This is a genomic window from Frankiales bacterium (assembly GCA_016125335.1).
GTDB lineage: Bacteria > Actinomycetota > Actinomycetes > S36-B12 > CAIYMF01 > Longivirga.
The window spans coordinates 1-97,925 of the sequence record WGLY01000022.1; the positions used below are offsets into that span (position 1 = coordinate 1).

Annotated in this window: 89 protein-coding genes and 1 tRNA gene; 50 read left to right on the forward strand and 40 right to left on the reverse strand. The window is 74.2% G+C overall.

The window, feature by feature from the left end; translation table 11 throughout:
* Positions 1–2,085 precede the first annotated feature (2,085 nt).
* The gene (locus tag GC157_12650; GenBank protein MBI1378314.1) at positions 2,086–2,550 is read left to right on the forward strand and encodes a D-tyrosyl-tRNA(Tyr) deacylase; all 465 of its coding nucleotides are present in this window, start codon (positions 2,086–2,088) and stop codon (positions 2,548–2,550) included.
* A 107-nt stretch (positions 2,551–2,657) separates the two neighbouring features.
* Positions 2,658–2,852 (forward strand): hypothetical protein, encoded by a 195-nt coding sequence (locus tag GC157_12655; GenBank protein MBI1378315.1) that lies wholly within the window; start codon positions 2,658–2,660, stop codon positions 2,850–2,852.
* A 45-nt stretch (positions 2,853–2,897) separates the two neighbouring features.
* Here GC157_12655 and GC157_12660 read toward each other — a convergent pair whose 3' ends face one another.
* Genes GC157_12660 through GC157_12675 form a run of 4 tightly spaced genes read right to left on the reverse strand, consistent with a single transcriptional unit; the run spans position 2,898 to position 5,884 of the window.
* Positions 2,898–3,803, reverse strand: coding sequence for an NTP transferase domain-containing protein (locus GC157_12660; protein ID MBI1378316.1), 906 nt, complete (start codon positions 3,801–3,803; stop codon positions 2,898–2,900).
* Positions 3,804–3,863: 60 nt separating this feature from the next.
* The gene (locus GC157_12665) at positions 3,864–4,904 is read right to left on the reverse strand and encodes a folate-binding protein (GenBank protein ID MBI1378317.1); all 1,041 of its coding nucleotides are present in this window, start codon (positions 4,902–4,904) and stop codon (positions 3,864–3,866) included.
* 39 nt (positions 4,905–4,943) lie between these two features.
* Entirely contained in the window at positions 4,944–5,441 is a 498-nt protein-coding gene (locus GC157_12670) for a transcriptional repressor (protein ID MBI1378318.1), read from the reverse strand.
* The gene (locus GC157_12675) at positions 5,357–5,884 is read right to left on the reverse strand and encodes a DUF1794 domain-containing protein (GenBank protein MBI1378319.1); all 528 of its coding nucleotides are present in this window, start codon (positions 5,882–5,884) and stop codon (positions 5,357–5,359) included. The genes GC157_12670 and GC157_12675 overlap by 85 nt, the downstream gene beginning before the upstream one ends.
* Before the next feature lie 243 nt (positions 5,885–6,127).
* On the opposite strand from GC157_12675, the gene GC157_12680 reads away from it, so the two are divergent.
* Together GC157_12680 and GC157_12685 are read left to right on the forward strand one after the other, a co-directional pair.
* Positions 6,128–6,490 (forward strand): sulfur reduction protein DsrE, encoded by a 363-nt coding sequence (locus GC157_12680; protein ID MBI1378320.1) that lies wholly within the window; start codon positions 6,128–6,130, stop codon positions 6,488–6,490.
* 75 nt (positions 6,491–6,565) lie between these two features.
* A complete protein-coding gene (locus GC157_12685; GenBank protein MBI1378321.1) occupies positions 6,566–6,997 on the forward strand; it encodes a cyclic nucleotide-binding domain-containing protein in 432 nt (143 codons plus the stop codon).
* 70 nt (positions 6,998–7,067) lie between these two features.
* Here the strand turns inward: GC157_12685 and GC157_12690 are convergent, their stop codons facing one another.
* From GC157_12690 to GC157_12715, 6 genes are all read right to left on the reverse strand, one after another.
* Positions 7,068–7,361, reverse strand: a complete 294-nt coding sequence (locus GC157_12690; GenBank protein ID MBI1378322.1) for a DUF1416 domain-containing protein — start codon at positions 7,359–7,361, stop codon at positions 7,068–7,070.
* The gene (locus GC157_12695) at positions 7,361–8,224 is read right to left on the reverse strand and encodes a sulfurtransferase (protein ID MBI1378323.1); all 864 of its coding nucleotides are present in this window, start codon (positions 8,222–8,224) and stop codon (positions 7,361–7,363) included. The genes GC157_12690 and GC157_12695 overlap by 1 nt, the downstream gene beginning before the upstream one ends.
* An 89-nt stretch (positions 8,225–8,313) precedes the next feature.
* Complete coding sequence (locus tag GC157_12700) at positions 8,314–8,793, reverse strand: DUF4395 family protein (protein MBI1378324.1); 480 nt, start codon at positions 8,791–8,793, stop codon at positions 8,314–8,316.
* A gap of 273 nt (positions 8,794–9,066) precedes the next feature.
* A complete protein-coding gene (locus GC157_12705) occupies positions 9,067–9,540 on the reverse strand; it encodes a thioredoxin (protein ID MBI1378325.1) in 474 nt (157 codons plus the stop codon).
* The gene (locus GC157_12710) at positions 9,537–9,854 is read right to left on the reverse strand and encodes a MoaD/ThiS family protein (protein MBI1378326.1); all 318 of its coding nucleotides are present in this window, start codon (positions 9,852–9,854) and stop codon (positions 9,537–9,539) included. The genes GC157_12705 and GC157_12710 overlap by 4 nt, the downstream gene beginning before the upstream one ends.
* Positions 9,851–10,678, reverse strand: a complete 828-nt coding sequence (locus tag GC157_12715) for an alpha/beta fold hydrolase (GenBank protein ID MBI1378327.1) — start codon at positions 10,676–10,678, stop codon at positions 9,851–9,853. Before GC157_12715 ends, GC157_12710 begins: the two co-directional genes overlap by 4 nt.
* Positions 10,679–10,870: 192 nt before the next feature.
* On the opposite strand from GC157_12715, the gene GC157_12720 reads away from it, so the two are divergent.
* The 9 genes from GC157_12720 (at position 10,871) to GC157_12760 (ending at position 21,164) form a co-directional block, all read left to right on the forward strand.
* Positions 10,871–11,587, forward strand: coding sequence for a DNA-binding response regulator (locus tag GC157_12720; protein MBI1378328.1), 717 nt, complete (start codon positions 10,871–10,873; stop codon positions 11,585–11,587).
* 85 nt (positions 11,588–11,672) lie between these two features.
* A complete protein-coding gene (gene mshD, locus GC157_12725) occupies positions 11,673–12,644 on the forward strand; it encodes a mycothiol synthase (GenBank protein MBI1378329.1) in 972 nt (323 codons plus the stop codon).
* Positions 12,645–12,789: 145 nt separating this feature from the next.
* Positions 12,790–14,913 carry an RNA degradosome polyphosphate kinase gene (locus GC157_12730; GenBank protein ID MBI1378330.1) on the forward strand — a complete coding sequence of 708 codons (2,124 nt, stop codon included), beginning with the start codon at positions 12,790–12,792 and terminating at the stop codon, positions 14,911–14,913.
* A complete protein-coding gene (locus tag GC157_12735) occupies positions 14,790–15,965 on the forward strand; it encodes a CHAD domain-containing protein (protein ID MBI1378331.1) in 1,176 nt (391 codons plus the stop codon). The genes GC157_12730 and GC157_12735 overlap by 124 nt, the downstream gene beginning before the upstream one ends.
* Before the next feature lie 12 nt (positions 15,966–15,977).
* Complete coding sequence (locus tag GC157_12740; protein ID MBI1378332.1) at positions 15,978–16,898, forward strand: NUDIX domain-containing protein; 921 nt, start codon at positions 15,978–15,980, stop codon at positions 16,896–16,898.
* Positions 16,899–17,075: 177 nt separating this feature from the next.
* Positions 17,076–18,170, forward strand: coding sequence for a phosphate ABC transporter substrate-binding protein PstS (pstS, locus tag GC157_12745; GenBank protein MBI1378333.1), 1,095 nt, complete (start codon positions 17,076–17,078; stop codon positions 18,168–18,170).
* Positions 18,171–18,266: 96 nt separating this feature from the next.
* A complete protein-coding gene (pstC, locus tag GC157_12750) occupies positions 18,267–19,259 on the forward strand; it encodes a phosphate ABC transporter permease subunit PstC (protein ID MBI1378334.1) in 993 nt (330 codons plus the stop codon).
* Entirely contained in the window at positions 19,259–20,341 is a 1,083-nt protein-coding gene (gene pstA / locus GC157_12755) for a phosphate ABC transporter permease PstA (GenBank protein ID MBI1378335.1), read from the forward strand. Before pstC ends, pstA begins: the two co-directional genes overlap by 1 nt.
* Before the next feature lie 43 nt (positions 20,342–20,384).
* On the forward strand, positions 20,385–21,164 hold the full coding sequence (locus GC157_12760) for a phosphate ABC transporter ATP-binding protein (GenBank protein ID MBI1378336.1): 780 nt from the start codon (positions 20,385–20,387) through the stop codon (positions 21,162–21,164).
* Between the two features lie 14 nt (positions 21,165–21,178).
* Here the strand turns inward: GC157_12760 and GC157_12765 are convergent, their stop codons facing one another.
* Positions 21,179–22,099 carry a hydroxymethylglutaryl-CoA lyase gene (locus GC157_12765; GenBank protein ID MBI1378337.1) on the reverse strand — a complete coding sequence of 307 codons (921 nt, stop codon included), beginning with the start codon at positions 22,097–22,099 and terminating at the stop codon, positions 21,179–21,181.
* Here GC157_12765 and GC157_12770 point away from each other — a divergent pair.
* The 3 genes from GC157_12770 (at position 22,010) to GC157_12780 (ending at position 23,915) form a co-directional block, all read left to right on the forward strand.
* The gene (locus tag GC157_12770) at positions 22,010–22,507 is read left to right on the forward strand and encodes a hypothetical protein (protein MBI1378338.1); all 498 of its coding nucleotides are present in this window, start codon (positions 22,010–22,012) and stop codon (positions 22,505–22,507) included. The two genes, GC157_12765 and GC157_12770, sit on opposite strands and share 90 nt — an antisense overlap.
* Positions 22,508–22,683: 176 nt before the next feature.
* Positions 22,684–23,493, forward strand: coding sequence for a hypothetical protein (locus tag GC157_12775; GenBank protein MBI1378339.1), 810 nt, complete (start codon positions 22,684–22,686; stop codon positions 23,491–23,493).
* 227 nt (positions 23,494–23,720) lie between these two features.
* Complete coding sequence (locus GC157_12780) at positions 23,721–23,915, forward strand: hypothetical protein (GenBank protein ID MBI1378340.1); 195 nt, start codon at positions 23,721–23,723, stop codon at positions 23,913–23,915.
* Here GC157_12780 and GC157_12785 read toward each other — a convergent pair.
* Both GC157_12785 and glgC read right to left on the reverse strand, forming a co-directional pair.
* Positions 23,861–24,664: an SDR family NAD(P)-dependent oxidoreductase gene (locus GC157_12785; protein MBI1378341.1), complete on the reverse strand. Its 804-nt coding sequence runs from the start codon at positions 24,662–24,664 to the stop codon at positions 23,861–23,863. The two genes, GC157_12780 and GC157_12785, sit on opposite strands and share 55 nt — an antisense overlap.
* Positions 24,661–25,881 carry a glucose-1-phosphate adenylyltransferase gene (glgC, locus tag GC157_12790; protein MBI1378342.1) on the reverse strand — a complete coding sequence of 407 codons (1,221 nt, stop codon included), beginning with the start codon at positions 25,879–25,881 and terminating at the stop codon, positions 24,661–24,663. Before glgC ends, GC157_12785 begins: the two co-directional genes overlap by 4 nt.
* Before the next feature lie 112 nt (positions 25,882–25,993).
* Here glgC and glgA point away from each other — a divergent pair, with 112 nt between their 5' ends.
* From glgA to GC157_12810, 4 genes are all read left to right on the forward strand, one after another.
* Positions 25,994–27,166, forward strand: a complete 1,173-nt coding sequence (gene glgA, locus GC157_12795) for a glycogen synthase (GenBank protein ID MBI1378343.1) — start codon at positions 25,994–25,996, stop codon at positions 27,164–27,166.
* Positions 27,058–28,101 (forward strand): EamA family transporter, encoded by a 1,044-nt coding sequence (locus tag GC157_12800; GenBank protein ID MBI1378344.1) that lies wholly within the window; start codon positions 27,058–27,060, stop codon positions 28,099–28,101. The genes glgA and GC157_12800 overlap by 109 nt, the downstream gene beginning before the upstream one ends.
* Positions 28,102–28,139: 38 nt before the next feature.
* Positions 28,140–29,648, forward strand: a complete 1,509-nt coding sequence (locus GC157_12805; GenBank protein MBI1378345.1) for a hypothetical protein — start codon at positions 28,140–28,142, stop codon at positions 29,646–29,648.
* A 154-nt stretch (positions 29,649–29,802) separates the two neighbouring features.
* On the forward strand, positions 29,803–31,107 hold the full coding sequence (locus tag GC157_12810; GenBank protein ID MBI1378346.1) for a hypothetical protein: 1,305 nt from the start codon (positions 29,803–29,805) through the stop codon (positions 31,105–31,107).
* A gap of 53 nt (positions 31,108–31,160) precedes the next feature.
* On the opposite strand, the gene GC157_12815 is transcribed toward GC157_12810, so the two are convergent.
* The 5 genes from GC157_12815 to GC157_12835 all read right to left on the reverse strand — a co-directional run bounded on the left by GC157_12815 (position 31,161) and on the right by GC157_12835 (position 36,190).
* A complete protein-coding gene (locus GC157_12815; GenBank protein MBI1378347.1) occupies positions 31,161–31,943 on the reverse strand; it encodes an SDR family oxidoreductase in 783 nt (260 codons plus the stop codon).
* Between the two features lie 83 nt (positions 31,944–32,026).
* A complete protein-coding gene (locus tag GC157_12820; protein ID MBI1378348.1) occupies positions 32,027–32,431 on the reverse strand; it encodes a DUF4279 domain-containing protein in 405 nt (134 codons plus the stop codon).
* Between the two features lie 126 nt (positions 32,432–32,557).
* Positions 32,558–33,400: a putative protein N(5)-glutamine methyltransferase gene (locus tag GC157_12825; protein ID MBI1378349.1), complete on the reverse strand. Its 843-nt coding sequence runs from the start codon at positions 33,398–33,400 to the stop codon at positions 32,558–32,560.
* A 103-nt stretch (positions 33,401–33,503) separates the two neighbouring features.
* On the reverse strand, positions 33,504–34,658 hold the full coding sequence (locus GC157_12830) for an FAD-dependent oxidoreductase (GenBank protein MBI1378350.1): 1,155 nt from the start codon (positions 34,656–34,658) through the stop codon (positions 33,504–33,506).
* A gap of 26 nt (positions 34,659–34,684) precedes the next feature.
* Entirely contained in the window at positions 34,685–36,190 is a 1,506-nt protein-coding gene (locus tag GC157_12835) for an aldehyde dehydrogenase family protein (protein ID MBI1378351.1), read from the reverse strand.
* Between the two features lie 133 nt (positions 36,191–36,323).
* Here GC157_12835 and GC157_12840 point away from each other — a divergent pair, with 133 nt between their 5' ends.
* Both GC157_12840 and GC157_12845 read left to right on the forward strand, forming a co-directional pair.
* On the forward strand, positions 36,324–37,958 hold the full coding sequence (locus tag GC157_12840) for a thiamine pyrophosphate-binding protein (protein MBI1378352.1): 1,635 nt from the start codon (positions 36,324–36,326) through the stop codon (positions 37,956–37,958).
* A gap of 177 nt (positions 37,959–38,135) precedes the next feature.
* A complete protein-coding gene (locus GC157_12845) occupies positions 38,136–39,353 on the forward strand; it encodes a DEAD/DEAH box helicase (protein MBI1378353.1) in 1,218 nt (405 codons plus the stop codon).
* A gap of 15 nt (positions 39,354–39,368) precedes the next feature.
* Here GC157_12845 and GC157_12850 read toward each other — a convergent pair whose 3' ends face one another.
* Positions 39,369–39,965, reverse strand: coding sequence for a chloramphenicol phosphotransferase (locus GC157_12850; GenBank protein ID MBI1378354.1), 597 nt, complete (start codon positions 39,963–39,965; stop codon positions 39,369–39,371).
* Between the two features lie 65 nt (positions 39,966–40,030).
* Positions 40,031–40,468: a VOC family protein gene (locus GC157_12855; protein ID MBI1378355.1), complete on the reverse strand. Its 438-nt coding sequence runs from the start codon at positions 40,466–40,468 to the stop codon at positions 40,031–40,033.
* 163 nt (positions 40,469–40,631) lie between these two features.
* On the opposite strand from GC157_12855, the gene GC157_12860 reads away from it, so the two are divergent.
* Together GC157_12860 and GC157_12865 are read left to right on the forward strand one after the other, a co-directional pair.
* Entirely contained in the window at positions 40,632–42,197 is a 1,566-nt protein-coding gene (locus tag GC157_12860; protein MBI1378356.1) for a long-chain-fatty-acid--CoA ligase, read from the forward strand.
* Positions 42,198–42,416: 219 nt separating this feature from the next.
* Positions 42,417–42,809 (forward strand): cupin, encoded by a 393-nt coding sequence (locus GC157_12865; GenBank protein ID MBI1378357.1) that lies wholly within the window; start codon positions 42,417–42,419, stop codon positions 42,807–42,809.
* Positions 42,810–42,930: 121 nt separating this feature from the next.
* On the opposite strand, the gene GC157_12870 is transcribed toward GC157_12865, so the two are convergent.
* Together GC157_12870 and GC157_12875 are read right to left on the reverse strand one after the other, a co-directional pair.
* On the reverse strand, positions 42,931–43,386 hold the full coding sequence (locus GC157_12870; protein ID MBI1378358.1) for a MarR family transcriptional regulator: 456 nt from the start codon (positions 43,384–43,386) through the stop codon (positions 42,931–42,933).
* A gap of 152 nt (positions 43,387–43,538) precedes the next feature.
* Positions 43,539–44,774 (reverse strand): MFS transporter, encoded by a 1,236-nt coding sequence (locus GC157_12875; GenBank protein ID MBI1378359.1) that lies wholly within the window; start codon positions 44,772–44,774, stop codon positions 43,539–43,541.
* Between the two features lie 81 nt (positions 44,775–44,855).
* Here GC157_12875 and GC157_12880 point away from each other — a divergent pair, with 81 nt between their 5' ends.
* Entirely contained in the window at positions 44,856–46,037 is a 1,182-nt protein-coding gene (locus GC157_12880; GenBank protein ID MBI1378360.1) for a hypothetical protein, read from the forward strand.
* The gene (locus tag GC157_12885) at positions 46,034–46,759 is read left to right on the forward strand and encodes a peptidase (GenBank protein MBI1378361.1); all 726 of its coding nucleotides are present in this window, start codon (positions 46,034–46,036) and stop codon (positions 46,757–46,759) included. The genes GC157_12880 and GC157_12885 overlap by 4 nt, the downstream gene beginning before the upstream one ends.
* 34 nt (positions 46,760–46,793) lie before the next feature.
* On the opposite strand, the gene GC157_12890 is transcribed toward GC157_12885, so the two are convergent.
* Positions 46,794–46,997 (reverse strand): hypothetical protein, encoded by a 204-nt coding sequence (locus GC157_12890; GenBank protein ID MBI1378362.1) that lies wholly within the window; start codon positions 46,995–46,997, stop codon positions 46,794–46,796.
* Positions 46,994–47,914, reverse strand: coding sequence for a PAC2 family protein (locus tag GC157_12895; protein MBI1378363.1), 921 nt, complete (start codon positions 47,912–47,914; stop codon positions 46,994–46,996). The genes GC157_12890 and GC157_12895 overlap by 4 nt, the downstream gene beginning before the upstream one ends.
* Positions 47,915–48,255: 341 nt before the next feature.
* Between GC157_12895 and GC157_12900 the strand changes: the two genes are divergently transcribed.
* Positions 48,256–49,005, forward strand: coding sequence for a CPBP family intramembrane metalloprotease (locus GC157_12900; protein MBI1378364.1), 750 nt, complete (start codon positions 48,256–48,258; stop codon positions 49,003–49,005).
* A 308-nt stretch (positions 49,006–49,313) separates the two neighbouring features.
* Here the strand turns inward: GC157_12900 and rocD are convergent, their stop codons facing one another.
* Positions 49,314–50,552 (reverse strand): ornithine--oxo-acid transaminase, encoded by a 1,239-nt coding sequence (gene rocD / locus GC157_12905; protein ID MBI1378365.1) that lies wholly within the window; start codon positions 50,550–50,552, stop codon positions 49,314–49,316.
* Between the two features lie 176 nt (positions 50,553–50,728).
* Here rocD and GC157_12910 point away from each other — a divergent pair, with 176 nt between their 5' ends.
* The 5 genes from GC157_12910 (at position 50,729) to GC157_12930 (ending at position 57,045) form a co-directional block, all read left to right on the forward strand.
* Positions 50,729–51,568: a hypothetical protein gene (locus GC157_12910; protein MBI1378366.1), complete on the forward strand. Its 840-nt coding sequence runs from the start codon at positions 50,729–50,731 to the stop codon at positions 51,566–51,568.
* A gap of 147 nt (positions 51,569–51,715) precedes the next feature.
* Entirely contained in the window at positions 51,716–53,038 is a 1,323-nt protein-coding gene (locus tag GC157_12915) for a glycosyl transferase (protein MBI1378367.1), read from the forward strand.
* Between the two features lie 10 nt (positions 53,039–53,048).
* Positions 53,049–54,413: an aminoglycoside phosphotransferase gene (locus GC157_12920; GenBank protein MBI1378368.1), complete on the forward strand. Its 1,365-nt coding sequence runs from the start codon at positions 53,049–53,051 to the stop codon at positions 54,411–54,413.
* A 2-nt stretch (positions 54,414–54,415) separates the two neighbouring features.
* On the forward strand, positions 54,416–55,369 hold the full coding sequence (locus GC157_12925) for an SIS domain-containing protein (GenBank protein MBI1378369.1): 954 nt from the start codon (positions 54,416–54,418) through the stop codon (positions 55,367–55,369).
* A gap of 131 nt (positions 55,370–55,500) precedes the next feature.
* Positions 55,501–57,045: an AMP-binding protein gene (locus GC157_12930; protein ID MBI1378370.1), complete on the forward strand. Its 1,545-nt coding sequence runs from the start codon at positions 55,501–55,503 to the stop codon at positions 57,043–57,045.
* A 25-nt stretch (positions 57,046–57,070) separates the two neighbouring features.
* Here the strand turns inward: GC157_12930 and GC157_12935 are convergent, their stop codons facing one another.
* Positions 57,071–59,143 carry an MMPL family transporter gene (locus GC157_12935; protein ID MBI1378371.1) on the reverse strand — a complete coding sequence of 691 codons (2,073 nt, stop codon included), beginning with the start codon at positions 59,141–59,143 and terminating at the stop codon, positions 57,071–57,073.
* 122 nt (positions 59,144–59,265) lie between these two features.
* On the opposite strand from GC157_12935, the gene GC157_12940 reads away from it, so the two are divergent.
* From GC157_12940 to GC157_12955, 4 genes are all read left to right on the forward strand, one after another.
* Positions 59,266–59,796 (forward strand): MarR family transcriptional regulator, encoded by a 531-nt coding sequence (locus GC157_12940; GenBank protein ID MBI1378372.1) that lies wholly within the window; start codon positions 59,266–59,268, stop codon positions 59,794–59,796.
* Positions 59,797–59,927: 131 nt separating this feature from the next.
* Positions 59,928–60,884, forward strand: coding sequence for a pyridoxal-phosphate dependent enzyme (locus tag GC157_12945; protein MBI1378373.1), 957 nt, complete (start codon positions 59,928–59,930; stop codon positions 60,882–60,884).
* A 49-nt stretch (positions 60,885–60,933) separates the two neighbouring features.
* Positions 60,934–61,545, forward strand: coding sequence for a GNAT family N-acetyltransferase (locus GC157_12950; GenBank protein ID MBI1378374.1), 612 nt, complete (start codon positions 60,934–60,936; stop codon positions 61,543–61,545).
* 98 nt (positions 61,546–61,643) lie between these two features.
* Positions 61,644–62,405 carry an SDR family oxidoreductase gene (locus GC157_12955; GenBank protein ID MBI1378375.1) on the forward strand — a complete coding sequence of 254 codons (762 nt, stop codon included), beginning with the start codon at positions 61,644–61,646 and terminating at the stop codon, positions 62,403–62,405.
* Positions 62,406–62,498: 93 nt separating this feature from the next.
* On the opposite strand, the gene GC157_12960 is transcribed toward GC157_12955, so the two are convergent.
* The gene (locus GC157_12960; GenBank protein ID MBI1378376.1) at positions 62,499–63,347 is read right to left on the reverse strand and encodes an NAD(P)H-binding protein; all 849 of its coding nucleotides are present in this window, start codon (positions 63,345–63,347) and stop codon (positions 62,499–62,501) included.
* Positions 63,348–63,494: 147 nt separating this feature from the next.
* On the opposite strand from GC157_12960, the gene GC157_12965 reads away from it, so the two are divergent.
* The gene (locus tag GC157_12965; protein MBI1378377.1) at positions 63,495–64,946 is read left to right on the forward strand and encodes an aldehyde dehydrogenase family protein; all 1,452 of its coding nucleotides are present in this window, start codon (positions 63,495–63,497) and stop codon (positions 64,944–64,946) included.
* A gap of 76 nt (positions 64,947–65,022) precedes the next feature.
* Here the strand turns inward: GC157_12965 and GC157_12970 are convergent, their stop codons facing one another.
* Entirely contained in the window at positions 65,023–65,943 is a 921-nt protein-coding gene (locus GC157_12970) for an ATP-dependent DNA ligase (GenBank protein MBI1378378.1), read from the reverse strand.
* Positions 65,940–66,887, reverse strand: a complete 948-nt coding sequence (locus GC157_12975) for a DNA ligase (protein ID MBI1378379.1) — start codon at positions 66,885–66,887, stop codon at positions 65,940–65,942. Before GC157_12975 ends, GC157_12970 begins: the two co-directional genes overlap by 4 nt.
* An 80-nt stretch (positions 66,888–66,967) precedes the next feature.
* Here GC157_12975 and GC157_12980 point away from each other — a divergent pair, with 80 nt between their 5' ends.
* From GC157_12980 to treZ, 10 genes are all read left to right on the forward strand, one after another.
* Complete coding sequence (locus GC157_12980; protein MBI1378380.1) at positions 66,968–67,912, forward strand: Ku protein; 945 nt, start codon at positions 66,968–66,970, stop codon at positions 67,910–67,912.
* Between the two features lie 84 nt (positions 67,913–67,996).
* Positions 67,997–69,040 carry a Rieske 2Fe-2S domain-containing protein gene (locus GC157_12985; protein MBI1378381.1) on the forward strand — a complete coding sequence of 348 codons (1,044 nt, stop codon included), beginning with the start codon at positions 67,997–67,999 and terminating at the stop codon, positions 69,038–69,040.
* Between the two features lie 19 nt (positions 69,041–69,059).
* Complete coding sequence (locus tag GC157_12990; protein ID MBI1378382.1) at positions 69,060–69,518, forward strand: hypothetical protein; 459 nt, start codon at positions 69,060–69,062, stop codon at positions 69,516–69,518.
* A 112-nt stretch (positions 69,519–69,630) separates the two neighbouring features.
* Positions 69,631–70,860 (forward strand): NAD(P)/FAD-dependent oxidoreductase, encoded by a 1,230-nt coding sequence (locus tag GC157_12995; protein ID MBI1378383.1) that lies wholly within the window; start codon positions 69,631–69,633, stop codon positions 70,858–70,860.
* Positions 70,861–71,097: 237 nt separating this feature from the next.
* Positions 71,098–72,819, forward strand: a complete 1,722-nt coding sequence (sulP, locus tag GC157_13000; GenBank protein ID MBI1378384.1) for a sulfate permease — start codon at positions 71,098–71,100, stop codon at positions 72,817–72,819.
* Positions 72,820–73,038: 219 nt separating this feature from the next.
* On the forward strand, positions 73,039–73,662 hold the full coding sequence (locus tag GC157_13005) for a DUF4232 domain-containing protein (protein ID MBI1378385.1): 624 nt from the start codon (positions 73,039–73,041) through the stop codon (positions 73,660–73,662).
* Positions 73,663–73,763: 101 nt separating this feature from the next.
* A tRNA-Lys gene (locus tag GC157_13010) sits at positions 73,764–73,836 on the forward strand.
* A 412-nt stretch (positions 73,837–74,248) separates the two neighbouring features.
* The gene (gene glgX, locus GC157_13015; protein MBI1378386.1) at positions 74,249–76,372 is read left to right on the forward strand and encodes a glycogen debranching protein GlgX; all 2,124 of its coding nucleotides are present in this window, start codon (positions 74,249–74,251) and stop codon (positions 76,370–76,372) included.
* A gap of 49 nt (positions 76,373–76,421) precedes the next feature.
* Positions 76,422–78,866 (forward strand): malto-oligosyltrehalose synthase, encoded by a 2,445-nt coding sequence (gene treY, locus GC157_13020; GenBank protein ID MBI1378387.1) that lies wholly within the window; start codon positions 76,422–76,424, stop codon positions 78,864–78,866.
* Entirely contained in the window at positions 78,863–80,668 is a 1,806-nt protein-coding gene (gene treZ, locus GC157_13025; protein ID MBI1378388.1) for a malto-oligosyltrehalose trehalohydrolase, read from the forward strand. Before treY ends, treZ begins: the two co-directional genes overlap by 4 nt.
* 42 nt (positions 80,669–80,710) lie before the next feature.
* Here the strand turns inward: treZ and GC157_13030 are convergent, their stop codons facing one another.
* From GC157_13030 to GC157_13065, 8 genes are all read right to left on the reverse strand, one after another.
* Entirely contained in the window at positions 80,711–82,351 is a 1,641-nt protein-coding gene (locus GC157_13030; GenBank protein ID MBI1378389.1) for an AMP-binding protein, read from the reverse strand.
* Positions 82,352–82,422: 71 nt separating this feature from the next.
* Complete coding sequence (locus GC157_13035) at positions 82,423–83,850, reverse strand: aminotransferase class III-fold pyridoxal phosphate-dependent enzyme (protein MBI1378390.1); 1,428 nt, start codon at positions 83,848–83,850, stop codon at positions 82,423–82,425.
* 94 nt (positions 83,851–83,944) lie between these two features.
* Positions 83,945–85,504 carry a glycosyl hydrolase family 18 gene (locus GC157_13040; protein MBI1378391.1) on the reverse strand — a complete coding sequence of 520 codons (1,560 nt, stop codon included), beginning with the start codon at positions 85,502–85,504 and terminating at the stop codon, positions 83,945–83,947.
* 72 nt (positions 85,505–85,576) lie between these two features.
* A complete protein-coding gene (locus tag GC157_13045) occupies positions 85,577–87,982 on the reverse strand; it encodes a glycosyltransferase (protein MBI1378392.1) in 2,406 nt (801 codons plus the stop codon).
* Positions 87,983–88,152: 170 nt separating this feature from the next.
* Positions 88,153–88,545, reverse strand: a complete 393-nt coding sequence (locus GC157_13050) for a ketosteroid isomerase (protein ID MBI1378393.1) — start codon at positions 88,543–88,545, stop codon at positions 88,153–88,155.
* 4 nt (positions 88,546–88,549) lie between these two features.
* Positions 88,550–90,190, reverse strand: coding sequence for an AMP-binding protein (locus tag GC157_13055; GenBank protein ID MBI1378394.1), 1,641 nt, complete (start codon positions 90,188–90,190; stop codon positions 88,550–88,552).
* A 19-nt stretch (positions 90,191–90,209) separates the two neighbouring features.
* Entirely contained in the window at positions 90,210–91,697 is a 1,488-nt protein-coding gene (locus GC157_13060; protein MBI1378395.1) for a methylmalonyl-CoA carboxyltransferase, read from the reverse strand.
* A 252-nt stretch (positions 91,698–91,949) separates the two neighbouring features.
* Positions 91,950–93,185, reverse strand: a complete 1,236-nt coding sequence (locus tag GC157_13065) for an MFS transporter (protein MBI1378396.1) — start codon at positions 93,183–93,185, stop codon at positions 91,950–91,952.
* 169 nt (positions 93,186–93,354) lie between these two features.
* Here GC157_13065 and GC157_13070 point away from each other — a divergent pair, with 169 nt between their 5' ends.
* Together GC157_13070 and GC157_13075 are read left to right on the forward strand one after the other, a co-directional pair.
* Complete coding sequence (locus tag GC157_13070; protein MBI1378397.1) at positions 93,355–94,374, forward strand: PHP domain-containing protein; 1,020 nt, start codon at positions 93,355–93,357, stop codon at positions 94,372–94,374.
* A gap of 84 nt (positions 94,375–94,458) precedes the next feature.
* Entirely contained in the window at positions 94,459–95,448 is a 990-nt protein-coding gene (locus GC157_13075; protein MBI1378398.1) for an MsnO8 family LLM class oxidoreductase, read from the forward strand.
* A 12-nt stretch (positions 95,449–95,460) separates the two neighbouring features.
* Here GC157_13075 and GC157_13080 read toward each other — a convergent pair whose 3' ends face one another.
* The 3 genes from GC157_13080 to GC157_13090 all read right to left on the reverse strand — a co-directional run bounded on the left by GC157_13080 (position 95,461) and on the right by GC157_13090 (position 97,163).
* Positions 95,461–95,676, reverse strand: coding sequence for a hypothetical protein (locus tag GC157_13080; GenBank protein MBI1378399.1), 216 nt, complete (start codon positions 95,674–95,676; stop codon positions 95,461–95,463).
* Between the two features lie 106 nt (positions 95,677–95,782).
* Positions 95,783–96,154 carry a DUF1232 domain-containing protein gene (locus GC157_13085; GenBank protein MBI1378400.1) on the reverse strand — a complete coding sequence of 124 codons (372 nt, stop codon included), beginning with the start codon at positions 96,152–96,154 and terminating at the stop codon, positions 95,783–95,785.
* Between the two features lie 106 nt (positions 96,155–96,260).
* Entirely contained in the window at positions 96,261–97,163 is a 903-nt protein-coding gene (locus tag GC157_13090; protein MBI1378401.1) for a diacylglycerol kinase, read from the reverse strand.
* Between the two features lie 115 nt (positions 97,164–97,278).
* On the opposite strand from GC157_13090, the gene GC157_13095 reads away from it, so the two are divergent.
* Complete coding sequence (locus GC157_13095) at positions 97,279–97,674, forward strand: glyoxalase/bleomycin resistance/dioxygenase family protein (protein ID MBI1378402.1); 396 nt, start codon at positions 97,279–97,281, stop codon at positions 97,672–97,674.
* The last annotated feature ends 251 nt before the right edge of the window (positions 97,675–97,925 follow it).

The following is a 97,925-nucleotide window of genomic DNA, read 5'->3' on the forward strand; positions in this document are numbered from 1 at the left end:
CGACGAGCGCCTCGCCGCCCACCTCGCCGAGCTCGCCCAGGCCGAGGAGGACGCCTACGCCGAGGCCGACGAGCGGCTCGCCGCCGAGATCGCCCAGGCCGAAGAGCAGGCCTACGCCGAGGCCGACGAGCGCCTCGCCGCCCACCTCGCCGAGCTCGCCCAGGCCGAGGAGGACGCCTACGCCGAGGCCGACGAGCGGCTCGCCGCCGAGATCGCCCAGGCGGAAGAGGACGCGTACGCCGAGGCCGAGGAGCGCCTCGCCGCCCACCTCGCCGAGATCGCCCAGGCCGAGGAGGACGCCTACGCCGAAGCCGACGAGCGCCTCGCCGCCGAGATCGCCCAGGCCGAGGAGGACGCGTACGCGGAAGCCGAGGAGCGGCTCGCCGCCGAGATCGCCCGGGCCGAGGAGGACGCCTACGCCGAGCAGGCCGTGCGCGAGGAGCTGGCCCGGCAGGAGGCCGAGCGGATCGCCCAGGAGGAGGCCGACCGGCGGTTCCGCGAGGAGAAGGAGCGCTTCGAGCGGGAGGCCGCCGAGCGCGAGGCTGCCCGGGTCGAGGCCGAGCGCGTGGAGGCCGAGCGGGCCGAGGCCGAGCGCCTCGAGGCCGAGCGGCTGGCCCAGGAGGAGCGCGACCGGCTCTTCGCCGAGGAGCAGGCCCGCCTCGAGGCCGCGCGCGCGGAGGTCGAGCGGCTGGCCCAGGAGGCCGCCGAGCGCGTGGAGGCCGAGCGGCGCGAGGCCCTGCGGCGCGAGGCCGAGCAGAACGAGGCGGAGCGGGCGCGGCGCGAGGCGCACCAGCGTGCGCTCGCCGAGCTCCAGGCCCGCGGCATGGACCTGCCGGTCCCGGGGCTCGCGCCCGACACCGACGACGACGCCGACCCGACGGCCGCGCTCGTGGCGGCCGCGGAGGAGCCGAGCCTCGAGCTGCTCGCCGAGCTGCCGGCCGACGCGCCTGCCGAGCCGGTCGACGCCCTCCTCGCCCCCACCGAGCCGTTCCTCGAGCCGACCGAGCCCTTCCTCGAGCCGGTCGAGGCGTTCGCGGACACCGCATCGCCGTTCGAGCCGTTCGTGGACGCCGCCGCGCCGTTCGTGGACCACACGGCCGAGGCGTTCGTGGCGCCGACCGAGCCCTTCCTCGAGCCCGCCGAGCCCTTCCTGGAGCCCGGCGCACCGTTCGCCCTGGCGGGCGAGCACGAGCCGGACGCCGAGGCGGCCCTCATCGTGCCCGCCGAGGAGCCGGCGGCTCTGCCGGAGCCCGAGCTCACGCTCACGGATCTGGCCGCCGAGCCGCTCGGCGAGCCGTACGCCGAGCCCGTCGCGCAGCAGTTCGCCGAGCCCGTGGGCGAGCCGTTCGCGGAGCCGGTCGGGCAGCCGTTCGCCCCGCCCGTGGCCCACACCGGCGTCGTCGAGCCGGCCGCTGCCGAGCCCGAGATCGACCGGCGTGCCGTCACCGCCCTGTTCACCGAGCTCGCGCGCGACGCCGAGGCGGCCTCCGGCGGCGAGCGCGCCGCGGCCGCCGTCGCCCCCGCCCCGGTCGCGCCCGCGGACCCCGACGACACCGCAGGCACTCCTGCCGACGACCCGGCCGCCGGCCCCGAGGACGCCGCCACCGACGCGGGCTCGCCCTACGCCGCGTCGCTCGGCGGCCTGCCCGACGGCCCGGCCGCCGCCGAGGCCGCGGCGCCGCTGTTCGTCGCGGCGCCCGTGCCCGATCCCGAGCCGGCCCGCCCGGCCGCACCCGCGGCGCGCCACCACGACCCCTACGGCGCCCGCATCGTCGAGCCCGAGCTCGAGCCGGCCATGGCCGGCGGCGGTCACGCCGAGGCGGCCGACATGGCCGCGCTGCTGCGCGAGCTGTCCAGCCTGGGCGGCGGGTTCGACGCCGACTCCTCCGGCGGCGGGGCCCCGGCCCCCGCTGCTCCTCCCCCGGCCGCCCACCCGCGGCCGGCCCCGGAGGCCAAGAAGGAGAAGAAGAAGCGCGGGCTGTTCAGCCGCTGACCCCCGGCTCCCCGGGCGCCGGCACGCCCGGCGCGGGTGCGGGCACGCCACCCGACGACCACGCCGGCAGCGCCGCTGCGAGCATGGCACCCGTGAGAGCGGTGGTGCAGCGCGCCGACGGCGCGAGCGTCGTGGTCGACGGGTCCGTGGTCGGCTCCTTCGAGGGGCCGGGCCTCGTGGTGCTCGTCGGCGTCACCCACGACGACGACCCCGCCCGTGCGCGCCGCCTCGCGGAGAAGGTCCACGAGCTGCGGGTGTTCGAGCCCCGCCACGCCGGCGACCGGCCGGTCGAGGGGCGCCGCGAGCTCTCCGCCGCGGAGCTCGGCCTGCCCCTCCTCGTGGTCAGCCAGTTCACCCTCTACGGCGACACCCGCAAGGGCCGGCGCCCGTCGTGGACCGCCGCAGCGCCCGGGCCGGTGGCCGAACCGCTGGTGGCGGCGGTGGTCGACGCCCTGCGCGAGCGCGGAGCGCCGGTCACCACGGGCGTGTTCGGCGCCGACATGCGCGTGGCCCTGGTCAACGACGGGCCGATCACCGTGCTGCTCGAGGTGGACTGAGGGCACCGGGCCACCCGCACGGGTGTCCGGGGTGCGGATCCGCGTCGCGTACGGCCGCGGCGGGGGTGGAGACTGGCCCGACAGCGGGGGACCGGACAGGAGGGCGCATGGAGCACCAGGACGCGGACGCCACCGCCGACGCGGCCCAGGACGACGTGAAGGCCAAGTTCCGCGAGGCGCTGGCGCGCAAGCAGAAGGGCGGCGCCCACCCCGGTGGCCAGGGCCCCGAGGGCCGCGAGGCCGCCCACGGCGAGCACGCCGCGGCGGGGGTCAAGCGGGAGTTCCGGCGCAAGTCCGGGTGAGCGGGCGGCCGTGCGCCGCCGGGTCGCGGCGACCGCGGCCCCGCCTCACAGCCCGGCTGCGAACTCCTTGAGCCAGGGGGCGAACTCCGGGCCGAGGTCGTCGCGCTCGCAGGCCAGCCGGACCACGGCCTTGAGGTAGGACACCCGGTCGCCGGTGTCGTAGCGGCGTCCGCGGAACACCACGCCGAGCACGCCGCCGCCGTCCTGCGCGGGGGTGCCGGTGGCGAGGGCGCACAGCGCGTCGGTCAGCTGGATCTCGCCACCACGGCCGGGCCCGGTGCGCTCGAGGATGGCGAACACCGCGGGGTCGAGGACGTACCTGCCGATCACCGCGAGCCTGCTCGGCGCCTCGTCCACCGCGGGCTTCTCCACCAGGTCGGTCACCCGGACCACGTCCGGGTCGTCGCCGAGCGGCTCGACCGCGGCGCAGCCGTAGAGGTGGATCTGGTCGGCGGGCACCTCCATGAGCGCGATCACGCTGCCCCCGTGCTCCCGGCGGACGTCGATCATCCGGGTGAGCAGCGGGTCGCGCGGGTCGATGAGGTCGTCACCGAGCAGCACCGCGAACGGGTTGTCGCCCACGTGGCGCTGCGCGCACAGCACGGCGTGGCCGAGCCCCTTGGGCTCGCCCTGGCGCACGTAGTGCACGGACGCGAGGTCGGTGCTGCGCCGCACGAGCTCGAGCCGCTCCTCGTCGCCCTTCGCCTCCAGCGTCGCCTCGAGCTCGGCCGCCCGGTCGAAGTGGTCCTCCAGCGCGCGCTTGCTGCGACCGGTGACCATGAGGACGTCGTCGAGGCCGGCCGCGGCCGCCTCCTCGACGACCATCTGGATCGCCGGCGTGTCGACGACGGGCAGCATCTCCTTGGGCGTCGCCTTGGTGGCCGGCAGGAAGCGCGTCCCCAGACCGGCGGCCGGGATCACGGCCTTCGTCACGGGACGGTCGTACGTCATGGGTCCTCCCCCATCGGGTGTCAGCGCACAGCATGCCAACCCGGCCCCGCCGTGGGGGCATCAGGCCGTGACGACCATCTCCTGCGAGGCAGCGACCAAACCCCGCTCGGCCGGGCCGACCTGCAGCGCAGCGTCGGCCGGCACGCTGCGCTTGACCACCGCGAGCGCGACCGGGCCGAGCTCGGCGTGCAGCGCCACCGACGTCACCCGGCCGACCTCGCGGCCCTCGAGCAGCACCGGGTCGCCGGGTGCGGGGGTGCGGTCGGCGCTGCCGTCGAGGTGCAGCTGCACCAGCCGCCGCGGCGGGCGGCCCAGGTTGTGCACGCGGGCCACGGTCTCCTGCCCGCGGTAGCAGCCCTTCGCCAGGTGGACGGCCGAGGGCACCCAGCCGACCTCCTGCGGGATGGTGCGGTGGTCGGTCTCGAACCCGAGCCGGGGGACCGCCGCGGCCACGCGCAGCGCCTCCCACGCCCAGGTGCCGGCGCCGGGCCGGCCCGCGACGTACTCCTCCAGCTCGGCCCGGGGGACGAGCACCTCGCGCCCCACGAGCACGTCGGGGCGCACGGGCACGTAGCGGCGCCCGGCGTCGTCCTGCGCCTCGAGGGAGCCGAACTGCGGCGCCACCAGCACCGTGGGGTGGTCCGGGTGCGGCTCGGCCACCGGCTCGGCGACCACGGCGTACTCGGCGCTGACGTCGGCCACCTCCACCCGCAGCAGGAACTGCATGGAGCGCAGGTAGTCGACCAGCGGTCCGGCCTCGCCCGGCTCGACGGTGATCCACGTGGTGGTGCCGTCGTCGACGAGGTGCAGCTCGTGCTCGACGTGGCCGTGCGGCGACAGGATGAGGTCGAGGGCCGACTCGCCGGGGGCGAGCGCCTCGACGTGCTGGGTGGTCAGCGAGTGCAGCCACGAGAGCCGGTCGGGGCCGGTGACGGTCACCACGCCGCGGTGCGACAGGTCGACCCAGCCCTCGCCGCGCAGCAGCCGGCGCTGCTCGCCGTGCGGGTCGCCGTAGTGCCAGGCGACGCCGGCGTCGACCGACCCCTCGGGGGGCGGGCAGGCGTCCGGCAGCGACAGCAGCGGGCTCACAGCGGTGCTCACGTCAGCACAACCTCGCCGGGACGGCGATGCTTCCCCGGCTCAGCCGCGCGCCCCGCACGCGGAGCACGTGCCGTGCAGCGCGACGTGGCTCACGTCGGTGACGAACCCGGTGCGGTCGCGCAGGTCGTCGAGGAACGGCTCGGCGATGGCGGCGTCCAGGCTGGTGACGGCCCCGCACGTGTCGCACACGAGGTGGATGTGCACGTGGTCGTCGACCGAGTGGTAGGTCGGGGCGCCGTGGCCGATGTGGGCGTGCGTGACCAGGCCGACCTCCTCGAGCACCTCGAGGTTGCGGTAGACGGTCGAGAGGTTGACGCCGCTGGCCGTGCGCTGGACCTCGCCGAGGATCTCCTCCGGCGTGCCGTGGCCGAGCCGCTGCACCGACTCGAGCACCAGCTGGCGCTGCGGGGTGATCCGGTAGCCGCCCGAGCGCAGCCGGTTCTCCCACTCGGTCACGACGCGACCGTCACCGGGCGCAGGGTGGCCGACAGGTGCGCCGCGAGGGGCTGGCCGACGGCCGCCATGTCGTAGCGCCACAGCAGCTCGCCGTCGACGAGGCCGTAGAGGCGCGTGCCGGACGTGTACTCCTTCGCCGACTCGGTGCGGGCCACGACGTCGGTGTGCAGCTCGGCCCGCGCCCCGGTGATGCGGGCGTCGAGGATGCCGGTGACCGTGACCGAGCCGACCCACACCTCGGAGTAGCCGGTGGGGTGGGCCAGGAGCACCTCGACCTGGTTGTCCGGTCGCGGCCGCCAGAACCCCATCTCGGTCGCGGTGGGGCGCACCCGCTCGCCCTCGTCGTCGAGCAGCCACGAGCGGCTGACGTAGGACAGGAACGGGCGCCCGTCGGTGGAGAACGACACCTCCTGGCCGAACCGGAACTCCTCGATCGTCGGGTAGCCCCCGACGCCGACACCCACCCAGGTGCCGATGAGCCAGGACAGCGGCAGCAGCGGCTCGGGGATCTCGGGCGAGCTCATGAGGGCCTCTCTGCGTGCACTCGCGCGGTCAGTCGCGACCGCGGTAGAGCCGGACGACGGTGGCGCCCGCGACGCCCACGACGGCGAGGACGGCGAGCAGCAGCACCACGGTGGTGACGATCTCGGCCACCGTCGGATCCTAGGCGACGGGATGGCCTCGCCCCCGGCCCGCCCGGACGCCGCGCGTCGCCGGACCGGGCGCGGCCCATCCGGCCGCGGCGCGCTGCGACGTACTGTCTGCGGGTGGCCCGTTCCCTCGTCGTGAAGGCGACCTGCGGCGCCGAGGCGCCCGAGCGGCTCTCGCAGGCGCTCACGGTCGCGGCCACGGCCGCCTCCGCCGGCGTCGCCGTGTCGCTGTGGCTCACCGGCGACGCCGTGTGGCTCGCCGTCGCGGGACGCGAGCCCGAGCTCGGGCTCGAGCACGCGGCCCCGGCCGCGGACCTGCTGCGCACCGTCCTGGGCTCGGGCCGGGTGTCCGTGTGCACGCAGTGCGCGGCGCGCCGCGGCGTTCGGCCCGACGACCTCGTCGACGGCGCCGTGATCGCCGGGTCGGCGACGTTCGTGCAGGAGTGCCTGGCCGAGGACGCGCAGGCGCTCGTGTACTGAGCGGGCCCGCCGGCGGCGGTACCGACACCGTCACAACCCCCGCCGTCAGGTCCGGCGGCTGCTACCTTCCGGCCCATGTCCGCCACATCGCACATGCTGGCCAGGGTCGACCTGTTCGCCGAGCTGCCCGAGCCCGTCCGCGAGGAGATGGCCTCGCGCGGCTCGACCCGCCGCATCCCGGGGGGCCAGCCGATCGTGACGCAGGGCCAGGACGACGCCGGTCTCCAGATGATCACCGCCGGCACCGCCGAGGTCCTCGTGCACGGCAACCCCGTGCGCACCCTCGAGGAGGGCGACTACTTCGGCGAGATCTCCCTCATCGACGGGCAGCCCCGCTCGGCGACCATCGTCGCCGGCGCCGACGGCTGCCAGACCTTCACCGTCTCGCCGCTGCTCTTCTGGCAGATCCTCGACGAGAACCACGGCGTCTCGCGCCTGGTGATGAAGGGGCTCACCGCGCGGCTGCGCGCCGCCGAGGCGGCGCTTCAGGAGGCGCGCCGCTCCTGACCCGGTCCCACGACGAGGCCGCCGCCCCCTCGGGGACGGCGGCCTCGTGGCGATCAGGGTGACGACGGCGTCAGACCGACACCTCGACCTCGACGACGTGCCCGAGGGCGGCGGCCACCGAGCGGTCGACGGTGGCGCCCGGCGCGAGGGTGCGCAGCGTCCACGACCCCGGGGCCGCGAAGAAGCGGAACTGGCCGGTGGCGCTGGTGGGCACCTCGGCGGTGAACTCGCCGCTGCGGTCGAGCAGCCGCACGTAGGCGCCGGCGACGGGCTGGCCGTCGCGCAGCACGGTGCCCTGGATCACGGTCTCCTTGGCGACGTCGACGCCGTCGAGCGACAGGCCGCCGGCGGTGGCCGAGCACATCAGGCCGCACCCCCCTCGGCGTCGCCGGGGGCGTCGCCGAGCTGCACGGGCACGCCCACGAGCGACCCGTACTCGGTCCACGAGCCGTCGTAGTTCCGCACGTTCTGCTGGCCGAGCAGCTCGTGCAGGACGAACCACGTGTGGGCCGAGCGCTCGCCGATGCGGCAGTAGGCGATGGTGTCGCGGCCGAGGTCGAGGCCGGCGCCGGTGTAGAGCGCGGTCAGCTCGTCGTCGGAGCGGAACGTGCCGTCGTCGTTCGCGGCCTTCGACCAGGGCACGCTCACCGCGGTCGGCACGTGGCCGGGCCGCTGCGACTGCTCCTGCGGCAGGTGGGCCGGCGCGAGCAGCCGGCCGGCGTACTCGTCGGGCGAGCGCACGTCGACGATGTTCGCGCTGCCGATCGCGGCGAGGACGTCGTCGCGGAACGCCCGGATGGACAGGTCCTGCTCCGAGGCGGTGTACGTCGTCGGCTCGCGGTCGACGACGTCGGCCACGAGCTCGCGGCTCTCGAGCTCCCACTTCTTGCGGCCGCCGTCGAGCAGGCGGACGTCGGGGTGCCCGTAGAGGGTGAAGTACCAGTACGCGTACGCGGCGAACCAGTTGTTGTTGCCGCCGTAGAGCACGACGGTGTCGTCGCGCCGGATGCCCTTGCGCGAGAGCAGGGCCTCGAACTGCGCCTTGTCGACGAAGTCGCGACGGACCGGGTCCTGCAGGTCGTCGCGCCAGTCGATGCGGACGGCGCCGCGGATGTGGTTCTTCTCGTACGCGGCGGTGTCCTCGTCGGCCTCGACGAGGACCACTCGGGGGTCGTCGAGGTGGGCGTCGACCCAGTCCGCGTCCACGAGGACGTCGGTGCGGCTCATGCGGGGTTCTCCTTGGCTGGAGGGCCGGGCCGGCGCGCCGGCCCGCCGGATGTCGGGGGGAGGGACGTGCGGAGGTGCGGGGGTGCGGCTCAGGCCGAGGCCGAGCGCGCGCCGAGGAGGCGGCGGCCCAGGAGGTACATCTCGCAGCCGAGGCAGAAGTCGAACGCGGCGTTGAGGAACGCCGCGGCCAGCGCGAGGCCGACGGCGGCGTAGGCGACGACGGCGACGCCGGCGAGCAGCGCGACGAGGCCGACGAGGGCGAAGCCGAGGCCCACCGCCTGGGCGAAGCGCGGGGGCGTGGCGTCCTCGAACCGGGTGGGCGGCGCGAGGCGGGGGCGCACCACGGCGCGGAAGAAGGCGCCGTAGGGCTGCGCCGAGAGCCCGACGAGCGCCCCGAGGGCGAACACGGCGGTCTGGGCGGCGAGCAGGACGAGCGAGAGCGTCGAGCCGAGGGTCACGAGCACGAGCGCGAGCACGAGGGTCGTGACGACCGCGGCGAAGCGCGGTCCGCGCGCGTCGACCTGGCCGTCGGCGCGGACGGGGGTGGGACGGGTGTCGAGCGTGGTCACGGGGGCTCCTGGAGGCGGCACGGTCAGGGGTGCGGCGTCCGGACGGCAGGGGGCTGCGACGAGGGCAGCGCGGTGCGTCCGGTCAGGAGGTGCGACACATGCAGGAGCCCACGCGGCACAGGTCGACCGCGCGGCGCTTGGTGAGGACCACCGTCTGCATGGCGTCGAGGGTACGGACGGCCCGCCGGCCCGACCAGGGCCGTCCGTATGGTGAGACAGTTGTCTCTACCTGCGAGACGTTCGCAAGAAGGAACGGTTGTCGACTGGCCGGGGTCACACCACGGTCCCGAGGGCCGCGATGACGTCGGCCTTGCGCGGCGCACCGGCGGCGCGCACCCGCACCAGGCCGTCGGCGTCGAGCACCAGGACGGTGGGGGTGCGGCGCACGTCGAGGCGGCGCACGAGCTCGAGGTGCGACTCCGCGTCGACCTCCACGTGCACGACGCCCTCGACCATGCCCGAGACCTCCTCGAGCACCACGCGCGTCGCGCGGCAGGGGGCGCAGAAGGCGCTGGAGAACTGCACCAGCGTGGCACGCTCGCCCAGCGCCGTGCCGAGCTCGTCGGCCGCGAGCCGGTCGCCCTCGTGGGCGTGGCCCGCACCGCGCGCCGCGCCCGGGACGGGCAGCGCGTCGTGGGTGTCGGCGGGGATCTCCACCGGGCGCAGGGCGCCGTCGGTGGCGCGGCGCCACAGGCCGAACGCCGTCGCGAGGACGAGCACGGCGAGCACCACGACGACTCCGGTCACGCGCGTGCCAACCCGTCGGCGGGTCCGGCTGTTCCCGGCCGCGGGCCGCTGCCGCCGGCGAAGGGCGGCAGGACGTCGACCACCGCACCCGGCGCGAGCGCCACCTCAGCGTGGGGCCGGGCACCGGGGCTGACCTCGTCGACGAGGTACGAGCAGCGCAGCAGCACCGTGGCCAGCGTCGAGGACGCGCCGTGCCGGGCGCGCACCGCGTCGAGCAGCGCGGCGAGGTCGGCCACGTCGTCGTAGGACTCCGTCGCCACGCCGGCCGCGGCCTTGGCGGCGGCCCAGTAGCGGACGGCGACCGCGCCGCTCACCGCGGGCCCTCGGCCGGCGCGCGGACGGCGTCGACCGCCCAGGCCGCGATGCGGTCGACCAGCCCGTCGGACATCGCCGACTCGGCGTGCCCGACGCCGGGCTCGATCCACTCGCGCGTGCGGTCCGCCACCCCGCGCTCGCGCGCCCCCTGCGCCGCCGCCGTCACGATCGAGCGGGCGTGCTCCACGGGGAAGTAGAGGTCGCGGTCGCCGTGCACCACGAGCAGCGGCAGCGGCGCGATCATGGCCGCCGACTCCGACGGCGAGAGCGGGTAGGGCTCCTCCCACGGCTGGTCGGTCACCCGCGTGTGGAACCCCAGCCGCAGCACGCCCCGGCCCAGCGGGGTCTCGACCGCCCGGTGCAGCAGCCGCATCGGCGGGGTGCCCCGGTAGAACCAGAAGCCCGCGGCGCTGACCGACACCACCGCCTCGGGACGCTCGCGCGCTCCGGCGAGCGCCGCCTGGCGCAGCACCACGCTGCCGCCCATGGAGAAGCCCACGGTCACCACGCGAGCCCGGCCGAGCCACCGCGCCCAGCCCACCGCCGCGTCGAGGTCGAGCACCTCGGAGTCCCCGAGGGTGGTGAGCCCGGACGACGCGCCGTGGCCGCGGCTGTCGTAGGAGACGACGTCGCCCGCCCGGGCGAGGCGCCCGGCGATCGCCCGCACGTCGGGACGCCGCCACCCGCCGGTGAAGCCGTGCGCGAGGACGAAGGCGACCCGGTCGTCGTCGGCCGCGGCCGGCCCCACGGCGCGGTCGTGCGCCACCGAGATCCGCTCGCCGTCCGCGGTCAGGACCGTGCCGGTGCGCGACGGCCGGGGCATCGAGGGACGCCGGGACGACGGTCGCAGATCCACGTCCGCTAGTCTGCCCCCTGAAGGATCCGGGCGATGACGCCGCCGGGTCCTTCCGTGCTTGCGGGAGGGTCCCCCCGCCCGCTCGCGCGGACCAGATCGCGGACGACGACGTCCGGTGAGACCGTCCGGCTCCGGCGCCGGCGACCGAGGGAGGCCCCCGTGTCGACGCTCCTGCTCCTCACCAACGCCTTGCTGCCGTCCTCCGAGGTGCTGCCCGCGCTCGGTCTGCTGTCCCACCAGGTGCGCGTGCTGCCCGCCGAGGGCACGGCGCTGCTCGACGCCCCGCAGTGCGACGCGATCCTGGTCGACGGCCGCCGCGACCTGCCCCAGGTGCGGTCGTTCACCCGCCTGCTGCGCACCACGGGCGTCGACGTCCCCGTGCTGCTCATCACCACCGAGGGCGCGCTCATCGGCGTCAACGCGGAGTGGGGCGTCGACGACGTCGTGCTCGAGACGGCCGGCCCGGCGGAGGTCGACGCGCGACTGCGGCTGGCGATCGGCCGCCTCGCGCGCGCCACCGACGACGGCGTCCCGGACGAGATCCGCTCCGGCGAGGTGAGCATCGACGAGGCGACCTACACCGCCCGGGTCCGCGGCCGGGTCCTCGACCTCACCTACAAGGAGTTCGAGCTCCTCAAGTTCCTCGCCCAGCACCCCGGCCGGGTGTTCTCGCGGGCCCAGCTGCTCCAGGAGGTCTGGGGCTACGACTACTTCGGCGGCACCCGCACGGTCGACGTCCACGTCCGTCGCCTGCGCGCCAAGCTCGGCGCCGAGCACGAGGCGCTCATCGGCACGGTCCGCAACGTCGGCTACCGGTTCGTCGTCACGCCACCGCGCAGCGACGAGACGGTGCCCGCTCAGGTACCGGTCGGCTAGGGCGCCCCGGGCCGCCGGACCGCCGCCGTCGGCCTAAGGTCGGGGGGTGACCGCACCCGCCCCGGCCCTCGACGTCCGCTGGGAGGTGCTGCGCCGCCTCGCCGACGCCGACGTCACCGACGTCGGGGTGCTGGTCGAGCGGGTGACCGAGGCCGACGGCATCCGCCCGCTCTCCGAGCACGTCACCCTCCACCTCCGCCACGGCGGCGACGTCGACGTGCGCCACGTGCTCGGCCGGGTCGGCGACGAGCTCGCCGCCTACGGGCACCTCGACGTCACCGACCTCGTCGCGGGGGCGAGCGCCGAGCTGGCCGTGGCCCCGCGCTTCCGCCGGCGCGGCATCGGCCGGCTGCTCGTCGAGCGGCTGGTCGCGGAGTCGCCGGACGGCCGGCTGCGCCTGTGGGCCCACGGCGAGCTGAGTGGCGCCGCCTCGCTCGCCGAGTCGCTGGGCTTCCACCGCTCGCGCACGCTGCACCAGATGCGGCGCTCGCTGTACGCCGCCCTGCCCGAGCCGGTCTGGCCCGACGGGATCCGCCTGCGCTCGTTCCTGCCCGGGCTCGACGACGAGGAGTGGGTGGCGCTCAACGCCGCCGCGTTCACCGACCTGCCCGACCAGGGCGGCTGGACCATCGAGGACCTGCACGCCCGGATGGCCGAGCCGTGGTTCGACCCCGAGGGGTTCCTCGTCGCCGAGGACGAGGAGCACGACGGCCGCATGGTCGGCTTCCACTGGACCAAGGTGCACGGCGCCGACCCGCACCACGCCGGCCACGAGCACACGCACGCCCACGAGGGCGAGCAGCCGCACGAGCACGGCCACGACGACACCCACCACGGGCACGAGCCGATCGGCGAGGTGTACGTCGTCGGCGTCGACCCGGCGCAGCGCGGGCGCGGCCTCGGCCGCGCGCTCACGCTGGCCGGGCTCACCCACCTGCGCAGCCTCGGCCTGCCCGACGCGATGCTCTACGTCGACGCGTCCAACACCGCGGCGATCGCGCTCTACGAGAGCCTCGGCTTCACCCACTGGGACGTCGACGTGGAGTTCGCCGTCTGACCCGGGCCCCCGGTGCCGGACCCACGGGCGCCCACCGGCCCGTCCCCGCACCGCCCGATTCCGGCACCCGGAGGTCGCCGGAGCGTCGCCCGGCGGCCACCCGCCGACCCTCCTCGACCCGTCGGGGTCTGGCATCGTGTGCCCCATGACCACCGAGGTGTCCGCCGGGGACGCCACGTCCACGGAGCCCTCCGCGCCGCCGGAGCTCCCCGAGGACCGCTTCCTCGACCGGGAGCTGTCCTGGCTCGCCTTCAACGAGCGCGTGCTCGAGCTCGCCGAGGACGAGAGCATGCCGGTTCTCGAGCGCGCCAAGTTCCTGGCCATCTTCGCGAGCAACCTCGACGAGTTCTTCATGGTGCGCGTCGCCGGCCTCAAGCGCCGGATCGCCACCGGCATCGCGGTGCGGGCGGCCAGCGGGCTCATGCCCCGCGAGGTGCTCGAGGGCATCCACGGCCGCAGCGCCGAGCTCATGGGACGCCACGCGCAGCTGTTCCACTCGCGGATCCTGCCGCTGCTCGAGCAGGAGGACATCCACCTGCTGCGCTGGGACGAGGCCTCGCCGGCCGAGCGCGAGGAGCTCAGCGGCTTCTTCCGCGAGAAGGTCTTCCCGGTCCTCACGCCCCTGGCGGTGGACCCGGCGCACCCCTTCCCCTACATCAGCGGGCTCTCCCTCAACCTCGCCGTGGTGGTGCGCAACCCCGCGACCGGCACCGAGCTGTTCGCCCGCGTGAAGGTGCCGCCGATCCTCGAGCGCTTCGTCGTCGTCGGCCACCAGCGGTTCGTGCCGCTCGAGGACGTCATCGCCGCCCACCTCGGCGAGCTGTTCCCGGGCATGGAGGTGCTCCAGCACCACACCTTCCGGGTCACCCGCAACGAGGACCTCGAGGTGGAGGAGGACGACGCGGAGAACCTGCTGCTCGCCCTCGAGCGCGAGCTGATGCGCCGCAGGTTCGGGCCGCCCGTGCGGCTCGAGGTGGTGCAGACCATCGACCCGCACGTGCTCGACCTGCTCGTGCGCGAGCTCGGCATCAGCACCGGCGAGGTCGTGCGCATCCCCGGCCTGCTCGACCTCACGGCCCTGTGGGCGATCGACCGGCTCCCGCGCGACGACCTCAAGCTGCCGGCGTTCCTGCCGCGGACCAGCCGCGAGCTCTCCGAGGTGGAGACGGCCTCGCCGCCCGACGTGCTCGAGGCCATGCGCGACCACGAGGTGCTGCTGCACCACCCCTACGACTCGTTCTCCACGAGCGTCCAGCTCTTCCTCGAGCAGGCGGCCACCGACCCCAAGGTGCTGGCCATCAAGCAGACGCTCTACCGCACCAGCGGCGACTCCCCCATCGTCGACGCGCTCGTGGCCGCGGCCGAGGAGGGCAAGCAGGTCCTCGCGATCGTCGAGATCAAGGCGCGCTTCGACGAGCAGGCGAACATCGACTGGGCGCGCAAGCTCGAGGAGGCCGGCTGCCACGTCGTCTACGGCCTCGTGGGGCTCAAGACGCACTGCAAGCTGTCCATGGTCGTCCGCGACGACGGCGACCGGCTGCGCCGCTACGTCCACCTCGGCACCGGCAACTACCACCCCAAGACGGCCCGCCTCTACGAGGACGTCGGCCTGCTCACCACGGACCCGGACGTCGGCGACGACGTGGCCCGGCTGTTCAACGTGCTGTCCGGCTACTCGATGGAGACGGAGTACAACCGCCTGCTCGTCGCGCCGCACTCGATCCGGTCCGGGCTCGTGGAGCGGATCGAGCGCGAGGTCGAGCACCACGACGCCGGCCGGCCCGCCCGGGTCCGGATCAAGTGCAACTCGATCGTGGACGAGGCGACTATCGACGCGCTCTACCGCGCGTCGGCCGCCGGCGTCCCCGTCGACGTGTGGGTGCGCGGCATCTGCGCGCTGCGACCCGGCGTCCCGGGCCTGAGCGAGAACATCCGGGTCCGCAGCGTGCTCGGCCGGTTCCTGGAGCACTCGCGGGTCTTCGAGTTCGCCAACGGCGGCGAGCCCGAGGTGTGGATCGGCTCGGCGGACCTCATGCACCGCAACCTCGACCGGCGCATCGAGGTGCTGGTGCGGCTCGGCTCCACGGCGCACGCCCGCACCCTCAGCGAGCTGTTCGACCTGGCCTTCGACCCGGGCACGAGCACGTGGCACCTCGGGTCCGACGGCACGTGGACGCGGGTCCACCGGGGCGAGGACGGCGCCGCCCTGGTCGACGTCCAGGAGACGCTCATCGCCCGGCACGGGCGGCGGTCGAGCCAGGTCCCGTGAGCCCTTCGGCGGAGGACCGCGCGGCCCGGACGACGACGTCCGGGCTCGGCCAGGTCCCGCCGGCGATCGACCCCGCTCCCCCCACGCCCGCGCTCGACGCCGCTCCGGCCGCGCCGGCCCTCGGCGCGCTCCCCCGCGAGGACGTCGAGGTGCTCCTGCCGCCGCCCACCCCCGTGACCGCCGGCTCGACCGCCGGTGTCGTGGTGCGCGCCCACCTGCGCCGGCAGACCGCGGCGCTGCTGGAGGCCGACTCCGGTGTGCCGGACGACCGAGACGACGCCGTGCACGCCGCCCGGGTGGCGGCCCGGCGCCTGCGCTCCGGGCTGCGGATCTACGGCGACCTGCTCGACGACGACAGCTCCGCGCGGCTGCGCCCGGAGCTCTCCGCGTACGCCGGGGCCCTCGCGCCCGCGCGCGACCTCGAGGTGTTCATCGCCGCGCTCGAGGCCGACACCGAGGACGCCTCCGGCTACGGCGAGGTGCTCCTGCCGTGGCTGCGCTCGCGACGGGTCTCGGCGGTCGCCACGGCGGCCGAGACCCTCCGCTCGCCGCGGGCCGACGCGCTGCGCCTCGCGCTCGTGGAGCTCGCCCGCGCACCGCGCTTCACCGCCGCCGCGGGCCGGCGCGCCGCTCGAGTGCTCGCTCCCCGGCTGCGCCACGCCGACCACCGGGCCGAGCGGCTGCTCGACCCCCTCCGCCCGGGCGACGACGCCGCCGCCTGGCACAGCGCCCGGATCGCGGCGAAGCGCGCCCGTTACGCGGCGGAGGTGTGCGCCCCCGCACTCGGCGCGGAGTGCCGCGAGCTGGCGGTGCTGTGGTCGACGCTCACCGAGCCGCTCGGCGCGGCCCAGGACGCGGCCATCCAGCGCGCCCTCGTGCTCGACCGGGTCGACGACACCACCAGCCCGCTCTCGGCCGGCGAGGCCTTCGCCTGCGGCGTCTTCGTGGCGCAGACCCGCAGCCGCGAGACGGAGGCGCACCGGACCGCCCGTCACCTCTGGCACGAGTCGCGGGCCCGCCACCGCGACCTGCGGCGGGCCGTGGGGGGCTGAGAGGATCGACCCATGCCAGACCTGATCGAGGCCGCCGGGGTGGTCCTCGTCCGGCCCGGCCCGGACGGGCCGGAGGTGGCGGTGGTGCACCGCCCGCACCGGTCGGACTGGTCGCTGCCCAAGGGCAAGCTCGACCCGGGCGAGCGCCACGAGGTCGCCGCCGTCCGCGAGGCCCTCGAGGAGACCGGCGCCCTGGTGGCGCTCGGGCCGGCCCTGGGCCACCGCCGCTACGAGGTGGCCGGCGTCCCCAAGCGGGTCCGGTACTGGCGGGCGACGGTGCTCTCGCAGAAGCCCCGCGACCCCGACGACGAGGTCGACGAGGTGCGGTGGCTGCGCCGCAAGGCGGCCCTGGCGCTGCTGACCTCCCCCGACGACCACGAGCTCGTCGAGGCCGCCCTCGCCCTGCCGGACACGGTGCCGACCGTCGTCCTGCGCCACGCCGAGGCCACCAAGCGCGCCGCCTGGCGCGAGTCCGGCTCCCCGGACGCGGACGACGACGCCCGGCGCCCGCTGGCGCCGGAGGGGGTCGAGCACTCCGCCGCGCTGGTGCACCTGCTGGCCGCCTACGACCTCGACGCGGTCGTGAGCTCGGACGCCGACCGCTGCCGGGCCACGGTCGAGCCGTACGCCGCCTCCCGCGGGGTCGACGTCCGGCTCGAGCACGGCCTGAGCGAGGAGGGGTGCGAGCACGACCCGGCCTCCACCGAGGAGACGGTGCACCGACTGCTGGCCGCCGACGGCGCCGCGGTGTGGTGCACCCACCGGCCGGTGCTCCCGATCGTGGTCCGCACGCTGGCCCGCGCGCTCGACGTCGACCGGCGCAAGGGGCACATGGCCGACGCCCTCGACCCCCGGCTCAAGCCGGGCGCGGCGCTGGTGCTGCACCGAACCCCCGACGGCGTGCTGGCCGGCGTCGACCGTCTCGACCCCTGAGCGCGGCGCCTGCGGCGTTCCGGAGCGTCACCGCGGGACGACCGCCTGCAGCCGTGTCGCCATCTGTACGCCTGTCGTTCACCTGTCGTTCACCGAGCGCCCCCGTCCAGGTCAACCCCGCTTCCTAGCGTCCGCGTCGTCAGCACGACAACGTCGAACACCTCATCGGAGGACAGGGTGACCTTCTCCCGCAAGGCGGGCTTCGCCGCCGCCGCCGTCGCCGGGCTCGTCCTGCTCAGCGCGTGCGGCTCGGACGCCGGCACGAGTTCGAGCAGCGCCGCCGGCGGTCAGATCGCCGGCGCGGACTGCGCCTCGGGCTCGATCAAGGCTTCCGGCTCGACCGCCCAGCTGAACGCCATGACCGAGTGGATCAACGGCTACCAGACCGCCTGCACCGGCGCGACGGTCGACTACCAGGGCGTCGGATCTGGCGCCGGCATCACCGACTTCATCAACGGCCAGACCGCCTTCGCCGGCTCCGACTCGGCGATCCAGGGCGACGACCAGACCAACGCCGACAAGCGCTGCTCCACCGGCTCGGCCATCAACATCCCCATGGTGGGTGGCGCCATCGTGGCCGCCTACAACGTCTCGGGCGTCAGCAAGCTCACGCTCACCCCCGAGATCATGGCCGGCATCTGGTCCAACAAGATCACGAAGTGGAACGACCCCAAGCTGGTCGCGGCCAACCCCGGCGTCACCCTCCCCGACGCCACGATCGCGCAGTTCCACCGCAGCGACTCGTCCGGCACGACCGACAACTGGACCAAGTTCCTCGACGCCACCGCCCCCAGCGTGTGGACCTACGGCCACGCCAAGGACTGGTCCGCCCCCGGCGGCCAGGGCTCGAAGGGCAACGACGGCGTGGGCGCCTCGCTCGCGTCGACCCCCAACTCGATCGGCTACGTCGAGCTCTCCTTCGCCCAGGAGAAGAAGCTCAACACCGCCGCGATCGACAACGGGGCCGGCCCGGTCGACGGCACCTCGGAGAACGCCGCCAAGACCCTCGCCGCGGCGCAGGTGACCGGCAGCGGGAACAACATCGTGCTCAACATCGACTACAAGTCGACCGCCGGGTACCCCGCCGTGCTGGTGACCTACGAGATCACCTGCGAGAAGGGGCTCAGCTCCGACGCCCTGCCGCTCACCAAGGCCTTCCTCACCTACACGGCGAGCGACGAGGCGCAGGCGAAGCTGACCGACGCCGGCTACGTGCCGATCACGGGCGACCTGCTGACGAAGGTGCGGACCGCCATCTCCGCGATCTCCTGACGCACGCTACTGTCGTCGGGGGCGGGCGCCCGTCGCCCGCCCCCGACGACTCGTGACAGGTACTCGGCCACTCCACGACTCCACGGCGGTCCCCGGATGAGCACCCCACCCGAGACGACCAGCAGCCCGCCGACCCCGCGCTCCGACACGGGGATCCGCGGCGCCTCGGTCCGGATCGGCGACCGCGTCTTCTCCGTCTCGTCCCGCCTGGCCGGCATCCTCATCCTGGTCACGATGGGCGCCATCGCGGCGTTCCTCGTCTGGAAGTCGATCCCGAGCTTCCAGGCCAACACGGCCAACTTCTTCACCACGCTGGTCTGGTTCCCCGACCGCGACCCGGCGGTCTTCGGCATCGCCGCCCTCACGTTCGGCACCCTGATGACCTCGGCCATCGCCCTGCTCCTGGCGGTGCCCGTCGGCATCGGGATCGCGCTGTTCATCGCGCACTACGCGGAGCGCCGCCTCGCCGCCACGCTCGGCTTCGTCACCGACCTGCTGGCCGCGGTCCCCTCGATCATCTTCGGCATGTGGGGCCTGCTCTTCCTCACGCCGCACATGGAGGGGCTCACCCAGTGGATGAACGACTACCTCGGCTTCATCCCGCTGTTCCGCAACGACCTCGGGCTCTACACCAAGTCGATCTTCATCGCCGGCGTGGTGCTGGCGATCATGATCCTGCCGACGGTCTCGGCCATCAGCCGTGAGGTCTTCGTCCAGGTTCCCCGCGCGCACATCGAGGCCGCCCTGGCCCTCGGCGCCACGCGCTGGGAGATGGTGCGGATGTCGATCTTCCCGTTCGCCCGGCCGGGCATGATCTCCGCCTCGATGCTCGGGCTGGGCCGCGCGCTCGGCGAGACGATCGCCGTCGCCCTGATCCTCTCGGCGTCCTACGACATCAACTGGCAGATCACCGAGCCCAGCGGCAACACCTTCGCGGCCAACATCGCCCTGCGGTGGAACGAGGCCGGGCCGATCGGCCTGTCCGCGCTCGTCGCCAGCGGCCTCGTGCTGTTCGTGATCACGCTGGCGGTCAACATGTCGGCGCGGCTGATCATCGCCCGCCGCGCCGAGTTCTCGGGGGCCAACTGATGTCCCGGACCAGCGACGACGAGCGCGCCGTGTCCGACGCCCTCCTGCACCGCGCGCTCGCCGGCGGCAAGCTGCCGCGCTGGGCGGTGCCGGCGCTCGCCGCAGGCTCGCTGCTGCTCGCGCTGCTGCTCAACGTGACGACCTCGGTCGACGGCGTGGCCGGCACCCTCGTGGTGGCGGTGGTCATCTTCCTCGCGGCCCAGACCGGCTGGAGCTTCGCCGTCGAGGGACGGCGCCACGCGGTGGACCGGCTGGCCACCACCGGCGTCTACGCGACGTTCCTCATCGCCCTGGCGCCCCTCGTGTTCGTCCTCGGCACGGTGATCGTCAAGGGACTCCAGGTCTTCTCCTACGAGTTCCTCATGACGTCGATGCGCAACGTGTCGGCCCTGCACCCCGGTGGTGGCGTCTACCACGCGATCATCGGGACGCTCGAGCAGATCCTGATCGCCTCGCTCATCGGCATCCCGCTCGGCGTCATGACTGCCATCTACCTCGTGGAGTACGCCCCGAACGCCCGCAACACGCGGCTGGCGCGCTGGATCAGCTTCTTCGTCGACGTGATGACCGGCGTCCCCTCGGTGGTCGTCGGCCTGTTCATCTACACCGCGTTCGTGCTCACCCTGGGCCTGCCGCGCGGCGGCTTCGCCGCGGCTCTGGCGCTGACGATCCTCATGCTGCCGGTGGTCGTGCGGTCCACCGAGGAGATGCTGCGCATCGTGCCGCGCGACCTCCGGGAGGCGTCGTACGCCCTGGGCATCCCCAAGTGGCGCACGATCCTCAAGGTGGTGCTCCCCACCGCGCTCGGCGGCATCATCACCGGGGCCATGCTCGCGGTGGCCCGCATCGCCGGCGAGACCGCGCCGCTGCTGCTCACGACCTTCCTGTCGCAGTCGATCAACACCAACCCGTTCACCGGTCCGCAGGCCTCGCTGCCCACGTTCATCTGGGACCAGTTCACCCGCGGCACCGACGCCTCGATCGCGCGGGCGTGGGGCGGCGCGCTCGTGCTGGTCCTGCTCATCGTCATCCTGTACGCAGCAGCGAAGATCATCGCCCGGTTCACCGGGGTCAAGCGCTGACCGCGCGGCGCCCCACCAGCACCCGACACTGAAGGAACAGTCCATGGCCAAGCGGATCGACGCCACCGACGTCGACATCTACTACGGCTCCTTCAAGGCGGTCGAGGGCGTCACCTTCTCCGTGGAGCCCCGCTCGGTGACCGCGTTCATCGGCCCGTCGGGCTGCGGCAAGTCCACCGTGCTGCGCACCCTGAACCGGATGCACGAGGTGATCCCCGGCGCGCACGTCGAGGGCAAGATCACCCTGGACGGCGAGGACATCTACGGCTCGGACGTCGACCCGGTCAACGTGCGGCGCACGATAGGCATGGTGTTCCAGCGCCCCAACCCGTTCCCGACGATGTCGATCTTCGACAACGTCGTGGCCGGGCTCAAGCTCGAGGGCAAGCGCCGCAGCAAGTCCGAGCTCGCGGACATCGTCGAGAGCTCCCTGCGCGGCGCGAACCTCTGGGAGGAGGTCAAGGACCGCCTCGACCGCCCCGGCTCCGGCCTCTCCGGCGGCCAGCAGCAGCGGCTGTGCATCGCCCGCGCGATCGCGGTCGAGCCGCAGGTGCTCCTCATGGACGAGCCGTGCTCGGCGCTCGACCCCATCTCGACCCTGGCGATCGAGGACCTCATCGAGCAGCTCAAGGAGCGCTTCACCATCGTCATCGTCACGCACAACATGCAGCAGGCGGCGCGGGTGTCCGAGACGACGGCGTTCTTCAACCTCGCGGGCGTCGGGCAGCCCGGCCGGCTCATCGAGATCGCGCCGACCGAGGTGATCTTCTCCAACCCCACGCAGCAGGCCACGGAGGACTACATCTCCGGCCGCTTCGGCTGATCCGCCGGCGACGCTCACTCCCCCGTGGGGAAGCCGCCCGCCTTGGCCACCAGCGACGGGGTCGGTCGGCCCAGCTCCTCGCCCAGCCACTCCCCCGCCGCGATGAGGGCGTCGAGGTCCAGACCCGTGCGCACGCCGGAGCGCTCGAGCAGGTACACCAGGTCCTCCGTGGCGATGTTGCCGGTGGCGCGCGGCGCGAACGGGCAGCCGCCGATCCCCCCGAGGCTCGCGTCGAGCACCGCGACTCCCTCCTCGAAGGCCGCGAGGGCGTTGGCGTAGCCGGTGTTGCGGGTGTTGTGGAAGTGCGCGCGCAGCCGCACGTCCCCGGTGGCCGCACGCACCCTGCGCACGCGCTCGACGACGTCGCGGGGGACCGCCACGCCGATGGTGTCGGCGAGGGCGAGCTCCTCGACGCCGGACGCCGCGAGCCGCTCGCACAGCGCGACGAGGTGGTCCACCGGCACCTCGCCGGAGAACGGGCACCCGAAGGACGTGGACACCGTCACGGTGGGCACCAGGCCCGCAGCCCGGGCCAGGGGTGCCACCTGCTCCACCGTCGCGACCGCGGCGTCGGTGGTCATGCCCTGGTTGCGCTCGGTGAAGGCGTCGCTCGCGGCCACGACGAGGTTGACCTCGTCGAGGCGGGTGGCGGCGGCCCGCTCGAAGCCGCGCACGTTGAGCACCAGCCCGATGTAGGCCGCCGCGTCGCGGTCGGCGTCGTCCGCGAGGGCCGCCACGACGGCCTCGGCGTCGGCCATCCGCGGCACCCGGGTGGGGCTGACGAAGCTGGCGACCTCCTGGCGGCGAAGCCCGGCGGCGGTGGTGCGCCGCACCAGCTCGACCTTCTGTGCGGTCGACAGCTCGGCCGGGTCGTTCTGGAGGCCGTCGCGGGCCGACACCTCCACCACCTGCACGTCCGCCGTCCGAGGGTCCACGGCCCCACGCTAGCCCGACGCCACTGGTGGAACGGTCGTCTCCCCGGCCCGGACGCGACCGGTTCACCCGTGACGTGCGGTCCGCGGGGGCGCTATAGCCTGGCCGCCGACCCCGGAGGAGCCCCTGTGATCACGCACGTCGTCTCGTTCACCTTCGCCGACAAGGCCGACGCCGGCGAGTGCGTCGCCCGGCTGCGGGCCCTCGAGCCGCAGATCGAGGCGATCCGCACGTGGTTCGTCGGCACCGACTCCCTGGGCGACCCGGGGGCGGCCGACGTCGTCCTGGTGAGCACCCACGACGACGTCGACGGCCTGCGCGCCTACCAGCAGCACCCGGCCCACGTGGAGTTCGGGCAGTGGCTCGCCCCGCGCCTGTCCGGCAAGGCCGTGGTCGACGTCGAGTCCTGACCGCCGGCCGCCGGGACCGGGGCGGCTGCGGGCCGGGCCGGTCGACGTCCGGCCAGGTACCGGATGCGTCACGGACCGTGCCGGCGGGCCGAACGGGGGACGACCCGGGCCCGTCCGCGTGTGACACTTCCCGGGAACCGGCGCGAGGGTCGCGCCGCGATGCACGGGGGTCGGTCATGTCACGCGCACGCTCCGCCACGACCGGGGCGCTCGCCCTCCTGTCCGCGCTGGTGCTGGCCGCCTGCGGCACGCAGCAGGCGGCCCAGGCCGACCAGGGCAGCACCCCAGCCGCGGCGGACCCCGGGGCCGTCGTGCTCACCGCGGCCACGACCACGGCCAAGTCCGGCACGGCGGCCGTCGACATGAAGGCTGTGATGTCGCTCGGCGGGGTCGACCAGACCATGACCGCGACCGGCAAGACCGCCCTCGACGGCTCGAAGGCCGACCTCACGATGACCCTGCCCGGTGTCGGCGGGGCCGGGGTGTCGATGCACGAGCTCGTCGTGGGCTCGCACGTGTACGTGCAGATCACCGGGATGCCCGGCCTGCCCAAGGGCTGGCTCACCATGCCCGACAGCGCGCTCCAGTCGCTCGGCCTGTCCGGCCCCGCGTCCGGCACGTCCGCGACCGACGTGCTGTCCGTGCTGCGCTCGCTCGGCACCGTCACCGAGGTGGGTCCGGAGCAGGTCAACGGCGTGGCCACCACCCACTTCCACGGCGAGGTCTCGCCGTCGGCCATCCTGGGCAAGGTCGGTGCCTCCGCCCCCGCGGCCCTCAAGGACGCGCTCGGCTCCGACCCGGTGCCGATCGAGGTGTACGTCGACGGCGCCCAGCACGTGGTGCGCGTCTCCGAGAAGCTCACCGTCACCGTCTCGGGCAAGAAGGTGGCCGAGAGCGTGCAGGTGGACTTCTCCGACTTCGGCGTCCCGTTCACGGTCTCCGCCCCCGCCCACGCCCGCTCGTTCGCCTCCGCGCTCGGTGGCTGAGCCGGCCAGTCGTCGGGCGACCGCCGAGAGCCCGTTCCGGGGTGGCCGGGACCTGCGACCTAGGACCTCGGCGCGCCCCGTGTCCGTCCGGTCCGGATCTGCCACCAATCGTGGGGTCCGCCCTGCATGACCGTTCAGGGTGCCCCTACTCTGCCGACGTGACCCCGACACGGCCCGAGGACCGCAGCCAGGTGGAGGCGCGCCCGGCGACGGCCGCGCCCGCCCCGGTGAGCCCGGGCCCGGTCGCGCACGAGGTCACCGTCACCGACGGCCGCTTCACCCGGGCCTCGTGCACCTGCGGCTGGGTGGGCACCGCGCGCCGCCACCGCTCGACCGCCCGCGCCGAGGCGCGCGACCACGCCCTGCTCTACGCCGACGGCGGCTCGGTGGTCGACCTGCGCGACGAGCCGCGTCGCGCCTGAGCCCGCGCCCGCTCGAGGTTGGCCCGGCCGATCCGGGCGAAGACCGGCGCCGCCCGCAGCATCGCGTCCGGGACCGCCGCGAACAGCCGCACCTGCGCGCCGCGCCAGTGCGGCACGCTGCTGACCAGCCGCGGGTGCAGCAGCAGCTCGGCCACGCGGTCGGCGACCTCCTCCGGCGTGGTGAGCCGCGGAGCCGTGAACGACATCGCGACGGCGTCGTCGTCGAGCACGTCGGTGACCATCGGGGTGAGCATGCCGTCCGGGCAGACCGCGGAGAGCCGGACGTCCTCGACGCCCTGAGCGCGCAGCTCGGCGGCCAGGCTCAGCGTGTACGACAGCACCCCGGCCTTGGCCGCGGCGTAGACGGCCTCGCCCGGCACCGGCACCCACGACGCCAGCGACGCGATCGACACCACGTGGCCGCCGCCGTGCGCCCGCATGCTCGCCACCGCGGCGCGGGTGCCGTGGAGGACGCCGAGCAGGGTCACCCGCACCACGCGCTCGACGACCTCGTCCGGCTGCGTCGCGGCGTCGCCGGCGCCGAGCACGCCCGCGTTGTTGACCCACACCCGCGGCCGCACCTCGTCGGCCAGGGCGCGGCACGCGGCCGCGTCGGTGACGTCGAGCACCCGCTCGGTGCCCAGCACGTCGACGGGCAGCACGTCGAAGCCCTCGGCGTCGAGCCGGTCGACCAGCACCCGGCCGAGGCCGCCGCCACCACCGGTGACGACGGCGACGGGTCGGGTCACCCGACCTCGACCTTCTGGCCCTTGCCCACCACGATGATGCCGCCGGGGCTCACGGTGTAGCGCTCGCGGTCGGAGTCCATGTTCACACCGATCTGCGCGCCGTCCGGCACCTGCACGTTCTTGTCGAGGATGGCCCGCCGCACGACGGCGCCGCGCCCGATGCGCACGCCCGGCATGATCACGGCCCCCTCGACGTACGCGCCCTCCCGGATGTTGACGTCGTAGGAGAGCACGGAGTTGCGCACGTGGGCGCCGGCGATGATCGAGCCCGCGCCGACCATCGACTCATGGCTGTTGCCGCCCTCGACGAACTTCGCGGGGGGCAGCGGCGGCAGGTGCGACAGGATCGGCCAGTAGCGGTTGTACAGGTTGAAGATCGGGTGCACGGACACGAGGTCCATGTGGGCGTCGTGGTAGGCGTCGAGGCTCCCGACGTCGCGCCAGTAGCCGCGGTCGCGGTCGGTCGACCCGGGGACGACGTTGTCAGCGAAGTCGTAGACCTCGGCCATCCCCTGCTCGACGAGCATCGGGATGATGTTGCCGCCCATGTCGTGGACCGAGCCGTCGTCGCCGGCGTCGATGCGCAGCGCCTCGACGAGGACGTCGGTGGTGAAGACGTAGTTGCCCATCGACGCGTACACGTGGTCCGGGTCGCCCGGGATCGTCACGGGGTCCGACGGCTTCTCCACGAACCGGTTGATGGTGCGCCCGTCGCTGGTCTCGATGACGCCGAACTGGTTCGCCTGCTCCTTGGGCACCCGGATCCCGGCCACCGTCACGCCGGCGCCGGACGCCTTGTGCTGGTCGACCATCTGCTGGGGGTCCATGCGGTAGACGTGGTCGGCGCCGAAGACCACGACGTAGGAGGGGCTCTCGTCGTAGACGAGGTTGAGGCTCTGGAAGATCGCGTCGGCGCTGCCCGTGTACCACCGCGGGCCGAGGCGCTGCTGCGCCGGCACCGGGGTGACGTAGTTGCCCAGCAGCGTGGACAGCCGCCAGGTCGTGGTGATGTGCCGGTCGAGCGAGTGGCTCTTGTACTGGGTGAGGACGCAGATCCTCAGGTAGCCGGCGTTGACGAGGTTGGACAGGACGAAGTCGACGAGGCGGTAGGCGCCGCCGAACGGGACGGCGGGCTTGGCGCGGTCGGCGGTCAGGGGCATGAGGCGCTTGCCCTCGCCACCGGCGAGGACGATTCCCAGGACGTCGCGGTGTGCCACGCGTCCACAGTAGACCGGTGAGCCGGGCCGAGGAGAGGTTCTGACGAGCCCCGGACGAGCTCTCCCGGGCCGGGCTCGCGCACGCCCGGCGACCCCCTAGGCTGCGCCTGTGCTGCGCGTCGGGATCCTCACCCGGGAGTGGCCGCCGGACGTCTACGGCGGCGCCGGGGTCCACGTCGACGAGCTCGTTCGCGAGCTGCGTCCGCGGGCCGACGTGCACGTGCACGCCTTCGGGCCCACCCGCACCGGCGCCGTGGGCCACGTGGTGCACAGCGAGTTCGCCCAGGCGAACGCCGCGCTGCAGACGCTGGCGATCGACCTCGACATGGTGCGGGTGCTCGACCACGTCGACGTCGTCCACTCGCACACCTGGTACACGAACCTGGCCGGGCACCTCGCCGGCGAGCTGTTCGGCGTCCCGCACGTCATCACCGCGCACTCGCTCGAGCCCCGCAGGCCCTGGAAGGCCGAGCAGCTCGGCGGCGGCTACCGCATCTCGTCGTGGATCGAGTCGTCGTCGTACCGCGAGGCCGCGGCGGTGATCGCGGTGTCCGACGGCATGAAGGCCGACCTCCTCGACGCCTACGACTTCGTCGACCCCGAGCGGGTCCACGTGGTGCGCAACGGCATCGACACCGTGGCCTGGCGGCCCGAGGAGTCCGCGCACCTGCTCCCCCAGTACGGCGTCGACACGAGCCGGCCCTACGTCGTGTTCGTGGGCCGCATCACGCGCCAGAAGGGCATCGCGCACCTGCTGGCCGCGGCGGAGCTCTTCGACGACAGCGTGCAGCTCGTCTTCTGCGCGTCGGCCCCCGACACCCCCGAGATCGGGGCGGAGACGGCCGCCGCCGTGGCGCGGCTCCAGGAGCGCCGGCCGGTGGTGTGGATCCAGGAGCACGCGCCTCGCCCCGTGGTGCAGCAGCTGCTCACGCACGCCCTGGCCTTCCTCTGCCCGTCGGTGTACGAGCCGCTGGGCATCGTCAACCTCGAGGCCATGGCCTGCGAGACCGCCGTGGTCGCCTCCGACGTCGGCGGCATCCCCGAGGTGGTCGTCGACGGCGAGACGGGCCTCCTCGTGCCCTACGACCCCTCCGAGCCGCGCGCCTTCGAGCACGCGTTCGCCGACGCCGTGAACGTGCTCGTGGCCGACCCGTCGCGGGCCCGGAGCATGGGGGCGTGCGGCCGCGCCCGCGCCGTGTCCGACTTCGGCTGGGGCGTGGTCGCCGACCGCACGCTGGAGGTCTACCGGCTCGCCGGCGCCGTCGACGGCGCCGTCGCCCCGTGAGCAGCCTGGAGACGCCGTCCGTCGAGCAGGTCGACCGGCGTCCCCTGCTGGGGTACCTCATCTACGTCGCCGCGGCGACGCTGTTCGCGCTCAACGGCACCGTGAGCAAGGTGCAGATGCAGCACGGGATCGAGTGGTACCGCCTCTCCCAGCTGCGGGTGACGGCCGCGTTCCTCATCCTCGTGGTGGTCGTCGCGCTCACGAACCGCCGTGCGTTCCGGCTGCGCCGCGACGAGGTGCGCCGGATGGCGGTGTACGGCGTCCTCGGCATCGCCACGACGCAGTCGCTGTACTTCGTCTCGATCCTGCGGCTGCCCGTGGGCGTCTCGCTGCTGTTCGAGTTCACCGCGCCGATCATGGTCGCGCTGTGGTTCCGCTTCGTCATGCGCGAGCCCGTGCGCGACCGTGTGTTCGGCGCGCTGCTGCTGGCGATGCTCGGCCTGGCGATGGTGGCGCAGGTCTGGGAGGGGCTCACCCTCGACGTCATCGGCGTCGTCGCCGGGCTCGGCGCCGCGGCGGCGCTCGCGCTCTACTACGTCGAGGGCGAGAAGCTGGTGGTCCACCGCGACCCGGTCTCGCTCACGATGTGGGGCTTCGGCTTCGCCTCCGCCTTCTGGGCGCTGCTGCTGCCGTGGTGGTCGTTCCCCTGGGAGTCGCTGTCGTTCAGCGACGCCCTCGGCGGCTACGGGCCGGCCCTGCCCGGCTGGGCCTACGCCACGTCCATGGTGGTGCTCGGCACGGTGCTGCCGTTCGCGCTGGTGCTCCAGTCGCTGCGCCACCTGCGCGCGACCCAGGCCTCCGTAGTCGGCATGACCGAGCCGGTGATCGCCAGCGCCATCGCGTGGGTGTTCCTCGGCGAGGTGCTCGTGCCCGTGCAGATCCTGGGCGGCATCGTGGTGCTCGTCGGCATCGTGCTGGCCGAGACGTCGCGGTAGGGCGGCGCCCGCGGCGGCGCCCGTGGTGGGATGTGGCCGTGAGCAGCCCCGCGACCCCCGATCCCGACCGCGGCGTCGACCTGCGGGCCGGCAGCGACGGACGGGTGAGCACGACGGCGGTCGCCCAGGCGGTGGTGGGCGCGGCCCTGGCCGAGGTCGACCCCGAGGCGGCGGCGCGCGCCGGGTCGGTGAAGGAGTGGCGCAGCGGCTACCTGGCCCCGTACCGCGACCTCGTCGTGGCCGGCACCCGCACCCCCGCCGCGGCGCACGCCGTGGCCCGCACCGGCCTGTCGTCGCTGCACGACCGCGCGGTCTTCGTCCGCGACGGCGGCACGGTGCCGCTGCTCGAGGCGTGCGCGTCGGTCGCCGAGCCGGCGTACGCGTCGGTCACCGTCGAGGGCGCGGCCGGGCGCGACCCCGGGCTGTCGCTTCCCTACCGCGGCAAGCGGCTCTTCGGCGCCGACGTGCGCCGCCGGCTCGACGCCTGGGTGGCCGACGGCGTGGTGGAACGCGGGCTCGCGTCGGCCGCCCACTCGCTGCTCGACCACCCCGACTGGCTCGACCTGTCCGACGTCACCGTGGTGGTGCTCGGCGCCGGTGCGGAGATGGGTCCGCTTCGCTCGCTGCTGCGCTGGGGCGCCCACGTGGTCGCCGTCGACCTGCCCCGCCCGGAGGTGTGGGCCCAGGTGATCGCGACCGCACGCGCCTCGGCCGGCCGGCTCACCGTGCCCGTGCCGGTCGGCGTCGAGCCCGAGGACGACGCCGCCCTCGCGGCCGCGGCCGGGGTGGACCTGGTGCGCCGCCTGCCCGAGGTGCGCGCCTGGCTCGCCGACCTCGAGGGCCCGTTCACCCTGGGCACCTACACGTATGCCGACGGCGCCGCCCACGTACGGGTGGCCCTCGCCGCCGACGCGCTGGCCGCGTCGCTGCTCGAGACGCGGGCCGACGTGGGCCTGGCGTTCCTGGCGACGCCCACCGACGTGTACGCCGTGCTGCCCGACGCGGTCGAGGAGTCGCGCCGACGCTGGGAGGGCCGAGGGCTCTCCGGGCTGGCCCAGCTGCCGCTGCGCGCGGCCGGCCGATTCGCCCCCAACTATCCGGCCACGGTCGCCACCGACCGCGGCGAGGTGGGGATCGCCGACTGCCTCGTGCCCCAGCAGGGGCCCAGCTACGCCCTGGCCAAGCGGCTCCAGCGCTGGCGCGCGACGCGCTCGCGGGCCGACGGCGTGTGGACCTCGCTCAACGTCGCACCCGCCACGCGCACCCGCTCGGTGGTGAAGAACCGTGCGCTCGCGGCGGCCTACGCCGGGGCACACCGGTTCGGCGTCGAGGTCTTCGAGCCCTCGACGTCCAACACCCTCATGGCAGGCCTGCTCGTGCACGACCTGCGTTCCCCCGCGTCGGTGGCGCGGCCCGACGCCGACCTCGCCCACCCCGACGATGCCTGGGCGGTGCAGGCCGCGCACGGCGGCCTGTGGCGGCTGGCGTACGCACCGCGTTCCGTTCTCGGCATCGCCGCCGCGCTCGGCCTCGTGACCCGCGGCTGAGGCTTCCCCGTAACGTCCGCTGACGTGGTCGGTTGACCCCGCATTCGACCAACGCCCCCCGGGCCCGTCGTGCCGGGTGATAGCACTGCGCACGTCAACACTCATGCTCGGCGTCCACGGGCAGCCGCCGCGCACCCACCCGGAGAGGGGAACCATGCAGCACAGGACTCTCGCGAGGGGCCTGATCGGCGTCGCCGCCGTCGCTCTCATCGCGAGTCCCGTGGTCAGCGCCGCCGGCGCGCCGACCAAGGCCAACTCCATCCCGGTCATCAGCGACGCCCAGCTGACGGCCACGACCACGACCGAGGGCGGCGCGTCCGTCCTGCCGACCACCCGGACCGTCGCGCACTGGTGGGGCCACAGCGTCGACCCGACCGACGGCGTTGACTACGGCTACAACATGGTGGGCGCCAACCCGAACACGTGCTCCGGAGACGCGTGCGACGTCACGATCCAGACGGACATCACGCCGATCAACGTGACCGTGGACGGCATGTCGTTCAGCGGGAGCGACGTCCTCCAGGCGACGCTCGACTCGCCCCAGTTCGCGACGAACGACTACGGCACCACGACTGCCGCGACGAACATCAGCTTCGGCAAGGGTCCCGGTGGCGCGCTGTCGCAAGGCGACGCCGGCAACCTCCTGCAGCTGCAGGACGCCACCATGCGCGCCCAGTTCAACAAGGTCGGGGCCAGCGGCTATCACCTGCGCCTGGAGCCCAACGTGCTGCCCGCGATCACGATCGACGTGCCGCGCAACCAGGCCACGCTCCTGCAGAGCGGCCGCGGCGTCATCTTCGCCGACGTCAACGTGACGTGGTGGGCCGCGCAGATCCAGAACCTCGAGACCAAGGCGGACCCGACTCACCTGCCGGTGTACCTCACCAACAACGTGATGCTGTACCAGGGCGCGCCCGGCAACTGCTGCATCATCGGGTTCCACGGCGCGCGCGCCGCGGGCAACGGGGGCGGCAGCGCCAACAGCAAGGGCAACGCCAAGGTGCAGACCTTCGCCTGGGCCTCGTGGGTGCAGCCCGGCCTGTACTCGCGTGCCAACGGCGGTGTGAACTGGGCGCTGCAGGACATCCACGCGCTCAGCCACGAGATCGCGGAGTGGGCCGACGACCCCTTCGTGAACAACTACGTCAACCCTTGGGTGACTCCCACTGCACCGCAGTACGGGTGCACGACGGTGCTCGAGACCGGTGATCCCGTCGTGTCGATCGGGTTCGCCATGGGCACCAACACGTTCCAGCAGGGAGCGAACCCGAACGGTACGCAGAGCGCAGATGGGTCCTACCACCCGGAGGACGAGGCGCTGCTGCCCTGGTTCGTCCGGGCAGCACCGAACACCATCTCGGAGCCGACGCAGTCGGCCTCGACCAACATCGGTCGCTACACCCTCATGGGCGACCTCAACCCGTTCCCGGGCTTCCGGGCACCGGCCACCGGCTGCTGAGCACCGACGAGCAACACGTGTGGGGCCCGGGCGACCGGGCCCCACACGCACGTCTAGGGGCCCTTCATCTCCTGCACGACGTTGCCGCCGTCGACGACGAAGGCCTGGCCGGTCACGTAGGACGCCTCGTCGCTGGCGAGGAACCCGACCACGGCGGCCACCTCGTCCGGGGTGCCCGGCCGGCCCACGGGGGTGTAGCGCCCGGCGACGAGCTCGTCGTCCTCGGAGGACGCCGTGGCGATCCAGCCCGGCGCCACCGACGAGCAGGTGATCCCGTGCGGCCCCTCCTCGATCGCGACGGCACGCATGAGGCCGTCCATCGCGGCCTTGGCCGCGGAGTAGGCGCTGCTGCCCGAGGCCGACACCAGCGGCCCCGTGACGCTGGACATCATCACCACGCGGCCGTGGCGCTGCTCGCGCATCACCGGCAGCGCCAGGCGGGTGAGGGTGACCGCCGTCATGAGCGTGATCTCGAGCTGACGCCGCCAGGCGTCGGCCGGCTGGTCGACCAGCGTGCCGGACTCGAGGGCGACACCTGTCTGCGCCATGCCGGCGTTGTTCACCAGGACGTCGAGGCGGCCGAGGTCCACGAGCGCGGCATCGAGCAGGCGCTGCGCCGCGGCCGGGTCGGTGAGGTCGGCGACCACCCCCACGGCCTCGAGCCCCTCGGCCCGCAGCTCGGCCGCGCGGTCGTGCACCCGCTCGGTGGTCGCGCTCACCACCACGCGCGCGCCCATGCGGGCCAGCAGCCGGGCGCAGGCGAACCCGATCCCCTCGGCGGAGCCGGCGCCGGTGACCAGCGCCGTGCGGTGGGCGAGCGAGAAGGGAGCCGTCACGCCGCCAGGCTAGTGCCCGTCGTTACTGCCCGAAGAACCGGAAACCCGGCCGTGTTTCCGTGCTTTGCGGCAGTAACGACGGGTCAGTCCTGGGCGGTGTCGGCGTAGGAGTCGACCCACAGGTCGACGGGCATCGAGCCCAGCTCGGCGAGCAGGCCGGCGCTGAGCGACACGGCGCCGTCGCCGCAGTCCTCCTCCACGAAGCAGGTCCAGGTGAGGCGGTAGCCCTCCTGCGCGAGCGCTGAGAGCGCCTCCCGGTGCGGGGCGAGCACCCCGAGCAGGGCGCGCAGCTGGGGCTCGAGCGCCGGTTCCGCGCTCGGGCTCTCCAGCGACCAGTGCGAGTGCGAACGGGTCATGCTGTCACGGGCGTACGCCTCGCCCGGCTCGAAGGCGTCGGTCGGCTCGAGGCCGAGGACGGCGGTGACGTGGGCTGCGCCCAGGGTGTCGTGCTGCACGGCGAGCGCCGCACGGGTGCGGGTGACGGCCATGTCCTCATCCTGCTCGGCACCGCTGCGGCTGTCCTGCCGGTGACGCGGCCCGCGACGGTCACGGCCGGGGTGAGCCCGAGCCCGGATCCGCGGCTGTCCTGCTGGCGAGGTCGGGCCGCGGTGGCGTCAGGCGCGGGCGTGGTCCGGGACCGGGTCCGGGCGCCTCGTGCCGATGACGACCACCGTGCCGTCGCCCTCCTCGTCGTCGGTGTCGACGCCGTCCTGCTCCCATGCCGGTCCGCCGCCGGCAGAGACACCCGGGCGCACGAACGACACCTCGAACCCGGCGTCGCGCAGCAGGGCGGCCGTGGCGTCGTGCTGGTGCTCGCTGGTCTCCACGAGCAGCCGGCCGCCGGTCGTGAGCCACGACGCCGCCTCCTGGGCCACCCGGCGCTGGACGTCGAGGCCGTCCGGGCCGCCGTCGAGGGCGACGGGGTGCTCGTGCAGCCGCGCCTCGCGCGGCATGAGGTCGAGCTCGCCGCTCGGCACGTACGGTGCGTTCGCGGTCACGACGTCGACCTGCCCGCGCAGCCCCGGCGGGAGCGGCGCGGTGAGGTCGCCGAGGTGCACCACGGCGCCGGGCAGGTTGCGTACGGCGCACCGCACGGCCGCCGGGTCGACGTCCACGGCGTGCACCACGCAGTCCGGCCGCGCCCGGAGCACCACAGCGGCGACGGCGCCCACCCCGCAGCACAGGTCGACGACGACGGGTCCACGGCGCGCGGGCAGCGCGTCGACCGCGGCCCGCGCCAGCAGCTCGGTGCGCCGGCGCGGCACGAACACCCCGGGCTCCACCGCCAGGCGCAGCCCGGCGAACCCCGCCCACCCCAGGATCTGCTCGAGCGGCTCACCGGCCTCGCGCCGGCGCACCGCCGCCTCGAGCCCGGCCTCGTCCGGACCCGGCTCGAGCAGCAGGTCCGCCTCCTCCTCGGCGAACACGCAGCCGGCCGCGCGCAGCCGTGCCACCAACGCCAAGCGCCGGGGCTCGACGTCGGACGCCGTCACTGCGCCGCCCCGGCGCCGGGGCAGCGACGGGCGCGCACTCGCGCGGCCACCCGTGACACCCGCCGGCTCAGACCAGGTGCCGCTCGTCGCGCGCACGACCCACGCCGAAGCGATCCGCCGAGAGCGGCGAGACGTCGATGCCCGGCTCGCGGCGCAGCACGAGGTCGCGCAGCACCTCGCCCAGCGCCGGCGCCTGGAGGAACCCGTGCCCGGAGAAGCCCGTGGCGTAGAGCACGCGGGTCACCGACGACGACTCGCCCACGATGCCGTCGTGGTCCGGGCTGATCTCGTACAGCCCGGCCCAGCCGCCCACCACCTCGGCCTCGAGCAGCCGCGGGGCGCGCACCGCGGCCTGCGCGATGAGCCCCTCGACGTAGGCCGGGTCGCGCGCGAGGTCGAAGCCCGGCTCCACCGACGGGTCGCTCCAGCCGGCGAGCAGGCCGTGGCCCTCGCCGTGGAAGTAGAAGGTGCTCGCGGCGTCGATCGTCATCGGGATGGACGCCGGCATCGGGTGCACCGGCCCGGTGACGACGATCTCGCGCCGCAGCGGGGTCACCGGCAGGTCGATGCCGAGCGTCGCGCCCACCTGGCGCGACCACGCCCCGGCGGCGACCACCACCACCCCCGTGGCCACCCGCTGGTCGACCCCGCCCACCCGCACCGTGACCGAGCGCAGCTCGCCCCCGGTGACGTCGGCGCCCACCAGCTCGGCGCCGTTCACGATGCGCGCGCCCAGCCGCCGCGCACCGGCGGCGTAGGCATGGACGACGGCCTCCGGGGTGCACGTGCCGTCGTCGGGCGACCAGCACGCCGCCAGCACGTCGTCGTAGGTCGCCAGCGGCGAGAGCTCCGCCGCCTCCTCCGGCGTCACCAGCCGCGACCGGACGCCGAGGGAGTTCTGCACCTCCACCGACGCGCCGTAGTTCTCCACGAGGCCGGGCGTCGTGAGCAGGAAGAGGTAGCCCACGCGCTGGAGGTCGATCTCGCCGCCGGGCCGGGTGCCGATGTCGGCGAGCAGCTCGAGGCTGCGCCGCCCCAGCTCGACGTTGACGGCGTCGGAGAAGCAGGCCCGCACGCCGCCCGCGGCCTTCGACGACGACCCGCTGCCCAGGCTGTCGCGCTCGAGGAGCAGCACCTCGACGCCGGCCTCCGCGAGGTGGAAGGCCACCGAGCAGCCGACGACGCCGCCCCCGACGACCACGACGGAGGCGCGCTCGGGCAGGCCCGAGAGCAGGGAACCGGGAGTGGTCACAGGCGGAACCCGCTGTCGGACGGGAGGTCCGCGACGTCCATCTGCGCCTTCTGGAGGTGCCCGGACCAGTCCCAGTTCATCGCCTGCCACCGGGTGAACTGGTCGAGCACCCACATGCCGCTCTGCCGCGAGCCGTTGCCGCTGCGGCCGTTGCCGCCGAAGGGCAGGTGCGCCTCGGCGCCCGACGTCGAGTTGTTCACCGACACCATCCCCGCGGAGATCCGCGAGCGGAACCGCCACACCGACTCCGGCGAGGTCGTGTAGATCGACGACGAGAGGCCGTAGCCGTGGCCGTTGGCCAGCTCGATGCCCTCGTCGAGGCTGGAGAACCGGCCGAGCCCCACGAGCGGGCCGAAGGTCTCGGTGTCGTAGAGGGCGTCGCCGGGGCGGATCCCCTCCACGACCGTCGGGTGCGCGAACAGCCCGGCGTCGGGGTCGCCCACGAAGCCGCGCCGCGGGTTGGCCGAGGTGATCCGCCCGGTGCCGGTCGAGCCGTGCACCGCGTGGTGACCGGCGACCAGCCCCAGGTTGCGCTCGTGGTTGTCGAGGTAGTGCTGGGAGATGAGCGGGCCGTAGAGCACGTCCTGCATCGGGTCGCCCACCACCGCCGACTCGACCGCGGCCAGGAAGCGGGCCCGCATCTCGTCGTAGACGTCGTCGTGCACCCACAGCGTGCCCAGCGACGTGCACCGCTGGCCGGCCGCCCCGAAGCCGCCGAAGAGCGCGCCCTCGACGGCGAGGTCGAGGTCGGCGTCGGGCATCACGAGCATCGGGTTCTTGCCGCCCAGCTCGAGGCACGGGGTCTGGAGGTGCCGCCCGCACAGCTCGCCGATGCGGCGGCCCACCTCCGTGGACCCGGTGAACCCGACCTTCTGCACGAGCCCCTCGTCGAGGCAGCGCTCCAGCCCTTCGTACGACGTCGGGCCGTCGGCGACGACGGTCACCAGGACGTCGGCCGGCACGCCGCCGGCGTGGAACAGCGCGGTGAGCGCCGTGGCGATCGCCGGCGAGACCTCGCCCGGCTTCCACACCACGGTGTTGCCGCAGAGCAGCGCCGGGACGAGGTACCAGGACGGCACTGCGGTGGGGAAGTTCGCGGCGGTGATCACGAACGCGGTGCCCACCGGCATGCGGTGGGTGAACAGCTGCTTGCTCGGCAGCTCGCTCGGCACCGTCTGGCCGTAGAGACGCCGGCCCTCGCCGAGGAAGAAGTCGCACGTGTCGACGACCTCCTGCACCTCGCCGAGCGCCTCGCCGTAGGGCTTGCCGATCTCGCGAGTGACCAGCGCGGCCAGTGCCTCCTTGTTGGCCTCCACGAGACGGCCCACCGCAGCGATCACGCGGCCGCGGGCGGGAGCCGGGATGTCGGCCCACGCGGCCTGGGCCGCCCGCGCCCGGCGCGCCGCCGCGACGATGTCGTCGGCGCTCGCGAGCTCGACGGTGGTGACGACGTCGGACAGATCGGCGGGGTTCAGGCTCTGCAGGGTGGTCACGGGCCACATGATGCCGCCGGGCGCCCTCGGCCAGGGGCGCACCCCGCCGCTGTGACGCGACTGCGTCCGAACCGCGGCGCGCCCGCCGCCCGCCGTGGGAGGAGGGTCGTCGCGGGGCGCCCCCACGCGATAGGACTGTGCCGTGGCGTACACCGTGGGCGACGCGCTCCTCGACCAGCTCGCCGACCACGGCGTGCGCACCTGCTTCGGGGTGCCGGGGGTGCACAACCTGCCGTTCTGGGTGGGCGCGGGCACCGGGCGCCGCCCCCGGGTGCTGGGCGTGCGCCACGAGCAGGCCGCGGGGTACGCCGCCGACGCGGCCGCCCGGGCCACCGGCGGCCTCGGCGTCGCCCTCACGACCACCGGCCCGGGGTTCGCGAACGCGCTGGCCGCCTTCGGCGAGGCGTGGGCGTCGCGCTCGCCCCTGCTGCTGGTCTCGAGCGAGACGCCGCTGGCGCCGCGGCGCCGGTCCGGCCACGACGACGGCCTCCTGCACGGCATGCGCAGCCAGGCGGCGGCGGTGGAGCACGGCTTCGGCGCGCGGGCGGTGTCGGCGCGCGACGGCGAGCAGGCCCTCGCCGCGCTGCCCGAGCTCGCCGCCCACGCGCTCGCCGCCGGGCGTCCCGCCTACCTCGGCGTGCCGGCCGACGTGCTGGCCTCGGCCTGGTCCGGCGCGGTGCCGGGGCCGGCCGCGCCGCCGCCCGTCGGTCCCGACCCGGCCGCGGTGGCCGCCGCCGCGACGGCGCTGCGCGGGCGCCGCGTGGCGCTGTGGGCAGGTGCCCGTGCCGTGGCGGCCGAGGACGACCTGCGCCGGCTGGCCCTGCTCCTCGGCGCGCTCGTGGTGCCCACCTACCAGGCCCGCGGGCTGCTCGCCGACCTCCCCGGCACCGTGGTGGCGCCCCCGCACGAGCCGGTCGTCGCGGCGGCGATCGCCGCGTGCGACGTGCTGCTCGTCGTCGGCGACGACCTGCACGGCATGACCACGCGCAACTGGCGCATGCCCGTGCCGGGCACCGTCGTCGCGCTCACCGACGACGAGCACGCCAGCCTCGGCGACCTCGACCTCGCGGCCCGGGTGACCGGCGACGTCGCGACGTCGGTGCGGGCGCTGCTCGACGCCCTCGGCGAGACGACGCCGACCGCGCCGGCCCCGGACGGCGCCGCGCTCACCGCGCAGGTGCTCGACGACGTCGCCGGCGACCCGCGCACCGCGGCCGCGGCGCAGTTCGTGCGCACGGTGGAGGACGGCTGGCCGGCCGACGGCGCGCTGGTGGTGGACATGTGCGTGGCCGGCTACTGGCTGGGCGGCTACTCCCGCCAGCCCCGGGCGCGGCGCCTGCAGTACCCGGTGGGCTGGGGCACGCTCGGCTTCGGCCTGCCCGCCGCCATCGGGCCGGCGGCGCACGGCATCCCGACCCTCGCCGTGGTGGGCGACGGCGGGGCCGCCATGGGGCTCGGCGAGCTGGCCACCTACCGCCAGGAGCGGCTGCCGCTCGCGCTGCTCGTCGTGAGCGACGGCGGCTACGGGATGCTCCGCTACGACCAGGACGTCGCCGGCGACCCGCACCGCGGAGTGGACCTCGTGGAGCCGGTCTGGGAGGACCTCGCCCGCGCGTTCGGGCTGCGCTGCACGCGCACCGACGACCCCGGCGCCGGGCTGGCCCGCGCGCTCACCCAGGCCCGCGACGGCCTCGCCTGCGGAGACCAGTGGCTCGTCGTGCTCGAGCAGCGGTTCCGCCCTCCGCGGACCACCTCGCCGCGCTGGCGCGAGGCCTGAGCCGGGCGCGCGGCCGTGACCTGCGTCTCGCGCCGCCGTCGCGATTCGTCGCTGCGGGCCCCGGTCCCCTACCCTGGACCCACTCCCCGCGTCACTCTGGACCACCTCATGGACGCGTCTGTGCTCGCGTCGACCCGATGAGGCCCTGTGATCCGCCCGACCTACCGCCCTGCCCCCGTGCGCCCCACCGCCGCTGACGGACCCGCCGACACGGCCTCGCCGTCCTTCACGGACCTCGGCCTGCCCCGGCCGCTCGTCGACGCGCTCGCCCGCGCCGGGATCGAGGCGCCGTTCCCGATCCAGGCGGCCACGATCCCCGACTCCCTCGCCGGGCACGACCTGCTCGGCCGCGGCAGCACCGGGTCCGGCAAGACCCTCGCGTTCGGGCTCCCGCTGCTGGCCCGGGTCGCGCCGTACGCCGCCCGGCCCCACCGCCCGCGCGGCCTCGTGCTCGTGCCCACGCGCGAGCTGGCCATGCAGGTGACCGACACCGTCGCACCCCTCGGCCGCGCCCTCGGCCTGCACGTGCTGACCGTCGTCGGCGGGACCTCGATGGACCACCAGCGCCGGGCGCTGCGCCGCGGCACCGACGTCGTGGTGGCCACCCCCGGACGGCTGGCCGACCTCATCCGCCAGGAGGCCTGCTCGCTCGAGGACGTCGAGGTCGTGGTGCTCGACGAGGCCGACCAGATGTGCGACATGGGCTTCCTGCCCGAGGTGTCCGCGCTGCTCGACCTCGTGTCGCCGGCGGCCCAGACGATGCTCTTCTCCGCCACGCTCGACGGCGACGTCGACACCCTCGTGCGAGGGCACCTGCACGAGCCCGTGCGCCACGAGCTCGACGCCGAGACCTCGCCGGTCGACACCATGGAGCACCACGTGCTGGTGGTCGACCGCGAGCACAAGGCCCGGGTGGCCACCGAGATCGCCCGCCGCGACGGGCGCACGATCATGTTCGTCCGCTCGCAGCTCGGCGCCGAGCGCGTGGCGGGCAACATGCTCGAGCGGGGGGTGCGCTGCCGCGCCCTGCACGGCGGCCTGTCGCAGGCCGTGCGCACCCGCACCATGAAGGACTTCCGCGACGGGCGCATCGACGTCCTCGTCGCCACGGACGTCGCGGCCCGCGGCATCCACGTCGACGACGTCTCCCTCGTCGTGCATGTGGACCCGCCGGAGGACCCCAAGGCCTACCTGCACCGGGCCGGGCGCACCGCGCGCGCCGGCGCCGAGGGCCGCGTGGTGACGCTCGTGCTGCGCAACCAGCGCCGCGGCCTCCAGCGGCTGCACGAGCGTGCGGGCGTCGCCGCCACCGAGCACCACGTGCAGCCGGGGTCTCGTGTGCTCGCCGACCTCACCGGGTCGCGCGACGCGACGCCGGAGCGCGTGCCCGCCTGATCCGGGGCGGGCCGGTCACGCTCCTCGCGCGACCCGCTCCACGTGCTCGGCGATGACGGCAGCCGTCTCGTGCGGCGGCCGGTGCGTGGTGTCGACCACGAGTGCCTCCGGCCCCGTGGGCCGGAAGAACTCCGTCGCCGCGATGTAGTCGCGGGCGCGCTCGGGGTCCGACAGCTTGAGCCGCACGACGCGGTCCGCCGAGGCCACCCGGCGCAGCTGCTCCTCGAGCTCGCACTCGAGCAGCACCGGCACGAACACCGAGCCTCGCGCACGGGCGATCCCGCGGATCCGCTCGTACCAGGGCTCGTAGCCGACCTCGAGGGCGTTCGTGAGCACGTAGCTCGCCTCGCGCGGCGCGATGTCGGCGAGCGCGTCGAGCACCGCCGACCGCACCACGTCGATGTAGCCCCAGATGCCCTGCGGCAGCTGCGCGCTGCCGTCCCAGTCGAACAGCGACACGACCGGCAGGGCGATGCGGTGGTTGTCGAGCACGACGGCGCCGGTGAGCGCGGACAGCGCCTCCGCCACGGTGCGCTTGCCCACCCCGGGGCTGCCCAGCAGGTAGACCAGGCTCGTGGACGGCGACGCCGCCTGCGGCACGGGGATCTCCACACGGGCATGGTGCCCGCTCGCCGCGTCGGCGGCGAGGACGTTGCGCGCCGGCCGTGCGCTCGGGGTCAGCCCTTCTTCAGCGACTGCGCGAGCATCACGAGGATGCCGCTCGGACCGCGCACGTAGGTGAGCCGGTAGACGTCCTCGTACGTCGCCACCCCGCGCAGCGGGTGGCACCCGTGCCGCGCCGCCGTCTCCAGCGCCGCGTCGAGGTCGTCCACCTCGAAGGCCACCCGGTGCATGCCGATCTCGTTCGGCCGGGTCGGCTCGGTCTCGATGGCGGCGGGGTGGATGTACTCGAACAGCTCCAGCCGCGCCTGCCCGCCGGGAGTCTCGAGCATCGCGATCCTGGCGTGGTTGCCGTCGAGGCCCACGGCGACGTCGGTCCACTCACCGCTCACCGTGTCGCGCCCGACGACGCCGAGCCCGAGGTCGGTGAAGAAGGCGATCGCGGCGTCGAGGTCGCGCACGGCGATCGCGACGTTGTCCATCCTGATGGCCACGCGCCGCACGCTACCGCCGCGGCGGGGGTAACCGCCCCGGGTCGTCCGCGGCCGTGCTGCGCGGCCACGGCGTCCGCCGTTCACCCCTCGTGGGCTGCCGGCTCTGGCTACGGTGCGGGCAGCGAGGCACCTGCCTCGGCGTCCCTCGAGGGAGCGTGGCGCGATGACCGACCTGCCCCCGGCCCGGCTGTGGGCCGACCGTCTCCGCCACTGGGCGGACGTGCAGCCGGACGCGCACTGCGTGACCTACCAGGACCAGCGCTACACCTGGGCGGAGTGGTACGAGCGCGTGCGCCGGGTCGCCGGTGGCCTGGCGGCGCTGGGGGTTCGGCGCGGGGACCGCGTCGCTAGCATCGACATGAACAACCTGTCCACGGTCGAGACCACCAACGCGGCCGCCCTGCTCGGCGCGGCGCACGTGATCGTGAACTTCCGCCTCTTCGGCGACCAGCTGGCGTACGTGCTCGCCGACAGCGCGCCGCGGGTGGTGCTCGTGGGCGCCGAGTTCGCCGACGGCCTCGCGGCCGTGCGCGACCGGCTGCCCAGCATCGAGCGCGTGATCGTGGTCGGCGGCGACGCCGACGAGTACCAGGCGTGGGTCGACGGCTCCGAGCCGGCCGACCAGGCCCCCGACGTCGAGCCGACCGACACCGTGATCGTCATGTACTCGTCGGGCACCACCGGGCATCCCAAGGGCGTCGAGCTCACCCACGCCGGCATGAACGCCCACAGCGAGCACAACAACGCCTACTTCCGGTTCGCGCCCGGGGTGACCAGCCTCGCCGCCATGCCGCTCTTCCACGTGGGCGGCACGTCCTACGTGCAGATCGGCATGCACTGGGGTGCGTCCACGGTGATGCTGCGCGAAGTCGCCCCGGCCGCGATGTTCCGCGCCATCGCCGAGGGAGCCGACCGGCTGTTCCTCGTGCCCGCCGTGGTGGCCGGCGTGCTCGACGGCGGCGACGCCGCGATCGCCGCCTTCGGCGGCCTGCGCTGCTTCTGCTACGGCGCCTCGCCGATGCCGTTGCCTCTGCTGCGCCGGGCGCTCGGCACGTGGCCCGACGTCGAGTTCTCTCAGGTGTACGGCATGACCGAGTTCGGCGGCGTCGTGACGACGCTGAGCCCGGAGGCCCACCGCGACCCCGACCACCCCGAGCGCCTCACCTCCGCCGGACGCCCGGTGGAGGGGGTCGAGGTCCGGGTCGTCGACCCCGTGACGCTGCGCGACGTCGAGCCGGGCAGCACCGGCGAGCTGTGGTTCCGCACCGACCAGACGATGAAGGGCTACCTCGGCAAGCCGGAGGCGACCGCCGAGACCATCACCGCGGACGGCTGGCTGCGCACCGGCGACCTCGGCCGGGTGGACTCCGGCGGCTTCGTCTTCGTGCTCGACCGGCTCAAGGACATGATCGTGACGGGCGGGGAGAACGTGTACAGCCCCGAGGTGGAGAACGTGCTCGCGGCCCATCCGCAGGTGGCCGAGGTCGCCGTGTTCGGCATCCCCCACCCGCAGTGGGTGGAGACCGTGCACGCGGTGGTCGTGCCCCGGCCCGGCGAGACGCTCGACCCCGATGAGGTGATCGCGTTCGCCCGCGAGCGCCTCGCCCACTTCAAGTGCCCCACCACCGTCGAGGTGGTGGCGGCGCTGCCGCGCAACCCCTCCGGCAAGATCCTCAAGCGCGACCTGCGCGCCCCGCACTGGGCCGGCCGAGAGTCCGCGATCAGCTGAGAACGTGCGCTCCGCCGCCGCGGAGCCACACCAGGGGTTCCTCGATCACCCGCTCACTCCGCAGTCCTCTGCGGACGTCGGCGCCTCCTATCCCACCTGACAGACAACTGCGTTGACTATTCAGGAATTGGTCAACTAAGTTGCTCGTCTGTACTCGTGCTGCGCGGCGGGATCTCGTTCGGGCTGCGGCCCAGCACGGCCTCGAGAAGGGATGACGACATGTCACTGGACACCACGTGCAGCGTGGTCGCGCTCGACAACGCACGCACTGTCACCACACCTGCCGCAGTCATGCGCACCTACGCCGCGCCGTCCGGGCCCGCGACGGCCTCCGTGGCGGTCTGGCGCACCGAGATGAGCCCCGACGCGACCGGCCCGCTGCACGTCGTGAGCGAGGACCAGGTCATGGTCGTCATCGACGGCAGCCTGAGCGTCGAGCTCGCAGACTCGAGCGAGGGCCTCGGCGCCGGGTCGGCCGTGGTGCTCCCTGCCGGCATCCCGCGCCGCGTGACGGCGGGTCCCGACGGCGCCGTCGTCGTGGTCGCATCACGACCCGGGGCTACTGCCCGCGTCGGGGACGGCGACCCCGTCGTCGTCCCCTGGGCGTCCTGACGCGGACATCAGCCCCGAGCGGAGCCGCCCGCGTCGCGCACCGTGACCGGGCCGGCTTCGTGCGGTGGGACGGGCGGAGGGGGCACCGGCTCCCCCTCCGCCTGGCTCTCGGCCGGATACGTCACCAGCCGGGGCGCACCGGCGGGAGCTCCCCCTCGTTCTCCGCCCGCACGATGGTCTCCAGCGATCCGAGCAGGGCACGCATGTCGCCCGCTCCCACGTGCTTGCGCCAGCGGCGCTCGAGGTCGCCCTGGATGCGCATCGAGGCAGCGACCGCCGCGCGCCCGCGTCGGGTCAGGACCAGCGGCCGGTTGCGCGCGTCCACGGGATCGGTCCCCGGCTCGAGGTAGCCGGTGTCGAGCAGGTGCTGCACGACACGGGCGGCGCCCTGCTTGGTCATCCCCAGACCGACGGCGAGCTGGCTCGCGGTCGCCTCGCCACGGCTCACGGCGTTGAGCGCATACCCGTGCGCCGGCCGGATCTCGGGGAACCCGGCAAGCTCGAGCTCCTGGTGGAGCTCCTCGAGGCCCGTGCGCAGCGCCATCGAGAGGAGGCGCACCAGAGGGATCTCGCTCACGGTCTCACGCTCCCGATCGCACGTCGTCGCTCATGCACCGACCCTAGGCAGCGGCGAGGATGATGGTCAACATGGCTGTCGATCTCTGAGCACGCCGGCAACCGGCGTCCGTGAGGAGGGCGCGACGGACCGCCCGGTCGGGCGTCCCGCTCTCAGGCTCCGGGGACGGCGTCGGGGGCCTCGTGGCGGGCGACACGGAACCAGCCCGCGAGCAGCGGTACGACGAGCAGCACGGGCACGAGCACCGCGAAGGCCCAGCGCCACGAGGAGCCCTGCGCCACGCCGCCGATCAGCGGCACGCCCACGACGAAGCCGACGTAGTTGAAGACGTTCACGCGCGCGACGGCCAGGCCGCTGGAGGTCTTGTCGTGCGAGGCCGCTGCCGTGAACGCGAGGGGGATCGCCGGGCAGATCCCCAGGCCCAGCACGGCGAACGCCAGGATCGCCAGCGGCGCGTTGGGCGCGACCGCGATCCCCACCGCGGCCACGACACCCACCAGCCCGCCCACGCGCACGAGCGGCACCGGCCCGATACGGTCGACGGTGCGGTTGACGATGATCCGGCCGGCCACCGTCATGATCGTGTACGCCGCGAAGCTCAGCGCCGCGACGGACTCGGTGGAGCCCAGCCCCTTGTTGAGGTACTCCGCGCCGAACGTGGAGGCGCCGGAGTCCGCGATGTAGACGCACATCAGGGCGATGCCCACGAGCAGCACGGGCCGCCAGTGGATCACCGCGGTCTCGGACGAGAGCTCCTGCGGCGTGGGGTGCCCGGGCAGCAGCCACCGGCCGACCGCCACCTGTACGGGGATGAGCAGCACAGCGACGATCAGGAAGAAGACGCCCAGCGAGAGCGACGTCCCGGCCGCCGCGCTGGCGAGCAGCGCGCCGACGAAGCCGGCGAGGCTCCACGTGGCGTAGAAGCCGGCCACCAGTGAGCGGCCCATGTCGTCCTGAACCCGCACGCCGGCGATGTTCATCGAGGCGTCCACCGCACCGAGACCGAAGCCGATCACCGCGAGCCCCACGAGCAGCACCGGCACGTCGGGCGCGAACCCGACCACCACCAGGGCGAGCGGGACGACCGGGCCCATCACGCGCAGCACCGCGCGGCTCCCGCGCCGCTCCACGAAAGAGCCGGCCACCACGCTGCCGACGCCGGCGATGATCGGCACGAGCGCCACCAGGATCGTGAGGGTGCCGTCATCGAGGCCGAACTTGTCCTGGAGCGCCGGGATGCGGGTGACCAGCACCGCGAAGCTGATGCCCTGGCCCACGTAGGCGACGGTGACGGCGAGCCGCGCCAGCCGCAGGGCCGCGCCGGTGGTGGTGCCGGTGGAGGTCGTCACGGCGGCGACCCTGCCACACCTCGGGGGGCCGCACGCCATGACCCGCGGGATCGGCTCCGGCCGTGCCCTCGGTCGCCCGACCGGGCGGCGGGTGTCGGCGTCCTGGGGGATGATCCCCGGGTGACGCGCGTGCTGACGATCCTCGGTTCCGGCGAGACGAGCCCCACGATGGTGACGCCGCACCAGCGGCTGTTCGCCCGGCTCGGCCCGGACACGCGTGCCGTGCTGCTCGACTCGCCCTACGGCTTCCAGGAGAACGCCGACGAGCTCACCGAGAAGGCGCAGCAGTACTTCCGCGAGAGCGTGGGGCGCGAGGTGGGGGTGGTCAGCTTCCGCTCCGCGCCGCCGGCCGACCCGCTCGCGCACGCGCAGGAGATGGCCCGGCTGCGCGCCGCCGACTGGGTCTTCGCCGGCCCCGGGTCGCCGTCGTACGCGCTGCGCACGTGGGCCGGCAGCGCCGTGCCGGAGGCGCTGCACGACCGGCTCGCCGAGGGCGGCGCGGTCACCTTCGCCTCGGCCGCGGCCCTCACCCTCGGCCTGGTGACGATCCCCGTCTACGAGGTCTACAAGGTGGGCGAGTCGCCCTACTGGCTCGAGGGGCTCGACGTCCTCGGCCGTGCCACCGGCCTGCGCGCGGCCGTCGTCCCGCACTGGAACAACGCCGAGGGCGGCACCCACGACACCCGCTTCTGCTGGCAGGGCGAGCGCCGCCTGCGCATGCTCGAGGACCAGCTGCCCGACGACGCGTTCGTCCTCGGCGTGGACGAGCACACCGGCCTGGTGGTCGACCTCGACTCCGGCGCGTGCGAGGTGGTCGGCCGGGGCACCGCGGTGGTGCGCGTCCACGGCGACGAGTGGGTGGTACCGGCCGGCGAGACGGTGTCCGTCGAGCAGATCGCCGAGCACGGTCGCAGCGCGGGCGCGGCCACGCCCGAACCGGTGGCGCCGGTGCCGGAGCCCCAGCTCTTCTTCCCGGACCAGGCGATCGACGACGCGCTCGCCGCGGGCGACGTCCGCACCCCGCTCGCCCTGGTGCTCGACACCCTCGACGACCCCGACGTCCCGCCGGAGGGGCTGCGCTGGGCCCGCTCCCGCCTCGCGCGGGCCGTGGCCGCGCTCGGCGACCCGGTCGACGTCACCGAGACGGTGCGCCCCCTCGTCGAGCTGCTGCTCGAGCTGCGGGCGCAGGCGCGGGCGGAGAAGCGCTGGGCCGAGAGCGACGCCGTGCGCGACGGCCTGGCCGCGGCCGGCATCGAGGTGCGCGACACCCCGGACGGCGCCGAGTGGGAGGTACGCCGATGAGCACGGGATCCGGGGACACCGCCGCAGGGCCGGGCCCGCTGGCGCTCGTGGGGTCCGGCGAGTACCTGCCGGTGATGACCGCGATCGAGGGCGCGCTGATCGCCGGCCGCGCGCCCCGCTACGTGCAGCTGGCCACCGCGGCCGCGCCCGAGGGCGAGGAGTCGCTGGCCCGCTGGCACGCGCTGGGTCGCGAGCAGGCCGAGCGGCTCGGCGTCGAGCAGGTCGTGGTCGACGTGCGCGACCGCCACGACGCCGACGACCCGGCGATGGCCGCGCTGGTCGAGGGCGCCGGGCTGGTGTACCTGTCCGGCGGCAACCCGTCGTTCCTCGCCGACACCCTGCGCGGCACCGCCGTGTGGCAGGCGATCGTCGCCGCCCACGAGGCCGGCGCCGCGGTGGCCGGGTGCAGCGCCGGCGCGATGGCGATGTCGGACTGGGCGCCGCGCATGCGCGAGCTGCGCAGCGATCACCCCACCGGCCTCGGCCTGGTGCCCCACGTGCGGGTGATCCCGCACTTCGACCGCATGCTCGCCTGGGTGCCCGACATGCTGCGCAACGCCCTCCTGCGCCTGCCCGAGGGCACCACCCTGCTCGGCATCGACGAGGACACCGCGCTCGTCGGGGGGCCGCACGAGTGGGAGGTGCAGGGGCGACAGTCGGTCTGGGTGCTCGGCGACGGCTCGCGGGTGGAGCACCGCGCGGGCTCCCGCCTCACCACCTAGGACGCCGGCCCGCCTTCCGGCCGCGCGGCGGGCGTCAGTCCGGGTACGCCGACCCGCACGCCGGGCAGGTGGGCGCCGGGGCGTCGGCGATCCGCCCGCACTCGGGGCACACCCGGTCGAGCCAGCACGCGGGGTCGCCGCCCTCGGACACCGCCGGCAGCCTCGCGGCCGGGACGTCGGTGACGTGCAGGGGCGCCTGCGGCCCGCCGCCGCCGTCGGTCGCCCCGGGCCCGGTCACTCCGAGCGGCCCTTGTCGTCGTCCATGTCGCGCAGGAACGCCTCGAGCTGCGCGGCGATCTCGTCGCCGCTGGGCAGCGGCTCGTCCGGCGCGAGGTCGGCGAGCGGGAGGGCCGACTCCGCGCCGCGCACCACGGCGTCGTACTGCTCCTCGAGGGCCCGCACGGCCTGCACGTTCTCGGGGTTGGTGGCCACCTGCGCGTCGATGTCCTGGTCGCTCTCGCGCGCCTGCTCCACCAGCGCCGCGAGGTCGAGCTCGAGGCCGCCGGCGGCGGCCACCTCGGTGAGCAGCGTGAGCGCCGCGCGGGGGAACTCCACCTGCGTGAGGTAGTGCGGCACGTGCACAGCGAAGCCCATCGCCTCGTGGCCGGCCTCGCCGAGCGCGAGCTCGAGGCCGCCGGCCAGGTGGCCGGGCACCTCGATCGCACCGACGAACGTGGGACGCCCGGCCACCAGGGCGGGGTCGTTCGCGTGGGCGGTGACGCCCACGGGCCGGGTGTGCGGCGCGGGCCAGGGGATCGCGTTCATGCCGATCACGCGGCGCACGCCGAACCGCTCCACCAGCCCCACCACAGCGGCGGTGAAGGCGCGCCAGCCGAAGTCCGGCTCGGGGCCGTGCAGCACCAGGAAGGGCGTGCCGCGCAGGTCGCGGAACTCCGTGAGCAGCAGCTCGGGGTAGTCGATGGAGGCGTAGTGGTCGGTGTCGAACACCAGCCGCGGGCGCCGGGCCCGGTAGTCGTACAGGGCGTCGATGTCGAAGGTGGCCACCGTCGCGTGCTCGTGGGTCGCCAGCAGGTGGGCCACGGCCACCTGCCGCGCGGCGCCGGCGTCGAGGAACCCGGACAGCGCGTGCACGAGCACCGGGCGGCCGGGCTCGGCGCCGTCGGCGTGGATCTCGTACAGGCTCTCGGGGTCCATGGGGTCCATTCTCGCGCAGGGGGAACGCGCCCGCCCCCTCGCTCGTCGAGGAAGCGACGGCCGTCGAGCCCGCACGACGTGGTGCGGACCGGCGGTCGCCCACCGCGCGGCGGGCCGCGTCCGGTGCGGGCCGCGTCGCGGGCACCGCAGGCCGTACGTGCTCAACGTCGGACCGCCGCGGCCGGATTCCCATGAGCGAGGATGACGTCGTGAGCGCCTGGCAGGACACCGCACGCGACGGCTCGGGCGACGCCGGGGCCGCACCCGCGCCGCCGACCGATGAGGACGTCGCGCGCGGGCTGGCCGAACCGACGGCGCCGCCGGAGCGCTGGACGCCGTCGATGCCCGACCGCCGCACGCTGCGGGCCGAGATGTGGATCGTCCTGTGGCTGTCGATCGCCGCCGCGGCGCTGCGCTCGCTGCTCTCGCTGGTGGACTCCCTCACCCGCGGCGAGCCGCTGTCCGGCCAGTCGACCACCCTCGTGGGCACGTTCATCGCCGACCGCCCGTGGCTCGACGTCCTCTTCCAGGCCGCCCACATCGCGCTGCCGCTGGTGCCGGTGCTGCTGGTGGTGCACCTGCTGCGGCGCAGCGGCGAGGGGCCCCGCGCGATCGGGCTCGACCTACGCGACTGGCCCCGCGACCTCGGCCGCGGCGCGGTGCTGGCGGCGGTGATCGGCGGGATCGGCCTGGTCTTCTACCTCATCGCGTTCAACCTGGGGCTCAACGTCCGGATCGCCGCGGTGACGGCCGACCCGCACTGGTGGACGCCGATCCTGCTCGTGGCCTCGGCGGCGTACAACGCCGTGCTCGAGGAGGTCATCGTCCTGGCCTACTTCGTGCACCGGGCGCGCCAGATCGGGTGGGCCCCCTGGGCCCAGATCGGCAGCAGCGCGCTGCTGCGCGGGGCCTACCACCTCTACCAGGGCTTCGGCGGCTTCCTGGGCAACCTCGCGATGGGCGCGGTCTTCGCCTGGCTCTACCGCCGATGGGGCCGGGTGATGCCGTTCCTGCTGGCGCACCTGTTCATCGACTCGACGGCGTTCCTCGGCTACTACTACCTCGGCGGTCACGTCTCCTGGCTGCCCTGACGGGGGGCGTGGACGCGGCCCGGACATGGCGAGCCCCGGGGCTGGTCGGCGTCACGTCGGTGACGTGACGACGGTCGGCTGGACGGGCCGACACCCCGGGGCTCGGGTGGCTGCCTGGGAGTCGCTGCTGGGATCAGCGCGACCCGGAGGTCAGCGGGCTGTCCTGGCTAGCGGGCAGCCACCTCACGCATCCGATGCTCATACATGAATCGGACCACCTCCCTTCCCGTGTACCCGACACCGTACGTCGCGCCGGCGTCCCCGCAAGCGGAATTCGCCCTCGGCGCACGGGACGGCGCCCGGCCAGGTCAGGGGGCGGACGTCACCCCGCGGTCGGAGAGCACCTCGACGATCGTGCGCAGCGCGTGGTCGAGGTCGGCCTCCTCGACGACGAGGGGCGGGGCGAAGCGGATCGTCCACGTGTGGGTGTCCTTGGCGAGGATCCCGCGGGCGAGCAGCTCGAGGCTCACGTCGCGGCCGGTCGGCCCGGTGCCGTCGAGCTCGACGGCCCACCACAGGCCGCTGCCGCGCACCTCCTTCACGCCCGGCAGGTCCGCCGCGCGCAGCGTCGCGAGCGCGTGCTCGCCGAGCCGGCGCGAGCGCTCCTGCACCTCGCCGGCCTCGAGCAGGTCGCACACCGCGATGCCCACGGCGGCCGCGAGCGGGTTCCCGCCGAAGGTGCTGCCGTGCTCCCCCGGCTGGATCACGCCGAGCACGTCCCAGTCGGCCGTCACGGCCGAGACCGGCATGATGCCGCCGCCCAGGGCCTTGCCCAGGATCCGGACGTCGGGCTGCACGCCGGCGAGATCGCAGGCGAACGTCGCACCCGCTCGGCCGAGGCCGGACTGGATCTCGTCGGCCACGAACAGCACGCGCCGCTCCGTGCACAGCTCGCGCGCGGCCTGGAGGTAGCCGGTCGGCGGGAGCACGACTCCCGCCTCGCCCTGGATGGGCTCGACCAGGAAGGCCACCGTGTCGTCGGTGATCGCCGCCGCCAGCGCGTCGAGGTCGCCGTAGGGGACGATGACGAACCCCGGCGTGTAGGGGCCGTAGTCGTCGCGGGCGACGGGGTCGTCGGAGAACGACACGATCGTCGTGGTGCGGCCGTGGAAGTTGCCGCTGCACACGATGATCTCGGCCCGGTCGTGCGGCACGCCCTTGCGCTGGTAGCCCCACTTGCGCGCGAGCTTGAGCGCGGTCTCCACGCCCTCGGCGCCGGAGTTCATCGGCAGCACGGCCTCGTGCCGCGCGATCCGGGACAGCCGGGCGCAGAACTCACCGAGCCGGTCGTTGTGGAAGGCCCGGCTCGTGAGCGTGATGCGCCGCAGCTGCTCCTCGGCCGCCGCGACCAGGGCCGGGTGCCCGTGCCCGAAGTTGATCGCCGAGTACGCCGAGAGCATGTCGAGGTAGCGGCGCCCCTCGACGTCGGTGACCCACGCCCCCTCGCCGGAGCTGATCACCACCGGCAGCGGGTGGTAGTTGTGCGCGCAGTGCTCGTGCTCGTAGGCGATGGCCTCGTCGGTCGTCCTGACCGGGTGGGTGGTCACGTCGCGCCTCCTGCCGGGTCCGCGGGTCGGGCCCGGGGGCCACGCTGCCACGCGCCGGCCGGGCGACGGAAGCGGTGCGGACACGACGCGCCGCCCCGGCCGGACGCCCGGGTGGCGCACCTCACCCGGAACCGGTTTGAGGTCGCCGCCCGGGCAGCCCTAGACTCCTCCCGTTACTGACTCACGAGTCAGTAACGACGACGGGTCCAGCCGCCAGAAGGGCCCGAGGCACGCCGCGAGCCGTCCCGCCCCGGGGCGGCTCGTCGCACGCCCTCGGCCGGCCGGCAACGCCCGTCCGCCCGGCCGGCGTCCCGCACCGGGCGACCCGCACGTCCCAGCCAGCGCGCCGCCACCGGCGCCCCACGCCGAGGGAGGCTCCCGTGACCACCGACCTGCTCGTCCTCGTGACCGGTGCCGCCACCACGGCGCTCGCCCTGGCCTTCGGCGTCCCGCAGTGGCTGCACGTGCGCCGCACGGGGTCGGTGGCCGGGGTGTCCCTGCCCAGCATCACCAACTCGCTCGTCTCGACCCTGGCCTGGCTGCTCTACGGCCTGCACCTGCACGACGTGTGGGTGGTCGCCACGTCCGTGGCCGGACTGCCCGCGATGCTCGCCACCTTCGTCGCGGTGGTGCGCCGCTCGGACGCCCGCACGGGCATGTGGCTGCCGCTCGGGTGGGCCGCGCTGCTCGCCGGTGCCGGCCTGGCCGCGCCGCTCGCTCCCGGACTGTTCGCGACGGTCCTCGGCTGCTCCGTGCTCTGGTACGTGACCCCCGCGGCGGTCACCGCGTGGCGCTCGCCCGACGTCTCGGGGATTGCGACCGGCACCTGGCTGCTGCTCGTCCTCGACGCCGCGGTGGCCGGCTCCTACGGCCTGGCCGCCGGCGTCACCGCCTACCTGGTGTACGCGGCCGTGGCGCTGCTCGGCGCCCTCGCCGTGCTGGCCCGGGTCTGGTGGCGCTGGGCGCCGGACTGCGGCCGCTGCTCCCCCCTGACCGGCTGCACCTGCCCCGCCTGACGCGGCACCGGCCGGGCGGCACGGCGACGTGACCCGCGTCGGCCACGCCCACCGCCCCTCTCCCGGGCCGGCGCCGCTGCGGTCCTAGGCTGCTCGCGGCCGACGTCCGTCAGGCTCCCGTCACCGTCGACGACCGAGAGAGGGCGCATGTCCACCCGACCCCTGACGATCCTGTTCATGCCCGAGTCCGCGTTCGGGCCGACGAACCAGTGCATCGGCGTCGGCGACGTGCTGCGTCGTCGCGGCCACCGCGTGGTGTTCGCTGCCGAGGCGTCGTGGAAGGGCAAGCTCACCGCGCTCGGCTTCGAGGAGGACCTCGTCGACCTGGCGCCGCCGCCGGAGCCGGTCGAGGGCGAGGAGGCCGAGCAGGACGCCGGCCAGTTCTGGAAGGACTTCATCCGCGACACCGCGCCGGAGTTCCGCAAGCCCACGGTCGAGCAGCTCGAGACCTTCATGGCGCCCACCTGGCAGGCGTTGATCGACGGAGCCCAGTACTGCGAGCCGCAGCTGCGCGCGATCATCGACCGGGTGCGGCCCGACGTCGTCGTGGAGGACAACGTCGTGTGCTTCCCCGCGCTGATGACGGCGGGCGCGCCGTTCGTGCGGATCATGTCGTGCAACCCGCTGGAGATGAACGGCCCGGACGTGCCGCCCGCCTACTCGGGGCTGCCCTCCGACGACCGCACCGAGTGGGACTCGTTCCGCGCGGAGTACGACCGCACGCACCGCGCGATGTGGTCGTCGTACAACGACTGGGTCGTGTCCCAGGGCGCGCCGCCCCTGCCGGACCTGGAGTTCATCCACACCTCCGAGCACGCCAACCTCTACGTGTTCCCGGAGGAGGCCGACTACACCGCGCGCCGGCCGCTCGACGCGACATGGCACCGCATGGACTCCAGCGTGCGGGGCACGGACGAGCAGTACGTCGTGCCCGCGGCCGTGGCCGACCGGCCCGAGGGCAGCGCGCTGATCTACCTCTCGCTGGGGTCGCTGGGCAGCGCCGACGTCGACCTGATGAAGCGGCTCGTGGACGTCCTCGGCCGCACGCCCCACCGCTACATCGTGAGCAAGGGCCCCCAGCACACGGAGTACGAGCTGGCCGACAACATGGTGGGCGCGGAGTTCCTCCCGCAGACCACGCTCATCCCGCAGGTCGACGCGGTCATCACCCACGGCGGCAACAACACCACCACCGAGGCCCTGCACTTCGGCAAGCCGATGATCCTGCTGCCGCTGTTCTGGGACCAGTACGACAACGCGCAGCGCATGCACGAGCTCGGGTTCGGCGTGCGGCTCGCGACGTACTCGTTCACCGACGCCGAGATGGACGCCGCCCTCGCCACCGTGCTGTCCGGGGCGAAGCGCGCGGAGCTGGCCGGTATCGGCGAGCGCGTGCGCGCCCGCGACGGCCTCGTGCGCGGCGCCGACGTGATCGAGCAGGTCGCGCGGGCGCACGCCGACCAGGGCTGAGCCGGACGACGTGGACTCGCTCGCGGCGCTCGTCGCGGCGGCACCGGGGTCGCTGGTGCTGCCGCCCGGCGAGCGGCGCGCGGTCGTGGCGGTGCCCGCTCCGCTGCGGCTGCTCGCGGCCCTGGAGCTCGACCACGGCCGCGCGGTCGGCGTCGTCGAGGACGCAGCCGGAGCGCGGTGGACCGTCCCGCTCGCCGCGGAGGCGGGCTCGGTGCGCCGCGCGCTGCCCGGCGACGGCGTGGCGGAGGCTCTGCTGCGCCGCCTGTCCGCGCGGGTCGCGGGCGGCCCCGCGAGCGCGGACCTCGGCGGCTCGTTCACCGCGCAGGTGTGGCACGCCGAGCCGATCGCCGGCGAGAGCGGGCTGACCGTGGACCAGACGAACGAGTCGGTCGTCGTGGGCGAGCGGGCCATGGTCAAGTGGTCCGTGCGCCTGCCGCGCGCGGGCGAGCGCGGCGCCCAGCCCGCCGCTGACCGCATCGCCGCGCTCGCGGCCGCCGGGTTCACCGAGACCCCCGCCGCCTGGGCGCTGCTGCGCTGGACCGACGCCGACGGCGTCGACGTGCTGCTCGCGGCCGTCACCGCCTACCTGCCGCACGCCCAGGACGGCTGGGACTGGGCCGTGGCCGACGTGAGCGCGGCGGCGCGGCACCGGGTGCCGGCCGACGACGCCCTGGCCGCCCCGCGCCGGCTGGGCTCCCTCACCGCGCGCCTGCACGTGGCGCTGGCGCACGGCCGCGAGTCCCACGCCGGGGCCGACCTCGCGCAGGCGTGGCGGGCGGCCGCGCTCGCCGAGCTCGACGAGGCGCTCACCCTGGTGGGCGGCCCCGAGGGCGATCGGCTGCGCGCCCGGGCGCCGCGCATCGCCGCGGCGTACGACGCACTGGCCGCCGCTGCCGGCACGCCGCTGATCCCCGTGCACGGCGACTACCACGTGGGCCAGGTGCTGCGGACCCCCAGCGACGACCCCGCGCTGCGGTTCGACTACGCCGTCACGGACTTCGACGGCAACCCGGTGCTCGCGGCCGCGCAGCGCGGCGCCCCGCAGCCGGCCGCCCTCGACGTCGCGGGCATGCTCGCCTCCCTCGACCACGTGGGCCGGGTGGTGCTGCGCCGCACCGAGGGGGCCGACGCCGAGGTCGTGCGCGGCTGGATCCCCGCGGCGCAGGAGGAGTTCGGGCGGGAGTACGCCGCCGGCCTCGCCCTCGCCGGCCACGCGCACCTGCTCGACGAGCGGCTCGTGCCGCCGCTGCGGTTCCAGCAGGAGGTGCGCGAGCACCTCTACGCGGTGCGCCACCTCCCGCACTGGGGCTACGTCGCCGACGGCGCCCTCGTCGACCTGCTTCCCGACGTCCCGACCGACCGCACCCCGGAGTGACTGTGGACCCCGCCCTGTTCCTCGCCGACCTCGAGCGCAAGCCCGAGCAGCTGCGCTCGCTGGCCGCCGCCCTCGACGACGCCGACCCGTGGGCGGCCCTGCCCGGCGCCTCCCGGCTCGTCCTGCTGGGCATGGGCTCCTCGGCGTACGCCGCGGGCGTCGCCGCCGCCCGGCTGCGCGCCGCCGGGGTGGACGCCGTGGCCGAGCTCGCCGGCTCGGACCTGCTGCCGCCCGCGGACGACCGCACCGTCGTGGTCGCCGTCTCCGCGGGCGGCGGCTCCCGCGAGACGCGCGCCGCCGTCGAGCACTACCGCGGCCGCTGCCCGGTCGTGCTGCTCACGAACACCACCGGCTCGCCGCTGGCCGGCAGCGCGGACCTCGTCGTCGACCTGCGGGCGGGGACGGAGGAGGGCGGGGTGGCGTGCCGCAGCTACCAGCACACGCTCGCCCTCCTGCTGGCGCTGGAGGCCCACCTCACCGGTGCCGGCCCGGACGTCGCGGCCCTCGCCCGGGCGGCCGCGCTGGCGACGGACTCGCTGCTCGCGCGCCGGCCCTCCTGGCTGCCCGAGCTGCGCGAGCTGCTCGCCGGGCCGCAGGGCACGCACGTCGTCGCGCCGGCCCGGCGCCTGACCTCGGCCCAGCAGTCGGCGCTGATGCTGCGGGAGGGGCCGCGCGTGCCGGCCTACGCCTGCGAGACAGCCGACTGGAGCCACGTCGACGTCTACCTCACCCGCACGACGGACTACCGCATGCTGCTGCTGGCCGGGTCGCGCTGGGAGGACGAGCTGCTGCGCTGGACCACGGAGCGGGGCTCGACGGTGGTGGCGGTGGGCGCCGACGTGCCGGGGGCGGCCGCAGTGCTGCGCTACCCCGGCGACGAGGACGACGACGTCCGGCTCCTCACGGAGACCCTCGTCGCCGAGCTGGTGGCCGCCGACCTGTGGGCCCGCACCTGACCCGGCCGGGGACGTCCGGCGGCCGGCTGCGACCGGATCGATACGTCCGAGTCGCGTGATTCCGGCCCTCGGTGCACCCTCGTGGATCACACTTCCCGACAGGTCAACGTCGCCCAGCACCGGGAGCACCCATGGTCTTCACCAGCCCTCTTCCCGACGTCGTGATCCCCGACTCCGCGCTCTCCGAGTACGTGCTCGAGGGCTGCGCCAGGCTGGGGGACAAGCCCGCGCTCATCGAGGGCGCCAGCGGGCGCACGATCACGTACGCCGGGCTCGAGGCCGCGGTCCGCTCGCTGGCCGGGGGGCTCACGGCGCGCGGGTTCGGCCGCGGCGACGTGCTGGCGCTGATGTCGCCGAACATCCCGGAGTACGCGGTGGTCTTCCACGGCGTCGCGATGTCCGGGGGCGCGATCACCACGATCAACCCGACCTACACCGAGGCCGAGGTGCACAAGCAGCTCGTCGACTCCGGGGCCTCGCTGCTGGTCACCATCCCGATGTTCCTCGAGACCGCCCGGGCGGCCGCGGCCGGCACCGCGGTCACCGAGGTCTTCGTGCTCGGCGAGGCGGAGGGCGCCACGCCGGTCACCGCGCTGTTCGGCCCGCCCGCGCAGGCCCAGGTGCCGGTCGAGCCGGACACCGTGGTGTGCCTGCCGTACTCCTCCGGCACCACGGGCATCAGCAAGGGCGTCATGCTCACCCACCGCAACCTGGTCGCCAACGTGGCGCAGGTGCTCTCCGCCGCGGACATCCGCGACGACGAGAAGTTCATCGCGGTGCTGCCCTTCTTCCACATCTACGGCATGCAGGTGCTGATGAACACCGGGCTGCGCGCCGGCGTCACCGTCATCACGATGCCGCGGTTCGACCTCGAGGAGTTCCTGCGCCTGCACCAGGACTACGGGATCACCCGGTCGTTCGTCGCGCCGCCCATCGTGGTGGCGCTGGCCAAGCACCCGATGGTGGACTCCTACGACCTCAGCGCCCTCAAGCAGGTGTTCTCCGGCGCGGCGCCGCTCTCGGCCGAGCTCGCCCTCGAGGCCGGCGCCCGCCTCGACTGCGAGGTGGTGCAGGGCTATGGCATGACCGAGATGTCACCGGTGTCGCACCTGACGCCGCCCGGCATGTTCAAGCCCGGCTCCTGCGGCGTCACCGCCCCCAACACCGTCACCCGGATCGTCGACCCGGCCACGCAGAAGGACCTCGGCGTCGACGAGGACGGCGAGGTCTGCGTCAAGGGCCCGCAGGTGATGCTGGGCTACCTGGGCAACAAGGCCGCGACCGACGCGATCTTCGACCAGGACGGCTGGCTGCACACCGGCGACATCGGCCACATCGACGCCGACGGCCACCTCTACGTCGTCGACCGGCTCAAGGAGCTCATCAAGTACAAGGGCTTTCAGGTGCCGCCGGCCGAGCTCGAGGCCCTGCTGCTCACCCACCCCGCCGTCGCCGACGCGGCCGTGGTCGGCATGCCGGACGACGAGGCCGGCGAGATCCCGGTGGCCCACGTGGTGCTGCGCCCGGGCGCGGAGGCGACGCCGGAGGACATCCAGGAGTTCGTCGCCGGCCAGGTCGCGCACTACAAGCAGGTGCGCAAGGTGGTGATCACCGACGCCATCCCGAAGTCGGCGTCGGGCAAGATCCTGCGCCGCATGCTGCGCGACCAGGGCTGACCCGGCCGCGGCCCCGGTGCCCGCGTCAGGGCACCGGAGCCGGCTCGTGCTCCAGGCTCGAGGCGCCGGCGTCGCGGCCGTCGACCCGCGAGGGCCACCAGAACCGCTCGCCGAGCAGGAACGCGAGCGCGGGCACCAGCACGGTGCGCACCAGCAGCGTGTCGAGCAGCACGCCGACGCACACGATGGTGCCGATCTGCGCCAGCGCGATCAGCGGCAGCACACCCAGCACGGCGAACACGGCTGCCAGCAGGATGCCGGCGCTCGTGATGACGCCTCCGGTGGCGCGCAGCGCCGTGAGCATCCCGTCGCGGGTGTTCGTGAGCAGCGCCTCCTCGCGGGCCCGCGTCGACAGGAAGATGTTGTAGTCGACGCCGAGCGCCACCAGGAACAGGAACGACAGCAGCAGCACGGTGGTGTCGAGGGCGGGGTAGCCCAGGACGTGCTGGAACACGAACCACGACGCCCCGACGGCGGCGAAGTAGGTGCCGAGCACCGTCGCCACGAGCAGCACCGGCGCGAGCAGCGACCGCAGCAGCAGCACCAGCACCACCGCCACGAGGAGCAGCACCAGCGGGACGACCACCGTGGTGTCGCGCAGGGCGGCGTCCCTCTGGTCGAGGCGCTGCGCGACCTCGCCGCCCACCACGGCGTCCGCGCCGGGCACGGCCCCGACCGCGTCGCGCAGGGCGCGCACCTGGTCGTAGGAGGCCTCCGAGCCGGGCGACGCGCTGAGCACCACGTTCACCTGCGCCACCTCGGCCGACGCCGGCCCCGGCCGCGCCGAGACCACCCCGGGCACCGCGGTCGCGGCGGCCACCACGGCGTCGACCGACGCCGGGTCGGTCATGACGGCCGCGGGCGCGCTCTCTCCCGCGGGGAACGCGCTGGCGAGCGTCTCCTGGCCGAGGACCGACTCCGGCTTCACCCGGAACTGCTCGGTCTGGCTGAGGCCCACGGACAGGCCCACCCCGCCGAGGGCGAGCACCACGAGCACGGCCACCGCGCCCGAGCCCACGGCCATGGGGCGCCGGCGGACGGCCTCGCCCACGCGGCCCCAGAACTTGCCCTCGCGGGGCTCGTCGCCCACCCGCGGCACGAACGGCCAGAACAGCCCGCGGCCGAACACCACGAGAGCGGCCGGCAGCACCACGAGCGCGGAGACCATCGCCAGCAGGACGCCGATCGCGGCCGAGAACCCCAGGCCGCGCAGGTTCTCCTCCTGCGCGAGCAGGAGGGTGAGCAGGGCCAGGATCACCGTGCCGGCCGAGGCGAGGATCGGCTCGGCCGTGCGCCGCAGCGCCTCCTGCATCGCCTCGAACCGGCTCTCGTCCGAGCGCAGCCGGTCGCGGTAGCGCGCGATGAGCAGCAGCGCGTAGTCGGTCGCGGCGCCGAACACGAGCACGCTCGTGATTCCCGCGGAGGACGGGTCGACCACGATCCCGAAGTGGGGCGCCACGAGCGCCACCACCTTGGTGGTCACCTGCTCGGTGACACCGACCACGAGCAGCGGCACCAGCCACAGCCAGGGGCTTCGGTAGGTGATCAGGAGCAGCACCGCCACGACGGAGGCGGTCGCGGCGAGCAGCGTGATGTCGGCGCCGTCGAACACCGCGGCGAGGTCGGCGCCGAACGCCGGGCCTCCGGTCACCTGGGCGCGCAGCCCGTCGGGCAGGTCCGCGGCGGCGGTGGTGCGCAGCTGGGCGACCTCGGCGGCGGTGTCGCCCGTGGTGTCGACCGGGACGGCCACCACGGCGACCGTGCCGTCCGGGGAGTACGCCGGCTGCAGCGGCTGCTCGCCGACGCCGAGCGGGGCCAGGGCGCTGGCGCGCGCCGAGACCGCGGTGCGGTCCACCTGGGTGAGCGCGCCGCCGTCCTCGCGGCTGTACACGACGATCGCGGGCGCGACCCCGGGGTCGGGCAGCGCCTGCTGGCGCAGCTCGGCCTCGGCGGACTGGTAGCTCGTGGGCAGGCCCGAGGAGACCAGCGGCGCCACCGGCTCGGGGGCCTTGAGGAAGGCCACGACGACGACCGCGAGCACGGTCAGTCCGAGGACGACGAAGGCCGAGCGTCGGCGGGCGACGTGGCCGGTGGGCATCCGCACGAGGGGGCTCCCGAGAGGTTCGCAGGGGCGGGGCGCGGCGACGTGTGGCCGCGAGGATCGCTAGTTTGTCTAGTGATGGACGAGGCTACCCCAGGGTCCCTAGACTGTCTAGCGACATGGTCAGCCGCCCCGAGCAGCAGCCGCCCGACCCCGCGTCGGCCGGCCCGTCCGGCGCACCCGCCGACGGGGCGGCGCGGCCGACCCGGCCGGAGAACTGGGTCAGCTCGGAGGTCAGCGAGGCGTTCTACGCCGTCCTCAACCAGATGCCCACGCTGCGCGTGGCGCTGGCCCGCAGGCTGGGGCTCAACCAGAGCGAGGTCGACGCCATGGAGCACCTCATGGGCGAGCCCATGGGGCCGGTCGAGCTCTCCCGCCGGCTGCACATGACCTCGGCGTCGGCGACCGTGCTGGTCGACCGGCTCGAGGAGGCCGGCCACGTGGTGCGCGAGCCCGACGTCCACGACGGCCGGCGTCGCGTGGTCCGGCCCACCGCGCAGGGCGCCACCGCGGTGTTCCAGCAGATCGGCCCCCTCGTCGCCGACCTCGTGGCGGCCGAGGACGTGCTCGACCCGGCCGAGCGCGAGGCGGTGGTGCGCTACCTCACCCGGGTCCGCGAGGTGCTCACCGCCCACGCCGAGCGCCTCTGACCGTGCGGCGCGGTCGCTTCCCCGTCACGCGCGCACGGCCCGTCCTCCGTCCGCGATTCCGGCCGGACCCGGGTGCGCCTGGGATACCGTGCGCACCGGCCCGAGTGACAGCCGGACGCCGTGGAGGTGCCATGAGCCGGTCAGGTCCCGTCGACCACCTCGCGCGAGCCGACGACGCGCTCGCCGCGATCGGCCGCACCCCTCTGGTCCGGCTGAACGGGCTCACCGAGCCGGACGACGCGGAGATCTGGGTCAAGATCGAGTCCGCCAACCCGACCGGTTCGTACAAGGACCGGATGGCGCTGTCGATGATCCTCGGAGCGCAGCGATCGGGTCGGCTCGCCCCGCAGCAGCCGGTGGTGGAGTACACGGGCGGCTCCACCGGATCGTCGCTCGCCTATGTCTGCTCCCTCACCGGGCACCCCCTCCACATCGTCAGCTCGGACGCCTTCGCCGTGGAGAAGCTGCGCACCATGCAGGCGCTTGGCGCCCACGTCGAGCTCGTCCCGAGCCCGGAGGGCATCACACCCGACCTCATCCCGCGGATGCGCGAGCGGGCGCAGCAGATCGCGCGCGAGACGGGCGCCTACGCCACCGACCAGTTCAACAACCACGACATGGTCGACGGGTACGTCGCCCTGGGCGAGGAGATCGTCGGCCAGCTCGACGGCGAGGTCGACGCCTTCTGCTCCTACGTCGGCACCGCCGGATGCTTCCTCGGCACGACACGGGCGCTGCGCGCGGCCGTGCCGGGGGTGCACCGTGTCGTCGTCGAGCCCGCCGAGTCCGCCGTCCTGTCCGGGCAGCCGGCCGGCACCCACCACATCGAGGGAGGGGGCATCGGCTTCGTCCCGCCCCAGCTGAGCGCCGACGACTACGACGAGGTGCTGCCGGTCCCGGAGGCGGAGGCGTTCGCGATGGCGCGCGACGCCGCGCGACGCGCCGGGATCTTCTCCGGTCCCTCGACCGGGGCCAACCTCGTGGCGGCCCGGCACCTGGCCCGGCGTCTCGGCGCGGGGCACCGGGTGGTCACGCTGCAGGTGGACAGCGGCCTGAAGTACCTGTCGGGCGGGCTCTACGAGGGGTGAGCGCCGGCCACCGTCGACGGCGTGACGGCCACCTGCGAGGGTGACGCCCGTGGCAGTGGTCCCCGAGGTGCGCGAGCTGGTGCGCGAGGAGTGGGCCGAGGCGGGTCTCGTGGCTGCGCGGGCCTTCTTCGACGAGGAGTTCGTCGTCGGGATGCTCGGGCCGGAGCCGTTCGAGCGGTTCGTCGGCGTGCGGCACTTCTACCTCGCCGAGCCCTGGGACGAGGACGCCGTGCACCTCGGCGTGTTCCTCGGGGACACGCTCGTCGGCGTCGTGCGGGCCTCGCCCTACGGCCGCTGCTTCGTGTGCCGGCACGTGTCGCCCGACGCGCCGCCGGACGACCCGATCCTGGCCAAGGACTGGGTCTTCGAGCTGGGCGTCCTGCGCGGCCACGCGCCGTACGACGGGCACGCGTGGATCAGCCGCGTCGCGGTCGAGCCGTCGCTGCACGGCACGGGCCTGGGCCGGCTGCTGCTCGAGGCCGCGCTCGACCGCCTGGCGCAGGACGGCCCGGGCACCGTGCTGCTCGAGTGCCTCGCCAGCCGCGAGGGGTTCTACCTCGCCCGCGGCTTCACCCGGGTCGAGGAGATGCCCGACCCCAACGCGGAGCGCTCCTGGCTGATGCGTGCGGACCTCCCCCGGAGCACGGCCCCGGCGTCCTGAGCCCTGCGGGACGGGTCGCACGCACGGCCGTGCTCGACCCGCCTTCGCGCCTGTCGCGCGGCTAGCGTGGACGGCGCAGGGGTGCGGGAGGGAACGAGATGGACACCTCGAGGCACAGCGGCAAGGTCGCGATCGTCACCGGCGCGGCCAACGGGATCGGGCGCGCCACGGTGCTGCGGCTGGCGGCCGAGGGGGCGCGGGTCGTCGGCTTCGACGTCAACGACACCGCGCTCGCGGAGACCAGCGAGGCGCTCGGGGCGGCCGGCCTCACGGCCGAGCTCGTCGCCGCCGACATCACCTCGCAGGCCGACGTCGACCGGGTCGTCGCCCTCGCCGGCCCGCGCATCGACGTCCTGGCGAACGTGGCCGGGATCATGGACCACTTCCTGCCCCTCGGCGAGGTCGACGACGCCACCTGGGAGCGCGTGCTCGGCGTCAACCTCACGGGTGTGATGCGCCTGACCCGCGCGGTGCTGCCCGTGATGCTCGCGCAGGACGGCGGCGGCGCGATCGTCACCGTGGCCTCGAAGGCGTCGCTGGGCGCGGGGGCCTCGGGCGTCGCGTACACGACGTCCAAGCACGGCGTGATCGGCCTCGTCCGCAGCGTCGCGTACTTCTACGGCCCCCAGGGCATCCGGTCCAACGCCGTGCTGCCCGGCGCCGTGGAGACCGCGATCGGCGCGACGGCCGCGCCCCAGTCCGAGTGGGCGATGCAGCGCGCCATGCTCTCGATGGGGGTGATGGGCAGCCCCGCGCAGCCCGACCAGATCGCCTCGGTCGTCTCGTGGCTCGCGAGCGAGGAGGCGTCCAACGTCAACGGCGCCACCGTGTCCGCCGACGGCGGGTGGTCCACGGCCTGAGAGCCCGACCCAGCATGCGTACGCCGGCCGTCTCGGGGGCCGGCGTACGCATGCGGGTCCCGTGCCAGGAGCGGGCGCTCCCCCGGCCCGTCGTCAGACGTCGGCGGCGATGCGTGCCGCGAGCTCGTCCAGGCTCGTCGCGGGGCGGCCGGTGATGTGCTCGACCGCGGTCGACACCGTCGCCATCTCCCCCGCGGCGATGGCCGTGTAGGTGGACACCCACGCCTCCACCAGCCAGTCGGGGGCGTCGTAGGCCGCCCGCGACGCGTAGGCCTCCTCGAGCGTCTCGTCGTGGAAGCGGTAGGTGCGACCGAGGCGGCGGGTCAGCACCGCGGCGACCTCGTCGAGGGTCAGCGCCTCCGGACCCGTCACCGAGTAGGCGACGTCGCGATGCGCCGCCGACCGGAGGAGCACCTCGGTGGCCACGTCCGCGACGTCGTCGATCGCCACGACCGAGGCGCGGCCGTCACCGGCCGGACCGCGGATGACGCCGTCGTCGCCGGCGAGGCGCAGCATGTCGTCGGCGTAGAGCGAGTCGCGCAGGAACGTGAAGCTCATGCCGCTGCGGCCGATGTGCTGCTCGGTGGCCCAGTGGTCGCGCGCGAGGGTGAACGTCGCGTCAGGGTGCGCGTTGAGGAACGACACGTACACGAGGTGCTGCACGCCGGCGGCCGCGGCGGCGTCGACGAACGTGAGGTGCTGCGCCACCCGGTCGACGCTCTCGGACGCGGACACCATCAGCGCGACCTCCACGCCCTCGAGGGCGCGGCTCACCGCGGCGCCTTCGTCGTAGGAGGCCGCCACCACGTCGGCGCCGCTCAGCTGCGGCGCGCGCGACGGGTCGCGCACGAGGAGCCGCTGCCGGGCGCCGCTGCCGGCCAGGCGCGCCGCCACGCGGCCGCCGAGCCGGCCGGTCGACCCGGTGACGCCGATGACCGCCATGGCCGAACGCTACGGCGTCCCGCGCGTCCCGGCCGGTCCGGACGGCGCGGCCGCGGGATGCGGTTGGCGAGGGGGGACGTCGGCGGCGGGGCGACGCGCGAGCGCGCCGTCTAGGGTCCTGGCAGGGACGAGCGGACGGGAGTCGCGATGGGCAGGCAGATCACCTCGGTCGTGGGCGGGTCGACCGTGACGGGCGGGGGCGTCCACGCGGACGTCAACCCGTCGGACCTCTCCGACGTCGTCGTGGAGCACGGGACCGCCGACGTCGACGTCGCACGGCAGGCGATCGACGCCGCGGCCGCCGCCTTCCCGGTGTGGTCGGCCACCACGCCCTGGCAGCGCTCCGAGGTGCTCGACCGGGCCGGCTCGGAGGTGCTCGCGCGCGCCGACGAGCTCGGCGACCTGCTCGCCCGCGAGGAGGGCAAGACCCTGCCCGAGGCGCGCGGCGAGGTGGTGCGCGCCGGCCAGATCCTCAAGTACTTCGCCGGCGCGGTGCTGGCACCGCACGGGCACGTGCTGGACTCGGTGCGGCCCGGCATCGAGGTGACCGTCACCCGCGAGCCGCTCGGCGTCGTCTCGGTGATCACGCCGTGGAACTTCCCCATCGCCATCCCGGCCTGGAAGGTGGCGCCGGCCCTCGCGTTCGGCAACACCGTGGTGCTCAAGCCGGCCGAGCTCGTGCCCGCGAGCGCGTGGGAGCTCGTCGACATCCTCAACCGGGCCGGGCTGCCCGAGGGCGCGCTCAACCTCGTGCTGGGGCGAGGTTCGGTGCTCGGCCCCACGCTCACGACCGACCCGGCGGTGAACGCCGTCACGTTCACCGGCTCGGTGGCCACCGGCCGCATCATCCTCGACGCCCCTGCGCCGGTGGGCCGCAAGGTGCAGCTCGAGCTCGGCGGCAAGAACCCGCTCGTCGTCGTGGACGACGCCGACCTCGCCGTGGCGGTGGAGTGCCTCGTGCAGGGCGGGTTCGGCAGCACCGGCCAGCGGTGCACGGCGTCGTCGTGGGTGATCGTCACCGACGCCATCCACGACCGGTTCGTGGACGCGGTGCGCGAGCGGCTCGGGCGCTGGGCCGTGGGCGACGCCCGGGCCGCGGGCACCGACATGGGTCCGGTGGTCGACGAGACGCAGCTGGCGCAGAACCTGCGCTACCTCGACGTCGCGCGCGAGGAGGGCGGCGAGGTGCTCGGCGGCGAGCTGGTGGAGTCGGCCACGCAGGGCCACTTCATGGCCCCGGCGCTCGTGCTCGGCACCGCCCCCGAGCACACGATCAACCGCGAGGAGGTGTTCGGCCCCGTCGTGTCGGTGGTGCGGGTGCCGGACTACGCCGCGGCGCTCGAGGCGGCCAACGGCAGCACGATGAACCTGTCGGCCGGCATCTGCACCACGGACCTCGCGACGGCGTCGCACTTCCGCCGCCACTCCAAGGCCGGGATGGTGATGGTGAACCTGCCCACCGCCGGGGTGGACTTCCACGTGCCGTTCGGCGGCCGCGGCGACTCCAGCCACGGCCCGCGCGAGCAGGGCTTCGCCGCCGTCGACTTCTTCACCACGAGCAAGACGGCGTACACCGCCGCCGGAGCCCCGCGCACCTGACCCCCCGCGATGTCACTGGTGAAAGGGCTGCTTCCGGGGCCCGGAAGCGACCGTTTCACCAGTGACATCGGACCGGTCAGGGGGAGAGGGGGGCGAGGTCGCCGGCGTGGTCGGCGTACCACTCGAGCGCCTCGGCGAGGCTGCGCTGGCGCGTGGTGCCGGCCTCGACGTCGGCCCACGGCACCGGGGTGGCCGCGGTCGGGTGATCGCGCCCGCGCAGCGACCACGGCACGATCGTGGTCTTGGCCGGGTTGTTCTGGCTCCAGTCGACGAACACCTTGCCCGGGCGCAGGTCCTTCGACATGCGGCTCACGACGAGCGCCGGCAGGTGCTGCTCGAGCGCGGCGGCCAGCGCCCGGGCGTACTCCGACGTCGATCCCGCGCGGTCGATCACGGCGCGGCCCTTGTCCGACGCCTCGGCCAGCGCGGCGTACACCTGCATCCCCTTCGAGCCGCTCGTGACCGCGTACGCGGTCATGCCGTGGCTCTCGAGCATCGCGCGGACCAGCAGCGCGACCTCGCCGCACTCGGCCAGCCCCGCAGGGGCGCCCGGGTCGAGGTCGACCACCACGCGGTCGGGCGCGAGGGGCTCGCCCGTGGCGCGGTCGACCCGCCACTGCGGCGCGTGCAGCTCGAGCGCGCCCTGCTGCGCGCACCATGCGACGGCGGCCACCTCGTCGAGCAGGGGGTAGTCGAGGTCGCGCGCACCGCGGCCGGAGCGCGAGCCGTCGTGGTGCAGCGTCAGGCGCGGGATCCAGTCGGGTGCGCCGCGCGGCATGTTCTTCTCGAAGAACGGCTCGGCGCCCACGCCGTCGGGCCACCGCTTGCGCGTGACCGGCCGGTCCTTCGCGAGGGCGAGGATCGCGGGCGCGACCGTGAGGTAGTACTGGAGCACCTCGGCCTTGGTCGTGCCGGTCTCCGGGTAGAGCACCTTGTCGAGGTTGGTCAGCCGCAGCTGGCGGCCGCCGACCTCCGTGGTCACCGGTCCGCCGTTCACGACTCGCCCCCGTCGCCCGTCGCGTCCGCCGCGGTGAGGTCCGGCCGCAACCGGGCCACGGAGGGCGCGCGCAGCAGGCCCTGGCCACCGCGGCCGAGGTGCTCGACGTCGATCACGAGGAGCGGCTCCACCCAGGTGATGCCGTCGCGCAGCGCGTCGGGCACCGCGTCGCTCGGCTCGAACGGGCTCGTCGGCCGCACGGTGTCGGCGAGCACGGCCAGCAGCGCCGTCGACACCTTCTCGGTGAACCCGGACCCGACCGCGCCGTCGTAGCGCAGGCCGTCGTCGGCCGTGGGCGTGCCCACGAGCACGGAGGCCAGCGGCCGGCCGGACTCCACGCCTCGCTTCCAGCCCCCGATGACGAACGAGTGGGTGCGCCGGTGAGCCACCTTCACCCAGTCCGGGCTGCGGACGCCGGGGCGGTAGGGCGACGACCTGCGCTTGGCCACCACTCCCTCGAGCCCCTGGGCGGCGGTGGAGGCGAGCAGCGCCTCGCCGTCGTCGAAGGCGTCCGGCACCAGGACGTGAGCGCTCGGGACGACGGACTCGCGCAGCAGCGCACGGCGCTCGTCGTAGGGGCGGCCCACGAGGTCGACGCCGCGCAGCCGGAGCAGGTCGAACACCACGTACGTGACCGGGCGCTCGCCGGGCCCGCGCGGCGCGCCCTGGATCCGCGGCGCCAGCCGCGCGAACGACGGTCGCCCCTGCTCGTCGAAGGCGACGATCTCGCCGTCGAGCACGGTGTCCGGTGGCAGACCGGTGGTGGCGGCGACCTCGGGGAACCGCGACGTGGCGTCAGCGCCCGTCCGGCTGGTGAGCCGCAGTCCCTTCTCCGTGGTGCGGGCCAGGATCCGCATCCCGTCCCACTTGACCTCGAACGCCCAGGTCAGCGGCCCCTCGGTCACCGAGGGCAACGGACCGGGGGTGGCCAGCATGGGTCGCACGGGTCCATCATGGCCATTCCGGCACAACGGCGGCGTCTCCTCGCGTCGTGTGACTTCCCCACCGGTCAGGAGAACCGTCGATGAGAGCGATGTGGAAGGGCTCGGTCGCCTTCGGGCTGGTCAACGTGCCCATCAAGCTGTACGCCGCGACCGAGGACCACGACGTCCGGTTCCACCAGGTGCACGCCGCCGACGGCGGGCGGATCAAGATGGTGCGCACCTGCAGCATCGACGGCCAGCCGGTGGAGTACAAGGACCTCGCCAAGGGCTACGAGACCGACAGCGGCCAGCTCGTCGTGATGGACGAGGCCGACTTCGAGGGGTTGCCGGTGCCCGGCGTCCGCGAGATCGAGGTGCTCGAGTTCGTCCCGAGCGACCAGGTCGACCCGCTGCTCTTCGACCGCAGCTACTACCTCGAGCCCGAGTCCAAGGCACTCAAGCCCTACGTGCTGCTGCGCGAGGCGCTCGAGCAGACCGATCGCACCGCGATCGTCCGCGTGGTGCTGCGCAACAAGTCCCAGCTCGCCGCGCTGCGCGTGCGGGGCGACGTCCTCGTGATGCAGACGATGCTCTGGCCGGACGAGGTGCGCGCGGCCGACTTCGGCGTGCTCGAGGGCGACGTCGAGATCCGCGAGCAGGAGCTTGCGATGGCGGCGTCGCTGGTCGACTCGCTCGCCTCGGACTTCGACCCCGCGCAGTACAAGGACGACTACCGCGAGGCGCTGCTGAAGGTGATCGAGGCCAAGGTGGCCGGGGGCGAGGGCGTCACCGCGCCGGAGCCGGCCTCGGACGGCGACACCGGCGACGGGCTCGTGGTGGACCTCATGGCCGCGCTGCGCGAGTCGGTGGAGCGCACGAAGGCCAGCCGGGCCGAGGCCCAGGAGAGCGCGCCTGCCAAGCCCGCCCCGCGCAAGCGCGCCGCCTCCTCGAGCAAGGCCCCGGCGGGCAGCGCCCGCAAGAGCACCTCGAAGAAGGCCTCCGAGGCGGAGCCGGAGAAGGCGAAGGCCCGTCGCCGCTCGGCCTGAGCGTCGTACAGTCGGCGGCGTCCCTGCGGGGCAGCGTCCGCGCCGCCGGCCGCGACGACGCCCCGCCGTCCGCCGGGGAGAGCCGTGTACGTCCTCAACGCCTGGTACGTCGCCGCGTGGTCGACCGAGGTCACGCGGGAGCCGGCCCGCCGCGTGGTGTGCGAGATCCCGCTGGTGCTCTACCGCACGCTCGACGGCCGTGCCGTCGTGCTCGAGGACCGCTGCCCGCACCGCGCCTACCCGCTCTCCGCGGGGCGACTGGTGGGCGACGACATCGAGTGCGGCTACCACGGCTTCACCTTCGACTGCCACGGTGCCTGCGTGCGGGTGCCGGCGCAGGAGATCATCCCGCGGCGCACCGTCGTGCGCTCCTTCCCCGTCGTCGAGAAGGACGGCTGGGTGTGGGTGTGGACCGGTGACGCCGAGCGCGCCGACACGGCCAAGGTGCCGGACACGCACTGGATGGCCGACCCGGAGTGGGCCACCGTCACCCACTCGTTCCACTTCGACTGCCGCGCCGAGCTGATCCACGACAACCTGCTCGACCTCACGCACGAGTCGTTCATCCACACCTCGACGGTCGGGGACGACTACATCTACAAGCACGGGATCACCGTCGTCGTCGACGGCGACGTCGTCTCGGCCGACCGCCTGATGCCCGGCGTCGCCGCTCCTCCCCTCTACGCCTCGACGATGCGGCTCGAGGGGCTCTGGGACCGCTTCCACTGCACGGAGTTCCACGCGCCGAGCTTCCACGTGCTGCACTCCGGCATCACCGGGCAGGGGCGCCCGCGCGAGGAGGGCTACCTCATCAAGGTGATGAACGGCATCACCCCGATCGACGCGCACAACAGCCACTACTTCTACGCGTTCTCGCGCAACTTCGGCGTCGACCAGCAGTGGGCCACCGACGAGCTGGTCGAGGGTCTGCGCGTGGTTCTCCAGGAGGACGCCGACGCCCTGGCGCTCCAGGAGATCGGCATGCAGTCCCGGCCGCCGGGCGAGTTCGACGTCCTCATCGCGCAGGACGCCGGGGTGGCGAAGGCCCGCAAGGTGATGGCCCGCCTGCTCGCGGCGGAGCGGCAGGGCACGCTCACCGCCGCCGACCTCGAGTCCGCGACGTCGTGAGCCGGGGCGGCGCACGCCCGTGCAGCTGATCCTGCGCGGCGCCGCGCGGACGCTCGGCGCGGCCGGCTCGGTGGTGCTGGCCGCCAGCCCGGACAGCCTCGCGCGCCAGCCGTGGCAGTGGGACGTGCGCGTAGCGCGGGAGCCGGTGGGCGTGTCGGTGGCCGCCGACGGCGCCGGCATCGGACCCCACCACGTGTGCGTGCGCCACGACGCCGCCGCCGTGGACGTGGACCTGCGCGCGGTCCGGCTGGGGCCGGCGCCGGCCCGGCTCGAGCGACCGTCGGCGCGGCTGTGGGTGGCCGTCGTCGAGCAGGGCGTCGTTGTGCACGGTGCCTTCGCGCTCGACCCCGGCGACGTCGTGGTGTGGGAGGGAGACGACCCCGAGGACGTCCGGCTCGAACCCGCGGAAGGCGCCGCGCTGCTGGTCGTGGCCGACCTGGGGCGCACCGACGGGCAGGCCCTGCGCTGGGTGCCCTGAGGCGGCCGGTGGCAGGCAGCCCGGCGCTGGGGCAGGGTGATCCCGTGCGCGACGCGTGTGAGCGCCTGACGCGCGGGTAGTGCGGGTCGACCAGCCAGACGGGAGGACGGACATGGCGGACGTGCAGAGGGTCGTCGTGGTGGGGGGTGGCCTGGCCGCGGCGAAGACGGCGGAGTCGTTGCGCGCCAAGGGGTTCGCGGGGTCGATCACGATCCTCGCAGAGGAGCGGCACCTGCCGTACGAGCGCCCCAACCTGTCCAAGGCGTACCTCCAGGGCGAGAAGGGCGTCGACAGCCTGTTCGTGCACCCCGAGGACTGGTACGCCGAGAACGACGTCGACCTGCGCCGCGGCGTGCGGGCCGAGTCGCTCGACCGCGGGTCCCGCGCGGTGCTTCTGGGCGGCGGCGAGGAGGTCCCCTACGACGTGCTGGTGCTGGCCACCGGCTCGAGCCCGCGCACGCTCGACGTGCCGGGGGCCGACCTCGAGGGCGTGCTGGCGCTGCGGACCCTCGACGACAGCGACCGCCTGCGCTCGGTGCTCGAGTCGGTGGCGCGGATCGTCGTCGTCGGTGCCGGGTGGATCGGTCTCGAGGCAGCGGCCGCCGCCCGCAAGGCGGGGGTGGACGTGACCGTCGTCGAGACGATGCCGCTCCCGCTCGAGCGCGTGCTCGGCCCGGAGATGGCGCAGGTGTTCGCCGACCTGCACCGCGAGAACGGCGTCGACCTGCGCACGGGAGTGGGCGTCGACTCGTTCGTCGGCGACGACGGGCGCGTGGTGGCGGTGCGCCTGGCCGACGGGACGGAGCTGGCGGCCGAGGCGGTGCTCGTGGGTGTGGGGATCACGCCCAACGTCGGGCTCGCGCAGGCCGCGGGCCTCGAGGTCGACAACGGGATCGTGGTCGACGAGCGGCTGCGCACGAGCGACCCCGCGGTGTACGCGGTGGGCGACGTCGCCAACGCCTGGCACCCGGTGCTGGGCCGCCGGCTGCGCGTGGAGCACTGGGCCAACGCGCTCAACCAGCCCGGGGTGGCCGCAGCCGACATCGTGGGCGAGAAGGCCGCCTACGAGCGGCAGCCGTACTTCTACACCGACCAGTACGACCTCGGCATGGAGTACACCGGCTACGCCGAGCCCGGCGGCTACGACCGCGTGGTGGTGCGGGGCGACCTCGGTGCGCGCGAGTTCGTCGCGTTCTGGGTGAAGGACGGGCACGTGCTCGCCGGCATGAACGTCAACGTGTGGGACGTCGTCGACGACATCAAGGCGCTCATCGCCGCGGACCACCCGATCGACCTCGACCGGCTCGCCGACCCCGACGCCCCCCTCGCCGACCTGGCCTGACCCCGTCGCTCCCCCGCGTCGCCGCCCGGGAGCACGGATCCGCCGGCCGGTCTCCACGGCCTGCGGCAGTTCCGTGCGGTCCCGGCCGGCGGGGCTGAGGGCCACGCGTCGCGGCGGGCGTCGTCGGGGCCGCCGGCGGTAGCGTGCGCGCGTCGGGAGCCCGCGACCCGACGACGTCGCGCCGCGGGCCGCGGCGGTGGCCCCGGTGGCTGCCGGCCGGTGCGAGCGGAGGCCGCGGTGTCGATCGCCGACCTGGACTCGCCGCAGGAGCGGCCGCGCTGGCTGGCGCCCTCGCTGCGCGGCTACCAGGCGGGCTACGCGGGCCGCGACGTCGTCGCGGGGCTGGTGCTCTCCGCCCTGCTCGTGCCGCAGGGCATGGCCTACGCCGAGCTGGCCGGCCTCCCGGCCGTGACCGGCCTGTACACGTCGGTCCTGTGCCTGCTCGGCTATGCCGCGGTGGGCACCTCGCGGGTGCTGGTGCTCGGCCCCGACTCCGCCCTGGGCCCGATGATCGCCGCGACGATCCTGCCGCTTCAGGCCGCGGGCGGCGACCCGGCGCGGGCGGTGGTGCTCGCCTCGGCGCTCGCCGTGATCACCGGCGTCGTCATGCTCGGCGCGGGGCTCGGCCGGCTCGGCTTCGTGGCCGACCTGCTGTCCAAGCCGACGATCCGCGGCTACATGAACGGGCTCGCGCTCACGATCGTGGTGGGCCAGCTGCCCAAGCTGCTCGGCTTCTCGGTGGACGCCGACACCTTCCTCGGCGAGGTGCGCGCCGTCGCCGTCGCACTGGCCGACGGCGCGGTGGTCGCCGCGGCGGCGGGGATCGGGCTGCTCTCCCTCGCGGTGCTGCTGGTGCTCAACCGGTGGCTGCCGAAGGTGCCCTCGGTGCTCGTCGCCGCCCTGCTCGCGATGCTGGTGAGCGTCGTCGCCGACCTTGCGGGGCGCGGCGTGAGCACGATCGGCGTGCTGCCGGAGGGGCTGCCGGCCTTCACGGTGCCCCGCGTGGGCATGACCGACCTCGGCGTGCTCGTCGTCGGCGGCGTGAGCATCGCGCTGGTGGCGCTGGCCGACACGATCTCCACCGCGACCTCGTTCGCCGACCGTCAGGGGGCGGTGGTGGACGGCGACCGCGAGATGGTCGGGATCGGCGTCGCCAACATCGCGGCCGGGCTGTTCCAGGGCTTCCCGGTGAGCACCAGCGCCTCGCGCACGGCCGTGGCGGAGCAGGCCGGCTCGCGCAGCCAGGTCTCCGGCCTCGTGGGCGCCGTGATGATCGCGCTGATGCTCGTGGTCGCCCCCGGGCTGCTCGCGCCGCTGCCGCAGCCCACGCTCGGCGCCATCGTCATCGCCGCGGCCCTCTCGCTCGCCGACGTGCCCGCGACGGTGCGCCTCTACCACCAGCGCAAGACCGACTTCTGGCTGAGCATGTCCGCGTTCCTCGGCGTCGCGCTGCTCGGGGTGCTGCCGGGCATCGTGCTCGCGATCGCGCTCTCGGTGGCCAACGTCTTCCGGCGCATCTGGATGCCCTACCGCACGGAGCTGGGCCGATCGCCCGGCACCCGCGGACTGCACGACGTGCGCATGTACCCGGACGCGCAGCGCCTCCCCGGTTGCGTGGTGATCCGCTTCGACGCGCCGCTCATCTTCGCCAACGCCGGGACCTTCCGCGAGACCGTCGTCGCCGCCGTACGCCGCGACCCGCGCCCCTCGTGGGTCGTCGTCGCGGCGGAGCCGATCACCGACGTCGACACCACGGCCTGCGACATGCTCGAGGACCTCGTGCCCGACCTCGAGACGGTGGGCGTCCACCTCGTGTTCGCCGAGCTCAAGGACGTGGTGCGCAGCAAGCTGCACGACTACGGCCTGCACCGCACGGTCGGCGACGACCGCTTCTTCCCGACGACGCACGCCGCGGTGGACGCCTACCAGGAGCTCACCGGCGAGCAGTGGACCGACTGAGCCGCAGCTCGGTCGCGCCGGCACGTTTCCCTACTCGCGGATCCCGCCACGGCGGTGACCACCGTCACCGCCGTCGACAGGCTGCTCACCGTGATGGGCACTACACGTCTGGCCCACTAGAGGCGCCGTCTTCCGCGGGGCCCGGCTGCGCGCCCCTCCCGGCCGGCGGCCAGAAGTGGCACAGTGGCAGCACCGTCCTCTATCCGCGGGAGGCTCGCCGTGCCGCGACGCACCGCTCTGCTGGCCGCTCTACCGCTCCTGCTGCTCACCACGGCCTGCTCCGGGACCGCGACGTCGACGGCGACGACCACCGTCACCGCGACGGCCACGACCACCGTCACAGCGACCGCGACCGCGACGGCCACCGTCACGGCGTCGCCCAGCTCGACGGCGACGGTGGTCTCCGTCACCCGGTGCACCGTGGCGCACCTGACGCTCACGCTCGGACCGGCCGACGGCACCGCCGGCAGCATCTACCGGCCGATCATCTTCACCAACAAGGGCTCCAGCACGTGCAAGCTCGCCGGCCACCCGGGAGTGTCGTTCGTGGCCTTCGGGTCGAGCGCGCAGGTGGGCGCTGCCGCGGCGCACAGCGCCCAGCCGCCGACGACCACCGTCACGCTGGCCCCGGGAGCCAAGGCGTCGGCGCTGCTGCGCACCGTCGACTACGGGAACTTCGGCGCCTCGGCATGCGCGGCCGTGTCCGTCCGGGGGCTGCGCGTGTACCCGCCCGGGAGCACGGTGTCCGTCATCGTCGCGCTGCCGTCGGGCTCGAAGGCCTGCTCGACGATGGTGTCCCAGCTCAGCATCGGCGCCGTCGTGGCGGGCTCCACCGGTCAGTGACGCACGCCGTGCGGATCCCTCGGCACGGCCTGCTGGCATGATCTGACCGTCACGGGTCGGTTCGTCTCCGGAGGGATGTCCGGGCTGATGCCGCACGTGCCGGGCCGTTAGCTCAACTGGCAGAGCAGCGGACTTTTAATCCGCGGGTTCCGGGTTCGATCCCCGGGCGGCCCACCTGCCTCGACGTCGCGCCTCGGCTGATGCGTGAGGATCCGTCGCGGCTGGTCCTGCCCTCCTCCCCAGAGCATGCGAAGCCGGTCCCGATCCTCGAGCCGACCCGGTGCGAGCTGGCCGCGGTCGATCCCCAGCTCGGCCAGCGTTCGCCGGAAGGCCTGGGCCAAGGACTCCTCGTCACGCTGGATCACGGGTGCGGGGATCCGCGCTGGAGCAGCTGCCGCTCGCCGCCGTGCAGGGACCGCCGTGCACCGGTTCCCGCTGAGCAGGGCCGAGCGCGAGTCCCGCCGGCCGTGCTCGCGCATCCGTGGGGCCTGACCGGCGCCGGCAGGGCAGGGTGGGCGCAGGAACCGACGACCGACAGGATGGGACCCGACCAGCCAGGGCACCGGCCCGGCACGAGAGGACGTTCATGCAGGTGTGGCCCGGGTCCGCTTACCCCCTCGGGGCGACCTACGACGGGAGCGGGACGAACTTCGCGCTCTTCTCGTCGGTGGCCGACCGGGTCGAGCTGTGCCTGTTCGCGGCCGACGGCACGGAGACCAGGGTTCCGCTCCGGGAGCGCGACGCGGACGTGTGGCACGCCTACCTGCCCGGGATCCTCCCCGGCCAGCGGTACGGCTGGCGGGTGCACGGTCCTTACGACCCCGGGGCCGGGCACCGGTGCAACCCGGCCAAGGTGCTCCTGGACCCCTACGCGAAGGCCATCGACGGGCGGGTGGACTGGGACGAGTCGTGCTTCGGCTACAGGTGGGCCGACCACGACGCCCGCAACGACCTGGACTCGGGCCCGCACGTCCCCAAGGCCGTGGTGATCAACCCGTTCTTCGACTGGGCCGACGACCGGTCGCCGCGGACGCCGTACCACGAGACCGTGATCTACGAGGCGCACGTGAAGGGCCTCACGGCGCGCCATCCCCGGATCCCACCGGAGATCCGCGGGACGTACGCCGGGGTCGCGCACCCGGTGATGCTCGAGCACTACAAGCGCCTCGGCATCACGGCGGTGGAGCTGATGCCGGTGCACCACTTCATCCACGACCACCACCTGGTGCAGCGTGGCCGGTCGAACTACTGGGGCTACAACACCCTGGGCTTCCTCGCGCCGCACGCCTTCTACAGCGCCAGCGGGACCGACGGCCAGCAGGTCTCGGAGTTCAAGTCGATGGTGCGCGACCTGCACCGCGCAGGACTCGAGGTGATCCTCGACGTCGTCTACAACCACACCGCGGAGGGGAACCATCTCGGGCCCACACTGTCGCTGCGGGGCATCGACAACGCCGCGTACTACCGACTGGTCCACGACGACCCACGTCACTACTACGACACGACAGGGACCGGGAACTCGCTGCTCATGGGCAGCCCCCACGTCCTCCAGCTGATCATGGACTCGATGCGCTACTGGGTCACCGAGATGCACGTGGACGGGTTCCGGTTCGACCTCGCGGCGACGCTGGCGCGGCAGTTCCACGAGGTGGACCGGCTCAGCGCGTTCTTCGACCTGGTCCACCAGGACCCGATCGTGTCGCAGGTGAAGCTCATCGCCGAGCCGTGGGACCTCGGCGAGGGCGGCTACCAGGTCGGGGGGTTCCCGCCCCTGTGGACCGAGTGGAACGGCCACTATCGCGACACCGTCCGGGACTTCTGGCGCGGCGAGCCCGCGACCATGCCGGAGTTCGCCTCGCGCCTCACCGGCTCCTCGGACCTCTACGAGAGCAGCGGACGTCGTCCGATCGCGTCGATCAACTTCGTGACGGCGCACGACGGGTTCACGCTGCGGGACCTGGTGTCCTACAACGAGAAGCACAACGACGCCAACGGCGAGGGCAACGCCGACGGGGAGAGCAACAACAGGTCGTGGAACTGCGGCGTCGAGGGCCCCACGCGCAAGACCGGGGTCAACCGGCTCCGCGCACGCCAGCAGCGCAACTTCCTCGCGACCCTGTTCCTCAGCCAGGGGGTGCCGATGCTGCTCCACGGCGACGAGCTGGGCCGGACCCAGGGCGGCAACAACAACGTGTACTGCCTCGACGACGAGACGTCGTGGGTCGACTGGCACCCGACGAAGGACGGCGCGAGCCTCATGGGCTTCGTCGAGTCGGTGGCGCAGCTGCGCCGGGACAACCCGGTGTTCCGGCGACGGAGGTTCTTCCAGGGTCACGACGTGCGGGCCGCCGGTCAGCACGAGATCGCCTGGCTGAGGCCGGACGGCCGGCAGATGGACGAGTCGGACTGGACCAACGGGTTCGCCCGGACCCTGGGCGTCTTCCTCAATGGTGAGGCGATGGACGAGATCGACGAGCGGGGGGAGCCGGTCTCCGGGGACTCCTTCCTCCTGCTCATGAACGCCCACTCCGGGGACGTGCCCTTCACCCTGCCCGAGGCGTCGTTCGGCAGCTCCTGGCACATCGAGCTGGACACCGCGGAAACCGCGGCCACCCCGCCCGTGGGCGACCAGGCCGACCCGGTGCTGCGGCCCGGGCAGGTGGTCGACCTGACCAGCCACAGCGTCGTCGTGCTGCGCAAGCGCTCATGAGTCCGACGACACGCGTCCGGGACGCCGCCCGAGTCGGGGGCGAACCGCGGTGAGGCCGCCGACGTCGACCTACCGGGTGCAGCTGACCCCCGAGCGGGGGTTCGCCGCCCTCGGCGAACGGGCCGGCTACCTGCGCGAGCTCGGCGTGGGCCACGCCTACCTGTCCCCGATCCTGCAGGCGACGCCGGGATCCACGCACGGCTACGACGTCGTCGACCACGGCCACGTGAACTACGAGCTCGGCGGGGAGCCGGAGCTGCTGCGGGCGGCCGCGGCGCTGCGCGACCACGGCATCGGCGTCGTGGTCGACGTCGTCCCCAACCACATGGCGCTGCCGGTGCCCGAGCACCTCAACGCCGCGTTCTGGTCGGTGCTGCGCGACGGCGCGGACTCGGCGCACGCCGGCTGGTTCGACGTCGACTGGTCGCTCGACCAGCCCGTGTTGCTGCCCATCCTCGGCCGGCGCATCGGGGACTGCCTCGACGCCGGCGAGATCGTCCTGGAGCCGCAGGGCGGCCCGGACGGCCGGCCCGTGGTCCGCTACTACGACCACGTGCTGCCGGTGAGGACGGGCACCGAGGACCTCGACCTCGAGCAGCTCCTCGCCGAGCAGCACTACCGGCTGGCCTACTGGCGCGCGGCCGGCGACGAGCTGAACTACCGCCGCTTCTTCGACGTCGACACCCTCCTCGGGTTCCGGGTGGAGGAGCCCGAGGTCTTCGACGCCAGCCACGGCGTCCTGCTGCGGCTGCTGAGGGACGGCGTCGTGTCGGGGTTCCGGATCGACCACCCCGACGGGCTCGCCGACCCCCGCGCCTACCTGCGCAGCCTTCACGAGGCGAGCGGCGGCGCCTGGGTCGTGGTCGAGAAGATCCTCGAGGGCGACGAGGCCCTTCCCGACGACTGGGCCTGCGCCGGCACCACCGGCTACGACGCGCTGCTGCGCATCTGCGGGTTGTTCGTCGATCCCGAGGGGGCACCGGTGCTGGTCGGGGCGCTCGCCGAGCTGGCGACGCCGGGCCACCCCGCGAGCCTGAGCTGGGAGCAGGCGCAGGAGCAGGCGCGTCGCGACGTCCTCGGCGAGATGCTCTCGCCCGAGGTGGACCGGCTCGCCGCCGTCGCCTACGACGTGTGCCAGTCCGAGGTGAGGCTGCGCGACTTCTCGCGGCGGGGGCTGACCGAGGCCCTGGTGGAGCTGCTCGTCGCGATCCCCGTCTACCGGGCGTACGTCGTGCCGGGAGAGCCGCCCACCGAGGAGTCGGTGCGCATCCTCGAGGCCACGGCCGAGCGCGCGACCCGGGCCCGCCCGGAGCGCGGCCCCGAGATCGCCCTGCTCCGAGACCTCGCGCTGGGCCGGCGGGGCCGCGGCGACCGCAAGGACGAGTTCTGCCGCCGCTTCCAGCAGACGACCGGGCCGGCCGTGGCCAAGGGCGTCGAGGACACCGCGTTCTACCGCTGGTTCCCGCTCTCCGCGCTCGACGAGGTGGGCGGGGAGCCCGACCGGTTCGGCGTCAGCCCGGAGGAGTTCCACGCCTGGGCCACCGCTCGCCAGGCGCGCTGGCCCGGCGCCATGAACGCCCTGTCCACGCACGACACCAAGCGCAGCGAGGACGTCCGGGCCCGGCTCGCGGCGCTGAGCGAGGTGCCGGACCAGTGGGTCGAGGCGATGCGCTCGTGGCGGGAGCAGAGCGGGGGCCTCACCGCGCCGGACGGCGAGCTCGACGGCGCCACGGGCTGGCTGCTGTGGCAGACGCTCGTGGGCGCCTGGCCGATCGGCCCCGAGCGCCTCGCCGCGTACCTGGTGAAGGCGACGCGTGAGGCCAAGCTCCGGACCTCCTGGACGCACCCCGACGAGGAGTACGAGGCCGGGCTCACCCGATCCGTGCACGAGTTCCTGTCCGACCCCGCCATCATGACCGTGGCCCGGCAGCTCGTGGACACCCTGCATCCCGGCTTCGTCGCGAACGTGCTCGGTCAGCGGGCGGTGCACCTGCTCGCCCCGGGCGTGCCCGACGTCTACCAGGGCTGCGAGACGGTGAGCCTCCGGCTCGTGGACCCCGACAACCGGGAGCCACCCGACGACGCGCACCTGTCGGCGCTGCTCGCCCGCGCGCTCTCGGCCGTCCCGGACCCCTACGAGGACCTCGACGCCGCGAAGCTGCGGCTCACGGCGCTCGGGCTGCGCGCCCGGCGCGACCACCCGGAGCTGGTCGGCGCCGACGCCGAGCACACCCCCGTCGGCTTCGAGGGGGAGCGGGCCGAGCACGCGGTCGGGTTCGTCCGCGGGGGCGGCCTCGCCGTCACCGCGACCAGGTTGGCGCTGAGGCTGGCGGCTGCCGGCGGGTGGGACCGCGCGACCACGGCCGCCCTGCCCGACGGGACGTGGCACGACCTCCTCACCGGGCGCGAGCACACGTGCGCCGGCGGGGCCGGCGTCCCCGTGGCGGACCTGCACCGCGACTGGCCGGTGACCCTGCTGGAGCGGGTCCGATGAGCGTGCCGCCCCCGCTCCAGGTGTGGGCGCCGCGCGCGACCCGGCTGCGGGCGCTGCCCGACGGCCGGGAGCCCGACGAGCTGCGGCCGCTGCCCGAGCGCCCCGGCTGGTACGGCGGCGGGGAGGCCTGGTGGCGCCCGGGCGCCGAGTACCTGCTGGAGGTGGACGGATCCACCGTTCCCGACCCGCGGGCCCGGTTCCTCCCCCACGGGGTGCACGGCCCTGCCCGGGTCGTGGACGTGGCTGCGCTCCCCTGGACCGACGACGGGTGGCGCGGTCGCGACCTCGCCGACGGCGCGGTCGTGTACGAGCTGCACGTCGGCACTGCGACCCCCGACGGCACCCTCGACGCGGCGATCGACCTGCTCGACGACCTGGCCGCGCTGGGGATCACCCACGTCGAGCTCCTCCCCCTCGCCGCGTTCGAGGGGCCGTGGGGCTGGGGCTACGACGGGGTCGCCCTCGACGCCGTCCACGCCCACTACGGGGGCCCGGAGGCCCTCGCCCGCTTCGTCGACGCGGCGCACGCGCGAGGCCTGGCCGTGCTGCTCGACGTGGTGCACAACCATCTCGGGCCGAGCGGCAACTACTGGTCGGCGTTCGGGCCGTTCTTCACCGACGCGCACACCACGCCCTGGGGTCCTGCGGTCAACCTCGACGACCGCGGATCTGACGACGTGCGCGGGATCCTGGTCGACAGCGCCTGCGGCTGGCTGCGCGACTACCACCTCGACGGCCTGCGCCTCGACGCCGTCCACGAGCTCCGGGACCACCGAGCGCTGACCTTCCTCGAGGAGCTGGGCGAGGCCGTCGCGCGCCTGTCCGTCGAGCTGGGCCGACCGCTGACCCTCGTCGCCGAGACGGACCGCAACGACGTCCGGACCGTCGCCCCGCCGTCGCGTGGCGGCGTCGGCATGACCGCGCAGTGGGACGACGACGTGCACCACGCGCTGCACTGGCTGCTCACCGGCGAGACCTCGGGCTACTACGCGGACTTCGGCTCCTGCGCGTCCGTCGCGCACACGCTGGAGCGCGGGTTCCTGCACGACGGCAGGTGGTCGACGTTCCGCGGCCGTTCCCACGGACGACCCGTCGACTGGTCGGCCACCGACCCCTGGCGGCTCGTCGTCGCGCTCCAGACGCACGACCAGGTGGGCAACCGCGCCGCCGGGGAGCGGCTGGTGCGGCTCGCGGGCATCGACCGGGCGGCCATCGGCGCGGCCCTCCTGCTCACGCTGCCGTACACGCCGATGCTCTTCATGGGCGAGGAGTGGGGAGCCACGACACCGTGGTGCTTCTTCTCCTCGTTCACCGACCCCGAGCTGGCGCGGGCGGTCACGGAGGGACGGCGCGGGGAGTTCAGCGACCACGGCTGGGACCCGGCCGCCGTCCCCGACCCCCAGGACCCCGCCACCCGCGACCGCTCCGTTCTCGCGCGGGAGGAGCGGCTCACCGGTGAGCACGCGCGACTGCTCGACTGGTACCGCGCGCTGATCGCCCTGCGCTCGGCGCCCGACGGACCCGGATCGGCGTCCGCCTCCGCGCACGATGCGTCGTCCCAGCGGCGGGGCGCACCCGACGGACTGCACTGCGGGTGGTCCGAGGACGCCGAGGGCAGAGCCCGGTGGTTCTCCGTGCGGCGCCGGGGCTGGGCCACCGTCGCCAACCTGTCCGACGAGCCCGTCACCGTCCCGGCCGAGGGGGCGCGCTCGATCGAGCTCGACTGGCCCGCCGGCACGGCGTCGGTCGGGCCCGACGGGCTGGCGCTCCCCCCGCTGGGCGTTGCCGTCCTGCGCCGCTGACCCTCGCTCACCTGTCGCCGCGAACGCGGCTCCCCGACCTCGTCAGGCGAATCGCCGGCGCGCGACGTCGCCGAGGCCGAGCTCGGCGATCGAGTCCTCCCGCATCTCGACCTTGCGGATCTTGCCGGTGACCGTCATCGGGAACTCGTCGACGACCTTCACGTAGCGCGGGATCTTGTAGTGGGCCAGCCGGCCCTGGCAGTACTCGCGCAGCGACTCGGCCGACAGCGTCTCGACACCCGGGCGGAGGCGGACCCAGGCCATGAGCTCCTCGCCGTACTTGTCGTCCGGCACCCCGATCACCTGGGCGTCGACGATGTCCGGGTGCGTGTAGAGGAACTCCTCGATCTCGCGCGGGTACACGTTCTCGCCGCCGCGGATCACCATGTCCTTGATGCGTCCCACGATGTTGACGTAGCCGTGCTCGTCCATGACGGCGAGGTCGCCCGTGTGCATCCAGCCGTCGGCGTCGATCGCCTCCGCCGTCTTGTCCGGCTCCTCCCAGTAGCCGCGCATCACCGAGTAGCCGCGGGTGCAGAACTCCCCGGTCTCGCCGCGCTCCACCGTGCGTCCGTCGACAGGGTCGACCACCTTGATCTCGAGGTGCGGGTGCACCCGGCCGACCGTGGACGTGCGGCGGTCGAGGTCGTCGTCCGCACCGGTCTGAGTGCTCACCGGCGACGTCTCGGTCATGCCGTAGCAGATCGTCACCTCGGTCATGCCCATGTCGGCGACGACGCGCTTCATCACCTCGACCGGGCACGGCGATCCAGCCATGATCCCGGTGCGCAGGCTCGACAGGTCGTAGGAGCCGAAGTCGGGCAGGTTGAGCTCGGCGATGAACATCGTGGGCACGCCGTAGAGCGAGGTGCAGCGCTCGTCCTGCACGGCCCGCAGCGTGAGCGCCGGGTCGAAGCCGGGCGACGGCAGCACCATGGCAGCCCCGTGCGTCACGGCCCCGAGGTTGCCCATCCCCATGCCGAAGCAGTGGTAGTAGGGAACCGGGATGCAGACGCGGTCGTGCTCGGTGTAGCCGCAGCCCTCGCCCACGAAGTACCCGTTGTTGAGCAGGTTGCGGTGGCTCAGCGTCGCGCCCTTGGGGAAGCCTGTGGTGCCCGACGTGTACTGGATGTTGATCGGGTCGTCGGCAGCGAGCTCACCGGCCAGGTCGGCGAGGACGGCGCGGTCCCCGGCCCGGCCGGACGCCATGAGCGCCTCCCACTCCGGGCTGCCGAGGAACACGGTGGTCCGCAGCGCCGGACGCTCGTCCTCGACCTCGGCCACCATGGCGCGGTAGTCGCTGGTCTTGAAGTCCGGCGCGGCCACGAGCACCGAGATGCCCGACTGGTCGAGCACGTACGCCAGCTCGTGGGTGCGGTACGCCGGGTTGATGTTGACGAGGATCGCGCCGAGCTTGGCGGTGGCGAACTGGACGAAGGCCCACTCAGCGCAGTTCGGCGCCCAGATGCCGACCCGGTCACCGCGCCGCACGCCCTGCTCGTGGAGGCCGAGCGCGCACGCGTCGACCTCCTCGACCAGCGCGGAGTAGGTCCAGCGCCTGCCCGTGCTGCACTCCACCAGCGCTTCGCGGTCCGCATGCCTCGCCGCGACGCGGTCGAGGCAGGCCCCGATGGTCTCCTCGAGCAGCGGTTGATCCGTCGGCCCCTTGGCGTACGACTCCATGCTCGACTCCCGTCGTCCTGCGAACCCGGACCCTGCTCCCGCTGCTGTGCGGGTCCCTCACCGCGTCCGGGTCAGGCGCGGAGGGCCTCGGCGAGCTCGGTGAACTCGCCGACGAGCAGGGCCATGTCGTCGGCCGTGTGCGCCAGCGACACCAGCCACTGCTCGTCGAGCCCGGGCGGGGTGAGGATGCCGCGGTTGACCCCCCACAGCCAGGACAGCTCCGCGGCGCCGAAGTCGGTGCGCTTGTAGTCGCGGTAGGTGCGCACCGGCGTGGGCGACCAGGTGACCGCGCCCTTCACGCCGAAGCCCACCGTGTGCGCAGGCAGGTCGTGCGCGGCGATGACGCCGTCGATCTGCTGGAGCGCGCCCACGTTGAGGGCCTCGGCGGTCGCGAGGGCCTCCGGCGTCGCGATCTCGTCCACCGCGATGGCCGCGGCCATCACGAGCGGGTTGCCGTTGTAGGTGCCGAAGTGCGGCATGCGGCCGTCCGTCACCGTCGACATCACCTCGGCGGTGCCGCCGAACGCGGCGAGGGGCAGGCCGCCGCCGATGCTCTTGGCCAGCGCCACCAGGTCCGGACGGACGCCGAGGCGCTGCGAGGCGCCGGCGTACCCCGCGGTGAGGCCCGTCTTCACCTCGTCGAAGACGAGCAGCGCGCCGTGCGCGTCGCAGAGCGCGCGGACGCCGGCGAGGTAGCCCTCGTCCGGCACGACGATGGAGATGTTCTCGAGCACCGGCTCCATGAACACGCAGGCGATCTCGGAGCCGTGCTGGTCGAGCACCTGCTCGAGCCGGGCGAGGTCGTTGTAGGGCACCACGTGCACCGTGCCGGCCTCGACCTCGAACGGCGTCACGGGCTCCGGCGCCTCCTCGGGCCCGGCGTCGGCGACGTCCGGCTTCACCGACACCGACAGCGCGTCGTAGCCGCCGTGGTAGCCGCCCTCGATCTTCACGATCGCCTTGCGGCCGGTGAAGCCGCGGGCGACGCGGACGGCGTACATCGTGGCCTCGGTGCCGGAGTTCGCGAAGCGCAGCTGGTCGAGGCCGAAGCGGCGCTGGAAGCGCTCGGCCGCCTCGGTGGACACCGGCGACGGCGTGACGAACAGGGTGCCGGTGGTGAGCGCGCGCTCCACCGCCTCGACCACCGCGGGGTTGAGGTGCCCCACCAGCATCGCGCCGAAGCCCATCGACAGGTCGAGCAGCCGGCGGCCGTCGACGTCGGTGAGCCACGCGCCCTTGGCCGACGTGATCGCGACCGGGTACGGGTCCCAGTGCTGGAACGACGACGGCACCCCGAGCGGCAGCGGGTCGAGCGCCCGCGCGTGGTGCGCGGCAGACCCCGGCGTCGCCTTCTCGAACCGCTCCCACTCCGCCGCCAGCAGCGCGGCCACGCGGTCCGCGTCGATGGGGGCGGACGCCGCCGGCACCGTGCGGTAGGTCGCCGGGTCGTGCGGCGGCCAGGTGACCGAGACGGGGGTGGGGACGGTGGTGTCGGTCATGTCAGCCTCGATCGGTCGCGGACGTCGTCGTCCCGGGCAGCCTAGCCGGGACGACGCAGCCCGCTCGCGGCGATCGCCACGAGCCCCGGACGGCTCAGCCGCCGGGCGCGACCAGCACCCAGGGGGACCCGCCGGACACCGCGACGCCCGGCTTCTGGCCCTGGGTCCACCACTTCGCCTGGTAGGGCACGAGGCCCAGCTGCACCCGGGAGCCGGCGACGTAGGCCTGCGCCGGGTCCCACTGCGGGTACGTGCCCGGGGCGAGCGTGGGCAGCGGGGCGGGCGTGTCACCCGGCAGCACCGGGCCGAGCAGCGTCCACGGCGAGTCGTAGCTCGACGCCACCGGGGTGTCCGGCGCGAACCCGGTCGTCCAGTACCGCGCCTGGTACACCTGGTGGTGCCACACCACCTTGGTGCCGCCCGGGTAGGTGCCCAGCGGGTCCCAGATCGGGAACGGGCTGTGCGCCGGGTCGTCCACCAGCGACGACGGCGTGCTCGGAGTCGCGACAGGGGTGGCTGTCGGCGACGTGGTCGGCGCGGGCGACTGCGGGCCGAGCGGGGCGCCGTCGCTGTGGGCCGCGAGAACCGCGGCGTACGACGCGTCGCCCTGGTCGACGCCGCTGCACGAGGTCTGCACCACGCTCAGCACGGTGGGCAGCGGCGAGCGGCAGGTGCTGTCGCGGTTGAGCGACCACATCGAGAGCCGGCCCACGCCCTGGTCGCGCGCGAACTGGTTGACCGTGCCGGCGTCGGCGAGGGTGAACACCTCGGCGGGCAGGTCGTTCTGGCCGATCATCGGCGTCATGCCCACCTTGCCCCACGCCTGCGTGGCGTCGAGGTGGATGCCCACGCGGCCGTACGCCGCCGACACCTGCGTCTGGAGGGCGCGGGCGGCCTGGAGCACGAACGACGACATCGGCTGGGCCGCGGTCGGCGTGACACCGAGGTCCATGGTGAGCCCGTTCACGCCGGCGAGGTCGACGCCGGCCGACAGCATGGAGTCGACGACGGCGACGCCCTGGGTGGTGAGCCCCGAGGTCGACACCGGGAGCGTGAGCCACACCGCGAGGTCGCGGCCCTGCGCCTTCTCGTCGTCCTGGAGGCCGCGCACCGCCGTGGCGCGCCGCGCGATCGAGGCGGTGTCGTCGAGGGCCGAGCCCTCGATGTCGAGGTCGATGCTCGAGACCTGGTAGCGGTCGACGACGGCGCGGTAGGCCTCGCGCAGGGCCGGCGGCTGCGTGCACACGGTGCTCAGCTCCGAGCCGCGCTGGCCGCCGAACGACACCGCGGCGTCGCCGCCGGTGAGCCGCAGCTGCGCGAGCCGGCGGTCGAGCTCGAGCGTCGAGGCCGCCTGGTCGAGCGAGTAGGCGCCGCCCCACGACGGGGTGCACGGCGACGACGGGTCGGCCACCACGAACGACAGCACGACGTGCGACTGCGCCGGGCCGGAGGGCGTCTCGAACGCGTACGCCGGCATCGCGGTGACGTCGACGTACGCCGCGAACCCGGTGGGGCCGGGCACGACCGGCGTCGCGAACGCGGCGGACACCGCGCGGACGCCGACGAACGACACGGCCGCGACGCTGGCCACGACGACGGCGAACCGGGTCCACGAGATCCGGGTCCGGCGGGCGGACGGTGCGGTCGCGCTCATGCTGGTGCTCCAGGACGGGACGGGGCGCAGGCGCCCGAGGACACGGGACTCACGTGGGTGGGCATCGCTCGCCTACCTCTGCCGGGCTCGGGTGTCGCCGCGGCGCGGGCCGGGTGCGTGCGACACCGCGGGCGCCGAGCGGACCACCGTGTCGCCCGCGTGGTCGGGGCCGAAGTACAGGACGGACTCCCAGTCCATGGTCCGTTCGCCCTCGGGCTCGGGCGCCTTGGCCGGCGGTGCGGCGGGCACCGGCACGCGGATCCAGTGCCACGTGCCGAGCACCACGTCGACGATCGAGTTGCGCAGCCCGATGAACGCGACGATCGCGTAGATGGTGAGCACGCCGTTGAAGGTCGCGAACGCGGCGTTGCTCCAGTTCCTCGAGATCACGTCGTTGTGCAGCGTGTAGAGCGACACCGCGACGATCGCGTACGCCGCCAGCACGAACAGCGCCGGCGCCGCAGTGCGGTTGGCCACCTTCGGCGTGCGCGCGAAGGCGATCTTCGACTTCGACGCCGCCTGCTGGAGCGACTTCAGCGTCCCCGCGAGGTTGACTGCGAGCAGGATGAGGTTGAACGCGTACACGCGGAAGACGTCGGTGCGCTTGTAGCCGAGCCGGTGGAAGTCCGACGCCATCGCGATGAAGTACGGCAGCGCCGCCAGCACGATCAGCCCGCTGAGCAGCCGGCTGTCGAACGGGAACGTCAGCAGGAGCACCAGCCCCAGGCTGGCCCACGAGATCGACGCCATGTAGTTGAAGCGCAGGGCCAGCTGCGCCCGCGGCACCCGGTGCCCGGCCCGTCGTGCGGCCTTGGCGTAGCGGCGCAGCTTCGGGGCGATGAGCAGGCCGCCGTTGGCCCAGCGCGCGCGCTGGACCACGAGCGAGCCGAAGTCCGGCGGGGTCGCGCTGTAGCTCAGGCGCTCGGGGTAGTTGAAGAGCGTCCAGTCGTGCGCGACGAGGTCGATGCTCGACTCGGTGTCCTCGATCACGGTGCGGTCCTGGACGTAGCGCCGCACCTCCTCCCCCTGCACGAACGAGGTCTCCACGATGTCCTCGAGCGCGGTGCGCCGGATCACGGCGTTGGCCCCCACCCAGAACGTGGCGCCGAAGTGCGTCATCCCCTGGTGGAGGATGTGCTGCACGTCGGTGGTCGCGCCGGCGATGCGCTCCAGCCGCGTCTCGGCGCCGCGGAAGGCGGAGTACGGCGTCTGGATCACCGCGATGCGCTCGTTGCCCGGCAGCTCCATGTGGTAGACGAGCCGCAGGCAGTACTCGCGCAGCAGGATGCTGTCGGCGTCGAGCGTGAGGATGTAGTCCGAGCCGGGCACGGCGAACGAGCCGTCGACGTCGGGCTCGGTCGGGCGCAGCAGCAGCCCGATGCGGGTCTGCACCTGGCGGAACGAGCGGCCCATGAGGCCGATGTAGGCGTTGAGGTTCATCGCCTTGTTCGCGTCGTGGGGCAGGTTGGAGAACGACTTGCGCTCGAACGCCGAGACCTGCGCGGAGAAGGTCCACACCAGCCGGCGGGACAGCTGCGCCAGCCGCTCCGCGGGCACCGGGGCCCGGTCGTCCAGCGCGCCGAAGAGCGCCTTGGCGGTCACGGCGAGGTCCTCCGCGAGCCCGCCGAGCACCTCGTCGGCCATCATGTCGTCCGACGTCGATGTCCGCGGGTAGCCGGCCGCGAGCTCGCGCAGCCACTGCGCGGCGAAGCGGAAGTCCAGGGCCAGCGAGCGCACGGCCGAGGGGTCCGCCGGGCCGCCGTTGTCGGCGGCCGCCTCGTGGCCGGCCAGCGAGGCCTCGAACCTGGCCAGCGGCTCGCCCAGCAGGGCGTTGAGCTCCTCGGGGATGCGACGGCACGCCGCCAGCGACGCGGCGGCCGCCGGGTCGCCGGGGTGCGGCGGGTCGTCGAGCAGCAGCACCACGCGCAGTCCCGGGTACTCCTGGAGCGCCGCCGAGAGCAGCGTCGAGCGGACGACGTCGGGCTCCTCGCAGTACGACGGCACCAGCACGGTGAGGCTCGGCCGCGAGTTGGCCATGAACGCGTCGATCTCCGCGCGCGGCACGCGGACGTGGTTGCGCGAGCGGTACAGCGCGCCCTGGCGGGCCAGCAGGTACATGAGGGCGGAGAACGTCAGCATCGTCATGATCGCGACGTAGACGACCGTCTGCTCGAGGAACACGCTGCTGCGCGCGCCGTCGTCGACGAAGCCCGCGATCACCGTGCTCACGAGGTAGGCGAGCCAGGCGGCCACGGTGGCGGCGATGGCGAACCCGCCCAGCCACGTGGCCCGGGTCGACGCCGGCTGCTCCACCATGGGCAGCGGCTTGCGGGGCCGCTCGCCGCCCCACTGGCGGCGCCGACGGGCGGGCGCGCGGTCTCCGGAGGCGGGCAGCGGGACGACAGGGTGGGTCTGCGGCTCCGTGCTCGCCAGGTCGGGGACCTCGTCGACGTTCTCCAGGTCGTCGAGCGGGTTCACGATGCTCCTTCGTCAGCGGGGGGACTGGCGCTGCCGTAGGCATCGGCACGATCGCGGCGGGTCTTCACCCGTTCGGCGCGATGACGTCGGCCCGTCCGTGACCCCCCGCGCACGCCTCCGCCCCGGTGTGAACCAGGTCACACCGGGGCGGCGGCGGCAGGGCTCGCGGTCTAGCGGCGCATCTGCGCCGACTCCTCCGGGTCGATGTACTCGTCGAGGCGGGTGATCCGGCCGTCGGACACCTGGCAGACCACGATCGCGTGCAGCTCGATCGGGGCACCGTCGCTGCGCCGGGTGCCCCGCAGCGTGTGCGTCTGGGCGACCCCGCCGTCCCACACCCACACGCGCCGGTCGTCGTAGACGCGGTCGGCGATGATCCGGTCGATCGCCACGAGCAGCTTCTTGTTCTGCTCGACGGTGGACTCCTTGCCGTCGTGGCTGTGCCAGATGACGGCGTCGGGCGCGTAGACGTTGTCGATGTCGCTCGGGTCGCCCGCCTCCGCCGCGGCGATGATCCGGTCGAGCAGCTTCACGTACTCGTGGTCCTTCGCCGATCCCTGCATGCGCCTACCTCTTCTCTCGGGACGTGGGGGTCGTGCCTGCTCCCGCCGCGGTGCGGTCGTGGACGCCGTCCGCGGGGTCGACCGACCGGGAGACGAGCGCCTTCTGCACCCGCAGGGTCGGGGTCTTGGGCAGCTCGTCGACGAGCTGCACGTAGCGCGGGACCATGAAGGACGGCATCCGCGGCACGAGGAAGGCGACGAGGTCCTCCGGCGTCAGTCCGGACCCCGGCACCGGGACGACGGCGAGCTTGATCTCGTCCTCCGCCTCGTCGGCGGGCACCGCGACCGCGGCGCACTCCAGCACGCCCGGGTGCAGCACGGCCTCGGCCTCAACCTCGTAGGACGAGATGTTCTCGCCCCGGCGGCGGATGGTGTCCTTCATACGGTCGACGAAGACGTAGCGGCCCTGCTCGTCCACGCGGAACCCGTCGCCGGTGTGGAACCAGCCGTTGCGCCAGGCCGACGCGGTGGCCTGCGGGTTGTTGAGGTAGCCGGCGTTCATCGTCCAGGGCACCTCGGTGCGCAGGATCAGCTCGCCGACCTCGCCCGGCTCGACGTCGAGGTCGTGCTCGTCGACGACGCGCAGCGCGTAGAACGGGTAGCCCTCCCGCGCCGGGCCGCAGGTGGGGGTGTCGCCGGCGCGCCACTCGCGCAGCCACGTGGGCACGCTGATCTCGGTCATGTTGTACGCGCTCCACACCCGCGTGCCGAAGCGGGCGTTGAACTCGTCGACGGCCGGCACCACCGGCGCCATGAGCACGTTGGTGAGCGAGGTCTCGGCGTCACGCGGGCTCGGCGGCGCCGCGAGCAGGAACTGCGCCATGGCGCCGATCAGGCCGGCGTCGGACACCCCGAAGCGCTCGACCTCCTCCCAGAAGCGCGTGCCGCTGAACGCGTGCCGCACGACGACCTCGCCGCCGAGCATCGCCATCGACGCCACAGCGCCCTTGGACTGCACGTGGTTGGGCGGCCCGCAGACGTACATCACCTTGCGCTCGGAGGGCCCGTCGGCGACGCCGGCCGCCGTCAGCAGCTGCCCCGCGTGCAGCTGGCCCCACGGCATGAGCACGCCCTTGGACGGCCCGGTCGTGCCGGAGGTGTAGATCACCGACGCGACGTCCCACATCTGCGGGTCGGCGTACGGCCGCGGCGGCTCGTCCGGGACGCCGTCGAGCACGCCGGCCACGGGCAGCCGCTCGAGCGGGCCTTCGGCGTCGCCCTCCGGCGGGTCGAGCTCCACCACACGGCGCAGCGCGGGGACGCCGGGGGCCGCCTGCTGGAGCGCGGGCACGGCCGAGCCGTCGGCGAGCACGAGGGCCGCCTCGGGCACGGACAGCTGGTGGGTGAGCACCGTGCCGTGCAGCCCGACGTTGATCGGCACCTCGATCGCGCCCGCCCAGGCGATGCCGAACCAGAGCGCGTAGTTCTCCACGCGGTTGTGGGACATGGTCACCACGGTGTCCCCGGGCTCGACGCCGAGGCGCATGAGCGCGCGGGCCCAGAGCAGCGCGCGTTCGTGCAGCTGCCCGAAGGTGAGCGAGCCGCCCTCGACGTCGTGGAGGAACGGACGGTCGGGCCACTCCTGCGCACGGCGCCGCAGGATCAGCGGGAGCACGATCTCCTCGCGCTCGAACGGCGGCCTCACGCGGCCTCGCCTCCCCGGGTCACGGCCGAAGCCCCCACGTCACGCGTCCCGGCGTGCGCAGCGGGGCCGCGAGGTTCGCGAACTCGCAGAGCAGGCGCCGGGTGTCACGCGGGTCGATGAGCTGCTCGATGTCGAAGGTCTCCGCGGTCTTGAGCACTCCCGCGGTGGCCTGCACCTGCTCGGTGAGCTGCTCGAGCAGCGCCTCGCGGTCCTCCGCGGCCTCCAGCTCGGCGCGGTAGGCCGCCTCGATGCCGCCCTTGGCCGGCAGCGAGCCCCAGTCGGCCGAGGGCCAGGCGTAGCGCACCTGGAGCCGCGACTGGTTGGCGTGCCCGGCACCGCCGACGCCGAACACCTTGCGCAGGACCACCGAGCACCAGGGCACCTCGGCCTGGTGCACCGCGGAGAGCGCGCGCATCCCGTGGCGGATCGCCGAGGCACGCTCGGCGGCCTGGCCGATGAGGAAGCCGGGGTTGTCCACGAGGTGCACCACCGGCAGGTGGAACGTGTTCGCGAGGTCGACCATGCGGACCGCCTTGTCGGCCGCCGCCGAGCCCCAGCTGCCGCCGGACACGTACTGGTCGCTGGCCAGCACGGCGACGGGCCAGCCGTCGAGGCGGGCCAGCCCGGTCACCAGCGCGCGCCCGTACGCGGCGCCGATCTCGAAGAAGGAGCCGGTGTCGACGACGGACTCGATGATCGGGCGGATCCGGTACACCTGGCGGCGCTCGGCGGGCACCGCCCCGATGAGCCAGTCGTCGGCCCGGTCCGGGTCGTCGGCGACCGGCCCGCGGGGCGGCAGCTCGTGCACCGAGGACGGCAGGTAGGACAGGAAGCGGCGCGTGCTGGCGAACGCCTGCTCCTCGGAGTCGACCACGGCGTCGACGGTGCCGTTGGGGCCGTGCACGTCCGGCCCGCCGAGCTCGTCCTTGGTGACGTGCTCGCCGATGGCGGCCACCAGGGGCGGGCCGGCGGTGAAGATCTGGCTGATGCCGCGCACCATCACCGAGAAGTGGCTGGCCACCACGCGGGCCGCGCCGAACCCGGCGCACGGGCCGAGCGCGAGCGAGACGACCGGCACGGTCTCGAGGTTGGCGACCGAGATCTCCCACCCGGGCAGCGCGGGCACATAGGTGCGGCCCATGTCGACCAGGCTGCGGATGCTGCCGCCGCCTCCCGTGCCGTCGATCAGGCGCACGAGCGGCACCCGCAGCTCCTGCGCCATCTGCTCGGAGTAGACCTGCTTGCGGATGATGAAGGCGTCCGACGCCCCGCCCCGCACGGTGAAGTCGTCGCCGCCCACCACCACGACGCGGCCGTCGATGCGCCCGCGGCCCATGACGAAGTTGGTGGGCTGGAACTCCTCGCCCCCGTCGGGAGTGGTCACCCGCTTGCCGGTGAGCGTCCCGATCTCGTGGAACGACCCGGGGTCGAGCAGGGCGTCGATGCGCTGCCGCACGTCGAGCTTGCCGGCGTCGTGCTGACGGGCGAGCTTCTCCGGGCCGCCCATACGGCGCCCCGCCTGCTCGCGCGCGCGGATCTCGTCGACCGCGTCCTGCCAGTCGCTCACCGCCCCGGCACCCCCGTGGTCGGCCGCGGTGCGGCACCGGGAGCGCGGCGGAGCATGCGATGACACCTCGCTGTGCCGTGACGTGACGGCGCTCCCCCGCGGGGAGCGCCCGGGGCGGCAACCACGCGCCACCCGCTTCGTACTTCGGTAAGCGAAGTTAGTCGACGCTCAGGAGGTGCGCAAGGACTCCGGTCACACCGTCTCGGCGGGGGCGTGGGCGATGTGCGCGAGCTGGCGCCACACGAGCGCGAGCGTGAGGCCGGAGCCCACGAACGCGAACCAGAAGGGCGCGGTCAGCCCCCAGGTGCTCGCCAGCCAGCCGCCGATCGCCTGCCCGATCACGAGCCCGCCGAACAGGCCGACCATGTACACGCTCGCGACCCGGCCCTGGAGCTCGGTGGGCACCACCCGCTGGCGCACCGTCTGCGACACCGTGCCCCACACGAACGCGTAGGCGCCGAACACGACCATGATCGCGATCGCCACGGCACCGGACGTGGTGAGCGCGAGGGACAGGTGCGTGAGCACCTCCAGCAGCAGGCAGACGCGCATGACCGTCGCCAGCGCCACGTGCCGCTCGATCCAGCCGTACGACGACGTGCCCGCGATGCCGCCGACGGCGGCCGCCGTGGTGAGCAGGCCGAACCCGATCTCGCCCATGTGCAGGTGGTCGAGCGAGTAGAGCACCAGCACCGACCACGCGGCGCCCCAGGTGATGTTGAAGACCAGGATCACCAGGGCGAGGGTGCGCACCGCTGCGTGGTGCAGCAGCCAGCGCACGCCCTCCGCGATGTCGCGCAGCACGTGGGACTGGGAGGTGTCGCGCACCGCGCCGGGCGGCGTCACGATCCGCGACACGAGCAGCACCGCGAGGGACACGCACACCACCTGCGTGACGAACGGCCACACCATCCCGGCGGCGAACAGGAACGCGCCCACGGGCGGGCCGACGATCTGGTTGGCCACCAGGAAGCTGCCCTGGAAGCGGGCGTTGCCCACACCGAGGTCCGCCGGCTTCACCAGCATCGGCAGCAGGGTGGACGACGTCGTGTCCGCGAACACCTCGGCGACGCCGAGCAGCAGCATCGCGACGAGCACCACCGTGATGTCGACCCGGTCGGTGAGGATCGCGCCGCACAGCACCGCGACCACGACGGCGCGCGAGCCGTCAGCGACCATCACGAGCAGCCGGCGGTCGACCCGGTCCGCGATGGCGCCGGCGTAGAGGCCGAGGAGGAGCCACGGCAGCCGCTGGAGCAGGCCCGCCATCGCGACGAGGAACGCGTCGTGGGTCTGCGAGGCGACCAGCAGCGGGCCGGCCGCCAGCGCGATGCCGTCGCCGAGGTTCGCGACCGTGTTCGAGGAGAGCAGCCACCGGAAGCTCGACCCCATCCGCGGGGGTGCGACCCGGTCGACGAGCGTGCTCACGAGGACGGGAGGCTACGCCCCGGCCCGCACACACGTCGCCCGTGTTGCGGCTGGGCGGACGGCGGGGCGCCGGGCTCCGCACGCGCGTCGCCGACGTCGCACGGCGCCGAGGTCCGGCCGCCGGGCGCACCGCCTGCGGCCGAGCACAGCTGCGACGTACTGTCCCGGCATGGACCCGGTCGCGGCGCTGCGTCGTGCGGCGTTCCTGCTCGAGCGGGAGAACGCCGAGTCCTACCGCGTGCAGGCCTACCGCAAGGCGGCGGCCGCGCTCGAGACGGTCGGCGCCGAGGAGGTGCGCCGGCGCATCGCCCACGGCACGCTCACCGAGCTGCCCGGGGTGGGCCCGAAGACCGCGGCCGTGGCGGCCGAGGCCGTGGACGGCGCGACGCCGGCGTACATCCTCGACCTCGAGGCCCGGCCCGGGCCCGCCGACTCCCTCGACGACGCCGGTCGCGCGTTCCTCGCGGCGGTCCGGGGCGACTGCCACACCCACAGCGACTGGAGCGACGGCGGCAGCCCGCCGCAGGAGATGGCCGAGGCGTGCGCGGCGCTCGGTCACGAGTGGACCGTGCTCACCGACCACAGCCCGCGCCTCACCGTGGCCCGAGGGCTCACCCGAGAGCGGCTCGAGCGCCAGCTCGACCTCGTGGAGCGGATCAACGCCGAGCTCGCCCCCTTCCGCTACCTCACCGGCATCGAGGTCGACATCAACGAGGACGGCACCCTCGACCAGGACGACGACCTGCTGGCCCGGCTCGACGTCGTCGTGGCCAGCGTGCACTCCAAGCTGCGCTCCCCCTCGGAACCGATGACGCGCCGGATGGTCGCGGCGATCGCGAACCCGCACGTCGACGTGCTCGGCCACTGCACCGGCCGGATGGTCGCGGGCAGCCGGAAGCGGCCCGAGTCGGAGTTCGACGTCGACATCGTCATCGAGGCCTGCCGCCGGTTCGACGTCGCGCTCGAGATCAACAGCCGCCCCGAGCGGCTCGACCCGCCGCGGCGGATCCTGCGCGCCGCCGTCGAGGCGGACCTGCTGCTCGCGCTCGACACCGACGCGCACGCGCCCGGCCAGCTCGACTGGCAGGCCAACGGCGTGGCGCGCGCCGTGGAGTGCGGCGTCGACCCCGACCGCGTGGTGACCACCTGGGACGTCGACCGGCTCCTGGCGTGGACCGCGTCACGCTGACGCGGCGGGGCACCGCCGTCGCGGAAGGAAGCCGGCGGTGCGACGGTTGGTGCCTGTGACACCGGCGCCGACCCCGGAGGAGCCATGACCGTCCCGCTGTCGATCCTCGACCTCGCCCCCGTCGCCCCCGGGCAGGCGGTGGGCGACAGCCTCGCGCGCAGCGTGGAGCTGGCCCGGGCGGCGGAGGCCGCCGGCTACCGGCGGGTCTGGTACGCCGAGCACCACAACATGCCGCGGATCGCGTCCGCCGCCACGAGCGTGCTCATCGCGCACGTCGCCGCGCACACCTCGACGATCCGCCTGGGCGCAGGCGGCGTCATGCTGCCCAACCACTCGCCGCTCACGATCGCCGAGCAGTTCGGCACGCTGGAGTCGCTGCACCCCGGCCGCATCGACCTCGGCCTCGGCCGCGCGCCCGGGTCCGACCAGGCCACGACGTACGCGCTGCGCCGCGACCCGCGCTCGGCCGAGCAGTTCCCGCAGGACGTGCAGGAGCTCCAGGCGTTCCTCGGCGACGAGACGCTGGTGCCCGGCGTGTACGCCACGCCTGGTCGCGGCACCCGCGTGCCGCTCTACGTCCTCGGCTCGTCGATGTTCGGGGCGCAGCTGGCAGCCTTGCTCGGTCTGCCCTACGCCTTCGCCTCGCACTTCGCGCCGGAGCTGCTCGAGCCCGCGGTGGCGCTCTACCGGCGCGAGTTCCGCCCGTCGGCGCAGCTGGCCGAGCCCTACGTGATCGCGGGGGTCAACGTGGTGGCCGCGCAGGACGCCGACGACGCGCACGCCCAGCTGCACCAGACCCTGCTGCTGCGGGTGCGCGCCTTCCTCGGCCGGGGCCAGCGCTGGACCGACGAGGAGGCCGAGGCCGTGCTCGCCTCCCCGCAGGGGCGCCAGATCGCGCACATGCTCACCTACGCGGCCGTGGGCACGCCCGGCGAGGTGGTCGACTACCTCGAGGGGTTCACCAAGACCGCCGACGCCGACGAGCTCATCACGGCGCACCAGTCGCCTGATGCGGACGCACGGCTGCGCTCGGTGCGCCTGCTCGCGGACGCCGCGGGGCTCCGCGCGGCGTGAGGCCGCGCGCGGTCACAGCCGCGAGTTGAGGTACTCCGGGCCGTCTCCGTCGGAGACGCGGTCGAAGCTGCCGGCCATCCGCTCGTCGTCCAGCGCGGGCGCGCCCGACACGGTCTGGGCCACGACGCCGACGACGTGGTGCGCCACGGCCGTGGCGACGACGCTGCCGAGCAGCGCGATGCGCACGAGCCGGCGACCCTGCGCGACGGCGACGACGGGGATCGTCATGGCGCCTCCTCACGGTGGCGGGGACGTGTCCCCTACGTGATCGGCACGCCGGACGCCGGACTGAGGCCTTCGGCCGCTCGGATCGCCGGAACGGCGGTGCCCGGCGTCAGCCCGAGAGGACGTCGCCCCGCACGACGCGGGGGTCGTCGGCGCGCAGTCGGCCGGTCTCCCACTCGCGGTAGTCGGTGGTGGCCCGCAGCAGGCTCGCGACCAGCCACGCCGCGACGGCGGCGTCGTCGAGCAGGCCCGGGATGGTGAGCACGGCCTCCGGCAGCAGGTCGACCGGCGAGACCACGTAGAGCACGGCCAGCACCATGAGGAGCAGCCGGCGCTTGCTCAGACCGTCGTAGCGGCCGCTCAGCACGTCGCGCACGAGGCGCGGCAGCGAGGCCAGCCGTGCGCCGACTCCGCTGGGACCCTCGTCCATCGCCGCGGCCGCGGCCGCCGCTGCGGCCGCCCTGCGTCCCCTGCTCGCCATGACGTCCCCCTCCCGTGGGTGCTCCGATCCGACGCCGGAGCCGGGCCCGTGGTTCCCGGGCCGCCCCGCGCCCACACCGGCCGGCGGCGTCGGGACCTCCCGTCGCTCAGGAGCCGTCCGGCTCCGGTGCGCACACCTCGAGGCAGCTCGGCCGGACGCCGAACCGCACCGAGCGCCGGTCGTCCACGAGGTCGCCGTCGACCTCCGCGGGCAGCGGTCGCGGCCAGGTGACGCGCAGGTCGCGCGCCCGCAGCACGCGCATCGACGTCGCCTCCGGGCGGCTGCCCCGCAGCACCGAGGTGCCCAGCCGCAGCCAGTCGCGCACCGTGCGCGCGGTCAGCACGGCCACGTGCATGCGGCCGTCGGAGGCGTCGGCGTCCGGCAGCAGCTCGAGGCCACCGGTGAGGGTGCCCACGTTGCCGACCACGACGCCCACGGCGCGCATGCTGTGCCGCGCGCCGTCGGCCTCCAGCCGCACCCGGTGCGCCCGGGCCCGGCGCACCGCCCGGGCACCGGCCACGGCGTAGGCGGCCCAGCCGGCGAGGTCCTTGAGGTCGTCCGAGGTCTCCTCGAACATCAGCGCGTCGAGGCCGGTGCCCGCCATCACCACGTACGCCGTGCCGTCGAGCTCGAGGACGTCGATCGCCCGGTGCGGCCCGGCGGCGAGCAGCTCCACCGCCGGCCCGAGGTCGAGCGGGACGTCGAGGTTGCGGGCCAGCAGGTTGCCAGTGCCCGCGGGCAGCAGCCCCAGGACGGCGTCGAGCTCGCAGAGCACCGCGGCGCAGGCGCGCACCGTGCCGTCGCCGCCCTGCGCGACCACGAGGTCCGCGCCGTCGGCGACGGCCTGCTTGGCCATGCCCTCGCCCGGGTCGTCCTGCGTCGTCTCGTACCAGCGTGGCGCGGGCAGGCCGTGACGCTCGAAGAGGGTCTCGACCTCGGCCCGGTTGCCGCCGGCGTCCACCTTGGTCGGGTTGACGACGATCGCCACGGAGCTCCACGGGCTGGGCATGGGTCACCTGCGGTCTCGTCGGGGTCTGGGGCGGCCGCTGACTACCCCGGTGCCGCTGCCCGGAAACCCTCGCGATCACGGCCTCGCGGGCTGCCGGTGCGCCTAGGGTGCGCACGTGGCGCGGGTGCGGTCGGTGGGCGTGGCGGTGTACGCGCTGGACGTGGACCGGGTGGCGGCGTTCTACGCCGCGGTTCTCGGCCTCGAGGTGGCCGAGCGCGCCGAGGGGTACGCGGTGGTGCGGGGCGAGCAGTGCGAGGTGGCCGTGGTCGCCATCCCGGCCGCGATCGCCGCCGGCATCGAGATCGCCGACCCGCCCGAGGTGCGCGAGTCGACACCGCTCAAGCCCGTGCTGCTCGTGCCATCGCTCGACGCCGCCGACCTCGTCGTGCGCGCCGGCGGTGCGCTCGCGCCGGGTGCGCGCCCCTGGGAGTTCGGCGGCCTGCGTCGCCTCGACGTCGTGGACCCCGAGGGCAACGTCGTGCAGCTCGCCGAGGTCGCGGCCGCGGACTGATCGGCACCGTCACGGCACCGCCGGGATGCGCATCCCGGCGTCCACAGCCTGTGGACAGCGGATCGGTGAAATCCCTTGGAAATACTGGGGATTAGGGGTTGTGGCTGTCGGTGGTCTCGGGTAGCATTCCTACATCCATCCGAAACCAGCCGGACCCGTAGGAGGTGCCCGATGACCGCCGTCGACGACCGGGACACCACCCCCTCGTTCGGCCCGGTGGGCCTCGGGTTCCACCCGGACTGGGACGTGCA

Excerpts from the sequence above, each read along its gene's own strand:
- GC157_12655 (MBI1378315.1), top strand. The coding sequence starts at position 2,658 with ATGGAGCACCAGGACGCGGACGCCACCGCCGACGCGGCCCAGGACGAC.
- GC157_12660 (MBI1378316.1), bottom strand. The coding sequence starts at position 3,803 with ATGACGTACGACCGTCCCGTGACGAAGGCCGTGATCCCGGCCGCCGGT.
- GC157_12675 (MBI1378319.1), bottom strand. The coding sequence starts at position 5,884 with ATGAGCTCGCCCGAGATCCCCGAGCCGCTGCTGCCGCTGTCCTGGCTC.
- GC157_12685 (MBI1378321.1), top strand. The coding sequence starts at position 6,566 with ATGTCCGCCACATCGCACATGCTGGCCAGGGTCGACCTGTTCGCCGAG.
- GC157_12690 (MBI1378322.1), bottom strand. The coding sequence starts at position 7,361 with ATGTGCTCGGCCACCGCCGGCGGCCTGTCGCTCGACGGCGTCGACGTC.
- GC157_12695 (MBI1378323.1), bottom strand. The coding sequence starts at position 8,224 with ATGAGCCGCACCGACGTCCTCGTGGACGCGGACTGGGTCGACGCCCAC.
- GC157_12715 (MBI1378327.1), bottom strand. The coding sequence starts at position 10,678 with ATGCCCCGGCCGTCGCGCACCGGCACGGTCCTGACCGCGGACGGCGAG.
- GC157_12730 (MBI1378330.1), top strand. The coding sequence starts at position 12,790 with ATGACCACCGAGGTGTCCGCCGGGGACGCCACGTCCACGGAGCCCTCC.
- GC157_12740 (MBI1378332.1), top strand. The coding sequence starts at position 15,978 with ATGCCAGACCTGATCGAGGCCGCCGGGGTGGTCCTCGTCCGGCCCGGC.
- pstC (MBI1378334.1), top strand. The coding sequence starts at position 18,267 with ATGAGCACCCCACCCGAGACGACCAGCAGCCCGCCGACCCCGCGCTCC.
- pstA (MBI1378335.1), top strand. The coding sequence starts at position 19,259 with ATGTCCCGGACCAGCGACGACGAGCGCGCCGTGTCCGACGCCCTCCTG.
- GC157_12760 (MBI1378336.1), top strand. The coding sequence starts at position 20,385 with ATGGCCAAGCGGATCGACGCCACCGACGTCGACATCTACTACGGCTCC.
- GC157_12775 (MBI1378339.1), top strand. The coding sequence starts at position 22,684 with ATGTCACGCGCACGCTCCGCCACGACCGGGGCGCTCGCCCTCCTGTCC.
- GC157_12810 (MBI1378346.1), top strand. The coding sequence starts at position 29,803 with ATGCAGCACAGGACTCTCGCGAGGGGCCTGATCGGCGTCGCCGCCGTC.
- GC157_12820 (MBI1378348.1), bottom strand. The coding sequence starts at position 32,431 with ATGGCCGTCACCCGCACCCGTGCGGCGCTCGCCGTGCAGCACGACACC.
- GC157_12835 (MBI1378351.1), bottom strand. The coding sequence starts at position 36,190 with ATGTGGCCCGTGACCACCCTGCAGAGCCTGAACCCCGCCGATCTGTCC.
- GC157_12860 (MBI1378356.1), top strand. The coding sequence starts at position 40,632 with ATGACCGACCTGCCCCCGGCCCGGCTGTGGGCCGACCGTCTCCGCCAC.
- GC157_12865 (MBI1378357.1), top strand. The coding sequence starts at position 42,417 with ATGTCACTGGACACCACGTGCAGCGTGGTCGCGCTCGACAACGCACGC.
- GC157_12875 (MBI1378359.1), bottom strand. The coding sequence starts at position 44,774 with ATGGCGTGCGGCCCCCCGAGGTGTGGCAGGGTCGCCGCCGTGACGACC.
- GC157_12885 (MBI1378361.1), top strand. The coding sequence starts at position 46,034 with ATGAGCACGGGATCCGGGGACACCGCCGCAGGGCCGGGCCCGCTGGCG.
- GC157_12895 (MBI1378363.1), bottom strand. The coding sequence starts at position 47,914 with ATGGACCCCGAGAGCCTGTACGAGATCCACGCCGACGGCGCCGAGCCC.
- GC157_12900 (MBI1378364.1), top strand. The coding sequence starts at position 48,256 with ATGCCCGACCGCCGCACGCTGCGGGCCGAGATGTGGATCGTCCTGTGG.
- GC157_12915 (MBI1378367.1), top strand. The coding sequence starts at position 51,716 with ATGTCCACCCGACCCCTGACGATCCTGTTCATGCCCGAGTCCGCGTTC.
- GC157_12930 (MBI1378370.1), top strand. The coding sequence starts at position 55,501 with ATGGTCTTCACCAGCCCTCTTCCCGACGTCGTGATCCCCGACTCCGCG.
- GC157_12935 (MBI1378371.1), bottom strand. The coding sequence starts at position 59,143 with ATGCCCACCGGCCACGTCGCCCGCCGACGCTCGGCCTTCGTCGTCCTC.
- GC157_12940 (MBI1378372.1), top strand. The coding sequence starts at position 59,266 with ATGGTCAGCCGCCCCGAGCAGCAGCCGCCCGACCCCGCGTCGGCCGGC.
- GC157_12945 (MBI1378373.1), top strand. The coding sequence starts at position 59,928 with ATGAGCCGGTCAGGTCCCGTCGACCACCTCGCGCGAGCCGACGACGCG.
- GC157_12955 (MBI1378375.1), top strand. The coding sequence starts at position 61,644 with ATGGACACCTCGAGGCACAGCGGCAAGGTCGCGATCGTCACCGGCGCG.
- GC157_12960 (MBI1378376.1), bottom strand. The coding sequence starts at position 63,347 with ATGGCGGTCATCGGCGTCACCGGGTCGACCGGCCGGCTCGGCGGCCGC.
- GC157_12965 (MBI1378377.1), top strand. The coding sequence starts at position 63,495 with ATGGGCAGGCAGATCACCTCGGTCGTGGGCGGGTCGACCGTGACGGGC.
- GC157_12980 (MBI1378380.1), top strand. The coding sequence starts at position 66,968 with ATGAGAGCGATGTGGAAGGGCTCGGTCGCCTTCGGGCTGGTCAACGTG.
- GC157_12995 (MBI1378383.1), top strand. The coding sequence starts at position 69,631 with ATGGCGGACGTGCAGAGGGTCGTCGTGGTGGGGGGTGGCCTGGCCGCG.
- glgX (MBI1378386.1), top strand. The coding sequence starts at position 74,249 with ATGCAGGTGTGGCCCGGGTCCGCTTACCCCCTCGGGGCGACCTACGAC.
- treZ (MBI1378388.1), top strand. The coding sequence starts at position 78,863 with ATGAGCGTGCCGCCCCCGCTCCAGGTGTGGGCGCCGCGCGCGACCCGG.
- GC157_13030 (MBI1378389.1), bottom strand. The coding sequence starts at position 82,351 with ATGGAGTCGTACGCCAAGGGGCCGACGGATCAACCGCTGCTCGAGGAG.
- GC157_13035 (MBI1378390.1), bottom strand. The coding sequence starts at position 83,850 with ATGACCGACACCACCGTCCCCACCCCCGTCTCGGTCACCTGGCCGCCG.
- GC157_13040 (MBI1378391.1), bottom strand. The coding sequence starts at position 85,504 with ATGAGCGCGACCGCACCGTCCGCCCGCCGGACCCGGATCTCGTGGACC.
- GC157_13050 (MBI1378393.1), bottom strand. The coding sequence starts at position 88,545 with ATGCAGGGATCGGCGAAGGACCACGAGTACGTGAAGCTGCTCGACCGG.
- GC157_13060 (MBI1378395.1), bottom strand. The coding sequence starts at position 91,697 with ATGGGCGGCCCGGAGAAGCTCGCCCGTCAGCACGACGCCGGCAAGCTC.
- GC157_13070 (MBI1378397.1), top strand. The coding sequence starts at position 93,355 with ATGGACCCGGTCGCGGCGCTGCGTCGTGCGGCGTTCCTGCTCGAGCGG.
- GC157_13075 (MBI1378398.1), top strand. The coding sequence starts at position 94,459 with ATGACCGTCCCGCTGTCGATCCTCGACCTCGCCCCCGTCGCCCCCGGG.
- GC157_13080 (MBI1378399.1), bottom strand. The coding sequence starts at position 95,676 with ATGACGATCCCCGTCGTCGCCGTCGCGCAGGGTCGCCGGCTCGTGCGC.
- GC157_13085 (MBI1378400.1), bottom strand. The coding sequence starts at position 96,154 with ATGGCGAGCAGGGGACGCAGGGCGGCCGCAGCGGCGGCCGCGGCCGCG.
- GC157_13090 (MBI1378401.1), bottom strand. The coding sequence starts at position 97,163 with ATGCCCAGCCCGTGGAGCTCCGTGGCGATCGTCGTCAACCCGACCAAG.